This is a genomic window from Stenotrophomonas sp. TWI819, from assembly GCF_039673075.1.
In the GTDB taxonomy this organism is placed as follows: domain Bacteria; phylum Pseudomonadota; class Gammaproteobacteria; order Xanthomonadales; family Xanthomonadaceae; genus Stenotrophomonas; species Stenotrophomonas rhizophila_B.
Map to the genome: position 1 here is coordinate 57,672 of NZ_JBDJKY010000009.1, position 106,937 is coordinate 164,608.

Annotated in this window: 122 protein-coding genes, 3 tRNA genes and 1 other RNA gene (1 of these 126 only partly in view); 62 read left to right on the top strand and 64 right to left on the bottom strand. The window is 66.4% G+C overall.

From position 1 onward, the window contains the following. Positions 1-14 precede the first annotated feature (14 nt). Complete coding sequence (locus ABE463_RS13215; protein WP_346468482.1) at positions 15-1,229, bottom strand: transglycosylase SLT domain-containing protein; 1,215 nt, start codon at positions 1,227-1,229, stop codon at positions 15-17. Beyond that, complete coding sequence (gloB, locus tag ABE463_RS13220; RefSeq protein ID WP_346468483.1) at positions 1,226-1,993, bottom strand: hydroxyacylglutathione hydrolase; 768 nt, start codon at positions 1,991-1,993, stop codon at positions 1,226-1,228. Before gloB ends, ABE463_RS13215 begins: the two co-directional genes overlap by 4 nt. Positions 1,994-2,004: 11 nt before the next feature. On the opposite strand from gloB, the gene ABE463_RS13225 reads away from it, so the two are divergent. From ABE463_RS13225 to dnaQ, 3 genes are read left to right on the top strand one after another with little or no spacing between them, the layout of a single operon-like run. Continuing rightward, positions 2,005-2,649, top strand: a complete 645-nt coding sequence (locus tag ABE463_RS13225; protein WP_346468484.1) for a class I SAM-dependent methyltransferase — start codon at positions 2,005-2,007, stop codon at positions 2,647-2,649. Positions 2,650-2,660: 11 nt separating this feature from the next. Then, a complete protein-coding gene (gene rnhA, locus ABE463_RS13230; RefSeq protein WP_121042991.1) occupies positions 2,661-3,113 on the top strand; it encodes a ribonuclease HI in 453 nt (150 codons plus the stop codon). Between the two features lie 4 nt (positions 3,114-3,117). After that, positions 3,118-3,849: a DNA polymerase III subunit epsilon gene (gene dnaQ / locus ABE463_RS13235; RefSeq protein WP_346468485.1), complete on the top strand. Its 732-nt coding sequence runs from the start codon at positions 3,118-3,120 to the stop codon at positions 3,847-3,849. A gap of 48 nt (positions 3,850-3,897) precedes the next feature. Here the strand turns inward: dnaQ and ABE463_RS13240 are convergent, their stop codons facing one another. After that, positions 3,898-4,602 (bottom strand): protein phosphatase 2C domain-containing protein, encoded by a 705-nt coding sequence (locus ABE463_RS13240; RefSeq protein WP_176990741.1) that lies wholly within the window; start codon positions 4,600-4,602, stop codon positions 3,898-3,900. A gap of 165 nt (positions 4,603-4,767) precedes the next feature. Here ABE463_RS13240 and ABE463_RS13245 point away from each other — a divergent pair. The 3 genes from ABE463_RS13245 to ABE463_RS13255 all read left to right on the top strand — a co-directional run bounded on the left by ABE463_RS13245 (position 4,768) and on the right by ABE463_RS13255 (position 6,157). Next, a tRNA-Ser gene (locus tag ABE463_RS13245) sits at positions 4,768-4,858 on the top strand. Positions 4,859-5,361: 503 nt separating this feature from the next. Next, on the top strand, positions 5,362-5,616 hold the full coding sequence (locus ABE463_RS13250; RefSeq protein WP_259261167.1) for a hypothetical protein: 255 nt from the start codon (positions 5,362-5,364) through the stop codon (positions 5,614-5,616). A gap of 133 nt (positions 5,617-5,749) precedes the next feature. Continuing rightward, complete coding sequence (locus tag ABE463_RS13255) at positions 5,750-6,157, top strand: DUF6165 family protein (protein ID WP_019185792.1); 408 nt, start codon at positions 5,750-5,752, stop codon at positions 6,155-6,157. On the opposite strand, the gene ABE463_RS13260 is transcribed toward ABE463_RS13255, so the two are convergent. Next, positions 6,136-7,191: a glycosyltransferase family 9 protein gene (locus ABE463_RS13260; protein WP_346468486.1), complete on the bottom strand. Its 1,056-nt coding sequence runs from the start codon at positions 7,189-7,191 to the stop codon at positions 6,136-6,138. The genes ABE463_RS13255 and ABE463_RS13260 overlap by 22 nt on opposite strands. 21 nt (positions 7,192-7,212) lie before the next feature. Here ABE463_RS13260 and ABE463_RS13265 point away from each other — a divergent pair, with 21 nt between their 5' ends. Together ABE463_RS13265 and ABE463_RS13270 are read left to right on the top strand one after the other, a co-directional pair. Continuing rightward, positions 7,213-7,962, top strand: a complete 750-nt coding sequence (locus tag ABE463_RS13265) for a 3-deoxy-D-manno-octulosonic acid kinase (RefSeq protein WP_346468487.1) — start codon at positions 7,213-7,215, stop codon at positions 7,960-7,962. Next, complete coding sequence (locus tag ABE463_RS13270; protein ID WP_346468488.1) at positions 7,962-8,729, top strand: MBL fold metallo-hydrolase; 768 nt, start codon at positions 7,962-7,964, stop codon at positions 8,727-8,729. The genes ABE463_RS13265 and ABE463_RS13270 overlap by 1 nt, the downstream gene beginning before the upstream one ends. Before the next feature lie 152 nt (positions 8,730-8,881). Here ABE463_RS13270 and ffs read toward each other — a convergent pair. Then, positions 8,882-8,978, bottom strand: an RNA gene (gene ffs, locus ABE463_RS13275) — signal recognition particle sRNA small type. A gap of 278 nt (positions 8,979-9,256) precedes the next feature. On the opposite strand from ffs, the gene ABE463_RS13280 reads away from it, so the two are divergent. Next, positions 9,257-9,574 carry a multidrug efflux SMR transporter gene (locus ABE463_RS13280; protein ID WP_123728503.1) on the top strand — a complete coding sequence of 106 codons (318 nt, stop codon included), beginning with the start codon at positions 9,257-9,259 and terminating at the stop codon, positions 9,572-9,574. A gap of 338 nt (positions 9,575-9,912) precedes the next feature. Here ABE463_RS13280 and ABE463_RS13285 read toward each other — a convergent pair. Next, positions 9,913-10,005, bottom strand: a tRNA-Ser gene (locus tag ABE463_RS13285). Between the two features lie 136 nt (positions 10,006-10,141). Here ABE463_RS13285 and dnaX point away from each other — a divergent pair. From dnaX to ABE463_RS13305, 4 genes are all read left to right on the top strand, one after another. Then, positions 10,142-12,166 carry a DNA polymerase III subunit gamma/tau gene (gene dnaX, locus ABE463_RS13290; protein ID WP_346468489.1) on the top strand — a complete coding sequence of 675 codons (2,025 nt, stop codon included), beginning with the start codon at positions 10,142-10,144 and terminating at the stop codon, positions 12,164-12,166. Positions 12,167-12,172: 6 nt separating this feature from the next. Next, positions 12,173-12,493 (top strand): YbaB/EbfC family nucleoid-associated protein, encoded by a 321-nt coding sequence (locus ABE463_RS13295; protein ID WP_019185335.1) that lies wholly within the window; start codon positions 12,173-12,175, stop codon positions 12,491-12,493. A gap of 99 nt (positions 12,494-12,592) precedes the next feature. Next, positions 12,593-13,192: a recombination mediator RecR gene (gene recR / locus ABE463_RS13300; protein ID WP_259261179.1), complete on the top strand. Its 600-nt coding sequence runs from the start codon at positions 12,593-12,595 to the stop codon at positions 13,190-13,192. Between the two features lie 81 nt (positions 13,193-13,273). Continuing rightward, the gene (locus ABE463_RS13305) at positions 13,274-13,633 is read left to right on the top strand and encodes a histidine triad nucleotide-binding protein (RefSeq protein WP_259261180.1); all 360 of its coding nucleotides are present in this window, start codon (positions 13,274-13,276) and stop codon (positions 13,631-13,633) included. 56 nt (positions 13,634-13,689) lie between these two features. Here the strand turns inward: ABE463_RS13305 and ABE463_RS13310 are convergent, their stop codons facing one another. The 4 genes from ABE463_RS13310 to ABE463_RS13325 are packed head-to-tail and all read right to left on the bottom strand — an operon-like array spanning position 13,690 to position 18,067. Then, the gene (locus ABE463_RS13310; protein ID WP_346468490.1) at positions 13,690-14,214 is read right to left on the bottom strand and encodes a Slp family lipoprotein; all 525 of its coding nucleotides are present in this window, start codon (positions 14,212-14,214) and stop codon (positions 13,690-13,692) included. Further along, complete coding sequence (locus ABE463_RS13315) at positions 14,211-16,163, bottom strand: DUF3488 and transglutaminase-like domain-containing protein (RefSeq protein WP_346468491.1); 1,953 nt, start codon at positions 16,161-16,163, stop codon at positions 14,211-14,213. Before ABE463_RS13315 ends, ABE463_RS13310 begins: the two co-directional genes overlap by 4 nt. Then, positions 16,156-17,112 (bottom strand): DUF58 domain-containing protein, encoded by a 957-nt coding sequence (locus tag ABE463_RS13320; RefSeq protein ID WP_346468492.1) that lies wholly within the window; start codon positions 17,110-17,112, stop codon positions 16,156-16,158. The genes ABE463_RS13315 and ABE463_RS13320 overlap by 8 nt, the downstream gene beginning before the upstream one ends. Position 17,113: 1 nt before the next feature. Next, a complete protein-coding gene (locus ABE463_RS13325) occupies positions 17,114-18,067 on the bottom strand; it encodes a MoxR family ATPase (RefSeq protein ID WP_346468493.1) in 954 nt (317 codons plus the stop codon). A 40-nt stretch (positions 18,068-18,107) separates the two neighbouring features. Here ABE463_RS13325 and ABE463_RS13330 point away from each other — a divergent pair, with 40 nt between their 5' ends. Continuing rightward, entirely contained in the window at positions 18,108-19,949 is a 1,842-nt protein-coding gene (locus ABE463_RS13330; RefSeq protein ID WP_346468494.1) for a glycosyltransferase family 39 protein, read from the top strand. Positions 19,950-19,952: 3 nt separating this feature from the next. Here ABE463_RS13330 and ABE463_RS13335 read toward each other — a convergent pair whose 3' ends face one another. Then, positions 19,953-20,525 carry a Maf family nucleotide pyrophosphatase gene (locus tag ABE463_RS13335; protein ID WP_346468495.1) on the bottom strand — a complete coding sequence of 191 codons (573 nt, stop codon included), beginning with the start codon at positions 20,523-20,525 and terminating at the stop codon, positions 19,953-19,955. 114 nt (positions 20,526-20,639) lie between these two features. On the opposite strand from ABE463_RS13335, the gene ABE463_RS13340 reads away from it, so the two are divergent. The 16 genes from ABE463_RS13340 (at position 20,640) to ABE463_RS13415 (ending at position 33,436) form a co-directional block, all read left to right on the top strand. Continuing rightward, on the top strand, positions 20,640-21,149 hold the full coding sequence (locus ABE463_RS13340) for a YceD family protein (protein ID WP_121043054.1): 510 nt from the start codon (positions 20,640-20,642) through the stop codon (positions 21,147-21,149). Positions 21,150-21,257: 108 nt separating this feature from the next. Continuing rightward, on the top strand, positions 21,258-21,455 hold the full coding sequence (gene rpmF / locus ABE463_RS13345) for a 50S ribosomal protein L32 (RefSeq protein ID WP_017357626.1): 198 nt from the start codon (positions 21,258-21,260) through the stop codon (positions 21,453-21,455). Positions 21,456-21,543: 88 nt separating this feature from the next. Beyond that, positions 21,544-22,521 carry a beta-ketoacyl-ACP synthase III gene (locus ABE463_RS13350; protein ID WP_346468496.1) on the top strand — a complete coding sequence of 326 codons (978 nt, stop codon included), beginning with the start codon at positions 21,544-21,546 and terminating at the stop codon, positions 22,519-22,521. A 75-nt stretch (positions 22,522-22,596) separates the two neighbouring features. Then, positions 22,597-23,379, top strand: coding sequence for a serine/threonine protein phosphatase (locus tag ABE463_RS13355; RefSeq protein WP_346468497.1), 783 nt, complete (start codon positions 22,597-22,599; stop codon positions 23,377-23,379). 88 nt (positions 23,380-23,467) lie between these two features. After that, the gene (gene fabD / locus ABE463_RS13360) at positions 23,468-24,412 is read left to right on the top strand and encodes an ACP S-malonyltransferase (protein ID WP_346468498.1); all 945 of its coding nucleotides are present in this window, start codon (positions 23,468-23,470) and stop codon (positions 24,410-24,412) included. Between the two features lie 74 nt (positions 24,413-24,486). Continuing rightward, positions 24,487-25,230: a 3-oxoacyl-ACP reductase FabG gene (gene fabG / locus ABE463_RS13365; RefSeq protein ID WP_123728515.1), complete on the top strand. Its 744-nt coding sequence runs from the start codon at positions 24,487-24,489 to the stop codon at positions 25,228-25,230. A 153-nt stretch (positions 25,231-25,383) separates the two neighbouring features. Continuing rightward, a complete protein-coding gene (gene acpP / locus ABE463_RS13370) occupies positions 25,384-25,623 on the top strand; it encodes an acyl carrier protein (RefSeq protein WP_017357544.1) in 240 nt (79 codons plus the stop codon). Positions 25,624-25,759: 136 nt separating this feature from the next. Then, on the top strand, positions 25,760-27,022 hold the full coding sequence (gene fabF, locus ABE463_RS13375; RefSeq protein ID WP_123728516.1) for a beta-ketoacyl-ACP synthase II: 1,263 nt from the start codon (positions 25,760-25,762) through the stop codon (positions 27,020-27,022). Between the two features lie 95 nt (positions 27,023-27,117). Then, a complete protein-coding gene (locus ABE463_RS13380; protein ID WP_346468499.1) occupies positions 27,118-28,473 on the top strand; it encodes an aminodeoxychorismate synthase component I in 1,356 nt (451 codons plus the stop codon). A gap of 66 nt (positions 28,474-28,539) precedes the next feature. Continuing rightward, complete coding sequence (gene mltG, locus ABE463_RS13385) at positions 28,540-29,601, top strand: endolytic transglycosylase MltG (protein WP_121043067.1); 1,062 nt, start codon at positions 28,540-28,542, stop codon at positions 29,599-29,601. After that, complete coding sequence (gene tmk, locus ABE463_RS13390; RefSeq protein ID WP_346468500.1) at positions 29,598-30,266, top strand: dTMP kinase; 669 nt, start codon at positions 29,598-29,600, stop codon at positions 30,264-30,266. Before mltG ends, tmk begins: the two co-directional genes overlap by 4 nt. Beyond that, positions 30,259-31,218 carry a DNA polymerase III subunit delta' gene (locus ABE463_RS13395; RefSeq protein ID WP_176990982.1) on the top strand — a complete coding sequence of 320 codons (960 nt, stop codon included), beginning with the start codon at positions 30,259-30,261 and terminating at the stop codon, positions 31,216-31,218. The genes tmk and ABE463_RS13395 overlap by 8 nt, the downstream gene beginning before the upstream one ends. Further along, a complete protein-coding gene (locus ABE463_RS13400) occupies positions 31,215-31,568 on the top strand; it encodes a PilZ domain-containing protein (protein WP_088432861.1) in 354 nt (117 codons plus the stop codon). The genes ABE463_RS13395 and ABE463_RS13400 overlap by 4 nt, the downstream gene beginning before the upstream one ends. A 65-nt stretch (positions 31,569-31,633) precedes the next feature. Continuing rightward, positions 31,634-31,708, top strand: a tRNA-Val gene (locus ABE463_RS13405). Positions 31,709-31,795: 87 nt separating this feature from the next. Further along, entirely contained in the window at positions 31,796-32,356 is a 561-nt protein-coding gene (locus ABE463_RS13410) for a hypothetical protein (RefSeq protein WP_346468502.1), read from the top strand. A 375-nt stretch (positions 32,357-32,731) separates the two neighbouring features. Further along, positions 32,732-33,436 (top strand): hypothetical protein, encoded by a 705-nt coding sequence (locus tag ABE463_RS13415; RefSeq protein WP_346468503.1) that lies wholly within the window; start codon positions 32,732-32,734, stop codon positions 33,434-33,436. A gap of 81 nt (positions 33,437-33,517) precedes the next feature. On the opposite strand, the gene ABE463_RS13420 is transcribed toward ABE463_RS13415, so the two are convergent. The 3 genes from ABE463_RS13420 to ABE463_RS13430 form a co-directional block, all read right to left on the bottom strand. Beyond that, positions 33,518-34,072, bottom strand: coding sequence for a hypothetical protein (locus ABE463_RS13420; protein WP_346468504.1), 555 nt, complete (start codon positions 34,070-34,072; stop codon positions 33,518-33,520). Positions 34,073-34,879: 807 nt separating this feature from the next. Next, on the bottom strand, positions 34,880-36,253 hold the full coding sequence (locus ABE463_RS13425; RefSeq protein WP_346468505.1) for an RNA-directed DNA polymerase: 1,374 nt from the start codon (positions 36,251-36,253) through the stop codon (positions 34,880-34,882). A gap of 498 nt (positions 36,254-36,751) precedes the next feature. Beyond that, positions 36,752-37,105 carry a hypothetical protein gene (locus ABE463_RS13430; RefSeq protein ID WP_346468506.1) on the bottom strand — a complete coding sequence of 118 codons (354 nt, stop codon included), beginning with the start codon at positions 37,103-37,105 and terminating at the stop codon, positions 36,752-36,754. Between the two features lie 82 nt (positions 37,106-37,187). Between ABE463_RS13430 and ABE463_RS13435 the strand changes: the two genes are divergently transcribed. Together ABE463_RS13435 and ABE463_RS13440 are read left to right on the top strand one after the other, a co-directional pair. Continuing rightward, entirely contained in the window at positions 37,188-38,078 is an 891-nt protein-coding gene (locus tag ABE463_RS13435) for a hypothetical protein (RefSeq protein WP_346468507.1), read from the top strand. Between the two features lie 262 nt (positions 38,079-38,340). Next, positions 38,341-38,826 (top strand): hypothetical protein, encoded by a 486-nt coding sequence (locus ABE463_RS13440; RefSeq protein ID WP_346468508.1) that lies wholly within the window; start codon positions 38,341-38,343, stop codon positions 38,824-38,826. Between the two features lie 68 nt (positions 38,827-38,894). Here the strand turns inward: ABE463_RS13440 and ABE463_RS13445 are convergent, their stop codons facing one another. Then, on the bottom strand, positions 38,895-39,596 hold the full coding sequence (locus ABE463_RS13445) for a LytTR family DNA-binding domain-containing protein (RefSeq protein WP_346468509.1): 702 nt from the start codon (positions 39,594-39,596) through the stop codon (positions 38,895-38,897). Next, positions 39,584-41,293: a histidine kinase gene (locus ABE463_RS13450; protein WP_346468510.1), complete on the bottom strand. Its 1,710-nt coding sequence runs from the start codon at positions 41,291-41,293 to the stop codon at positions 39,584-39,586. Before ABE463_RS13450 ends, ABE463_RS13445 begins: the two co-directional genes overlap by 13 nt. A 160-nt stretch (positions 41,294-41,453) precedes the next feature. Here ABE463_RS13450 and ABE463_RS13455 point away from each other — a divergent pair, with 160 nt between their 5' ends. The 6 genes from ABE463_RS13455 to ABE463_RS13480 all read left to right on the top strand — a co-directional run bounded on the left by ABE463_RS13455 (position 41,454) and on the right by ABE463_RS13480 (position 46,285). Beyond that, positions 41,454-42,971 carry an alpha/beta fold hydrolase gene (locus ABE463_RS13455; protein WP_346468511.1) on the top strand — a complete coding sequence of 506 codons (1,518 nt, stop codon included), beginning with the start codon at positions 41,454-41,456 and terminating at the stop codon, positions 42,969-42,971. 98 nt (positions 42,972-43,069) lie between these two features. Then, positions 43,070-43,366 carry a hypothetical protein gene (locus ABE463_RS13460; RefSeq protein ID WP_346468512.1) on the top strand — a complete coding sequence of 99 codons (297 nt, stop codon included), beginning with the start codon at positions 43,070-43,072 and terminating at the stop codon, positions 43,364-43,366. A gap of 109 nt (positions 43,367-43,475) precedes the next feature. Further along, the gene (locus tag ABE463_RS13465; protein ID WP_346468513.1) at positions 43,476-43,916 is read left to right on the top strand and encodes a hypothetical protein; all 441 of its coding nucleotides are present in this window, start codon (positions 43,476-43,478) and stop codon (positions 43,914-43,916) included. Between the two features lie 60 nt (positions 43,917-43,976). Next, positions 43,977-44,360, top strand: coding sequence for a YbjQ family protein (locus tag ABE463_RS13470; protein ID WP_123728530.1), 384 nt, complete (start codon positions 43,977-43,979; stop codon positions 44,358-44,360). Positions 44,361-44,446: 86 nt separating this feature from the next. Continuing rightward, a complete protein-coding gene (locus tag ABE463_RS13475) occupies positions 44,447-45,325 on the top strand; it encodes an SDR family NAD(P)-dependent oxidoreductase (RefSeq protein ID WP_346468514.1) in 879 nt (292 codons plus the stop codon). 60 nt (positions 45,326-45,385) lie between these two features. After that, positions 45,386-46,285 (top strand): LysR substrate-binding domain-containing protein, encoded by a 900-nt coding sequence (locus ABE463_RS13480; protein WP_346468515.1) that lies wholly within the window; start codon positions 45,386-45,388, stop codon positions 46,283-46,285. Positions 46,286-46,306: 21 nt separating this feature from the next. On the opposite strand, the gene ABE463_RS13485 is transcribed toward ABE463_RS13480, so the two are convergent. The 3 genes from ABE463_RS13485 to ABE463_RS13495 all read right to left on the bottom strand — a co-directional run bounded on the left by ABE463_RS13485 (position 46,307) and on the right by ABE463_RS13495 (position 48,496). Beyond that, positions 46,307-47,089, bottom strand: a complete 783-nt coding sequence (locus ABE463_RS13485) for a hypothetical protein (RefSeq protein WP_346468516.1) — start codon at positions 47,087-47,089, stop codon at positions 46,307-46,309. Positions 47,090-47,180: 91 nt separating this feature from the next. Next, a complete protein-coding gene (locus ABE463_RS13490) occupies positions 47,181-47,363 on the bottom strand; it encodes a hypothetical protein (protein ID WP_346468517.1) in 183 nt (60 codons plus the stop codon). Continuing rightward, positions 47,360-48,496: a PepSY-associated TM helix domain-containing protein gene (locus ABE463_RS13495; protein WP_346468518.1), complete on the bottom strand. Its 1,137-nt coding sequence runs from the start codon at positions 48,494-48,496 to the stop codon at positions 47,360-47,362. The genes ABE463_RS13490 and ABE463_RS13495 overlap by 4 nt, the downstream gene beginning before the upstream one ends. Positions 48,497-48,692: 196 nt before the next feature. Here ABE463_RS13495 and ABE463_RS13500 point away from each other — a divergent pair, with 196 nt between their 5' ends. Then, positions 48,693-48,911 (top strand): hypothetical protein, encoded by a 219-nt coding sequence (locus ABE463_RS13500; RefSeq protein ID WP_346468519.1) that lies wholly within the window; start codon positions 48,693-48,695, stop codon positions 48,909-48,911. Here the strand turns inward: ABE463_RS13500 and ABE463_RS13505 are convergent. After that, positions 48,908-49,318 carry a GFA family protein gene (locus ABE463_RS13505; RefSeq protein WP_346468568.1) on the bottom strand — a complete coding sequence of 137 codons (411 nt, stop codon included), beginning with the start codon at positions 49,316-49,318 and terminating at the stop codon, positions 48,908-48,910. The genes ABE463_RS13500 and ABE463_RS13505 overlap by 4 nt on opposite strands. Positions 49,319-49,528: 210 nt before the next feature. Between ABE463_RS13505 and ABE463_RS13510 the strand changes: the two genes are divergently transcribed. Together ABE463_RS13510 and ABE463_RS13515 are read left to right on the top strand one after the other, a co-directional pair. Further along, positions 49,529-50,506: a DUF4105 domain-containing protein gene (locus tag ABE463_RS13510; RefSeq protein ID WP_346468569.1), complete on the top strand. Its 978-nt coding sequence runs from the start codon at positions 49,529-49,531 to the stop codon at positions 50,504-50,506. 38 nt (positions 50,507-50,544) lie between these two features. Then, the gene (locus ABE463_RS13515; protein ID WP_259261408.1) at positions 50,545-52,452 is read left to right on the top strand and encodes an alpha/beta fold hydrolase; all 1,908 of its coding nucleotides are present in this window, start codon (positions 50,545-50,547) and stop codon (positions 52,450-52,452) included. Between the two features lie 20 nt (positions 52,453-52,472). On the opposite strand, the gene ABE463_RS13520 is transcribed toward ABE463_RS13515, so the two are convergent. Beyond that, on the bottom strand, positions 52,473-53,846 hold the full coding sequence (locus tag ABE463_RS13520) for an MFS transporter (RefSeq protein WP_346468520.1): 1,374 nt from the start codon (positions 53,844-53,846) through the stop codon (positions 52,473-52,475). A gap of 91 nt (positions 53,847-53,937) precedes the next feature. On the opposite strand from ABE463_RS13520, the gene soxR reads away from it, so the two are divergent. Beyond that, positions 53,938-54,372: a redox-sensitive transcriptional activator SoxR gene (gene soxR, locus ABE463_RS13525; protein WP_184997011.1), complete on the top strand. Its 435-nt coding sequence runs from the start codon at positions 53,938-53,940 to the stop codon at positions 54,370-54,372. A 25-nt stretch (positions 54,373-54,397) separates the two neighbouring features. On the opposite strand, the gene ABE463_RS13530 is transcribed toward soxR, so the two are convergent. The 3 genes from ABE463_RS13530 to ABE463_RS13540 are packed head-to-tail and all read right to left on the bottom strand — an operon-like array spanning position 54,398 to position 56,589. Further along, positions 54,398-55,000, bottom strand: coding sequence for a short chain dehydrogenase (locus ABE463_RS13530; RefSeq protein WP_346468522.1), 603 nt, complete (start codon positions 54,998-55,000; stop codon positions 54,398-54,400). A gap of 59 nt (positions 55,001-55,059) precedes the next feature. Next, entirely contained in the window at positions 55,060-55,881 is an 822-nt protein-coding gene (gene proC / locus ABE463_RS13535) for a pyrroline-5-carboxylate reductase (RefSeq protein ID WP_346468523.1), read from the bottom strand. A 27-nt stretch (positions 55,882-55,908) separates the two neighbouring features. Then, entirely contained in the window at positions 55,909-56,589 is a 681-nt protein-coding gene (locus tag ABE463_RS13540; RefSeq protein ID WP_346468524.1) for a YggS family pyridoxal phosphate-dependent enzyme, read from the bottom strand. Positions 56,590-56,697: 108 nt separating this feature from the next. On the opposite strand from ABE463_RS13540, the gene ABE463_RS13545 reads away from it, so the two are divergent. The 6 genes from ABE463_RS13545 (at position 56,698) to ABE463_RS13570 (ending at position 62,131) form a co-directional block, all read left to right on the top strand. Then, positions 56,698-57,735 (top strand): type IV pilus twitching motility protein PilT, encoded by a 1,038-nt coding sequence (locus ABE463_RS13545; protein WP_019185385.1) that lies wholly within the window; start codon positions 56,698-56,700, stop codon positions 57,733-57,735. Between the two features lie 51 nt (positions 57,736-57,786). Then, positions 57,787-58,923 (top strand): PilT/PilU family type 4a pilus ATPase, encoded by a 1,137-nt coding sequence (locus ABE463_RS13550; protein WP_123728545.1) that lies wholly within the window; start codon positions 57,787-57,789, stop codon positions 58,921-58,923. Position 58,924: 1 nt separating this feature from the next. Further along, positions 58,925-59,560, top strand: coding sequence for a hypothetical protein (locus ABE463_RS13555; protein WP_346468525.1), 636 nt, complete (start codon positions 58,925-58,927; stop codon positions 59,558-59,560). Positions 59,561-59,727: 167 nt separating this feature from the next. After that, positions 59,728-60,261 carry a hypothetical protein gene (locus ABE463_RS13560; RefSeq protein ID WP_346468526.1) on the top strand — a complete coding sequence of 178 codons (534 nt, stop codon included), beginning with the start codon at positions 59,728-59,730 and terminating at the stop codon, positions 60,259-60,261. 19 nt (positions 60,262-60,280) lie between these two features. Beyond that, positions 60,281-61,012 (top strand): PIN domain-containing protein, encoded by a 732-nt coding sequence (locus ABE463_RS13565; RefSeq protein WP_346468527.1) that lies wholly within the window; start codon positions 60,281-60,283, stop codon positions 61,010-61,012. A 135-nt stretch (positions 61,013-61,147) separates the two neighbouring features. After that, the gene (locus ABE463_RS13570) at positions 61,148-62,131 is read left to right on the top strand and encodes an aldo/keto reductase (protein WP_346468528.1); all 984 of its coding nucleotides are present in this window, start codon (positions 61,148-61,150) and stop codon (positions 62,129-62,131) included. A gap of 87 nt (positions 62,132-62,218) precedes the next feature. On the opposite strand, the gene ABE463_RS13575 is transcribed toward ABE463_RS13570, so the two are convergent. After that, positions 62,219-63,040, bottom strand: coding sequence for an alpha/beta hydrolase (locus ABE463_RS13575; protein ID WP_346468529.1), 822 nt, complete (start codon positions 63,038-63,040; stop codon positions 62,219-62,221). 198 nt (positions 63,041-63,238) lie between these two features. On the opposite strand from ABE463_RS13575, the gene ABE463_RS13580 reads away from it, so the two are divergent. Beyond that, positions 63,239-63,946, top strand: a complete 708-nt coding sequence (locus ABE463_RS13580; protein ID WP_123728550.1) for a YitT family protein — start codon at positions 63,239-63,241, stop codon at positions 63,944-63,946. Positions 63,947-63,952: 6 nt separating this feature from the next. Here the strand turns inward: ABE463_RS13580 and ABE463_RS13585 are convergent, their stop codons facing one another. Further along, positions 63,953-65,092 carry a hypothetical protein gene (locus tag ABE463_RS13585; RefSeq protein ID WP_346468530.1) on the bottom strand — a complete coding sequence of 380 codons (1,140 nt, stop codon included), beginning with the start codon at positions 65,090-65,092 and terminating at the stop codon, positions 63,953-63,955. Further along, positions 65,089-65,625, bottom strand: coding sequence for a DNA-3-methyladenine glycosylase I (locus tag ABE463_RS13590; protein WP_346468531.1), 537 nt, complete (start codon positions 65,623-65,625; stop codon positions 65,089-65,091). The genes ABE463_RS13585 and ABE463_RS13590 overlap by 4 nt, the downstream gene beginning before the upstream one ends. Positions 65,626-65,734: 109 nt before the next feature. Here ABE463_RS13590 and ABE463_RS13595 point away from each other — a divergent pair, with 109 nt between their 5' ends. From ABE463_RS13595 to ABE463_RS13605, 3 genes are read left to right on the top strand one after another with little or no spacing between them, the layout of a single operon-like run. Then, entirely contained in the window at positions 65,735-66,301 is a 567-nt protein-coding gene (locus tag ABE463_RS13595) for a YqgE/AlgH family protein (RefSeq protein ID WP_259261241.1), read from the top strand. Next, positions 66,294-66,791 (top strand): Holliday junction resolvase RuvX, encoded by a 498-nt coding sequence (gene ruvX, locus ABE463_RS13600; protein WP_346468532.1) that lies wholly within the window; start codon positions 66,294-66,296, stop codon positions 66,789-66,791. Before ABE463_RS13595 ends, ruvX begins: the two co-directional genes overlap by 8 nt. A gap of 16 nt (positions 66,792-66,807) precedes the next feature. Next, entirely contained in the window at positions 66,808-67,758 is a 951-nt protein-coding gene (locus ABE463_RS13605) for an aspartate carbamoyltransferase catalytic subunit (RefSeq protein WP_123728554.1), read from the top strand. A gap of 98 nt (positions 67,759-67,856) precedes the next feature. On the opposite strand, the gene ABE463_RS13610 is transcribed toward ABE463_RS13605, so the two are convergent. From ABE463_RS13610 to ABE463_RS13690, 17 genes are all read right to left on the bottom strand, one after another. Further along, positions 67,857-68,312 carry a transposase gene (locus tag ABE463_RS13610; protein WP_346468533.1) on the bottom strand — a complete coding sequence of 152 codons (456 nt, stop codon included), beginning with the start codon at positions 68,310-68,312 and terminating at the stop codon, positions 67,857-67,859. Between the two features lie 184 nt (positions 68,313-68,496). Beyond that, entirely contained in the window at positions 68,497-69,297 is an 801-nt protein-coding gene (locus tag ABE463_RS13615; protein ID WP_346468534.1) for a prolyl oligopeptidase family serine peptidase, read from the bottom strand. 67 nt (positions 69,298-69,364) lie between these two features. Further along, positions 69,365-69,631 carry a hypothetical protein gene (locus ABE463_RS13620; RefSeq protein WP_346468535.1) on the bottom strand — a complete coding sequence of 89 codons (267 nt, stop codon included), beginning with the start codon at positions 69,629-69,631 and terminating at the stop codon, positions 69,365-69,367. Positions 69,632-69,644: 13 nt separating this feature from the next. After that, positions 69,645-71,006 carry a magnesium transporter gene (gene mgtE / locus ABE463_RS13625; RefSeq protein ID WP_088432828.1) on the bottom strand — a complete coding sequence of 454 codons (1,362 nt, stop codon included), beginning with the start codon at positions 71,004-71,006 and terminating at the stop codon, positions 69,645-69,647. A 129-nt stretch (positions 71,007-71,135) separates the two neighbouring features. Then, positions 71,136-72,857 carry a phosphoenolpyruvate--protein phosphotransferase gene (ptsP, locus tag ABE463_RS13630; protein ID WP_346468536.1) on the bottom strand — a complete coding sequence of 574 codons (1,722 nt, stop codon included), beginning with the start codon at positions 72,855-72,857 and terminating at the stop codon, positions 71,136-71,138. Positions 72,858-72,916: 59 nt separating this feature from the next. Beyond that, positions 72,917-73,186: an HPr family phosphocarrier protein gene (locus tag ABE463_RS13635; RefSeq protein WP_121043139.1), complete on the bottom strand. Its 270-nt coding sequence runs from the start codon at positions 73,184-73,186 to the stop codon at positions 72,917-72,919. Beyond that, positions 73,179-73,571, bottom strand: a complete 393-nt coding sequence (locus ABE463_RS13640) for a PTS sugar transporter subunit IIA (protein WP_019185401.1) — start codon at positions 73,569-73,571, stop codon at positions 73,179-73,181. Before ABE463_RS13640 ends, ABE463_RS13635 begins: the two co-directional genes overlap by 8 nt. Positions 73,572-73,677: 106 nt before the next feature. Then, entirely contained in the window at positions 73,678-74,574 is an 897-nt protein-coding gene (rapZ, locus tag ABE463_RS13645) for an RNase adapter RapZ (RefSeq protein ID WP_346468537.1), read from the bottom strand. Beyond that, positions 74,571-75,521, bottom strand: a complete 951-nt coding sequence (gene hprK, locus ABE463_RS13650; RefSeq protein WP_019185403.1) for an HPr(Ser) kinase/phosphatase — start codon at positions 75,519-75,521, stop codon at positions 74,571-74,573. The genes rapZ and hprK overlap by 4 nt, the downstream gene beginning before the upstream one ends. Further along, on the bottom strand, positions 75,518-75,970 hold the full coding sequence (locus ABE463_RS13655) for a PTS sugar transporter subunit IIA (RefSeq protein ID WP_259261255.1): 453 nt from the start codon (positions 75,968-75,970) through the stop codon (positions 75,518-75,520). Before ABE463_RS13655 ends, hprK begins: the two co-directional genes overlap by 4 nt. Positions 75,971-75,991: 21 nt before the next feature. Continuing rightward, complete coding sequence (gene raiA, locus ABE463_RS13660) at positions 75,992-76,318, bottom strand: ribosome-associated translation inhibitor RaiA (protein WP_259261257.1); 327 nt, start codon at positions 76,316-76,318, stop codon at positions 75,992-75,994. A gap of 58 nt (positions 76,319-76,376) precedes the next feature. Next, positions 76,377-77,816 carry an RNA polymerase factor sigma-54 gene (locus ABE463_RS13665; protein WP_259261259.1) on the bottom strand — a complete coding sequence of 480 codons (1,440 nt, stop codon included), beginning with the start codon at positions 77,814-77,816 and terminating at the stop codon, positions 76,377-76,379. 42 nt (positions 77,817-77,858) lie between these two features. Beyond that, positions 77,859-78,578, bottom strand: a complete 720-nt coding sequence (lptB, locus tag ABE463_RS13670) for an LPS export ABC transporter ATP-binding protein (protein WP_259261260.1) — start codon at positions 78,576-78,578, stop codon at positions 77,859-77,861. Continuing rightward, positions 78,578-79,126, bottom strand: coding sequence for a lipopolysaccharide transport periplasmic protein LptA (lptA, locus tag ABE463_RS13675; protein WP_123728561.1), 549 nt, complete (start codon positions 79,124-79,126; stop codon positions 78,578-78,580). The genes lptB and lptA overlap by 1 nt, the downstream gene beginning before the upstream one ends. A gap of 120 nt (positions 79,127-79,246) precedes the next feature. Beyond that, positions 79,247-79,807, bottom strand: a complete 561-nt coding sequence (gene lptC, locus ABE463_RS13680; protein WP_259261410.1) for an LPS export ABC transporter periplasmic protein LptC — start codon at positions 79,805-79,807, stop codon at positions 79,247-79,249. Between the two features lie 2 nt (positions 79,808-79,809). After that, complete coding sequence (locus ABE463_RS13685; RefSeq protein ID WP_123728563.1) at positions 79,810-80,358, bottom strand: HAD hydrolase family protein; 549 nt, start codon at positions 80,356-80,358, stop codon at positions 79,810-79,812. A 43-nt stretch (positions 80,359-80,401) separates the two neighbouring features. Next, entirely contained in the window at positions 80,402-81,403 is a 1,002-nt protein-coding gene (locus tag ABE463_RS13690) for a KpsF/GutQ family sugar-phosphate isomerase (RefSeq protein ID WP_259261264.1), read from the bottom strand. Between the two features lie 53 nt (positions 81,404-81,456). Between ABE463_RS13690 and ABE463_RS13695 the strand changes: the two genes are divergently transcribed. The 3 genes from ABE463_RS13695 (at position 81,457) to ABE463_RS13705 (ending at position 83,349) form a co-directional block, all read left to right on the top strand. Next, complete coding sequence (locus ABE463_RS13695) at positions 81,457-81,687, top strand: BolA family protein (RefSeq protein WP_088432818.1); 231 nt, start codon at positions 81,457-81,459, stop codon at positions 81,685-81,687. A gap of 82 nt (positions 81,688-81,769) precedes the next feature. Continuing rightward, positions 81,770-83,044, top strand: a complete 1,275-nt coding sequence (gene murA / locus ABE463_RS13700; protein WP_123728565.1) for a UDP-N-acetylglucosamine 1-carboxyvinyltransferase — start codon at positions 81,770-81,772, stop codon at positions 83,042-83,044. Next, on the top strand, positions 83,041-83,349 hold the full coding sequence (locus ABE463_RS13705) for an EF-hand domain-containing protein (RefSeq protein ID WP_152153538.1): 309 nt from the start codon (positions 83,041-83,043) through the stop codon (positions 83,347-83,349). The genes murA and ABE463_RS13705 overlap by 4 nt, the downstream gene beginning before the upstream one ends. Positions 83,350-83,383: 34 nt before the next feature. Here the strand turns inward: ABE463_RS13705 and ABE463_RS13710 are convergent, their stop codons facing one another. The 5 genes from ABE463_RS13710 to purM all read right to left on the bottom strand — a co-directional run bounded on the left by ABE463_RS13710 (position 83,384) and on the right by purM (position 87,081). After that, positions 83,384-84,067 (bottom strand): DUF3108 domain-containing protein, encoded by a 684-nt coding sequence (locus ABE463_RS13710; protein WP_259261265.1) that lies wholly within the window; start codon positions 84,065-84,067, stop codon positions 83,384-83,386. A gap of 2 nt (positions 84,068-84,069) precedes the next feature. After that, a complete protein-coding gene (locus ABE463_RS13715; protein ID WP_259261411.1) occupies positions 84,070-84,813 on the bottom strand; it encodes a DUF3108 domain-containing protein in 744 nt (247 codons plus the stop codon). Positions 84,814-84,914: 101 nt separating this feature from the next. Continuing rightward, positions 84,915-85,568 (bottom strand): phosphoribosylglycinamide formyltransferase, encoded by a 654-nt coding sequence (gene purN, locus ABE463_RS13720; protein WP_346468538.1) that lies wholly within the window; start codon positions 85,566-85,568, stop codon positions 84,915-84,917. After that, positions 85,565-86,008 carry a hypothetical protein gene (locus ABE463_RS13725; protein ID WP_346468570.1) on the bottom strand — a complete coding sequence of 148 codons (444 nt, stop codon included), beginning with the start codon at positions 86,006-86,008 and terminating at the stop codon, positions 85,565-85,567. Before ABE463_RS13725 ends, purN begins: the two co-directional genes overlap by 4 nt. A gap of 47 nt (positions 86,009-86,055) precedes the next feature. Continuing rightward, positions 86,056-87,081: a phosphoribosylformylglycinamidine cyclo-ligase gene (gene purM, locus ABE463_RS13730; RefSeq protein WP_346468571.1), complete on the bottom strand. Its 1,026-nt coding sequence runs from the start codon at positions 87,079-87,081 to the stop codon at positions 86,056-86,058. Positions 87,082-87,219: 138 nt separating this feature from the next. Here purM and ABE463_RS13735 point away from each other — a divergent pair, with 138 nt between their 5' ends. From ABE463_RS13735 to hda, 3 genes are read left to right on the top strand one after another with little or no spacing between them, the layout of a single operon-like run. Next, positions 87,220-88,338 (top strand): DUF2066 domain-containing protein, encoded by a 1,119-nt coding sequence (locus ABE463_RS13735; protein WP_259261267.1) that lies wholly within the window; start codon positions 87,220-87,222, stop codon positions 88,336-88,338. Continuing rightward, complete coding sequence (locus ABE463_RS13740; protein WP_346468539.1) at positions 88,335-89,507, top strand: AI-2E family transporter; 1,173 nt, start codon at positions 88,335-88,337, stop codon at positions 89,505-89,507. Before ABE463_RS13735 ends, ABE463_RS13740 begins: the two co-directional genes overlap by 4 nt. Then, complete coding sequence (gene hda / locus ABE463_RS13745; RefSeq protein WP_019185422.1) at positions 89,504-90,214, top strand: DnaA regulatory inactivator Hda; 711 nt, start codon at positions 89,504-89,506, stop codon at positions 90,212-90,214. The genes ABE463_RS13740 and hda overlap by 4 nt, the downstream gene beginning before the upstream one ends. A 101-nt stretch (positions 90,215-90,315) precedes the next feature. Here the strand turns inward: hda and murU are convergent, their stop codons facing one another. Genes murU through ABE463_RS13765 form a run of 4 tightly spaced genes read right to left on the bottom strand, consistent with a single transcriptional unit; the run spans position 90,316 to position 93,924 of the window. Then, a complete protein-coding gene (murU, locus tag ABE463_RS13750; RefSeq protein ID WP_346468540.1) occupies positions 90,316-91,020 on the bottom strand; it encodes an N-acetylmuramate alpha-1-phosphate uridylyltransferase MurU in 705 nt (234 codons plus the stop codon). Continuing rightward, positions 91,017-92,042 (bottom strand): phosphotransferase, encoded by a 1,026-nt coding sequence (locus ABE463_RS13755; protein ID WP_346468541.1) that lies wholly within the window; start codon positions 92,040-92,042, stop codon positions 91,017-91,019. Before ABE463_RS13755 ends, murU begins: the two co-directional genes overlap by 4 nt. Before the next feature lie 58 nt (positions 92,043-92,100). Further along, a complete protein-coding gene (locus tag ABE463_RS13760) occupies positions 92,101-92,370 on the bottom strand; it encodes a GlsB/YeaQ/YmgE family stress response membrane protein (protein ID WP_019185648.1) in 270 nt (89 codons plus the stop codon). 60 nt (positions 92,371-92,430) lie between these two features. Then, positions 92,431-93,924 (bottom strand): M20 family metallopeptidase, encoded by a 1,494-nt coding sequence (locus tag ABE463_RS13765; protein ID WP_346468542.1) that lies wholly within the window; start codon positions 93,922-93,924, stop codon positions 92,431-92,433. A 253-nt stretch (positions 93,925-94,177) separates the two neighbouring features. Here ABE463_RS13765 and ABE463_RS13770 point away from each other — a divergent pair, with 253 nt between their 5' ends. The 4 genes from ABE463_RS13770 to ABE463_RS13785 all read left to right on the top strand — a co-directional run bounded on the left by ABE463_RS13770 (position 94,178) and on the right by ABE463_RS13785 (position 97,294). After that, positions 94,178-94,453: a ComEA family DNA-binding protein gene (locus ABE463_RS13770; protein ID WP_123728576.1), complete on the top strand. Its 276-nt coding sequence runs from the start codon at positions 94,178-94,180 to the stop codon at positions 94,451-94,453. 395 nt (positions 94,454-94,848) lie between these two features. Continuing rightward, the gene (locus tag ABE463_RS13775) at positions 94,849-95,910 is read left to right on the top strand and encodes a L,D-transpeptidase (RefSeq protein ID WP_259261272.1); all 1,062 of its coding nucleotides are present in this window, start codon (positions 94,849-94,851) and stop codon (positions 95,908-95,910) included. A 27-nt stretch (positions 95,911-95,937) separates the two neighbouring features. Further along, on the top strand, positions 95,938-96,645 hold the full coding sequence (locus ABE463_RS13780; protein WP_346468543.1) for a murein L,D-transpeptidase catalytic domain family protein: 708 nt from the start codon (positions 95,938-95,940) through the stop codon (positions 96,643-96,645). A gap of 37 nt (positions 96,646-96,682) precedes the next feature. After that, positions 96,683-97,294, top strand: coding sequence for a HutD family protein (locus ABE463_RS13785; RefSeq protein WP_346468544.1), 612 nt, complete (start codon positions 96,683-96,685; stop codon positions 97,292-97,294). Between the two features lie 17 nt (positions 97,295-97,311). Here the strand turns inward: ABE463_RS13785 and ABE463_RS13790 are convergent, their stop codons facing one another. From ABE463_RS13790 to ABE463_RS13840, 11 genes are all read right to left on the bottom strand, one after another. Beyond that, positions 97,312-98,925, bottom strand: coding sequence for a flavodoxin domain-containing protein (locus ABE463_RS13790; protein ID WP_346468545.1), 1,614 nt, complete (start codon positions 98,923-98,925; stop codon positions 97,312-97,314). Further along, positions 98,922-99,902 carry an FAD:protein FMN transferase gene (locus ABE463_RS13795; RefSeq protein ID WP_346468546.1) on the bottom strand — a complete coding sequence of 327 codons (981 nt, stop codon included), beginning with the start codon at positions 99,900-99,902 and terminating at the stop codon, positions 98,922-98,924. Before ABE463_RS13795 ends, ABE463_RS13790 begins: the two co-directional genes overlap by 4 nt. Before the next feature lie 126 nt (positions 99,903-100,028). After that, on the bottom strand, positions 100,029-100,835 hold the full coding sequence (locus ABE463_RS13800) for a DUF4198 domain-containing protein (RefSeq protein WP_259261277.1): 807 nt from the start codon (positions 100,833-100,835) through the stop codon (positions 100,029-100,031). A gap of 25 nt (positions 100,836-100,860) precedes the next feature. After that, positions 100,861-101,379, bottom strand: coding sequence for a DUF2271 domain-containing protein (locus tag ABE463_RS13805; RefSeq protein WP_346468547.1), 519 nt, complete (start codon positions 101,377-101,379; stop codon positions 100,861-100,863). Positions 101,380-101,402: 23 nt separating this feature from the next. Next, positions 101,403-102,041, bottom strand: coding sequence for a PepSY-associated TM helix domain-containing protein (locus ABE463_RS13810; RefSeq protein WP_346468572.1), 639 nt, complete (start codon positions 102,039-102,041; stop codon positions 101,403-101,405). 150 nt (positions 102,042-102,191) lie between these two features. Continuing rightward, positions 102,192-104,615, bottom strand: a complete 2,424-nt coding sequence (locus ABE463_RS13815) for a TonB-dependent receptor (RefSeq protein ID WP_346468548.1) — start codon at positions 104,613-104,615, stop codon at positions 102,192-102,194. Positions 104,616-104,755: 140 nt separating this feature from the next. Further along, on the bottom strand, positions 104,756-105,043 hold the full coding sequence (locus tag ABE463_RS13820) for a hypothetical protein (RefSeq protein ID WP_346468549.1): 288 nt from the start codon (positions 105,041-105,043) through the stop codon (positions 104,756-104,758). Further along, positions 105,043-105,195 (bottom strand): hypothetical protein, encoded by a 153-nt coding sequence (locus tag ABE463_RS13825; protein ID WP_346468550.1) that lies wholly within the window; start codon positions 105,193-105,195, stop codon positions 105,043-105,045. The genes ABE463_RS13820 and ABE463_RS13825 overlap by 1 nt, the downstream gene beginning before the upstream one ends. A 130-nt stretch (positions 105,196-105,325) precedes the next feature. After that, positions 105,326-106,039 carry a tetratricopeptide repeat protein gene (locus ABE463_RS13830; protein WP_346468551.1) on the bottom strand — a complete coding sequence of 238 codons (714 nt, stop codon included), beginning with the start codon at positions 106,037-106,039 and terminating at the stop codon, positions 105,326-105,328. Then, complete coding sequence (locus ABE463_RS13835) at positions 106,032-106,721, bottom strand: Fe2+-dependent dioxygenase (RefSeq protein WP_019185662.1); 690 nt, start codon at positions 106,719-106,721, stop codon at positions 106,032-106,034. Before ABE463_RS13835 ends, ABE463_RS13830 begins: the two co-directional genes overlap by 8 nt. 48 nt (positions 106,722-106,769) lie before the next feature. After that, positions 106,770-106,937, bottom strand: the final stretch of a protein-coding gene (locus tag ABE463_RS13840; RefSeq protein WP_293984397.1) for a TonB-dependent siderophore receptor. 2,118 nt of this gene lie beyond the right edge of the window; the window shows 168 of its 2,286 coding nt (coding positions 2,119-2,286); the start codon falls outside the window, past its right edge; it ends in the stop codon at positions 106,770-106,772.

The window sequence follows — 106,937 nt, forward strand, 5'->3', positions numbered from 1 at the left end:
ATGCGGACGCGGAGTCAGTCTTCGACGCGCAGCACCGCTCCCGGCTTGAGCACACTGCTGCCACTGAGCCCATTGAGCGACAGCAGCGCCTTCAGCGGCATGCCGTAGCGGCGGGCGATGGTCCAGGGCGACTCGCCATCGCGCACGGTGTGGCGGCGGCTGCGCGGGCGGTCCGCGCTGGCCACGGTACGGGTGGTCACCGGGCCGGGCGCTGTACGCGCCGCCGTGGTGTCGGCCGGTGCGCTCGGCGCCACCGCAAGGGCGGCCACGCTGGCACTGGCATTCACCGGGGCGTGCGCGGTAGGGGCCAGAACCGTCACCTGGCCGCTCGGGCGGCCTTTGCCGCTGGCCAGGGCCGGATTGAGGCGGGCGATCCGGGCGGGGTCCAGTGCGCGCTGCTGGGCCCACTGCTGGACGCTGGTGCCGGCCGGCAGGGTGTGGCCCTTCAGCACCGGCACGGTGCGGTCCAGCGAGGCCATCACCGCCGGCTCGGTTTCCGCGTCTTCCAGGACGCAGGCCAGCGCATGCAGCTTCTCGACATAGGCATAGGTGACCGGCGACAGCCCCGGCAACTCGGCCGGCCGCGCGTTCTGCGCGTTCATGCCCGCCTTGCGCAGCGACTGCAGCACCCGGTACTCGCCGGCGTTGTAGGCCATCGTCGCCAAGCGCCAGTCGCCGCCGAACATGCCATGCAGGGTCTTGAGGTAGCGCACCGCGGCCTGGGTGGAATCCACGGCAGAGAGGCGGCCGTCATAGCCCGGGGTCATCTGCACGCGGTGGTTCTTGGCGGTGGTGGCGATGAACTGCCACAGACCGGCCGGGCCGCTGCCATTGCGGGCGTTGGGCCGGTAGCCACTTTCCACGAAGGGAATCAGCGCGAATTCGGTCGGCAGATTGGAGTTGCGCAGCTCTTCGACCACATAGCCGAACAGCACCAGCGCGTCATCGTCCTGGTTGGCCAGCCGAGAGGGGGCATGGGCGAACTGCTTCTGCCAACGCGGGCTGGTCGCCTCGGCGTCGCAGGTAGGTTCGGCCAGACCATCGCGGAAGCTGGCAAAGATCTCCTGCCCGTTGCGCACCGAGGCCGGCGGCAGGGCCGCAGCGGTCAGGGGAAGGGAGGACAGGCCGGCCACGTTCTGCGACATGCCGGCGGTCAACGACTGGGCGCCCGCGCTGCCGGCCACGGCGATCGCCAGGCCAAGCGCGAGCGGCAACAATCGCCGACTCATGTTCGAAATCCGTCTTTCCAGTGCCGCAGGCCTGCGACAACATCGACTTCATCGGTAACGGGACGCCCGAGATGGGCGCTGACAGCCGCCTGGACGGCGGGGGTGTTCGTACGCAGGAACGGATTGCATTCCAGCTCGCTTGCCAGTGAAACCGGCAGCGTGGGCAGGTCATCGCGGCGCATGGCCAAGGCCTCCTCATGGCGCTGCGACAGCGCAGCGTTGGTGGGGTCTACATGCCGCGCGAAGACGGCATTGGACAGGGTGTACTCGTGGGCGCAACAGACCATCAGTTGCGCTGGCAGGGACGCCAGCTTCCGCAGGGATGCCAGAAGTTGGGGAGGCGTACCTTCGAACATGCGCCCACAGCCCAGGCTGAACAGCGAATCGCCACTGAAAAGATGTTCAGCGGTGTGAAACGCGATATGGCTCCGGGTGTGCCCGGGCACGGATACTACGTGGAACCCGAGGCCCAGTGCCTGAACGTGTTCACCTTCGCCCACCCGGTGCGCCGGGACCGCAATGCGCGGTTCGACCGGTGCGTAGACCTCCACCGCCGGGAAATGGGCCTGCAGTTCGGCCACGCCGCCGATGTGGTCGTCGTGGTGATGGGTCAGCAGAATGCTGTGCGGAACCCATCCCTGCTGCGCTGCGGCAACCAGAACGGGGGCGGCCTGGCCGGGGTCAATGACCACGGCGCGGCCGTCGTCGGCGACCAGCGCCCAGATGTAATTGTCCGCAAACGCGGGTAGGGCGGTCAGTCGCATAGAATTGGACCATGCCCCCCGCGTTGAGCCCCCGTCAAGCGACAGTCGCATCCTGGTTTGATACTGAACCGGCACAAGCGTTGTGCCGTCTGGAATCGGAGCGGTTGCGCAGCCTGCTCGCCGAGCGCCCGGTGAACCCGTGGCTGTGGGTGGCGCCGACGCCTGGCTGGCTGGAAAGCGTGGACTTGCCGGGCCGCGGCCTGCGCCTGTACCGCCAGCGCGCCGAGTATGCCGGCGATGTCCAGTGCGCCCTGCCGCTTCCGCTGCCGGACGAGAGCGTCAATGCCATCGTGCTGCAGCACGTCACTGCCCGTGACGCCGAGCAGCTGATCGCCGAGTGCGCGCGCGTGCTGATGCCCGGGGGCCGGCTGTGGCTGTCCACCCTCAACCCGTTCAGCCCGTACCGTCGCCAGTGGCGGCATCACGGGCTGGTCGTGCGCAGCCCGCAGCGGCTGCGCCACACCCTCACGCAGGCTGGCCTGAGCTGCGAGGACCTGCACTACCTCGGCCCGATGTGGCGCAACCGCTCGCCGGGCCGGCGCGATCTGGCCCCGCTGCGGGCCGCCTGTCTGTTCACCGCTGAAAAACGCACTCTGGCATTGCCGGGACCGACGCCCGTGGCCGTGCCACGTTGGCACGGCACGGTTGCCACCTGATCTGGAATGGAATGAAGACGATAGAAATCCACACCGACGGTTCCTGCCTCGGCAATCCCGGCCCCGGCGGCTGGGCGGCGTTGCTGCGCTACAACGCGCACGAGCGCGAACTGAGCGGTGGCGAAGCGCATACCACCAACAACCGCATGGAGCTGATGGCGGCCATCTCGGGACTGGAAGCCCTCACCGAGCCGTGCAACATCGTGTTGTTCACCGATTCGCAGTACGTGCGCCAGGGCCTGACCGAATGGATGCCCGGCTGGATCCGCAAGAACTGGAAAACCGCCGGCGGCTCGCCGGTCAAGAACCGCGAGCTGTGGGAGCGCCTGCACGCGGCCACGCTCAAGCACACCATCGATTGGCGCTGGGTCAAGGGCCATTCCGGCGACCCGGACAACGAGCGCGTGGATCAGCTGGCGCGCGACGCCGCGATCCGGATCCGCGCCGCCGGCCCGGTACACTGAGCCCATGCGTCAGATCATCCTTGATACCGAAACCACCGGCCTGGAATGGCGGAAGGGCAACCGCGTCGTCGAAATCGGCTGTGTGGAACTGCTCGAGCGCCGCCCCAGTGGCAACAACTACCACCAGTACCTCAAGCCGGACTGTGAGTTCGAACAGGGCGCGCAGGAAGTCACCGGCCTGACCCTGGAGTTCCTGGCCGACAAGCCGGCCTTCGCCCAGGTCGTCGACGACTTCCTCGCCTACATCGACGGCGCTGAGCTGATCATCCACAACGCGGCGTTCGATCTGGGCTTCCTGGACAACGAGCTGTCGCTGCTGGGCGACCACTACGGCAAGATCACCGACCGCTGCACGGTGATCGATACGCTGAAGATGGCGCGTGAGCGCTTCCCCGGCCAGCGCAACTCGCTGGATGCACTGTGCCGGCGCCTGGGCGTGGACAACGCCCACCGCCAGCTGCACGGCGGCCTGCTCGATGCGCAGATCCTGGGCGATGTGTACATCGCGCTGACCTCGGGCCAGGAAGAAATCGGCTTTGGCTCGGCCGATGACCAGAAAACCGGCAGCGCCCACGCGCAGACCTTCGACACCTCGCGCCTGCTGCCGCGCCCGCGCGTGGTCGCCACCGCCTCGGAGCGGGAAGCGCACGAAGCGCGCCTGGCCAAGCTGCGCAAGAAGGCCGGCCGCGCGATCTGGGATGGTGAACCCGAGGCGGCGGAAGCGGTCAGCGCCTGACGGCCCGACCCCGGCGGTATATCCCGACCGTTGGTGGGGATGCCTGCCTCAGTGGCATCGCACCAGAATCACGGTGATGTTGTCCGAGCCGCCGCCGTCCAGCGCGGCGGCGACCAGCGTATCCACGCATTCCTGCGCACTGGCATCGTCGAAGGCGAGGGTACGCGCGATGCCCTTGTCCTCGACCTCTTCGGTCAGGCCGTCACTGCACAGCAGCAGCTGCATGCCCGGGCGCAGCTCGCCGGTGGTGGTCGCCACATTCAGATGTGCCGGATCGGTCACCCCCAGCGCCTGGGTCACCACATTGCGGTGCGGATGCGCACGGGCCTGCTCGGCGGTCAGATTGCCCTGCGCGACCAGTTCCTGGACCACGCTGTGATCCTGGCTGAGCTGGGCCAGCGTGCCGTCGCGCCACAGGTACGCGCGGCTGTCGCCGACCCACGCCACCTCATACCGATTGCCCTGCACACGGGCCGCCACCACGGTAGTGCCCATCGGCAGGCTGTCGTTGCGGCGGCGCGAGGTGCGGATGATTTCCTCATCGGCGATGCGGATCGCATGCGCCAGCGTCGCCCCGCGGCGGATCTCGCGCACGATGGTCTCGCGCGCCAGCGCGCTGGCCACCTCACCGCAGGCGTGCCCGCCCATGCCATCGGCGACCAGCCACAGCGCCAGTTCGCCATCCCCGTAATACGTATCCTCATTGAGGTCACGGCGCAGGCCGGGGTGGGTCAGGTGTCCGAATTCGATCATGAAGGCGCGTGCCGGTGAGGATTGCGAGGGATAACGGCATGATCGCGGCCCGCCGGACATCCGGCAAGGCATCCATACAGAAGAAATTCACTTCTTTGCACGCAATGACTTGTCGCCAGCGCGTCCTGCCCGTATCATTCGCGTCCCGGTTCGCCGGGACCATCTGGAGAGGTGGCAGAGCGGTTGAATGTACCTGACTCGAAATCAGGCAGGCGTTTATAGCGCCTCGGGGGTTCGAATCCCCCCCTCTCCGCCAGATACGCAAAAAAGGCTGCCCAATGGGTGGCCTTTTTTGCGTGTCTGGCGGAGAGGGGGATGAAGCGAAGGCGCGCCGGGGTTCGACGGATCTGCAGGAGCAGATCCGGACAGACGAACGTCTGGCCCTGGAGCGCGCAAGCGCGGAAGGGCTGGGTGCATGGATGCACCCAGCAATCACAATGAAGCGGCCACCCTGCTTCCGGAGCCCCAAGCGTCATCACCGACATACCCGGGCGCGTGGCGACGCGTTCATCTCAACGGCGTATCCAATTTCAGGCGGCGCGGCCCTGGAGCGCGCAGCGCGGAAGGGCTGGGTGTATGGATGCACCCAGCAATCCCAATGAAGCGGCCCCCCTGCTTCCGGAGCCCCCATTGCCGTCACCGACCGCCGCTCACACTGGTCTCGCCAGCAGCCAAATCTGCAACTCCGTCCTCAGAACGGTTGATCAGAGGTGTGCTAATAGTCCTACTCGGGCGTTCCGGCCCATCAAGGAGGATGTAATGAGGAAGCTTACGTTTGCAGCAGCGGCTGTACTTCTTTCATTCACTGGCGCGGCTGCAGCCGCCACGGTCGAAGTGTTCGACGTTTATGGCGAAGGCATCAATTTTTCGGACGCACGTAAAGATGCGGAGAACCAGGCTCGCGTGATCTGCAGTGCCATGGGTGGGCAGCATGTGGTGGTGGAGGTTGTCGACACGGCCAATCCTGGCGGCCGGGTGCTCCTCTACGGCTTGGCACAGTGCCATATTCCCTGAGTCGTGAGCTGACAGCCTGTCGAACGGGCCTCATCGGTGAGGCCCGTTCAACCAAAGCGCCCGCCAAGACGGCGCTCAGGCCCTCAACACCTCGCCTCCGGTAAACTGAAGTACCCGTCCCGGAATCCCCACCATGACCGCTGAAATCCTCGTCCCCGTGTCCTTCGGTGAACTGCTCGACAAGATCTCGATCCTGCAGATCAAATCCGAGCGCATCAGCGACGAGGCCAAGCTGGCCAACATCCGCACCGAGCTGAGCGCACTGGAAAAGACCTGGATGGCGCACCCGGCCGGGGTCAAGGACATCGCGCGCCTGCGTGCCGAGCTCAAGGCCGTCAACGAGCGCCTGTGGGACATCGAAGACAACATCCGCCTGCAGGACAAGGCCCAGGCCTTCGACGACCATTTCGTCGAGCTGGCCCGCAGTGTCTATCAGCAGAACGATGAGCGCGCCCGCATCAAGAAAGACATCAACCTGGCGCTGGGCTCGCTCTACGTGGAAGAGAAGTCGTACAAGGATTACGCCCCGCGCGGCGCGTAATCGGCGACATAGCGCTCGAAGGCGGCAATGCCGTCCTCGACCGTGATCAGCTGCATCACGTCGTCGAATTCGACCTTCGCGCCCCATTTCAGTTCGCTGGCTGGCTTGCCCAGGAATCTGCGCGCCGCATCGTCGTAGCGGTCCACGCAGTAGCGGCGGTCGGAATAGGGGCCGCTGCGGTGCGGGTTGCTGGCCGCATGCAGGCCCAGCACTTTGGTGCCCATCGCGTTGGCGATATGCATCGGGCCCGAATCGGGCGTCATCACCAGCGCGGCACGCGCCAACAGGGCCGGTAGCTGCTTGAGGGTGTCTTTGCCGACCAGATCCAGCGCCGGCGTGGTCAGCTGCGCCTGGATCGCATCGGCCATGCCGCGCTCCAGCTCGCTGCGCCCACCGCACAGCACCACCCGCCAGCCGCGTGAGGTGGCGTGGTTGGCGACGGCCGCATAGCGGTCGGCGTACCAGTTGCGGCGCACGTGGCTGGAGCAGGGCGAAATCATCAGCACCGGGCGGCCGTCGTCGGCCCACTGGGCATTGGCCCACTCGAACGCCGCCGGCGGCACGGCCAGGTCCCAGCTGACCTCGGTCTGCTTCAGGCCCAGCGGCTCGCAGAAGCTGCCGATCGCATCCAGCACGTGGATGCCGGGGCGGTCGGGGATGCGCTCATTGATAAACAGCCCGTGAAGGTCTTTTGAGCGCGATTTGTCGTAGCCAATGCGGCGCTTGGCCGGCACGAAGGCAGACAGCACGTTGGCGCGGAAGGCCACCTGCATCTGCAGCAGCGCATCGAAGCGCCCGGCAGGGAGGCTCTCGCGCAGGGCGCGCATGCCGGCCAGGCCGGTCTTCTTGTCGTAGCTGTGGAAGGTCACGCCCGGCAGCCCATCGAGCAGCTTGTGGCCGGCCTTGTCGATGATCCAGTGCAGGCAAACGCCGGGATCGGCCTGTTGCAGGGTGCGCACCAGCGGCACCACATGGGTCACGTCCCCCAGCGCGGACAAACGCAAAAGACACAAGGAAGAGGACGTTGGTGCCATGGTGTTGTTAGACTCGAAGGAATGGTCGCATTCGACGCCACTGAAGCGCTGACGCCCTGCCGCGATGCACGCGGTATCGGTGCCATTCTGTTCGACCGCGAAGCCTTGCGGCAAGCCGAGATGAGCCTGTTCGCGCCGGCCCACTGGGGCGAGCGGGCGCGACCGGTCGGCGATGGCGGCCGCGGCGGCGCCTGGTTCGTTGATGCGCCCTTCGGTCATGCCGTGCTGCGCCAGTACCTGCGCGGCGGCCTGGCGGCCAAGCTCAGCCGGGACCACTACATCTGGCGTGGCGCCAACCGCACCCGCAGTTTTGCCGAGTTCCGCCTGATGCGTGCCCTGCGCGCGCAGAAGCTGCCGGTGCCGCGACCGATTGCCGCGTTCTACATGCGCGAAGGCCTGCGCTACAAAGCGGCGATCCTGATGGAGCGGCTGGAGGGCGTGCGCTCGCTGGCCGACCGCGCGCTGGTCGCCGGGCGCGGCGCCCCCTGGGAAGAGACGGGCCGGCTGATCGCGCGCTTCCACCGCGCCGGGCTGGACCATGCCGATCTCAACGCCCACAACATTCTGTTCGACGCCAACGGCCACGGCTGGCTGATCGATTTCGATCGCGGCGTGCTGCGCATTCCCGCCACCCGCTGGCGCGAGCGCAATCTCAAGCGGCTGCTGCGCTCGTTGATCAAACTGCGCGGTGAGCGCAGCCATGACGACGTCGAAAAGGACTACGCACGGCTGCGCCGCGCCTACGATCTCGCCTGGAACCGGGGCTACTGATGGACTGGGCACTGCGTTTCATGGGGGTCGGCAATGCGTCGGCCGTGCAGCTGGGTTCGCCGATGGCGGTGATCGAGCGTGATGGCCGCCCGTGGCTCACCATCGATTGCGGCGGGGAAGGGCTGACCGCCTTCCAGGCGCACTACGGGGCTGTGCCGCAGGCACTGTTCGTCACCCATGTGCACCTGGACCATGTCGCTGGTTTCGAACGTCTGTTCGTCGATGCGTATTTCTCGCCGCAGCGTCGTGGGCGCATCCGCCTCTACGTGCCGGCGACGGTCGTGCCGCTGCTGCACAAGCGCGTGGCCGATTACCCGAACGTGCTGGCCGAGGGCGGCGCGAATTTCTGGGATGCCTTCCAGCTGATCGTGGTCGGCGATGCGTTCTGGCATGACGGCGTGCGCCTGGAAGTCTTCCCGGTGCGTCATCACTGGCCTGAAACCGCCTATGGCCTGCGCCTGAAGGGTGCGGTCACCTGGAGCGGCGATACCCGCCCGATTCCGGAAATGCTGGCGCGCTACGCGGACGACAACGAACTGATCGCCCACGACTGCGGCCTGCACGGCAATCCCTCGCACACCGGTGTAGACGACCTGGAGCGTGAGTACACGCCCGAACTGCAGGCGCGGATGATGCTCTATCACTACGCCAGTGAGGCTGACGGCGAGGCGCTGCGCCAGCGTGGCCACCGTGTGGCCCTGCCCGGTGAGCGTGTGGCGCTGGCTACCCCGACCGCGATGCACGTGCTGGCCCAGGATCCTCCCTGAGCATGGACGACGCGCTGGCCGCCCATCTGCAGGCGCTCGAACGCGCGTTGCATGCGCCAGCGGTTCGCGGTGATGTCGGGCACCCGCGCAGCTGTGCAGCGCCTTGATCGGCAGCATCGCGAAGGAAAACAGGGGGGGGCGAAAAGGTGGCGGCCCCGCCGGCTGACCTCGGCGCCCGCGTCGATCGATACCGTTGCTGCCTTCCGGCCCTGGCGGGATTTTCGACCTAGCGTCGCGAGGGGCCGACGGGGCCACCATAGAGACGTTCCGGCTGCTGGGCGATCAGGGATCAGCCGGCCGCAGGCGGAAGGTGCGCCGCAGGAACAGGTCCGGCAGTGCAGTCGCGCATTCTAGCGCATGCGCGGCATGCAGTGCCAGACGCGGAGGCTGAATCCTGTGTAGCCCGATGCGGCACGGAACGGCCAATGTGCGGGCGGGTTGCTAAAATGCGCTGCACAGGAGGAACGGCCTCCCCCATTTCGGGAATCACTGACCAGGACGGCCTGGCCCCCATCAAGGAGGGCCGCATGGCCTGGATCTATCTGTTGGCAGCCGGTGTACTGGAAATTGTCTGGGCGTTCTCGATGAAGCAGTCCGAGGGGTTCAGCAAGCTCACCCCCTCGATCATCACCCTCGTCACCATGATTGCCAGCTTCTGGCTGCTGTCGTTGGCGATGCGCACGTTGCCGCTGGGCACCGCGTACACGATCTGGACCGGCATCGGCGCGGTCGGTGCGTTCGTGATCGGCATTACCTTCCTCGGCGAGCAGGTCAGCGCGATGCGGATTGCCGCAGCGGTGTTGATCGTGAGCGGGTTGGTGTTGATGAAGTTGTCGAGCAGCTGAGGCGCTAAAAGCGAAGGCTGCGGCTTCAAGGGTAGAGCCACGCCACGCGTGGCTGGCGCACTGCTGACCCGATCAAATCACTGGCGCCGCTCAGTGCGGCGCCAGTTCGAGCGACGGATTCACTGCATTCGGCTTCGGATGCAGGCTGGCCGCTTCATTGGGATTGCTGGGTGCATCCATGCACCCAGCCCTTCCGCGCTTGCGCGCTCCAGGGCCAGCCGTTCGGCTGTCCGGATTCGCTCCGGGCGAATCCGTCGAACCCGTTGGGGTTCTCGTCCCCCATGCTGTCCGTCGCACAAATAAAAAGGCCGCCCCTGAGGGCGGCCTTTTTATTTGTGTGGCGGAGAGAGGGGGATTCGAACCCCCGAAGCGCGGTTTAGACGCTTACACACTTTCCAGGCGTGCTCCTTCAACCGCTCGGACACCTCTCCGGACCTGCTGCGATAACCCGCTGCAGGGGCGCAGATTCTAGCGGGGGAATTGGATTCGCACAAGCGGTTCGTCACGAAGGGCAGGGGGGCTGGACAGGCGTGGCACAATGGTCGTCCCGATGAAGACGGTGGCCTGATGTCCTATCTCGTCCTTGCCCGCAAGTGGCGTCCGAAGCGTTTTGCCGAGCTGGTGGGCCAGGAACACGTGGTCCGTGCGCTCAGCAATGCGCTGGACAGCGGCCGGGTGCACCATGCGTTCCTGTTTACCGGCACCCGCGGGGTCGGCAAGACCACCATTGCCCGTATTTTCGCCAAGTCGCTGAACTGCGAGCAGGGCACCAGCGCTGATCCGTGCGGTCAGTGCCCGGCCTGCCTGGATATCGACTCCGGCCGTTACATCGATCTGCTCGAGATCGATGCTGCGTCCAATACCGGTGTGGATGATGTCCGCGAGGTGATCGAGAACGCCCAGTACATGCCCTCCCGCGGCAAGTACAAGGTCTACCTGATCGACGAAGTGCACATGCTGTCCAAGGCGGCGTTCAATGCGCTGCTCAAGACGCTGGAAGAGCCACCGGAGCATGTGAAGTTCCTCCTGGCCACCACCGATCCGCAGAAGCTGCCGGTGACGGTGCTTTCGCGCTGCCTGCAGTTCAACCTGAAGCGGTTGGACGAGGACCAGATCCAGGGCCAGATGACCAAGATCCTGGCCGCCGAGGAGATCGAGTCCGACCCGACCGCGATCGTGCAGTTGGCCAAGGCCGCCGATGGCAGCCTGCGTGACGGCCTGTCGCTGCTGGATCAGGCGATCGCCTATGCCGGCGGTGCGCTGCGCGAGGATGTGGTGCGCGCGATGCTGGGCACGGTCGACCGCACCCAGGTCGCCGCGATGCTGGATGCGCTGGCCGATGGCGATGGTCCGCGCCTGCTGCAGACCGTGGCGCTGCTGGCCGAGTTCTCGCCGGACTGGAGCGGGGTGCTCGACGCCCTGGCCGAGGCCCTGCACCGGATCCAGGTGCAGCAGCTGGTGCCGGGTGCGGCGACGGCGGGCGAGGGGATCGATGCCGAGGCCTTCGCCCAGCGCCTGCGCCCGGAAGTGGTGCAGCTCTGGTACCAGATGGCCCTGGGCGGCCGCCGTGACCTGCACCTGGCCCCAAGCCCGCGCGCCGGGTTCGAGATGGCCGTGCTGCGCATGCTGGCGTTCCGTCCCGCCGCCGCCGTACCGCCGGTGCCCCGCGATCCGGGCACCGGGACCGACGTGAACAGCGGTGGCCAGGCCAGCGGCCAAGGCACCGGCCAAGGCACCGGCATGGCCGCTGCGGCAGCGACCGCGGCTGCTGCTTCGGCCGTTGCGCCGGCCAAGGCCAGTGCCCCCGTCGCTCAGCCAGCCCCCGTGGCGCCCGTGGTTGCTACGGTCTCCGCAGCGCCTGAGCCCGCACCGCCGGCACCGAAAAAATCCGCCCCGGCGCCGGCCCCGGCCGCCGCCGAGCCGGTGAAACCGGCCAAGCCCGCCGTCGCAGCGCCCGCTGCCGACGACGATCTGCCGCCGTGGCACCACGAGAGCGATGCGGCCGATCGCGACGAAGCGCTGGCGGCCGAAATGGCCACCCCGGATGCGGCCATGGTCGCCCCGTGGGAAGCGCCGCCCGAGCGTGTCGTGGCACTTGCTGCCCCCGCACCTGCCCCGCAAGCGCCCGCTCCGGTAGCCCGCCCGCAGGGCATCTCCATCGCACCATCGGAAGCGAACGCTGCGCCCGCAGGCGAGACAGGTGACCTGACCGCCGATGCCTGGCTGGAACTGGTGGCCGGCAGCCAGCTCAATGGCCCGTCCAAGCAGCTGGCCGCGCACTCGGCGTTCATCAGCTATCAGCACGGTGTCTTGAAACTGGCGATTTCGCCCGGATTTGAGTACTTGAGTTCGGACCGCTCGCAGGCGGCGCTGATCGCGGCGTTGACCGGCCCCTTGGGGCAGGCCCCGCGCCTGGTGATCGATACCGGTGCAGCCGGTGCCGAGACCCTGCATCAGCGCGCTGACCGTCAGCGTGGCGAACGCCAAACGGCGGCGGAAGCCGCTTTCATGGCCGATCCTTCGGTGCAGTTGCTGGTCCAGCAACACGGTGCCCGGGTCGTCGCCGATTCCATTCGTCCTTTTGAAGAGTAAAGACCCATGCGCGGCAATATCGCCCAACTGATGCAGCAGGCCCAGAAGATGCAGGAAAACCTGCAGAAGGCCCAGGAAGACCTCGCCAAGCTGGAAGTGACCGGCAGCGCCGGCGGCGGCATGGTCAGCGTGACCCTGACCGGCACCAAGGAATGCCGCAAGGTGCGTATCGATCCGTCGGTGCTGTCCGATGCGGAAATGACCGAAGATCTGGTGGCCGCCGCGTTCAACGATGCCTCCAACAAGATCGACGCCGAGTCGAAGAACCGCATGGGTTCGGCGACCGCCGGCATGCAGCTGCCCCCGGGCATGAAGCTGCCGTTCTGACCCACCGCCTGCGCCGGGCCCGTGCCTGGCGCGACCGTGGTGACCGCGCCGCGAAGCCTCCGGGCTTCGCGCGCTTGTTTCTGAGATGAGCGATCCGCCATGAGCCTGCCCCTGCTCGAACAATTGATCGAGGCCTTCCGCGTGTTGCCGGGCGTGGGCCAGAAGACCGCCCAGCGCATGGCGTACCACGTGCTGGAGCGCGAGCGCGAGGGCGGTCAGAAGCTGGCCGAGGTGCTGGCCAAGGCGATCGAGCGGATCGGGCATTGCGAACAGTGCCGGGATTTCAGCGAGACCGAGATCTGCGCGGTCTGCGCCAACGGCAGCCGCGAGCGCCAGCAGTTGTGTGCGGTGGAATCACCGGCCGATCGCCTGGCGATCGAAACGGCCACCGGCTTCCGCGGGGTGTACTTCGTGCTGCAGGGGCGGCTGTCGCCACTGGACGGCATTGGCCCGCGCGAGCTGGGCCTGGATCAGCTGGAGGCGCGCCTGAAGCAGGGTGAGGTCAACGAGTTGATCATCGCCACCAGTGCCACCGTGGAAGGCGAAGCGACCGCACATTACCTGGCGCAGATGGCGCGCAGCTACAAGGTGCGGCCCAGCCGCCTCGCGCAGGGTCTGCCGCTGGGTGGCGAACTGGAATACGTGGATCGCGGCACGCTGTCGCACGCCTTCGGCACGCGTACCGAAGTGCAGGAATGACGCTGCGCACCGCGCGGCGATGATCGAAACCGGGGGCGCATCCGCGCTACTCTCCAAGGCCCTGTTCCACGAGGTGCCCTCATGAGCCACGACACCCTGTTCGGCAAGATCATCCGCCGCGAAATTCCGGCCACCATCGTCTACGAAGACGAGGAGGTGCTCGGCTTCAAGGACATCGCCCCGCAGGCGCCGGTGCACGTGTTGTTCATTCCCAAGCACGAGGCGATTCCTACCCTCGACGATGTGCAGCCGGAGCAGGCACACCTGATCGGCAAGCTGGCGATGGCCGCGGCGGACTACGCACGCCGCGAAGGCTTCGCACAGGACGGCTACCGCATCGTCATGAACTGCCGCGAGCACGCCGGGCAGACCGTGTTCCACATCCATCTGCACCTGCTGGCCGGTGCGCCGCTGGGCCACTTCGGCACGGCGAACGGCTGAGCCGGCCGGGCGCAAACAAAAACGCCGCCCGAGGGCGGCGTTTCTGCGTCAGCGTGTTACCACCAGCCCCAGCCGCGGTAGCCCCAACCCGGACCCCAGCCCGGGCCCCACGGGCCGTACGGGTAGGCGGGCACTACATCCACCTGGCGCTGTTCCGGCCACAGATAGATCACGTCGGCGTCCAGCTTCGGCAGGCGGTAGTCGTACTCGCCGATCCGGGTGTTCTCGTAACCGCCGATCTTGCCGATGAAGGTCACATCGCGGCCCGGCTCGAACACCGCCGGATCGTAGAAGCCGGCGCGGCAGGCGATGAAGCGGCCGTCACTGGCGTCGGCCGAGGTGGTGCTCGGGCGGCCACTGCCGTTGAGCGGGCGCGAAATCATCTGGAAGCAGGTCTGGCCCTGGCCCGGATTGGTTTCGATGATGCGACCACCCCAACGTACCGGGGTGCCCACCTGCTGGGTGGGAACCGCGTCGCGCGGGCTGACCATACTGAACTGCCCCTGCAGCGGCTTGGGCGCGGTGGCGCAGGCAGCCAGTACCAGAGAGGCAGCAAGGGGAAGCAGGATTTGAATCTTCATGGGGATGCTCCGGAGGTCGGGCGATGCCTGCGCAGGTCGCGCAATAATGAAGTGAGGTCGACGTCAGCGCCAGCGTAGCGCGCCTGGACGAAACGCTCGCTGAGCGACAACAACGCCGGGTCGGGGCGGTGCTGATGTACCCGGCGGGCCCATGCGCTGGCGGGTTCGGCGCCAGCACGGGACAAGCCATAGCGGGCATACCGGCGTCCCATCCGATGCCAGGCCCGCAGCAGCGGGTCGCGCTCGCGTTCGCCCCGGGCCAGCAGCCATGCCATCCAGCCTAGCGCGGCCAGCGCGAAGGCGATGAAAATGCCGACCAGTTGGCTCGGATCCAGCCGCACGAAACCAAACGGTTTAAGAAGCTGTTGCTGGCGGTTGGCATCGAAGGACAGGATCAGGTCGTTCCAGCCCCGGCGCAGCCAGTCGCCCATCTGCCCGATCTGCAACCATCGGCTGTTGAGCGTGGCCCCGGCATCGCCCGCCGCCAGCCGGTCTTCGATGGTGTCGTAGATGCGTTCGGGGGCGACGGCCGCCGTCGGGTCGACCCGCACCCAGCCGCGCCCGGGCAGCCAGACCTCGGCCCAGGCGTGGGCGTCCATCCGGCGCAGCACCCAATAATCGCCATAGGGGTTGCGGATGCCGCCGGCAAAGCCGGTCACGACCCGCGCGGGGATGCCGGCGTTGCGCATCAGCACCACGAACGAGGAGCTGAAGTGCTGGCAGAAACCGGCCTGCTGATCGAACAGGAATTCGTCCACGCCGTCGCGCCCGGGCTCGGGCGTGTCCAGGGTGTAGACGAAACGTGCGCGCACCCAGGCGAGCGCGCGCTGCACGATCGCGGCATCGTTGCTGCCGGCGTCCTGTCGCCACTGCCGGGCCAGCACGGCGGTGCGTGGATTCAAGCCGTCCGGCAACTGCAGGGCCAGGCGCCGCTCGTATGGCGTCAGCGGGTCGATATAGGTCAGCGCCGGGGCCGATTGCAGGCGCCACCGGGTCATTGCGTTCAATGCCGTGCGGCTGCGCAGGCTGTGGTTGGCATCCAGATCACTGCCGGGCGGTGCCTGCAGTGGCAGGTCCAGCGCGACCAGTTGGCGGCGGTCGGTGGGTTCGTAGTCGATCTGGTACTCCCACTGCGTACTGGCGTGGGTGACGGCGGCGGGCGGGCGCTCGAGTTGGCGCTTGTCCTGTTCCCAGCGATGGCCATCGAAATGGGTCAGTACCGGCCCGCGCCAGTAGCGCTGCTGGGGGTCCGGAATGGCGCCGAAGAACTGCACGCGCAGCGCCGGGGTGTCATCGGCCATCAGGTCCAGCCACTCCCCGGGCTCCATCGTGTCCGACAGCCCCGGCTTGCCGACCGCGCGGTCCGGAATGCCCCACAGCGGTTCGCTCAACCGCGGGAACAGCCAGAAGCCGGCCAACGCCAATGGCAATCCGAGCAGCACCAGGCGACCGATACCGCGCAGGTGGCGCTTGAGCGGTGCCGGTGGCGCTTGGCCCTCCAGGTGCGCCAGCCGTTGCAGGGCAAGCAGTGCGACCAAGCCGGCCAGCACTGCCAGCGCCATCGTCGTGGGCCCCTGGTCGAGCAGGAAGGCGGCGAACGGGGCAAACAGCGCAAAGCCGACCAGGCTGCGTGCATCGCGCAGGCTGCGCAGCTCGCTGGACTTGAGCGCGAGCATCGCCGCGAGCAGCGCGCAGCCGGTGTCACGCCCCGGCCGCGGCCCCATCTGCCAATAGATGGCGGCCAACATCGCGAGCACCAGCAGCAGGCGAAGTGCCCCGGGCAGCAGGCGTTGCCGCGAGGCCAGTGCGGTCAGCACCGCCACGCCGGCGAAGATCGTGGCCAGCAGGAAGGGCAGCTGCAGCAGCAACGGAACCAGGCACAGCGCGGCACTGCCCAGGGTCCAGTAGCGGGCACCGGTGCCCAGCGGGGAAACGGGGGCGTCAGTCATGCGGCATCAGCGCCAGGGCGCGCTGGCAGAGATGGTGGTGGGCGCTGCCATTGCCGGGGCCGAGCACGGGTTGCCCGGGCAGGGTCAGTGTGTAGCGGCGCCCCTCGCGTTCGGCCAGATCCACCCAGTGTGCCAACCGCGCGATGCGCGCTTCGGCCGGCAGCGGTGACAGCTGGCGCCAGTCCAGCACGATCTCCACGCCGACCGGTTTCTCATACTCGCGCACCAGCAGCGTGTCGCGCCGCGCGGAGTGCTTCCACGCAATGCTGCGGGTGGGATCACCAGCGCGATACGGACGCAGCTGATGCAGCTCATCGCCACTGGCATGTACGCGGGTGTGCAGCGGGTCGCCACCACTTTCCGGCAGCGCCGGCGCGTGGGGTTCCGGTGCGGCGTACACCAGCAACGGCGTTTCCGGCCACACCCATGACCATGCGCGCACCAGGCCCAGCGGCTGCGTGGTGGCGATGCGGATCCGCTCCAGATCGAACCAGCCGCGTTGGTGCGTGGGCAGGTCCAGGTCCACTTCGATCTGATCGCTGTCCACCAGGTGGCCGAAGGCCGCCACGCCGCTGTGTTCCACCTGCAGCCCGCGACGGGCGCGGGTGTCGTTGCGCGAAAGGCTGATGCGCAGGCGCAGGGGGGCACCGGCCGTCACCGGCTCGGCGGACACCGCGTCCACCTGCAGCGCGGAGAGCTGCAGATGTGCGCTGATCGCGCTGGCGATGCTGACCGTCGCCAGCAGCAGGGCCAGCAGCAGGGCCGGGTTGTTGTTGTAGTTCAGTGCGCCCAGCAGCATTGCCGACAGCAGCACCGCGATGAACAGGCCAAACCGCGTGGGCAGCACATAGATGCGGCGCCGATCGAACCGGCGCGGCAGCTGCTCGGGGTGGCGTGGTCGCGCCAGGTGTTGCAGTTGCTGCCAGCGGGCTCCCCAGCCGCGGCGCATCTCAGTCGACCTGCACGGTCTGGAGGATGGCGCGCGCCAGCGCCGGGCCGTTGGAGGCTTCGGCCTCCGGCACCAGGCGATGTCCGGCCACCGCGACGAACAGGGTCTGCACATCTTCGGGCACCACATGCGCGCGGCCCAGCAGCAGGGCATGTGCCTTCGCCGCGCGCAGCAGGGCCAGCCCGGCGCGTGGTGAGAGGCCGACGCGCACGCCGGCATGCTGGCGGCTGCGGGCCAGCAGTGCCTGCACGTAGGTGATCAGGGCTTCGCTGGCATGCACCTGGCCAACGGCCTGGCGCAGCGTGCGTACCTCCACCTCGCTCAACCGCGCGGTGGCCTGTGCGATCAGGTGGCGACGATCGGTGCCGCGCAGCAGCTCGCGCTCCGATTCCGGATTGGGGTAGCCCAGCGCCAGCCGCAGCAGGAAGCGGTCCAGCTGCGAGTCCGGCAGCGGGAACGTGCCCGACAGGTCGACCGGGTTCTGGGTGGCGATGACGAAGAAGGGGTCGGGCAACGGATGGGTCACGCCATCGAGGGTGACCTGCTGTTCGGCCATCGCTTCCAGCAACGCGCTCTGGGTGCGCGGCGGCGCGCGGTTGATCTCATCGGCCAGTAGTACGTGGGTGAAGACCGGGCCGGGATGGAACTGGAACTGGCGGCTGCCCGCGTCGTAGACCGAGACGCCGAGCACATCGGCCGGCAGCAGATCGGAGGTGAACTGCACGCGCTGGAAGCCCAGCCCGAGGCTGGAGGCCATGGCGTGGGCGAGGGTGGTCTTGCCCAGGCCGGGCAGATCTTCGATCAGCAGGTGGCCGCCGGAGAGCAGCGCCACGAAGGCCAACCGCACCTCCTGCGCCTTGCCCAGCACCAACCCGTTGACCTGATCCTGGGCGGCGCGAAGGGACTGTCGCAGTACATCGGTTAGCATGGCTGGCACGGGGGGCGAATGATCCATGTCCGTCTCGATTCGATGATTCCACTGATTCTATAGAGCAATGCAGGGCGAACAACGCGCACGCACCATATTCCTGTTGTTGTGGACGCTGGTCACCGCCGTCAAATTGGTGGTGGCCGCTCGTCTGCCCTTGTTCGTGGACGAAGCGTTCTACTGGCAGGAAGGCCAGCATCTGGCGGCGGCCTATTCCGATCTGCCCGGGCTGACTGCCTGGCTGGCCCGCCTGGGCGTGGAGATCGGTGGCAATCACGTGCTGGGGCTGCGCCTGCCGTTCCTGGCGATCGGTGCATGGCTGCCCTGGCTGGTCTCACGCATTGCCACGCGCTGGTTCGGCGCGGTGGCGGGGTGGCAGGCGGGCAGCCTGACGTTGCTGATGCCGCTGTCGGCCACGCTGGGCATGCTGGCCGTGCCGGATGTGCCGATGGCCCTGGCCGCGGTGCTGTGCCTGGATGCCGGCGCGCGCCTGCTGCGCAGTGTCGATGCGGCGGCGGCGGTGAAGCTGGCCGCCGGTCTGTCGATCGGCGCGCTCAGCCATTACCGCTTCATCGGCGTCATCGTGGTCGGCTTCATCGCGCTGCTGGTGCTGCCGCAGGGCCGGCGCATGCTGCGCGATCCGCGCGTGTGGGTCGCCCTGGCCGTGGGCGTGGTGGCATGGTTGCCGCTGTTGTCGTGGAACGCCGACAACCATGATGCGGGGCTGAAATTCCAGGTGGTCGAGCGCCATCCGTGGGCGTTCGAATGGAGCGGGCTGTGGTTCCTGGTGATCCAGCCGATGCTGGTCACCCCGATCCTGTGCATCGCGATGTGGAAGGTGGCCCTGGCCGGCACCCGCTCCGGCGGCGGTGCGCGTGCGCAGTGGCGCTACTTCGGCCTGATCGGTGCGGTGTCGACCCTGTCGATCTTCGCCCTGGGCTTTTTCACCGATGTGGAGCGCATCAGTTTCCATTGGCCGCTGCCCGGCTATCTCGCACTGCTGATCGCGGTGCCGGTGGTCCTCAACGGGTGGCCGCGCTGGCTGCGCCGCACCGGCTGGTGGTTGGCCGGTACCGGTCTGGCGCTGGCCTTCGGCTACTACCTGATGGCCTCCATGCCGATGGCGCGCGAGCAGTTGGCCGGCTACAAGTACTACCCGCGCAACTTTGCGGGCTGGCAGCCGTTGGCCGGCGCCGTGCGCGACGAACTCACGACCATGCCGCCCGGCACGCGCGTGCTTGCCGGCAATTTCAAGGTGGGCGCGGAGCTGGGCTTCCAGTTGGATGACGCGTCGATCGAGGTGCTGCCGCATCCCTTGAACGACAAGCATGGCCGCAGTGCGCAGCTGGGTCTGTGGCATCTGCTGCACGACGGCAAGCGCGAGACGCCGATGCTGCTGGTACTCGCGCCCAGCGATCAGCGCTATCGCGATCTGCTCGCGCGCTATCACGCGATCTGCGAGCAGGTGGGGCCGCTGCCGCCGCCACGCGTGGTCAGCAACGATCATGGCTACCAGCGCTTCCTGCTGTTCAAGCTGCCTGCCGAACGTGCCGATGGGCCGTGCGTGACGCCGGCGATGGCCTGGCTGGATGCGCCGCAGTCCGGGGCAACCGTGGGCGACACCCTCGACGTGCATGGCTGGGCGTTCAAGGACGGCGTGGGCATCGAGCGGGTCGCGCTGCTCATCGATGGCAAGCCGGTGGGGGACGCGGCCTACGGGCGCGCCTTCGACATCACCGCGGCCTGGAAGATCTCCACCGATCCGCAGCACCCCCATGTCGCCTTCGATGCCACGCTGGACACCCGCCACCTTGCCCCGGGCCGTCATTGGCTCGGGATGACGCTGCACGGCAAGGACGGCAGCGTGGAGCAGTGGCAGGAACAGGCCTTCGTCGTTCCCGCGCGCTGAGGCTCAGGGCAGGGTGTAGCCGGCCTGCCGCAGCAGCTGGCTCAGCGCGATCAGCGGCAGCCCGATCAGCGCGGTCGGATCGCGGTTCTCGATCGCGTTAAACAGCGTGATGCCCAGGCCTTCGCACTTGAAGCTGCCGGCGCAGTCCAGCGGCTGCTCGGCGGCCACGTAGCGTTCGATGTCCGCCGCCCCCAGGGCGCGGAAGTGGACGCGGGTCAGATCACAGGCCTCCAGGACCTCGCCGTCGCGCACCAGGCTCACCGCCGTGTGGAAGTCCACCACCTGCCCGGACATCGCCGCCAGCTGGGCATGGGCGCCCTCGACCGTGCCCGGCTTGCCCAGCGGGGCCCCGTTCAGTTCCGCCACCTGGTCCGAGCCGATCACCCACTGGCCCGGGTGCAGGCGGGCAACCGCCTCGGCCTTGGCCCGCGCCAGCCGCACGGCCACGGCCCGTGGGGCCTCACCGGGGACGGGGGTCTCATCCACCTCGGGGCGGGCCGTTTGCAGGGGCAGGCCGAGCCGCTCCAGCAGGTCACGGCGGTAGCGCGAGGTGGAGGCAAGCAGCAGTGGGGTCATGCGACAATACCGGGCACGGAAGGCCGGCAGTCTGGGCCCTTCGGGCGGGGATCGGCAACCTGACTGCGCAGGCATTTGACAGCAGCCCGGACGATCCTTAACATTCAGCGGCTTATGTCCGCAAACGTGCCCGAAATGCTGGATGCTTGGCGGATGGTCGCAGCACGCAGGTGCTTCGACGGCCAGGTGGATCTAGCGGAATTGACCCGCCTCCAGGGCCTTGTCGCCGATACCGAAGGAACGTGCACCTATGCACTGGAATTCGCGCACGATGACATCCTGCAGGTATCCTATGTTGAACTGTCCATCGACACCGCGCTGCCGCTGATCTGTCAGCGCAGCCTGCAGCGTTTCCTGTTGCCGGTTTCGATGGTGCAGCGGCTCGGTCTGATCCGCAGCGAAGAGGAAGAGTCCTCGCTGCCGGAAGGCTGGGAACCGTGGCTGGTGCCGGAAGACGGCATGCTGCGACCGCTGGAACTGGTCGAGGACGAACTCGTCCTGGCCGTGCCCGTCGTGCCGCTGTCTCCCGATGGTGAGGCCGTGGACAAGGACTGGGCACCGACCGAAGAAGAAATCAGCAAGGCCAATCCGTTCGCGGCGTTGGCGGCACTGAAAAAACAATAGCAGCCGGATTGTCGTCGGCGGCTGCGGCGAAAGCGAAAACTGTGCTGGGCGCTGGCGTCCTGCGCGACGATACGACGAAGCAAAACGAACCGAGTTTGGAGCAATCCCATGGCTGTGCAGAAATCCCGTGTCACCCCGTCCCGCCGCGGTATGCGCCGTGCGCATGACGCCCTGAGCGCCAAGCAGCTGTCCACCGATCCGACCACCGGTGAAGTGCATCTGCGTCACCACATCACCGCTGACGGTTTCTACCGTGGCAAGAAGGTGATCACGACCAAGTCGAACTCGGCCGTCGAAGAAGATTGATTTGTGAAGGCCGCTGCCCGGTCGGGCAGCGGCCTTTACCCCATTCTTCCCGATCGTCACGTTTGGCGATCGAGCTACAGGACATGCAATGAGCAAGCGGATCTACTCGAGGATCGCGGGCACCGGTAGTTATTTGCCCGAAAAAGTGTTGACCAACCAGGATCTGGAGAAAATGGTCGACACCAGCGATGAGTGGATTCAATCGCGCACTGGTATCCGCGAACGGCACATTGCGGCCGAGAACGAGACCACCAGCGACCTCGGCTACCACGCCGCGGTACGTGCGCTTGAAGCGGCCGGTATCGACGCTTCGCAGCTCGACATGATCGTGGTGGGTACCACCACGCCTGACCTGATTTTCCCGTCCACCGCGTGCCTGATCCAGGCCAAGCTCGGTGCGACCGGCTGCCCCGCCTTCGACGTCAACGCCGCCTGTTCGGGCTTCGTGTTCGCGTTGAGCGTGGCCGACAAATTCATTCGTTCCGGTGATGCACGCCATGTGCTGGTCATCGGTGCGGAAACGCTGACCCGTATCGTCGACTGGACCGAGCGCACCACCTGCGTGCTGTTCGGCGATGGCGCGGGCGCCGTCGTGCTCAAGGCCGACGAAGAAACCGGCATCCTCAGCACCCACCTGCATTCCGATGGCAGCAAGAAAGAGCTGCTGTGGAACCCGGTGGGCGTCTCGGCCGGCTTCGGCGAGGGCGATGCGGCCCGCGGCGCGATCCTGATGAAGGGCAACGACGTGTTCAAGTACGCCGTCAAGGCGCTGGACTCTGTCGTCGATGAAACCCTGGAAGCCAACGCGCTGACCAAGGACGACCTGGATTGGCTGATCCCGCACCAGGCCAACCTGCGCATCATCGAAGCCACCGCCAAGCGCCTGGAGATGTCCATGGACCAGGTGGTGGTGACGGTCGACAAGCACGGCAACACCTCCTCGGCCTCGGTGCCGATGGCGCTGGACCACGCGGTCCGCTCCGGCCGTGTGGAGCGCGGCCAGCTGCTGCTGCTGGAAGCCTTCGGCGGCGGCTTCACGTGGGGTTCTGCTCTGCTGCGCTATTGATAGTGTCAGTTACGACAACGTGACGCTGTCGTTACGGCCCCATTACGGGGCCGTATGCATTTCAGGAGAACTGCCATGGTTGAGCCCATCGTCATCGAGGGCCAACGCGCCTGGCTGAAGCAGTACGGGGAAGGAAGCCGGGTGGTCGCACTGGGCCTGCTGAACTTCATCGCCCGCCGCTTCCAGCTCGATGCTCTGCGCCCACCGCCGCACCGGGGTGGCGATGCCGCCCGCGAAACCGAAGCCCGCCGCCTGTCCGAACTGCAGGCCCAGGGTGTCAACGTCCCCAGCGTGATCGGCAGCGGTCATGCCGCCCTTGTGCTGGGCGACAACGGCTCCTCGTTCAATACCTGCCTGCGCCAAGCCGACGATGCCGGCCGCGACCGCCTGGTGTCCGCGGCCATGAACGCCATTGCCCAGGCGCACCAGAAGGGCGCCTATTTCGGCCAGCCGCTCCCGCGCAACCTCACCTGGGACGGCAATGCCATCGGCTTCATCGACTTCGAAGAAGACCCCCTTGAAGTCATGGACCTCGCCCAGGCCCAGGCCCGCGACTGGCTGATGTTCGGCTACGGCGTGGCCAAGTACTACGAAGACCGTCCCCAGCAGCTCCAGGCCCTCATGGCCCAGGCCATGGACGGCGCGGAAGCCCCGGTCCTCGCCCACGCCCATGACGTCACCGGACGCCTCCAGGGCCTGGCCCGCGCCAGCCTGAAGATGGGCCGCTCCGCGCGCGCGCTGGCCCATTCGATCCTGATCGTGCATGGCGCCACCACGCTGGGCGTGCTGATGGTCGTCGCGATCTGCTTCGATTTCTTCACCGATGGCGACCTGGACATCCTCCAGCTGTTCACCTGAGCACAGGCCCCACATACGCGGCAGTACAGACGAAGGGCGACGTTCCCCTTTATCATTCGCCGTTCGATTTTTGCAGGCGGATGATCGCGTGACCGATACCAATCTCGCATTCGTGTTCCCGGGCCAGGGCTCGCAGTCGCTGGGCATGCTGGCTGAACTGGCCGAGCTGCACCCGCAGATCCGCGAGGCCTTCATCGAAGCCTCCGACGGCGCCGGTGTCGACCTGTGGGCGCTGTCGCAGGGCGGTCCCGAGGAAATGCTCAACCGCACCGAATACACCCAGCCGGCCCTGCTGGCCGCCAGCATCGGCGTGTGGCGTGCCTGGAACGCCGTTGGCGGCGTCCAGCCGGCCGTCCTGGCCGGCCACAGCCTCGGCGAATACACCGCCCTGGTGGCCGCCGGCGCGCTGACCCTGCGTGACGGCGCGCACCTGGTGCGCCTGCGCGGCCAGCTGATGCAGGAAGCCGCCCCGACCGGCGTCGGCGCCATGGCCGCCGTTCTCGGCGCCGAAGACGCGCTGGTCGTGGAGGTCTGCGAGCAGGCCGCCGGCAGCCAGGTCGTCGTGCCTGCCAATTACAACTCGCCCGGCCAGATCGTCATCGGTGGCGACGCGGCTGCCGTGGATCGTGCGCTGGCGCTGCTCGCCGAGAAGGGCGTCCGCAAGGCCGTCAAGCTGGCTGTCAGCGTGCCCTCGCATACCCCGCTGATGCGCGAAGCCGCCAACCGCCTAGCCGAAACCATGGCCGGCCTGGACTGGCGCGCCCCGGCTCTGCCGGTGGTGCAGAACGTGGATGCCCGCGTGCATGACGGCGTGGACGCCATCCGCCAGGCGCTGGTGCAGCAGTTGTACCTGCCCGTGCAGTGGACCGGCTGCGTGCAGGCGCTTGCCGCCCGTGGCGTCACCCGCGTGGCCGAATGCGGCCCGGGCAAGGTGCTGAGCGGATTGATCAAGCGCATCGACAAATCGCTGGACGCGCGCACACTGTCCACGCCCGCCGATTTCGAGACGGCCCGCGAGACCTGGGCCGCCTGATGTCTTCCGATCGCGCCCGTGCTGGAATGGCTTCGCGCCAGACCGGCCGGACCGGTCCCGTTTGAGGAACTGAGATGAGCAAGCCCCTTCAGGGTGAAATCGCACTGGTCACCGGCGCCAGCCGGGGTATCGGTGCCGCGATCGCCGATGCACTGGCCGCGCAGGGCGCGACCGTCATCGGCACCGCCACCACCGACGCCGGTGCCGCCGCCATTGGCGAGCGCCTGGCCGCCGTGGGTGGCCACGGCCGCGCGCTGAACGTCACCGACGCTGCTTCGCTGGAGGCCGTGCTGGATGGGATCGCCAAGGAATTCGGCGCCATCAGCATCCTGGTCAACAACGCCGGCATCACCCGCGACAACCTGTTGCTGCGGATGAAGGAAGAAGACTGGCAGGCGATCCTGGACACCAACCTGACCAGCGTCTTCCGCACCTCCAAGGCCGTCCTGCGCGGCATGATGAAGGCGCGCAAGGGCCGCATCATCAACATCGCCTCGGTGATCGGCGTGACCGGCAATGCCGGCCAGGCCAACTACGCCGCGGCCAAGGCCGGCATCATTGCCTTCTCCAAGTCGCTGGCCAAGGAAATCGGCTCGCGCGGGATCACCGTCAATGTGGTCGCGCCGGGCTTCATCGATACCGACATGACCAAGGCACTGCCGGAAGAGCAGCGCACCGGCCTGGTCAAGTCGATCGCCCTGGAGCGGCTCGGCGAGCCGTCCGATATCGCCAACGCGGTGGCGTTCCTGGCCGGTCCTTCGGCCAGCTACATCACCGGCGAAACCCTCCATGTGAACGGCGGCATGTACATGCCGTAAGCATGTGGCGCAAGGATTGCGCCGCAAGTGGTTGATCCGTTTGATGTTTTGCTGCAATGCAAGGTGTCGCTGGTTTCCACTACACTATCCCACGGTCATCCCTCACCGGATGGCGTCATTTTTGAACCACTACTCCATCTGGAGCGATATCCAATGAGCACCATCGAAGAACGCGTCAAGAAAATCGTCGTCGAACAGCTTGGCGTCAAGGAAGAGGAAGTCACCAACAGCGCATCGTTCGTCGATGACCTGGGCGCTGACTCGCTGGACACCGTTGAACTGGTGATGGCGCTGGAAGAAGAGTTCGAGTGCGAAATCCCGGACGAAGAAGCCGAAAAGATCAGCACCGTGCAGGCTGCGATCGACTACATCAACGCCCACGTCAAGGCTTGATGTCAGGCGGCTCGCGCGCGGCCGTGGCGATCGCTGCGACCGCGTGCGGCAAACCCATGGGGCCGCGCTTGCGGCCCTGTGCTTTTGAGCGTTACACCGCGTGATACCCGCAACACCCGGGTCAGGAGAATCTGCAATGAAGCGTCGCGTCGTCGTTACCGGCATGGGCATGGTCTCGCCATTGGGCAATGATATGGCCAGCAGTTGGAAGGGCATCACCGAAGGCCGTTCCGGCATCGGTCCGCTGACCAACGTTTCGCAGTCCTACCTGGACCGTTTCACCACCAAGATCGCAGGTGAGGTCAGGGACTTCGACATCACCGCCGACAACGAACAGTTCGGCACATTCCGGGTCACTGGCAAGGATGCCAAGAAGATGGACCCGTTCATTCATTACGGCCTCGGTGCCGCCTTCATGGCTTTGAACGATTCGGGCCTGGAAATCACCGATGGCAATGCCGAGCGCATCGGCGCCATCGTCGGCGCGGGCATCGGCGGCCTGCTGGGCATCGAAGAGCAGACCATCGATTTCCACGAGGGCAAGAAGATCTCGCCCTTCTACGTGCCCAAGACCATCATCAACATGCTCCCGGGCCAGCTGAGCATCATCACCGGCCTGAAGGGTCCGTCGTTCTCGGCGGTCTCTGCCTGCGCGACCTCGAACCACTCGATCGGCACCGCGATGCGCATGATCCAGTACGGCGATGCGGACGTGATGGTGGTTGGTGGTGCCGAGCGCGGCTCTTCGCCGACCGCCCTGGGCGGCTTCTGCGCGATGAAGGCGATGAGCACCCGCAACGATGCGCCGGCGGAAGCCTCGCGCCCGTGGGACAAGGAACGCGACGGCTTCGTGCTCGGCGACGGTGCCGGCATCCTGATCCTGGAAGAGTACGAACACGCCAAGGCGCGCGGCGCACGCATCTATGCCGAGCTTGCCGGTTTCGGCGCCAGCTCGGATGCGTACCACATGACCGCCCCGAGCGAGAACGGCGAAGGCGCGGCGCGCTGCATGACCATGGCGTTGAAGGACGCCGGCGTGACCCCGGACCAGGTCGGTTACCTCAACGCGCACGGCACCTCCACGCCGCTGGGCGACCTGGGCGAAACCATGGCCATGAAGACCGCCTTCGGCGACCACGCCTACAAGATGATGGTCAGCTCCACCAAGTCGATGACCGGCCATCTGCTCGGCGCGGCCGGCGGCGTGGAAGCGATCTTCTCGGTGCTGGCGCTGCGCGACAACATCATCCCGCCGACCATCAACCTGCATGAAGCGGGCGAGGGCTGCGACCTGGATTACGTGCCCAACACCGCACGCGAGGCCAAGGTCGATGTGGTGATGTCCAACGGCTTCGGCTTCGGCGGCACCAACGGCACGCTGGTGTTCAAGCGCGTCTGACCGCCCGTTCCGTGTATCCCCACCCGGGCCGCCATCATGGCGGCCTTGGTGTATCTGGCCCCCGCGCACGCTGCGCGCCCTTCCGGTGTCCTGTCATGTTCCAGACGCTTCCGCTGCCCGCCACCACCGACCTGCTGGCCCTGCAGCGCCTGGACCCGCAACGCTACCCGCTGCTGATGGAGTCCACCGCCTCGGGCACCGCGCAGGGCCGCTGGGATCTGCTGCTGATGGGCAACGGGGAATCCCTTGCACTGCAGGCCGACGGCGTGGTGCGCGATGCCGAGGGCGTCGCGCATGACGGCCGCTTCCTTGACGTGTTGGATGCGCACTGGGCCGCGCTGCGGCTGCCGCGCGAAGAAACCACGTTGCCGTTCCGCGGTGGCTGGGCACTGATGCTGGATTACGAGCTGGCTGGCCAGATCGAAGACGTGCTGTCCTTGCCGGCGCGCGCCGATGGACTGCCGTCCGCGCTGGCGCTGCGCTGTCCGGCGGCGGTGCTGCACGACCGTGTGCTGGGCCAGTTCCATGCCGTCTGCGAGACCGGCCAGGCCACGCTGCTGCAGACGCTGCAGGATGACCTCGCGGCAGCCTCGACGTTGGCCCCGCTCCCAGCGTGGCAGCCACCGGTCGCGATCGGCGAGGACGCGCCACAGCGCTTCACCGACGGCGTCGGCAAGGTGATCGATTACCTGCGCGCGGGCGACGTGTTCCAGGTGAACCTCTCGCGGCGCTGGAACGCGCAGTTCGCCGAGGCGCTCTCGCCGCAGGCGCTGTACGCGCAGCTGCGCGTGGCCAACCCCGCGCCGTTCGCCGGGCTGTTCATGGCGCAGGGCAGGGCGGTGGTCAGCTCCTCGCCCGAGCGGTTGGTCTCGGTGCACGGCGATGACGTGCAGACCCGCCCGATCGCCGGCACCCGCCCGCGCTTCGCCGGCGATGACGATGCCGCGCGCATCCAGGAGCTGGTCGGCCATCCCAAGGAACGCGCCGAGCACGTGATGCTGATCGATCTGGAGCGCAACGACCTCGGCCGCATCTGCGCCCCGGGCAGCGTGGAGGTGGATGAGCTGATGACCGTGGAGAGCTACGCCCACGTGCACCACATCGTCAGCAACGTGCGTGGCCGCCTGCGCGAAGACGTCAGCCCCGGCCAGGTGATCGCCGCGACCTTCCCCGGCGGCACCATCACCGGCTGCCCCAAGGTGCGCTGCATGCAGATCATCGCCGAGCTGGAGCAGACCGCGCGCGGCGCCTACACCGGCGCGTTCGGCTGGCTGAACCGCGATGGCGATCTGGACCTGAACATCCTGATCCGCACCGCCGAAGTGGCCGGCGACACCGCCAGCTTCCGCACCGGGGCCGGGATCGTGGTCGATTCGGTGGCTGAAAAGGAACTGGACGAAACCCGCGCCAAGGCCCGTGGCCTGCTGCGTGCGCTGGGCAGCGATGCCTGAGCCGTTTGGCGGTGTGCAGCACCCGCGCGGTATGCTGCGCGGCGAAGAAATGGATTCGAGGTGAGCATGGCGGGTGCGAAACGGGGATGTCTGGCCGTACTGGCCGTGTTGCTGGTGCTGGCCCTGCTGGTTGCGGCCGCAGGGGCATGGTTCTGGCATCGCCAGGGCGCCTTTGCCGATGCACCGGTCACCCCCAGCGCGGAGAGCGTGGTGATCGCCTCCGGTGATGGCTTCAGCACCGTGCTCGGCAAGCTGCGCCAGGCGGGCGTGGACGAAGGCAGCGACACCCAATGGCAGCTGCTGGCACGCCAGCTCGATGCAGCGGGCAAGCTCAAGGTCGGTGAATACGCGCTTGATCCTGCACTGACCCCGCGCGAGCTGCTGACCCGCATGCGCCAGGGCCGCGTCCTGCAGCACCGCGTCACCATCGTGGAAGGCTGGAACATCCGTCAGCTGCGCGCTGCGCTCAAGCGCGCCGATCCGCTGGTGCATACCACCGACGAACTGGACGATGCCGCGCTGATGAAGGCGGTCGGCTTCCCCGGCGAACACCCGGAAGGCCGCTTCCTGCCCGAGACCTACGTCTACCAGCGTGGCGACAGCGATATCGACGTGCTCAAGCGCGCGCATGCCGCGATGGAAAAAGAACTGACCGCCGCGTGGGACAGCCGCGTGGACGACCTGCCGTTGAACTCGCCGTATGAGCTGCTGATCCTCGCTTCGATCATCGAGAAGGAAACCGCGCTGCCCAGCGAGCGGCCGCAGATCGCCGGCGTGTTCATGCGCCGCCTGAAGATCGGCATGCGCCTGCAGACCGACCCCACCGTGATCTACGGCATCGGCAGCAGCTACGACGGCAACATCCGCAAGCGCGACCTCACCACCGATACGCCGTACAACACGTACACGCGCGCCGGGCTGACCCCGACCCCGATCGCCATGCCCGGGCGTGATGCGCTGCATGCCGCCGCGCAGCCGGCGAAGGGCGATGCGCTGTACTTCGTGGCCGTGGGCGACGGTAGTGGCGCGCACATCTTCTCGGCCAACTACACCGACCACAACGCCGCCGTTGCCCGCTACCTGCAGCAACTGCGCAGCAAACGCACCAACGAGGCCGCACCCCAATGAGTCCCGCGCTGCACCGGCACCCGCATTTCGTCAGCCTGGAAGGGGGCGAGGGTGCCGGCAAGACCACCGCCATCAACGCGATCCGCGAGGCCCTGCAGGCGCGTGGGCATGAGGTGGTGCTGACCCGCGAACCAGGCGGCACCGCCCTGGCCGAGCGCATCCGCGCGCTGGTGCTCAAGCCGGATGCGGAGATCGCCGCCGAGCCGCTCTCGGCCGAGGCCGAGCTGCTGCTGGTGTTCGCCGCCCGCGCCCAGCACGTGCGCCAGGTGATCGCCCCGGCGCTGCAGCGCGGCGCCTATGTGCTGTGCGATCGCTTCACCGATTCCAGCTACGCCTACCAGGGCGGTGGCCGCGGCCTGGACCCGGCGTGGATCGCCGATCTGGAGCGCCGCGCCGTCGGCCTGCTGCCCGGCCTGACCCTGCTGCTGGACGTGGACGTGGCGGTCGGCCGGGCGCGCGCCAACGGCCGCGACCTGTGGCCGGACCGCATCGAAAGCGAGCACGACGATTTCTTCCAGCGGGTACGCGCGGTGTTCCGCCAGCGTGCCAGCGAAGACCCCGCCCGTTACCGCCTGATCGACGCCAGCCAGGACCAGGCCGGCGTCGCCGGCGCGGTGGTGGCGGCCGTTGAGGCATGGTTGGCACAGGAGCCGGAACGTGGCTGAACCCTTTTCCCCCTGGCAGCAGCGCGCCTATGACCAGACCGTCGCCGCGCTCGATGCCGGTCGCCTCGGCCATGGCCTGCTGTTCTGCGGCCCGGCCGGCCTGGGCAAGCTGGGCGTCGCGCTGCGGCTGGCCGAGCACGTGCTGGGGCAGGGTGAGCCTGCCGCGGCCAAGCGCAGCGCCCAGCTGCTGGCCGCCGGCACCCACCCGGACCTGCAGCGGATCTCGTTCATCCCCAACAAATCCGGCGACAAGCTGCGCACCGAGATCGTGATCGAGCAGATCCGCGAGGTCTCGCAGAAGCTCTCGCTCACCCCGCAGTACGGCGTGGCCCAGGTGGTGATCGTCGATCCCGCCGACGCCATCAACCGCGCCGCCTGCAACGCCCTGCTCAAGACCCTGGAAGAGCCGCAGCCCGGCCGCTACCTGTGGCTGATCAGCGCCGACCCCGCGCGCCTGCCGGCCACCATCCGCAGCCGCTGCCAGCGTCTGGAGTTCAAGCTGCCGCCGCGCGAGGAAGCCCTCGCCTGGCTGCAGACCCTGGGCCACAGCGAAGCCAGCGCCCGCGAAGCCCTGGACGCCGCCCGCGGCCACCCCGGCCTGGCCGACCAGTGGCTGCGCGAGGATGGCCTGGCTCTGCGCCGCCAAGTCGCCACCGACCTGGAGGCCCTCGTCGCCGGCCGCTCCGGCGCGGTTGAGCTGGCCCAGCGCTGGACCGCCGACGACAACGCCGCCCTGCGCCTGCGCCACGCCGCCGATCTCGCCCTGGCCCAGGCCACCGGCGGTGGCTTGACCGATCCCGATCGATTGCACAAGCTGGCCGCCTGGTTCGATGCGGCCAACCGCACCCGCGACCTGCTGCGCACCACGGTGCGCGCCGATCTTGCGGTGGTTGAGCTGCTGCTGGCCTGGGGAAAGGTCAACGAACGGCACGCCAAGGGGAATAGAGCATGAGCGCCACCAACGCCCGACAGGGCATCCTGTCCCTTGCCGTCAAGGACAAGGCCGCGCTGTACAGCGCCTACATGCCGTTCGTGAAGAACGGCGGCATCTTCGTGCCCACGCCCAAGCGCTACTTCCTGGGCGATGAGGTGTTCCTGCTGCTCACCCTGCCGGACTCCAGCGAGCGCCTGCCGGTGGCCGGCAAAGTGATCTGGGTGACCCCGGCCGGGGCCCAGGGCAACCGCGCGGCAGGCATCGGCGTACAGCTGGCCGACGGCGCGGAAGGGGAGACTGTCCGCCACCGGATCGAGACGCTGCTGGCCGGCATCCTGACCGCGGACAAGCCCACGCACACGATGTGAAGAAATTTCGGCGAAACCGTTGACGTCAAAATTTGCCGCCCTATAATGAGCGGCTCAGCAGCATCGGGCGGTTAGCTCAGCGGTAGAGCATTGCCTTCACACGGCAAGGGTCACAAGTTCGAACCTTGTACCGCCCACCAAATAAGCCCTTGATTTTTTGGGGTTAACGTCAAAGCCGGCCTTGAGCCGGCTTTTTCGTAAGTGCAGAGTAAGTGCAAGGAGGTCGTATGGGCTCCAACAAGCAGTTCACTCGCCGCCAGATGAAGATGGGGCTCTACAAGCTAACCCTTGCCCGCTCGGACTTCTTCGCCAGCCGAAAGGCTTGCGCGTACATGGTCAAGCACGTCACTGGGTTCGATCACCCTCTTTACTATCATCTGTACGCTTCCTCCGTAGTTTCTTACGCGAAGCCCTTCGTAAACTCGGCTATCGGCGTCCTTCCAAGCCGATGGGCGAAGTTCGAACACAGATGGATGACCGACGTCCATAATGACGTGATAAGGGCGCGCCACGAGGTTATCGCGCACAACGATCAGAACGCCCGCAAGTTGACGATAGTGCCCCCCGGGGCCACGCCAGACGACATTGTTCCTGTGTCGCGAATTGGAATCGCATTAAAACTGGAGACCTACTACATCAGCGGCGGCTTATTCTCGTCTCTTGGTCAGGTCTGTGATCACCAAATCGATCGCCTCAACGAAGCAATCGATGATGCGCTTGATGCACTCTATGAAGGCCAAGAGCTTCCATCGGCACCTTTCGAGCTGACACTAGACGATGAGCTTTAGGCCCAATCCTTTCACTTCTCGTCGTGCGTTGAGCGATGCCTGGAGTGCGCTGCTGCTGGTGGTCCCCGCCGTCTTGCTGTTATTACCCATGACATTCACGCTGGTCTGCCGATGATGACGCTTAGCCCCGAGCCGGTCCTTGATCTTTCAGCTAAAACGCCTTGTACGCTTGACGGTGCCGCGATACTCGCGGCGCTGTGCGACATATCGAATGAGGGCGAATACGGGCCAGCGCCTCTTGGAAGATACAACAGGTCCGTCGGCAGGTTGTTGGGAAGAGTGGAGCGATATGCGCGCAATTTGCGCCCGCATCTCAGACACACACTAGTCGCCTCGACCCCTAATTCTGAGACGATTAGCTCGATTGCTGAGGAGATGGAAGGGCTTATCTACGCCTGCACGGAGCATGCTGAGACCGTGAAGGGAATTCTGGGTGGGTGTGGAATTAGCAAAAAGGACAGAGCATATCGCCCGCTATTTAGTGCATGGAAGGACGCCACAGACTTGTTGGATGAGATGACCAATACCATGAAGCATCAGGAAGCTAGGTGTCGCTTTCATACGGTTCATATTCGACATGGCGAAATTTTCCTGCCTTTGCATGGTTTTTTTATTGAGGGATACAAGGAGAATGCCCTCGGGCCGCACCCTGTTGTTCATCGTGATCATCCAGTCTATTCAGTCACTTGGCTGGCCTGGGGTGCGATCGAGTTGGTGTTGGTGTTGAATATGCTTATGCAGTCCTCGATCACTGAGAAATTTGGAGTTCTGCCCTTCGCAAAAACGGACCGACCTGAGCTGCGATCTGCTATTTATGAGGCCGCCCGGCTGCCCGCGTATAGCTTTGGTGAGGCTCATTTTTTAACTACCTCGCATGCTGCTTTCATCCTTCCAGATGGTCCGAGGAAGGATTTGCCAGCCTACGGATCCATCTACTACCCATGGGTGCGTGATCAGGCAGTCGCCTTGGTCGGTGGTGCAACGATGCATGTAGCGGATGGTCAAACAAGGTCGTTCCAGGTCGTTTCCCCGGAAAGAGCTGTGTTAATCGACTGGAAGGTTGTTATCCGTCCGGAATAGATCGCGCGTCAGGGTTTGCGACCGCCAACGAACTGATTTGCTAAAGTCCCGGCCCCAAGTGTGCATGGCGCCATGATTTCCTCAGTCAACCTTATACACACTGAAGCCTCGCTTTCCACGCGCTTTGATGTCCAAGTTGAGAAGGTCATTGAAAAGATTTTTGGTGCGATACAGATAGCCTTGCAGTTTTTCCTGGGCGTAGAACGGGTCCTCATCCTCGGCGCTAGACAGAATTCCTTTGTAGAGGCCGCTACAGCGTGAGGCCATTTCCCTCACTTGCAGCCATGCTGGGAGGAAGTCAGGCCCAGGGAGATCAGTCAGTTTCAGCTCGTCTGCCGCCGCAGCTATAGATGTCCATTCTGCGTGATGTCCCCACTCGCTGAGCCCCCGCCTGCCAGACTCATTGCTTGCATCCTCTTCGAGTTGCGTCATCATCTTTATCAGATGCTGGGTGTAATGAAGGAACTGATCTGCACCATCAAGCTTCCGTCGACGTTCCTGCCATCTTGGCACCGCTGCTGCAGCGTAAATGGCTACTGCAGCGAAAAGGGCTTGAGCCCAAGCGGCTGCAGCAGACCACCAATCCAACGGTTGGCAAAGTATCTGAAGCGGGTAGCAGTAATTCGGATCGGCCATGGAACTGCCCTCCAATTAGTGGAGGGCGAAGCATGAAGCGTGCATGTCTGATCGGCAACAGGTTCGAGGCCCATCCGGCCCGGTTTGAAGCGGATAAAGATTCTGATACTCCTGTCGGCCGATGTGGGAGACGTCAATACCGTCGGGATGGAGGTGGCGGCGTGAAGTTGCGGCACAGGCGGCTGAATGCGAGATTTTTTCGGCGTGGGTTCTGGTGCTGGATGGCCGCCGACCACGTCTCAAACGAACGGGTCTTCACCAACAGGTCTACGGTGGGGAATATGGACTCATGGCTGGCCCGGCGCGAGATTTGAATTCTGTGGAAGCGCTAAGAGAAGCGGGGGGGGGGGGGGGGCGGGGGGCGTCAGGCGGTGCCGCTCCCGACCCTAGACACGCCCCGCCCGCGCGGCCCTTTGGTGGCTCAATGAAAGAAGAGCTCGTCGTGGTCTTGCTCATCTTGCGGATGACTCACCTTTGACTCATCTGTCGGCGTGGCCCCAAGCTTGGAGAGCATCGCGCTGAGCGCGTGCGTGGATGAAACACTGAGCTCTTCGCCCATCTACATACGAGCGGCCAGGATGCACACCTGACGCAATAGTAGGTGGTGCGCGGCATTGAGCCCCGTCGAGTACCGTACCGCTCACGCCAGAAGCTCTACTTTAGAACGTCTGCTTGACGGGGGAGCTTACTAGCTGGCCTTCAGCTATCTGTGCTGGCTAGCTTAAATGTTCTGGTAATGGCAGCACGCGAGGGCCTTGGACGTTAAAAGGTGGGATGCACTGGTGCCTATTCATGTTACTAGTCACCTTAGTCATACATATCGTCTTCTTCCTCGTCTTCGTCTTTGTCCTCTTCCTTAAGACCTATGTCATCGTCCAAATCATCTAATGAAACCGAGCCGTATTCATTCGGGTCATCGTCAAAATCCACATATTCATCCGCATCGTCACCGTCTAGGAGTGACAACCAGTCCTCCGCGTTGTCTCCTTTTGCTTTCTTTGCAGCTTCCTTGTCGAAGGTGAAAATGGGTCGGCTTTGAGCAAAGGGCTCGTAGAAATGGATGTCACGTTTGGCTAGGTCATTGAAGTAAGGGTTTGCGTCAACAGTGGCTCTCTGGAAGCCTCCCCAGTTGCGCAGTCCTGCTTCGTAGCAAAGCAGCCAGGAACTTCCGAATAGGTGTTGCTCCCCTCTTAAGTGATCCCAGACTGAGTGATCGATTGCAATCGGCAACTTACGGCTCTGTTCCAAGTCCAGGAGGATTAAGCTACACACGGAGCTGCGCATTGTTGAAGCCTGGCGGACGTTGTTTGCGCTAAGCTTCAAGTCGAGCGATTTGCACATCCATAGACACCAAGCCACTTCGCTGTGGTGGTTCAGTGGTGCATGCTCTTCGATAATTGAGTTCGCCAAGCGCCCGAGCGCTCCCCGATCAATGGGATACCCGATCCTCACATACGTGCTGAGAATTCTTTCAACTTGTTGAAGCGTGTTTGGGTAAGCTATGGCAACATGGCATAGATGCGCTACGAAACTTTTCCAATTCTCCCTGCGGATAACCTTGGAAGCGGCCTTTTTAATCGCATAGAGCATTACGCTCTCATCTGTGTTTCGAGCGGCGGTACGCTTGGCTATCTCAAGGAAGTAGTGGAGATCACGACTTTGAGTGGTGGCTTTTCCCGATATCTGAAAGGCTCGTAATTCATGAGTCCATAGGTCATCTGCCAATTCCACAGTTTCACAAATGCGGGTCTTCTCAAAGTTGATTTGCAGCTCATATTCCTGTAGCAGTCGAATCAGTGATGCGAGTGCATTGTCCGCGCCTTTGCGGGTGCGGAAGAATAGATAATAGTCATCGACGTACCTAAGTCCAGACAAGTCGTCGCTGAGTTCATTCCTTAGCTCTTTGTCAATCGCGGCTGTAATCAACTCAGCAATTATGTGTGACGTGTCCGGTCCGATCGGAAGCCCAATTGTCTGGCCATCTTGAAGGTTGCGGCTAGTCTCATCGAGCAAGTTGCCAAGGAGCTGCCGACCGCGATTGCGTTTGGCGACCGACTTCGAATGTAGGGCCCATGGTATGGAATGAGTGTAGATGGTCGGGAAAAACCTTGAGATGTCAGTTCTAAGTGCATATTTGAAGCCCGCTGACCGCAGTAATAAAAATTCAGCGTGTAGTTTCATGCTGGGGATGGTTGCTCCCCTTGAGGCTCTTGCTTGAATCCTTGGGCGACTAGCACTCAACTTGCTATGCCGGTAGTGTCTGAGCAACTGACCCCAATTGTCCGAGATATGCTTGGCGAGGTAAGTTTGTCCGATCGGGTTAGTAATGCCGGTCACTCTGCGCCGGTGTCCAGCACGCGCGACACTAAATGTCTCCGTCTTTGTTAGCGGGGCCTTTCGCGGCTCTTCGCGCCCATGGTGATGCCAGTCAGTCAAGACCGCATCATAGTTGTCGGCTAGGCCGCGAGTAGTGAAGCCTGCTGGCAATTGTGTGGGGAAGTAGCCTGCCTCTAGTAAGCGTTTCGTCCGATCCACGATGATTCCCCCGTAGTGTAGGTGCCATCTTATTCGGTTACGTGCTGTCTAGTGAATTTTCAATTCACCGTGGACAAGCTGACGTCGATGAGAGCTGGATGAGAGCTGGATGGAAGTGATGAGTGCGGGCGGGGGGGGGGGGGCTCATGACCGCTCACCTCCCAGCCCCAAGGTGAGAGGAATTCGTCTTTTTTTCTTAGTCTTATGCATGCCAAACTTGGACTCGTCGTTCGGAGCTGCGCTGCCGGACGTAGCGGTCATTGCTTTGGATGCTTGAGTGGTGGATAGGCTTGTGCCTTCGCCGGCTCCAATCTGTGCGGTGAGGATGTTCGCGACCCGTCGAGCGATAACGACGAACCGTCGCGTCGAGCGGTTGAATCGAAGACCCAAAGTGGACACCCGGATGGCGGCATTGCGCGTGGCTCTGAGTGCACGCCTGATACTGCTATCGGCCAGCTTGTTGGACGGGCTCAGCTGCCCTAAGATCGAGCGGCTCAAGGGGTGCTCCACACGGCTGTAGATAAGTCGTATAGTCGGACCCACAGGCGGTCTAATGCGTAGTTGGACCTAAGGATCAACGTTGACATCACTTATTGCATCTCTCAGCGACAGCGAGATCCGACAAGCTTGTCGAGAGAAAATTGAAGCACTAGAGCACTGGCTACGCCGCATGATAGATGATGCCCTTGCGGCTAAGTACGAGGACTATTTTTCCCACACTGATGCCTCTGGCAGCAGGATCATCAAGAGCGCAATTGCGCAGGACGCCCTTTCGCGTAGGGAACGGGAACCTCAAAGGTATCCTCGCGCAATTGACGCCATTCTATTGGAGGACGCAATCGACATCGTTTGCAATCCTCAACTGTTCAAAGAAAACTTCCGAGTTCCTTTGCGTCAAGCGTTCCCAGATGGCCGAGAAGAAGCAAGAACATTCCTTAAGCGAATATCCGCCCCAAGGAACAATCTTGCCCATTCAAACGCTATCAGCCTCCGCCAAGCGGAGCAAGTTGTTTGTTACGCCAATGACGTTATAGATTCTCTTAAGGCGCACTATCGAAGCATTGGTATGGATAATAATTACGACGCTCCTCTCATACTTAAACTGACAGACTCCTTTGGGAACTCCTTTGTCCGCAGTCAATTCTCTCCGGTCCATGACGGCGGAATCCTCAAGACCTTCCTTGAGGATAGCGAGCTTCACCTGAGGCCAGGCGACGTTCTTACTCTTGAAGTAGAGGTTGATCCATCGTACGACCCTACCTCTTACAACATCATTTGGTCATCTACCAAAGCTTGGTCCGATCAGCCCCAAACTGAGTGCAAGGTGGTGATACCAATTACGAATCGACAAGTGGGCCAACAGTTCAACGTCATGTGCACGGTGACGGCCAATCGCGAATGGCATCGAATGGGGATGGACGCGGATGACTTCTTGTTGCTTTACTATCGGGTTCTCCCTCCGGTCTCTTAGGTCTAACAATTCATTCAAGCCGACGCTGCTTTGCGTTGCGGCCTGGAACAGGCGGTCTCGAACGTTCACCATTGGCGGAAAGAGCATAGCCGGGACGGGGCCGTTGCACCTGGGGTAGCGTCCCCTTTCGACTAGAATTGGAATTTGGTCAGCTGCTCGGTACCGGCGACGCTTTAGTTGCTTGCCGGGCTTCGCCCGATTAGCCGCAACGGAATCAGGAGATTGCGTCATGCGTTGGGTCAGAGTCGCATCCACGTTCTTCATGGCCATCGTCGCCACGGCCTGCAAGGCACAAACAACCACAAATGCGACGCTGGATTACGACCGATTGATCCAGCTAGATGCCGAAAATCTTGCAGAGACCGGTATTGGCGAAGCCTACATGCAAGTTCTGCCAGAACTGCAGAAGTATGTCTCCCAACCCGCGCGCGTCGAAGAACTGATTGACCCCGACCTGCCGCGGTACGCTATCCGGGTCCATGGTACGGAGTACGTCATCTACTCTGCTGATGGTGCGGGGAGTGAAGATGCGAGCTGGGGCACCGCTACTTACGTATTCTTCAAAGTAGTCAATGACCAACTCGCCAACACAGACGTTCGCTTCTTCGCGGTCGATGCAGGCAATGATCTGGGTGGGTTGTTTCTCACTCCAGAGCAAGCTGAGGCGTCGCGAGCCACACTCCCACGCCCTTCAGACTGGCCGTATCTCCCAGAAGCTGCCGGCCCTTGGTATGGGCAGCAGCACTAGCTGAGATTGCAAATGACCGCCTCTGGTCGAGAGCGGAAATTGGTGCCGTAGCGATTTCCACGAAAAGCTCATGTCGACCCAAGCTCTCCCCGCAATTCATCAACAAACGCCCGCCCCACCGGCACCTCAGCCCCATCATTCAACACCAGCCAATACCGGCTCCCCGAAGCAGCATGCAACGTCCGCACATGCTTCAAATTGACCAGATACGACCGATGGCAGCGCACAAAGTCCGGCGGTAGCACGGCAGTAAGACTCGCCAGCGACTTGTCATGCAGCTCACTCCGCCCATCGCGCATCCGCACCTCGCTGTAATCCCCATCAGCACCAATCCAAAGCACATCGGCCAGCTCCACCATCGCCGTCCCCTGCGCATGCCAGATGCCCAGGTAACGCGCTGCCCCAGACCGATACCGGCCAACATCCAGCAGCCGCTCCAGCGCTTGCCCCAGCCGCTCGCGTGAGAAAGGCTTCGGCACGAAGTCCAGCACCCCATGCTCAAATGCCTGCAGCGCCCGTTCCCGATGTGCGGAGACCACCACGCAGTGGTATCGGCCAGCCACCACGCGCTTCAGCAGGTCGAAGCCATCCTCGCCCCCCAAATTCAGATCCAGCAGCAGGCCGTCATACACGCTGCGCTGCAGCCGGTCACCGGCGGCGTCCAGGTCGGCCACGGCATCGAATCGCGCGCGGCTGCCAGCCAGTTCGGTACACATCCGCAGCAGCCGCTGGCGAACCAACAGCTCGTCCTCGACGATCAGGATGCGCATGTCAGCTCCATACGGCCGTACCAGTCGTTGCCGTCGGCGCCCTGCTCGAAGCGCCAGCCCTCCGGACAGGTAGCTGCAAGGCTGGCCGCGATATAGCGGGTGCCCGTGCCTTGCCCGCGATGCGGCGCGGTCCCACGGGCGCTGCGCAGCTCCAGCATCCAACGGTCGCCGTCGCGTTGGATACGTAGGCGGAAGGGATGCTCGGCACACGCGACCGCCCCCGCATGCGTGAGCGCATTCTCGACCTGCGCATGCAGCACGCCGGGCGGCAGCCACAGGCCAGTGTGCTCGCCCTCGACCTCGAAGCCGATCTGGCGATCCAGCGCGAGGCCGACAATGTCCAGGTGGTTGCGGCACAGCGCCAGCTCCTCTTCAATCGGCACGCTGGGGCGGGTGCTGCTTTCACGCAGGCGGTCGAACTGCTCGGCCAGCGATTCGACCAGGCGGCTGGCGCGCATCGGTGCTTGTTCGATCAGCTCCTGCAGGCCGGTGAGGGTGTTCATCAGCCAATGTGGCTGGATGCCCCGTTGCAGCAGTTGCAGCGAGAGGCGGGCGCGCTCTTCGCGCAGCTGCGCGTTGTGGTGGTCCAGCGTACGCAGCTGCGCGGCGTGGCGGATCAGCAGAAAGCCCATCAGCACGGCCAGGAACAGGAAGTAGGGGCCGTCCAGGAAGATGCCGCCGGCGAAGGGCACGGCCAGCGCACCGGCCACGACCAACGTCAGGATCGGCCAGCGCTCGTCAGGCTCACCACGGGCGCGCAGCAGCACGTAGGCGGAGGTCAGCAGGCTGAGCAGCAGGAGGGCAGCACCACGGCCATCGAAGCTGGGGACGAAGGCGGCCAGCGCCAGCGCTGTCGCGAGATAGACCATGCGTGCAGTCTTCGGAACGGCGACGCCGAAGCGACGCACCAGATAGGCCGGCAACAGGATTGCTGCAGCCAAGTGCAGCAGGAGCAGCACGAGCAGCCGCGGGCCGTGCCACGGGTAGGTATAGCCCACCAGCGGGCGCCATGCTTCAACCACGGGCAACGCAAGGCCGACGACACCCAGCGCCAGCAGCACGCGCGCACCCGGCACCCGTGGGCGGCCACGCTGTGCAGCGAGGAAGTACAGGCACGCCGCACCGAGTGCACCGGTGGCGAGCGCGGCGATCAGCCACGGTCCAATGCCGTGGCTGTAGATCGAGGCGGCTGGCCCGATGGCAACGAAGGCATCCGCACTCCGCAGCTTGAACCACTGGTGATGGCTGGAAGCGAGCAGCACCAGCGTATCGGTGCCGCTGGGCGAGGAGGGCGGCAGCACGCGGATGATGTCCACCTGTCCCGGCCACTCTTCGTCTGCGTTGCGGCCGACCGCGCCATCGGCGGCCAACGGCTTGCCGTTCCAGAAGGGCTGGCTGGCGGCGCGCACCGAGATGCGTAATGCACGGTCAGCAACGTCGTGTGCGGTCGGCGCAGGCAGGCGCCAGCGCAGCCAGTAAGGGCCGCGCCACTGCACCAGCTCGCGTTGGTTGGCCGGTTGCCAGTCGAGGGTCTTCGGCGGCGCGGTGGGCAGTGCGCCATCAGCACCCAACGTGACAGGTGCCATCTCCTGGGCTTCGTAGTAGCGCACGCCCGGTGGGGGCGCGACCAACAGCAGCCACGCGGCGACCGCGATGAGCAGGACGGCGAGGGCGGTCAGGGTGCGTGGAATCTGCATGGGCCCATCGTATCGGTTGCACGGAGTCACTGGACCCCCGTCTGGAGCTGTTCGGCGGACGGGCGCTCCCCGGTTGCCTTGGGCGCGGTGATGCTGGCGGCGTAGTGCATGCGCCAGCCCTTGGCGCCCGGTTCGTCCTTCTTCCCACCCGGAGTCCGTCATGTCCACTGTCTCGCCCTGCCTGTTCCCTTCCCCTTCGTCCGGTCGACGCCTGCGGGTCACGCGACTGGCGGCACTATGCCTGGCCGTTGTCGGCGCCTCGCCTGTACTGGCACGTGACGCGTCGGCGCCGCTGGTGTTCACCCCGTATGCGTTCGAGACGCAGAAGCACGGCACCATCGACGCCGAGGCGGGCTATCTGGAGGTCCCGCGGCGGCATGCCGACCCGAACGGGCCGCGCATGCGCCTGCGGGTGGTGCGCCTGCCGGCGACCGGCGGCAATGGCCGTGTGGCACCGGTGGTGTATCTGGCCGGCGGTCCCGGTGGCTCGGGCGTCGGGACCGGGCGCGGTCCGCGCTGGCCGGTGTTCGATCAGGTCCGGCGCGAGACCGATGTGCTGCTGCTTGATCAGCGCGGGGCGGGTGAGTCCGAGCCGCCGCCGTCGTGCCCGCACCAGCACACGTTCGACGATGCACAGCCGCTGCAGCGCGATGCGGCGCTCGCCGCGCTGCGTGACGTCGCCGCCCGCTGCGTGGCGTATTGGCGGGAAGCCGGTGTGGACCTGGGTGCCTACACCACCGTCGAGAGTGCCGGCGACCTGGAGGACCTGCGTCGCGCGTTGAAGGTGCCGAAGATCAGCCTGTGGGGCATGAGCTACGGCACCCATCTGGCGCTGGCCACGGTGCGCCTGCACGGCGCCGGTCTGGACCGCGTGGTGCTGATGGGGACAGAAGGCCCCGACGACACGTTGAAGCTGCCGCTGTCGGCCGATGCGCTGCTGGCGGAGTTGAGCGTGCTGGCCAAAGGAGCGGGCTTCGATGATCTGACCGGCTCGGCCACGCGCGTGCTGGCCGCCCTGCGAGAGCAGCCGCGCCAAGGCCACAGTGTCATGCACGGCGGCAAGCCGGTGATGATCGGCGAGTTCGACGCGCAGTTGGCGATCAGTGCCTGTCTCGGGCGCCGCATGACCCAGCAGTGGCTGCCGCTGATCCTGCGCGATGCCGAGAACGGTGACTACGACCTGCTGGCAGCGATGGTTCTACTGCTGCGCAGTGAACACGGCAGCTACGGCGCGATGCCGCTGGCGATGGATGTGGCGTCCGGCCAGACTCCGCAGCGCCGCGCACTGGCCGAGACGCAGGCACGCGAGAGTCTGTTCGGCGATGCGCTGAACTTCCCGTTCCCGGCACTTGGGGATGGCTTGGGACTGGTCGATCTTGGCGATGCCTTCCGTGGTCCGCTGCGCAGCGATGTGCCGGTGTTGTTCATCAGTGGGACATTGGATGGGCGCACGCCGCCCGCCAATGCCGAGGCATTGCGGCCCGGGTTCAGCGACAGCCGCACATTGCGGGTGCGCGGGGCCAGCCACGACAACGAACTGTGGCTCGGGAACCCTGCCATCGCCGCAGGCCTCACGGACTTCCTGGCAGGTCGGCCGGTGGGTGATGCGGCCTTGGAGGTGGCACCGCCTGTGTTCGCCAGGAGCAAGAGCGATCTGGTGGATCCGCGCGGGCGCTGAGAGCTGTCTGTAACTGCGCCTGTGTGCAGGCGCAGTGGACCGGCCGAGGTGTATGGTTTCGGCTGGCCCCGGCGCTTGCGCCCACACAGGAGGACACGATGACCGATTCAACGGTGGCATCTGTGCACGGCACGCCTCAGGATTACGGCGACACGCTGTACCGGGTCTACTTCGAAGTGGGCGAGTGGGAAGGCATCGCGCGCGAGGCCATTACCGCCTTCCTCGTCGAGCGCGCCAGCGACAATCCTGACTTCGACTTTGACGCCTCGCTGCTGCACGCGCGGCCCCTCGGTTATGAAGTGGACCTGCCGATGCAGCTGATTCCCGAGGTGGTACGTGCCCTGGCCGAGCGGAATGTAGCGGTGTATCAGGTGGTCCGGCTTGGCGGGATCTGACCGGCACGCCGCCTGCCCGGGACAGGGGCCGTTGGCAGTGCCTGGGCATCACCGCCTCGGCTAAGATGGCCGCGATCCCCGGAGACCGGCTGCACGGCAAGGAAAACCGATGTGTAAGACAGCCCGCGATTCAGTAGCCGCATCAGTGCGATGGGCACTCGTTGCACTTTTGTTGCTACCGCTGCCGGTGATGGCATCCGATTTCACCGGCGTGCTGACGCTGTTCATCGCGATGCCGCTCTTCCTGCTTACCGCATTGGTGCTCGGCCTGTTGCTCGTGTTCCGTCGTCATCGCTGGGTGCGTGTGATGGGGACGATTGTCGCTGTCCCGATCCTGCTGGCCGGCATCGGTGTGGCCTGGTTGGATACCTGGCGGGCCTGGCCGTCTCTCAGTGATCGCGATCCCGTCCCGCCCGCGATGATCGTCATCCTCTATGTGCTGATGTGGCTTGGTCTGCTCGCCCAAGCGTGGCTGCTGTGGCGTTGGCCGTCACGGCCCCGGCGAACCGGCACGCCCACCGCTGTATCGCAAGCGCCTGATTCCCCATGATCACCGGCGGACGCACTGCGCGTTCGCCCCTCCCGTTTCCCAACCTGGCTAGAGGCAACAATGGCGGATCCTTACAACAGCGGTGGCCGCGCAGGTCCCGCAACCCGGCTCGACGATTCCATGGTGACCACGGCGATGGAGCTGCCCGGCTTCCGCGTGGTGCGCAGCCTGGGCGTGGTACGTGGCATTACCGTGCGCTCGCGCTCGATCGTGGGCAACTTCCTCGGCGGGCTGCAGACCATCTTCGGCGGCAACATCACCATCTATACGCAACTGTGCGAGCAGGCGCGCGAAGAGACCTACCGGGACATGTCCAACCATGCGCGCATGCTCGGTGCCAACGCGATCATCGCAATGCGCTATGACGCTACCGACGTGATGACCGGCCTGACCGAAGTGCTGTGCTACGGCACGGCGGTGATCGTCGAACCGACGCACCTCTAAGCTGCCCGCTCGCGATACGTCCCGCGTATTGCAGCCTCCTGTGGTTGGTATTGGCATCCGCGCAGCGCAGCGCGGATGCTGTCCACATGACGATCAACGACACGCTTTCTTTCGCTGGCCAGGTGGCCCTGGTCACCGGCGCCGCCCGCGGTCTCGGCTTCGCCTACAGCCGGTTGCTCGCGCAGCGCGGCGCACACGTGGTGATGCAGGATATCGGCGCCGGGCTGGATGGCACCGGCAGCGATCCGCAGCGGATCGATCAGGCAGTTGCGCGCCTGCGTGCGGATGGCCTCTCTGTCGAGGCCAGCCATCGAGGCATCGCTACCCGTATCGAGGCCGCCGCACTGGTTGCCGAGCTGCTGCAGCAGCATGGCCGCCTGGACGTGATCCTGCACAACGCCGGCTGGGTCGAATATCAACGGATCGACGCGGTGGACGAGGATCGCTTCGACCACATGATGGCGGTCGCGGCCAAGGCACCGCTGTGGCTGGCCCAGGCGGCCTGGCCGGCGATGCAGGCGCAGGGGTATGGCCGCATCGTGCTGACCACCTCCGACCGCGCGCTGTATCCGCAATACGTGCAGCACGGGCTGGCGGCGTATGCGGCGGCGAAATCGGCCGCGGTCGGCATCGTCAACGTGCTGGCGGCCGAGGGCGCGGCGCGGGGCATCGTGGTCAATGCGGTCTCGCCGGTGGCCAAAACCCGCATGTGGGGCGTGCAGGGCGAGCCGGATGAACTGTTTCCGGAGGCGGTGGCACCCGGTGTGGTGTTCCTGGCCTCGCGCGCCTGCACCGAGGGTGGCTGGATCCTGCGTTCCAGCAACGGCCAGTTCCATGCCACGCGGCTGACCGAGGCCGAGGGCGTGCGCTATCCGCGCGACCTGCAGGCGGTGTCCGCCGGCAGTGTGGAGGTTGTCGCCGCGCACTGGCCGCAGATCGCCACGGCGGCCATCGAGCCGCGCTGACGCCTGCGCACGTCTCGGCGTACTACCCTTGGGGCTGTTTTCCCGCTCCGGCACCGCCCCATGGTCGATCTTCGCCAGCTCCGTCAGTTCGTCGCCGTCGCCGAGGAGCTGCACTTCCACCGCGCGGCCGCGCGGCTGCATATGTCGCAGCCACCGTTGACGGCGGCGATCCGCAAGCTGGAGGAGGAGATCGGGGCGGAGTTGATCCAGCGCGGCAACCGCACGTTGGGGCTGACAGTTGCCGGCCAGACGCTGCTGGCCGAAGCACGTCTGACCTTGCAGCAGGCCGACCACGCGTTGCTCGCCACCCGTGATGCAGCCGCCGGACGCACAGGGCTGGTAAGGCTGGGCTATGTGGGCAGCGCGCTGTACGGGCGGTTGCCGCAGGTGATCCGCGCCTTTCGTGCGCAGCATCCGCAGGTGCGGCTGGAGCTGATCGAAGCGACCTCGGCAGGGCAGCTCACGCTGCTGCGCGAGGGCCGCATCGATGTGGCGGTGCTGATCCCCCCGATCCACGATGCGGCGGACATGCGGCTGCAGGACTTCGATGAGGACCGCTTGGCCATTGCATTGCCCCGCGCCCATCCGCTGGCGCAGCAGGCCACCGTGCCGGTCGACGCGCTGGCAGCCGAACCGTTCGTGCTGTGGCCCGCGCGCGAGGGGCAGGGCTTCCACGCGCAGGTCATGCGTCTCTGCGCGGATGCCGGGTTCAGCCCGCGGGTGGTGCAGGAGGCGCACGGGATGCATGCCGTGCTGTCGCTGGTGGCGGTGGAGGCCGGAGTATCGATCGTGCCGGCCAGCATGGTCGGCTTCCGCCAGGAGGACGTGGTCTACCGGCCGGTTGCGGGCGACGCTGCACACTTCACACTGCAGCTGTGTACGCCGGCCAGTGATCCATCGCCGGCACTGCGCCACCTCCTTGATCTGGTCAGGGAGGCCGCTCCACTGCAGGTGCGGTGACAGGCGGAAAACGGCGGTGCTTCAAGGGAGCGCGGCGGTCAGTATCTGGCAGGTCGCTTGGCAGTCCGTGGTGTTGAGCGCGTCGATCAGCGGGACCAGCAGTTCGCCATTCGCCTCGCCGGCGTCGCGCCGAAGCTGCAGTCCCTCTGCGACCTGTGCACGTTGCGGCAGCGGCAGTACGCGGGCCATCATCGCGGCGACCGGCTGGGCATCGCGGGCGAGTCGGCGGCGCTGCTCCTCAGGAAGCTCCTGCGAGGCGATGTGCCTGGCCAGACTCTGCAGTGCGGTGGCGCCGAAGTCCGCGGTGTTCTTGAGCATGGCCGGCTCGATGGGGTCCCGCTCTGATTCCGGACGTGCCGCGATGCGTTCTCCGTCAAGCCGCAGCTGCACTGCCGCGCAGCCAATGAAGAACACGGAGGCCTGCAGTATCTCGGGGCCGAATCGCGCGAGCTGTTCGTTGGCCCGGGGGGTGCTGGGGTTGGCCTCGATGTACTTCATGAGGTCGTCCGCAGCACCGCTGATGTGGTCGTTATAGGCGAATGCTGCAGTGCTGACGTTCTCGCAGAAGGCATCAAATCCGGCGCGGTCGTTTGCCTCGATCGTATCGGTCAGGACCGACAGATCGAGCACCCTGCGCATCTGCGTCTGCATGGTCTCCAGCGAAACGCCAGTCGCCGGTACGTCGTTGGCATTGAGCCCCTGCATCTGCGAGAGCGCCTCGCGTTGAACGGCCAACGTGGCGTCCAGCCGGGCATTGGCCTGGGCGACGTTCGCACCCAGTGCAGCTGTCAGGGCAAGCAGCAACGGTGGGCCGTGCCGAACGATGGAGCCAGCATCCATGTCTATCTTCGCGGTGCGTGTGAGGGGCGCGAGTATAGGCCAGCTCGTTGCGCATTCAGCGCGTGCGCTTCACCCACGCGCGCACCACCAGCGCGATCAGCGCGCTGAACACGAGCCAGGAGATCACATCGAACACGCCGTCGCCGATCAACGCGCTGACCAGCCCGACCACGCTGACCAGTGCGATCCACGCCGGGGCGATGAACGGGCTGCGCGGTGGCTTCACCGGTGCGCTCATGCGGCACCGCCGGTCTTCGCGGCGCGCTCGATCTCGGTGACGCGTGCCTCGGTACTGCCGCGCTTCACCCACAGGTACAGGCCGCTGATCAGCACCACGATGGTGAGCAGATCCAGCAGCGCCCACAGGACCTTCAGCGGTAGCTTGCCGTAGTCGCCGAAGTGCAGCGGCTGGCTCAGCAGCAGCACGCTCATATAGGTCGGCAGCTGCGGCTGAGCAGTGAGTTCGCCGGTCTTGGCATCGATCAGCACGGGGCGATACAGCCGTTCGGTAAGCGCGGTGTTGCCCTGCATGAACACCCCATAGTGATGGTCACCGCTGTAGCCGGTGCCGGGGAAGCTGACAAAGGCCGGGCGCATGCCGGGCTCGGCGGCGCGGGCGGTGTCCACGGCGGCCTGCAGCGAGGCCAGCGTAGCCGGGCGCGGTTGGCCGGCATAGCGGGCGGCGAACTCGCCGAGCTGCTCGCTCTGCCAGGCCTGTTCCAGCGGCTTGGCAATGGTGTTGATGGCGCCGGTGATGCCCACCACCAGTGCCCAGCCGAGGGTGACGATGCCCAGCACGTTGTGCAGGTCCAGCCAGGCCAACCGACGGTTGCGACCGGTGCGCAGCGTGCCGAAGCGCTGCTTGCGCATGAACGGTCCGTACAGCACCAGCCCGGAGATGATCGCGACCGCGAACAACAGCCCCATCGCGCCCATGAACAACATGCCCGGCAGACCGAGGAACAGATCGGTGTGCAGACGGTAGAGGAAATACATCACGCCTTCGTTGAACTGCGCGGCCGGCAGTACCTCGCCGGTGGTCGCATGCAGCAGCGCGGTGTGCATCTGCGGCGGCGGCGTGTCCGCGCGGGCGCCGGTGTTGACGTACACGGTGGGCGCATCCGGATCCCAGCCAACGAACAGCGGCACATCGCCGGGATACTGCGCCAGCGCGGTGCTTACCTGCGCGTCCAGATCACGCGGGGGGGCGTCGGCGGCGGTTGTGGCGACCTCCGGCTCGCTGAGGTGGGCGATCTCCTCGGCGAACACCAGCGGCAGGCCGGTCAGGCACAGCAGCAACAGGAACAAGGTACAGACCAGGCTGGTCCACTTATGGATGACAAACCAGGCCTTGATGGTGGCACGTTGCATGAAAGCTCTCTGGCGATGGCTGGAGGCGCGGTATGGGCCGGAATTATCGAGACGGGGGTCTTCAAACGCAAATGCGTCTCACATCATTGGCGAGTTCAGGAAAAGGCGCTTTCATCTTGTTGACCCATTCCGTTCACGGTTTCGATGCCCACCGGTCAGTAGCGTAGATCGTCCCCACCGCACTTGGAGACATGCCATGAATCCCCTGCAGACGGCCGCGCGCGCGATGCGCAACGGACTGGAAGAAGTGGCGGCCCTGCTGGTCGGTGAGCGCGCGGAATCCCTGCGCCAGGACGATACGGCCGCACCCGGGGTGGGCATTCCGATGCCGCGCCGGCTGCCCCTCAAGCGCCCGCTGCTGCACGGGCGCAAGGGCATGGCCCCGTGGCAGAAGATTGGCCCAGGCCGTCGCTAAGGGCTTTTGGCATCGGCGGGGTGGTTGACCCCGTCGTTGACCGGCACCTCATGGATATCGAACGGATTGACGCCGTCCAGGCAGCCAACGTTGTAGCCGTATTCGTCCGGCGATGAACGGCGCTGGTGGTGGGTATAGATGCCACACACGCTGCAGAAGTGATGACGGGCGACATGTGTGTTGAACTGATACAGGCGCAGCTCGTCGTGCCCCTGTACGACCTCCAGATCGGCCAGCTTCACCGAGGCGACGATCGCGCCGCGCCGCCGGCACATCGAGCAGTCGCAGCGCCGCGGCGAGACCACGCCGTCGGGCAGATGCAGGCGCAGGACGACGGCGCCGCAATGACACCGGAGTAAATGGTGCCGCTGGATGGGGACACCCCCGACCGTGGTCAGACCCTGCATGGATGGCGCGTCCTGTAGCCGTTCAGAGGGCTGGAAGTATGCGGCCGGTCGCCCGGCCCGGGCCAGCGGGCGGCTGCCGGCGGGTGAACGCCGCCCGAAGCTGAACAGGCTCGACATGCGGCGCACACAGGGGTTATGGCTAACTAGCGCCCCGGATAGACGACGGATCGATGCGTGAAGAAGGCAGGACGATGGGGGCTGGCGCTGCTGATGCTGCTGGCGGCGCTGTGGATTACTGGTTTGCTGGCCTATCAGCTGCCGGGTCCGGGCTGGTTGCGGTATCTGCTGGTTGCGCTGTGGGTGGTGTTCGCCGTCACCGGTGCGGTGGGCGTGGCGCGTGCGCGCGCCGGGCGCTGGCCAGGCGTCCTGTACGGCGTGGCACTGGTGCTCTCGGGCATCTGGTGGCTGCTGCTCACTCCCCGCCAGGATCGGATCTGGGCCGATGACGTCGCCCAGCGCCTGAAGGTGGTCGAGGTGGATGGGTCACGCGTGGTGCTGGACAACGTCCGTGACTTCACCTGGCGCAGCGAGACCGACTACGACGCGCGCTGGGTGCGCCGCGAATACAACCTGGACCAGCTGCGCTCGGCCGACCTGATCATGTCCTACTGGATGGGCCCGGCGATCGCGCACACGCTGATCTCGTTCGGCTTCGACGATGGCCGCTACCTGGTGTTTTCACTGGAGATCCGCAAGGAGCGCGGCGAGTCGTTCTCGGCGCTCGGCGGGTTCTTCCGCAAGTTCGAAATGACCCTGGTTGCCTCGGAGGAATCGGACATCGTGCGCACGCGTACCAACGCGCGGGGCGAAGACGTGTATCTGTACCGTCTGCACGGCATGACCCAAGAGCAGCTCAAGGGCTTGTTCCTCTCCTATCTGGGCGAGGCCCGCAAGCTCGATGCCGCGCCGGCGTTCTACAACACCCTGACCAGCAACTGCACCACCATCGTGTACGAACTGGCCAAGCAGATCGCGCCGGGCCTGCCGGTGGATTACCGGCTGCTGGCCTCGGGCTACTTCGCCGAGTACGCGCGTGATCTGGGCGTGCTCACGCCGGGCGTGCCGTTCGAGACGCTGAAGGCACGCGGACGCATTACCGATCGTGCACGCGCCAGCAGCGAGACCGATGATTTTTCACAGGTGATCCGCCGGGGCGTCCCGGGGGCAGAGCAGGGAAGCGTTCCATGAGTTCCGCATTGAAGCTGTTGCCGCACCGCGCGTTGCCGATGCTGGCCGTGGTGCTCTCGCTGCTGCTGTCCAGTGGCTGTGCGATGGTCACCATGAAGCAGGTGGCGCCGACCGACTACCTCGCCAACAAGCGCGGCGATGTGCTCACCTCTGGCAAGCTCAGCGCCGCCTCGCAGGAGACGCTGAGCGTCATCGGCATGGACGTGGCGCAGTGCGAGAAGGACGTGGCCGCCTGCCAGAAGACGCTGGGGCATACCGACGTGCTTCCTGAGGAGCAGCGCCTGTCCGCGCAGTCCGAGCTGTGGGTGAAGACAGCGCTGGCGCTCACCCCCAAGCCCAAGGACCGCGAAAAGACGCCGATGTCCGATGCGGCACTGGATGCCTGGCTGGAGGCGGCACGCTATGCCTATGCGTACCTGTTCTTCAGTGGCCGCACGCCGTCGGACCGCGCCTTTGAGGATCGCCAGACCCAGGTCCGCGATTACTACAATTACGCCGCCGAACAGACCGCCTCGGTGGTGTTCAAGCGCAGCCGCGAGAGCGCGCTGGAAGGCGAGGATTACAACGCCGCCGTGGCGGGCGAGCGCTGGACGCTGACCGCCGATTTCGATGAGCTGCGCATGCAGACGATCCCGACCCGGATGGTGTCCGCCTCGGCGCTGAGCTTCGCCGGCCTGCGCAGTACTTATCGCCGTGATGGCTTCGGCGCCGAGCTGGTGGTGATCATGGACCCGCCCAAGCTGGTGGCCCCGGCCGATGGCGAAAAGGTGGAGATTCCGCAGTACAGCGAGATGTCGGCGATCAACGCCACCGCGCTGCTGCGTTTCAAGGGCGACACCCTGCAGCAGGTGCTGGATACGACCCAGGTACTGTTCGAGGTGTACTCGCCCGAATCCACCGAGCGCGTGGACCTGCACGGTGAGAAGGTGCCGCTGGCCGGCAACTTCACCGCTGCCTACGGTATCTGGCTGGCCCAGTCCGGCTTTGCCACCCAGTCGCTGCGCACGCTGTTCGGCCTCAGCGAAGGCATCGGTGCGCCGCACATGTACCTGATGCAGCCGTGGGATCCCAACCGCCGCATCATCTTCATGCTGCACGGCCTGGGCAGCAGCCCGGAAGCGTGGGTGAACGTGGCCAACGAGATCATGGGCGATCCCGAGCTGCGCCGGCATTTCCAGGTCTGGCAGGTGTATTACCCCACCAACGCCCCGATCGCGCTCAACCGCTACGAGATCAACCAGGCCTTCAACAACACGCTCAAGCACTTCGACCCGACCGGCAGCACGCCGGCGTCCAAGGACATGGTGTTCATCGGCCACAGCATGGGCGGTGTGCTCGCGCGCCTGCTGGTGACTTCCTCCGGTGATGTGCTGTGGAACGATCTGCTGGCCAACTACGACCTCAAGGGCGAGCGCCTGAAACGGGTGGAAACCAAGCTGGGGCCGCTGCTGCATTTCACTGCCGAACCGAACGTGGAGCGGGCGATCTTCATCGCCGCCCCGCACAAGGGCACGGACATCGCCGGCAATCGGGTGGGGCGCCTGATCGGCCGGCTGGTGCGGTTGCCGATCACCCTGCTGGGCAAGTTCGAGGATGTGTTCGTGACCCTGCAGGAATCCGAATCGGCCAACAGCACGACCAAGCTGCAGATTCCCAACAGCATCGACAACCTCAAGGCCAGCGATCCATTCGTGAAGGCCGCCGGTGCGCTGCCGATCACGCCGGGGCTGAAGTACCACTCGATCATCGCCCAGCGCAAACCGGAAGTGCCGTTGCTGCAGTCCGATGATGGCCTGGTGCCGTACTGGAGCGCGCACCTGGAGGGGGCAGTGTCGGAGAAGGTGATCATCTCCGGGCACAGCGTGCAGGAAACCCCGCAGGCCGTGCTGGAGATCCGCCGCATCCTGCGTGAGGATCTTGAAGAGGTCGGCGACACGCATCCGTAAGGGGCGTGTCCCGCTGAGCGTCAGATCCGCCGCGCGACGACCACGCTCGACAGCGCCAGCACCAGCATGATCGCGAAGGTCAGCAGGTAGCCCAGCACCTCGCGGCCGTCCAGGAACAGCGCGAACAACGAGCCGGAGATCGCCAGCGTGGTCGCCACGCCGAGGGCCTCGCTGAGCTGCAGGGCAGACGTGTTGGCGCCCTGGTGCTCAGGCGCGGACAGCGACAGCGTCAGCACCGACAGGCTGGGGTAGATCAACCCCATGCCCAGCCCGGTCAGCACCCAGCCCACCATCGCCGACCACAGCGGTATGCCGGGCTGGATCGCCAGCGAGGTGGCCAGGATGCCCACGCACATCAACAGCGCGCCGGACTGCAGCAATTGCCGGCGCGACCAGCCGCGCTGCTGATGGCCCTGCAGCCAGGAGCCGGAGAACCAGCCCAGCGCGCCCAGGCTCAGCGCCACACCAGCCAGAACCGGCGTCAAGCCGCGTTCGCGCTGCAGCAGCAGGGGCAGGAAGGCTTCGCAGCCGAAGAACGCCGAGGCGGCGATGCCACGCAGCGCGATCACGCTGGGCAGGCCGCGGCGCAGCATCAACGTGCCGGTTGGCAACAGCTTCCAGCTGCACAGCGCGAGCACCGCCAACGCAGGGCCCAGCAGCGCGATCGCAAACCAGCCCTGTTGTTGCCCGCCGATGTACAGCGCCAGCGCACCCAGGGAGGCACCCACGGCCCAGGGCACCACGTTGCGGCCGGTGCTGCCTGTGGCTACGACGCCGACCTGGCGCAGGGCGGGGCGCAGCAGCAACGCCGCCGGGATCGCCAGCAGCGGCACGATCAGGAACACCCAGCGCCAGCCCAGGTGCTGGACGATCAGGCCGCTGATGCTGGGGCCGATCAACGAGGGCACCACCCAACCGGCGGAGAACGCGGCGAACACCCGCGGTCGCATCGACTCGGGGAAGGAGCGCCCGACCAGCACGTACAGCGCGACCGAAATCGCACCGGCGCCCAGGCCCTGCATCAAGCGGCCCAGCACCAGCACCGGCATGTGCTGGGCGAACCCGGCCACCAGCAGGCCGGCGACGAAGCAGGCCAGACCCAGCCACAGCGGCCGCGCCGGGCCGCCCTGATCACTCCAGCGGCCGGACAGCGTCATCCCGATCACGCTGGTGGCCAGGGTGCCGCCGAATGCCAGCGCGTACAGCCGCAGCCCATCCAGATCATGGGCGACGGTCGGCATCGCCGCGGCCACGGCCAGTGCCTCGAAGGCATGCAGCGAGACCAGCGCGACCATGCCGATCGTGGTGGCGCGGTAGGCCGGTGACAGGATCGAGGGGATCGGGGCGCCCGCCACCGGAGCGGTGGTGGGCGAAGACGAGGCGTCAGCGGACATGCGGATTCCAGACATCGGGAGGAGGGCCGGGCTTGCACTGCACCCCCGGCGGCGCGCAGGATGCCACCTGAACCAAGGTTGAGGTCAAGCAGTGATCGCGCAGGAACTGAGTGTAGGCGACGTCGCCAAGCGGAGTGGTGTGGCCGTATCGGCATTGCATTTCTATGAGCGCAAGGGGCTGATCCGCAGTCTGCGTACCGCCGGCAACCAGCGCCGTTTCGCGCGCGACGTGCTGCGCCGGCTGGCGGTGATCCGCGTCGCCCAGCGGGTCGGGATGCCGCTGGAAGCAGTCGCGACCGCGTTTGCTGCGTTGCCCGAGAACAAGACGCCGACCAAGGCCGAGTGGGCGAAGATGTCGGCGCTGTGGCGCAGTGAGCTGGACCAGCGCATCGAGCAGTTGCTGCTGCTGCGCGACCAGCTCACCGACTGCATCGGCTGCGGCTGCCTGTCCTTGAAGCGCTGCCGCCTGACCAACCCCGGTGATGCGCTCGGCGATCAGGGCGACGGCCCGCGCCGCTGGGAGTAGGGCCGGCCGCTGGGCGGCTCCCGCCTCACCAGACGGTGAAGACCTGCCCGCTCTGTATGCCTTCCACGCTGCGCTGGTAGGCCAGCGATGCGCGCTGCGCGGTCACCGGTTCAAAGCCCGGGAAGTAGGCGCCGTAGTCGTCCACCGATTCGGCCAGCACGTTCGGGCTCACGGCATTGATGCGCAGCCCCCGCGGCAGCAGCTCGCAGGCGGCGGCGCGCACGAAACCTTCCAGCGCGGCATTGGATGCCGTGGCGTTGGCGCCATCGCGGATCGGCTGGGCGCTGATGATGCCGCTGGTCAACGTGATCGAGCCGCCGGTGTTCAGGTGATGCTGGGCGGCCAGACTCAACCGCACCTGGCCGAGTAGTTTGTCCTGCAGGCCGAGGTTGAAGTCGGCCGGCCGCATCTGGGCCAGTGGACCGAAGTGCACCCGGCCGGTGGTCGCGATCACGGCATCGACCTTGCCCACCTTCGCGAACAGGTCCTGCACGCTGGTGTCGTCAGTCAGATCGACCTGCACATCGCCACCGTGGCGGCCGGCGCGGATCAGTTCATGGTGTACGCCGAGCGTGCTGGCGACCGCCTGGCCCAGGGTGCCGCTGGCACCGACAAGCAGGATCTTCATGTGCATGTCTCCCGTAAACGTAGGGGTAGCGCCACGCCATGCGTGGCTGCGTTTGGCCGTCAATCATTTGCCGCCGACAATGCCTGCCCACGCGTGGTCGCCGCGTCGATCGCGCGTGCCACGATGGCCTCGAAACCGTCAGCCTGGAAGCTCTCGATCGCCGCCTGCGTGGTGCCGTTCGGCGAGGTCACGCGGCGACGCAGTTCGGCCGGGGCTTCACCGGATTCATCGAGCATGCGCGAGGCACCGAGCAGCGTCTGTACCACCAGCGTGCGGGCGGCCTCGGCAGGCAGGCCCTGCGCAATGCCAGCCGCTTCCATCGCTTCGGCCAACAGGAACACATAGGCCGGACCACTGCCGGAGACCGCGGTGACGGCATCCATGCGCGCTTCGTCCTCGATCCACACGGTGCGCCCGGCGCTGGCCAGCACGGTATCGGCCTGCGCGCGCTGCGCGGCGCTCACCTCGGCGGTGGCGAACAGCCCGGTCACACCGGCGCCGAGCAGGGCCGGCGTGTTGGGCATCGCACGGACCACGGCCTGGCCGCCACCCAGCCAGCGGTCCAGCTGGCCGCTGGTGATGCCGGCCGCGATGGAGACCACCAGCGGCTGCTTGCCTTGGGCGATATCGGTCAGCGAGGCGCAGACATCGCGCAGCACCTGCGGCTTCACCGCCAGTACCCAGACCGTGCCCTGCGCGGCGGCCTCGGTCGCGCTGGCGTAGGTCTTGATCCCGAACTCGGCCGTCAACTGCTCACGCAGTTCAGTGACCGGCTCGGCGACATGCAGGCTGGCCGGGGCCACGCCCTGGCGGACCAGGCCGGCGATCAGGCTGCGGGCCATGTTGCCGCCGCCGATGAAGGTGATGGGGGACGTACTCATGAACTCTCCTTGGAGCGGGCGGGGCGCTCAGGCCGGTCGCGGGCGTGCGCCGAACAGCGCGGTGCCGATGCGGACCATGGTGGCGCCATGGGCGATGGCCTCAGGGTAATCGCTGCTCATCCCCATCGACAGCGTATCCGCCTGCGGATGCGCTGCGGCCAGCGTGGCGAACAGCGCGGCCATGCGGGTGAAGGCGGCCTGGCGACGCGCGGCGTCCGGCCAGGGCGCCGGGATCGCCATCAGCCCGCGCAGGCGCAGCTGCGGCGCCGCAGCGATGGCGGCCGCGAGCGCGTCGATGTCCTCCGGCGCGCAACCGTGCTTGCTGTCCTCGTCATCGATGTTGACCTGGATCAGCACGTTCAGCGGCGGCTGGCCGGGCGGGCGGTGCGCGGCCAGTGCGGTGACCAGCTTGGGCCGGTCCACGCTCTGCACCCAGTCGAAATGGCGGGCGGCCAGCTCGGCCTTGTTGGACTGCAGATGGCCGATCAGGTGCCACTCCAGGCCCAGCGGTGCCAGCGCCTCGATCTTGGCCACCGCCTCCTGCACGTAGTTCTCCCCGAAGGCCCGCTGGCCCTGCGCGGCCAAGGCCTGCACGGCCTCGGCCGGCTGGGTCTTGGAGACCGCCAGCAGGACCGGATCTGGCCGTCCGGCGGCCACCGCCGCGTTGTGCAGGTTCGTCAGGATGGCAGGCAGGGTCTGGATGGTCACGGCGGGTCCGGTGGATCAGGGGCTGGAGCGTATTGTGCACATCTCGCTCTATACTGCCGCCCGGGGAAAGAACCTTCCAGTCGCAGCAGTCATGGGGAGTAGCAGCGCATGGATATCGCCGAGCTGTTGGCGTTTTCTGTAAAGAACAAAGCGTCGGATCTTCATCTGTCGGCCGGCCTGCCGCCGATGATCCGCGTCGACGGCGATGTCCGCCGCATCAATATTCCGGCCCTGGACCACAAGCAGGTCCACGCGCTGGTGTACGACATCATGTCGGACAAGCAGCGTCGTGATTACGAAGAATTCCTCGAGGTCGATTTCTCGTTCGAGATTCCCTCGCTGGCGCGCTTCCGAGTCAATGCCTTCAATCAGAACCGCGGCGCGGGTGCGGTATTCCGTACCATTCCCTCGGAAGTGCTCACGCTGGAAGACCTGGCCTGCCCGCCGATCTTCCGTGAGCTGATCGATCAGCCGCAGGGCCTGATCCTGGTCACCGGCCCGACCGGTTCGGGCAAGTCGACCACGCTGGCGGCGATGATCGATCACATCAACAAGAACGAATACGGCCACATCCTCACCGTCGAGGATCCGATCGAATTCGTGCACACCTCGCAGAAGTGCCTGATCAACCAGCGCGAAGTGCACCGCGACACGCACGGCTTCAACGAAGCGCTGCGTTCGGCCCTGCGTGAAGACCCGGACATCATCCTGGTCGGCGAACTGCGCGATCTGGAAACGATCCGCCTGGCGCTGACCGCTGCGGAAACCGGCCACCTGGTGTTCGGCACGCTGCACACCAGCTCGGCCGCCAAGACCATCGACCGCATCATCGACGTGTTCCCTGCCGGCGAAAAGCCGATGGTGCGCTCGATGCTGTCCGAGTCGCTGCGCGCGGTGATCTCGCAGGCGCTGCTGAAGAAGGTCGGTGGTGGGCGTACGGCCGCCTGGGAAATCATGGTGGGCACCCCGGCCATCCGCAACCTGATCCGCGAGGACAAGGTCGCGCAGATGTACTCGGCGATCCAGACCGGCCAGCAGATGGGCATGATGACCCTGGACCAGCACCTGCAGGACCTGGTCAAGCGCAGCCTGATCACCCGCAACCAGGCGCGCGAGTACGCCAAGGACAAGCGGATTTTCGAATAGTGGTAGTGCCGGCCGCTGGCCGGCTCCTGAAAACCTTCGGAGTACACCGCGATGAGCACCACCACCATCGACTTCACCTCGTTCCTCAAGCTGATGGCGCACCAGAAGGCGTCGGACCTGTTCATCACCGCGGGCATGCCGCCGGCGATCAAGGTCAACGGCAAGATTTCGCCCATCACCCAGACACCGCTGACGCCGCAGCAGAGCCGCGACCTGGTGTTGAACGTGATGACGCCGGCGCAGCGCGAAGAGTTCGAAAAGACCCACGAGTGCAATTTCGCCATCGGCCTGTCCGGGGTCGGCCGCTTCCGTGTGAGCTGCTTCTACCAGCGCAACCAGGTCGGCATGGTGCTGCGCCGGATCGAGACGCGCATTCCCACCGTGGAAGAGCTGAGCCTGCCGCCGATCATCAAGACGCTGGCGATGACCAAGCGCGGCATCATCCTGTTCGTGGGTGCGACCGGTACCGGCAAGTCCACCTCGCTGGCGGCGATGATCGGCTACCGCAACCACAACTCGACCGGCCACATCATCACCATCGAAGACCCGATCGAGTTCGTCCACAAGCATGAGGGCTGCATCATCACCCAGCGCGAAGTGGGCATCGATACCGACAGCTGGGAAGCGGCGCTGAAGAACACCCTGCGCCAGGCGCCGGACGTGATCATGATCGGCGAGGTGCGTACCCGCGAGGGCATGGACCACGCCATCGCCTTCGCCGAAACCGGCCACCTGGTGCTGTGCACGCTGCACGCCAACAACGCCAACCAGGCGATGGACCGCATCATCAACTTCTTCCCGGAAGACCGTCGCAACCAGCTGCTGATGGATCTCTCGTTGAACCTCAAGGGCGTGGTCGCCCAGCAGCTGATTCCCTCGCCGGATGGCAAGTCGCGCAAGGTTGCCATGGAGATCATGCTCGGCACGCCGCTGGTGCAGGACTACATCCGCGACGGCGAAATCCACAAGCTCAAGGAAGTGATGAAGGACTCTGTCCAGCTGGGCATGAAGACCTTCGATCAAAGTCTGTTCGAGCTCTACCAGGCCGGTGAGATCAGCTACGAAGATGCGCTGCGTTATGCCGATTCGCAGAACGAAGTGCGCCTGCGCATCAAGCTCTCGCAGGGCGGCGATGCACGCACGCTGTCGCAGGGGCTGGACGGGGTGGAGATTTCGGAAGTCCGCTGAGATGGCATCGAACGCACGCTGGGGCGGGATGCTGTTGGCAGCGGGCATGCTGTGTGCGGCTAGCGCCGCGCAGGCGGTAGATCTTCCCGCCTGTACCGATCCGGACGCACCGGCGTGGTATCTGGGGGACGTCGACTCGCTAGACCCCTCGGACGAGGCGGGAATGGTGGACCCGGTTGCCTGGGGTTACGCCGGCGCGCTGCGAGGCAGCAAGGAGCCATCGTTCCGTTGTGGCACGCCGCCTGCGGAGGCGTATCGGTTCGTCTGGGAGCCGCCATTTTCGCCGGGTATTGCGCTGCGGGCGCAGCGTGATGCAGCCGGACATATGTGGATGACTTCACGGAGCATTCCTGAACTGTCAGCACCGGGGTACCCGAAGAAACCGGCGTGGCCATGTGCGGCTGACCGGGAGCTGACCGCAACGGAGTGGGCGTCGGTGGTGGATGCCTTTGATGGCCTGCAGCCTGACGTCCCGGCCCGGTTCGGTCTGGACGGGGAGGGCTGGTACTTCGAATCATTGCGCCAGGGACGGCAGCACTGGGTGTACCGCTGGCAGCCGAAGGCGCTCTCGTTGCGCCAGGCGGGCCGCGCGATGTTGAGGTTGGCGGGGTGTGATGCGCCCCCGGTACGGGATTGAGGACACGCTTCAGTGGCGCATCTGGAAAAGACGCTGGGGCTCTGCGATAGTCGCGCCGTACCGGCCAACCGGAACGCAGGGGGCGCCGGCACCTCGCCGGTATCAACGTATCAGGTGATGGGCATATGGACATGCACGACCCGTATCGGGCGCCGGCGACCGCGCCAATGGCTTCTTCCGTACTGCCAGAGGCGACCTTCGCCGCCACTGACGTCGCAACGTACTACTCGCCACCCGCGTTGAAGATCGCCGCATTGTCACTGACCACGCTGGGTATCTATCCGGTGTACTGGTTCTGGCGCAACTGGCGGGCGATCAAGCATGAAACCGGTGGGGACCAATGGCCGTGGGCGCGGGCCTTGTTCTCGCCGCTGTGGGCGTACCTGTGCTTCAGTGATCTGCGCGATGCCGCCAGCAATCACCTCCGCCCGCTGGCGGTCGCGCCGGGCCTGCTGGGCGCGGCCTACTTCCTGCTGAACTTTTCCAGCCGTCTTCCCAACGGCCTCTGGGTGTTCGCATTGTTCAGCTTCGTTCCGCTGCTGCCGGACAACGGTCTGCTGCGTCGCTACCACCAGGACAAAGGCATGGATATGCGGATGTCCGACCGCTTCGGCGTGTGGCACATCCTGGTGGTGATCTTTGGTGGATTCTTCCTGCTGCTCGCGTTGATCGGCACGCTGCGCGGCGGTGGCGCTTCCTGAGGGCTGGATAATGGTGGCAGTGCGCAACTACGTCCTGATCGACTACGAGAACGTGCAGCCGAAAACCCTGGCGGCGTTGGAGGGGCCGGACTTTCATGTGCTGGTGTTCGTCGGTGTGGCACAGGCGAAGATCAGTATCGATGTCGCTGCCGCACTTCAGGCGCTGGGAACGGGTACACGCTACATCCGCTGCAGTGGCGGTGGCTCCAATGCGTTGGATTTCCACATTGCGTTCTATATCGGTGAGCTGGCGGCTGCGGCGCCTCACTGCAGTTTTCATATCATCTCCAGAGATACGGGCTTCGATCCGCTGGTCAAGCATCTGCGCGCGCGAGGGCTGAGAGTCTCCCGCGCAGCGTCCATCGAAGACCTGTCATTGGCGGGCGATGTGCATACCCCCAGTGGCGCCATGCCGTGTGCGCAGTCCGCATCGGTGTCGGCTACACATCCAGCAGTACTTCCTATGCTGGCGAAGCAAGCGCCGGCCGTGAGTGCTTCCAAAACCACGCCCACGCCGAAGCCAAAGCCAGCTTCCGGTGAGTCTGCCAAGCGTATCGAGCGCATTGTTGTGCTCTTGGGGAAACAGGGAGCGGCAAGACCCAGAACGTCGAAGACACTGGAAAACGCCATCAGTGCGATGTTCCAGAACACCCTGAATGCGGGCGAGCGCACGGCCTTGATCCAGCAGCTGCAGCAGCGCAAATGGGTATCGATCAAGGACAAAAAGGTCACCTACGCGCTGCCAAGCTGATGCACTGCCTGCGGTCTTCTTCGATTGATTAGCCACGCTCATCACCGACAGCACTCCGCACTATCCAATCTCCCCAGCCGACAGGGCTATCGTGGCTCTCCCCCATGACGCCGGCTCACCGGCAGGAGCACCACCATGCAGACACGTGAACTGGGCCGCAGCGGCCTGCGGGTTTCCGCCCTCGGGCTGGGCTGCATGGGGCTGAGCTATGGCTATGGCCCGGCCACCGACCGTACCGAGGCGATCGCCTTGCTGCGCGCGGCGGTCGAGCAGGGGGTCACCTTCTTTGATACCGCCGAAGCCTATGGGCCGTTCCTCAACGAGGAACTGCTCGGCGAGGCGCTGGCCCCGTTCCGCGACCAGCTGGTGATCGCCACCAAGTTCGGCTTCAAGGACGGCCATGCGGATGCGGGCCTGGACAGTCGCCCCGAGCGTATCCGTGCGGTGGCCGAGGCCAGCCTGGCGCGCCTGAAGACCGACCGCATCGATCTTTTCTATCAGCACCGGGTGGATCCGAACGTGCCGATCGAGGACGTGGCCGGCACGGTCAAGGACCTGATCGGCGAGGGCAAGGTGAAGCACTTCGGCTTGTCCGAAGCCGGCGTCGATACCCTCCGCCGCGCGCACGTCGTGCAGCCGGTGACGGCGCTGCAGAGCGAGTATTCCCTGTGGTGGCGTGAGCCGGAACAGGCGGTGCTGCCGGTGCTGGAAGAACTGGGTATCGGCTTCGTGCCGTTCAGCCCGCTCGGCAAGGGCTTCCTGACCGGTGCGATCAACGTGGATACGCAGTTCGCGGCCGATGACTTCCGCAACAGCGTGCCGCGGTTTACAGCTGAAGCGCGCCAGGCCAATCAGGCGTTGGTGGATCGCATCAGCGCGATTGCCGCCGACAAGGGGGCAACGCCGGCGCAGGTCGCATTGGCCTGGCTGCTGGCGCGCAAGCCGTGGATCGTGCCGATTCCGGGCACGACCAAGCTGCACCGCCTGAAGGAAAACCTGGGTGCGGTGGCCGTGGTGTTGAGCGATGCGGAGCTGCAGCAGATCGGTGCGGCGCTGGACAGCGTCGCCATCGTTGGCGATCGCTACAACGCCGAGCGGCAGAAGCTGGTCGCGCGCTGAGCGGGGCGGTGGTGCGCACGACCAACGGTCGTGCGCTACCGGTGCAACGCATCCCGGGTAGGTGCCGACCGTGGGTCGGCACACGCCTCACCCGCGAATGAACGCCAACAGATCCGCGTTGATCACATCCGCATGCGTCGTACACATGCCATGCGGAAAGCCTTTGTAGACCTTCAATGTGCCGTGCTTGAGCAGCTTGATCGCCAGCTCTGCTGAATCCGCGATCGGCACGATCTGATCGTCATCGCCATGCAGGATCAGCACCGGTACGTCGATCTTTTTCAGGTCGTCGGTGAAGTCGGTTTCCGAGAAGGCCTTGATGCAGTCGTAGTGCGCGTTGATCGCGCCCATCATGCCTTGCCGCCACCAGTTGTCGACGATGCCCTGTTGCGGCGGCGTGCCCTCGCGGTTGAAGCCGTAGAAGGGAATCGGCACGTCGCGGTAGAACGCCGCACGGCCCGCGACCAGTGCCTGGCGGAAGCCATCGAAGACCTCCTTCGGCGTGCCGCCCGGGTTGGCCTCGCTTTTGACCATGATCGGCGGCACCGCGCCGATCAGCACCGCCTTGGCCACGCGCCCGGGTTTGGCCTGCGCCACGTAATGGGCGACTTCGCCACCGCCGGTGGAATGGCCGATGTGGATCGCATCGCGCAGGTCCAGGTGATCGGCCAGCGCGTTGACGTCGGCGGCGTAGGTGTCCATCTCATGCCCGCCGCTGGTCTGCGCGGAACGACCATGGCCACGGCGGTCGTGCGCGATCACGCGGTAGCCCTGCAGCAGGAAGAACTGCAGCTGGGTGTCCCAGTCATCGGCGCTGAGCGGCCAGCCGTGATGGAACACGAGGGGCTGACCCTTGCCCCAGTCTTTGTAGAAGATCTCGGTATTGTCGGCGGTGGTGACGTAGGGCATGGCATGGAACTCCTGAGGGAGGGAGGGGCACAGCGGGGTACCTGTGCATGCTGCGTCTAGAGGGTGTTCAGCCGGGATGAAAAGCAGATGTCGGTTTGGCGTCCCGGGGCGACCAGACCGGGGGCCTGAATCAATCTCCCCAGCATCTGTCACGCCGATCGTGTCTAATACCGCTCCCCACGTCACACCCCCACCCTCATGTCCCTTGATTCCCATGGCCCGGCGCCGTGCGACGACGCTGACGGCCACCTGGTCACCGCAGGCCCGCTGACCCCGCCTCCGGACAGTGCCGGCACCGTGGCCGACGAGAAGGCGCTGCGCCATTCCGTGGCCGAGGACGTGCAGGGCATGGTCCTGGCGACCCTGGTCGCCTCGCTCGGCCTGGCGATCTTCGCCAAGGGCGGGCTGATGATCGGCGGCATGGCCGGGCTGGCCTTCCTGGCCCACTACACCTTCGGCTGGAACTTCGGCCTGGTGTTCGTCCTGGTCAACCTGCCGTTCTACTGGGTGGCCGTGCGCCGCATGGGCTGGGAATTCACCCTGAAGACCTTCGCGGCGGTCACCGCCTGCGGCGTGCTGACCGACCTGCTGCCGCGCTGGGCCGATTTCGCCCACATGAGCTCGCTGTACTCGGCCATCGTCGGCGGGGCGCTGGCCGGCCTGGGCATCCTGTTCTACATCCGCCACCGGGCCAGCCTGGGCGGCATCGGCATCCTGGCGGTGTACCTGCAGCGCACCCGCGGCTGGAGCGCCGGCAAGGTGCAGATGTCGTTCGACACGCTGCTGATGTGCGTGGCGTTCTCGGTGCTCTCCCCATCCAAGGTGATGTACTCGGCGATCGGTGCGGTGGTGCTCAGCCTGGTGCTGATGTTCAACCACCGCCCGGGCCGCTACATGGGCGTCTGACGCCCGTTACTCGCCCTGCGGTGGCACCGGCACGACGGTCACGCCGGAGACCCAGCGGCGGCTGCGCAGGTCCAGCGTGGCCACCTGCTCGCCAGGGCCGCGGTACAACCACAGCTGGCAGCACAGGGCATGGTCGCCGGCATAGCTGCTGCGCAGGGCAATGAGCGTGGCGCTGTAGCACTGCTTCCCCGAGCGGATCACGGTGTCGGCGGCGGTATCGAAGGTGTAGCTGCCGGCGCCGCGCCACGGCCAGATGTCGGCCTCGCCCGGATCGGTGCCGGGTGGCACCGGGCAACGCGCCTGCTCGTCGCCGAAGTGCGCCACCCCGTCGCCATCGAGGGTCAGCGCGGCCAGCAGGCGGTCGATGTGCTTGAGCAGGCGCCGGTCGGCCGCGATTGCGGTGGCGTTCGCGTCCAGCGGTTCGCCATCGGCATGCACCGCAGGATCGGCCAGCCGATGCTCGCGGCCGTAGCGCACCTGCAACCGGGTCGTCGGGCTGCGTTCGCGCGGGTCCGCCGACAACGGCCGGTTCAGCAGCAGGGTATCGCCGTAGTAGTCGCCATCGCGGTAGGCGATGTAGCTGACCCCGTCGATGCGCAGCCAGTAAAGGCCCTGATCGCTGCCACGTCCGCTGAGGCCGTACTGGCCCTGCGCCCAGGGGCGCTGCGGATCCAGGGAGGTCGGCACCACGAAGCCGCGCTGCGGATCCCGCCGCAGCATGTCCACCTGCGTGTACAGGCCGGTGCCGCCGCTGTAGGCGCTCTGCACCAGGTCACGCTGGCCGTCGCCATCCAGATCGAGCAGGGAGAGCGACAGCTCGCCCATCTCCACCGGCACGGTGTGCTGGGCATCGGTCTGGCGCAGGTAGCGGCTGACCGCGTCCCAGTCCGCCGGGGTGACGTTGGCCGGGCGCACCAGCGCGGGCAGCGGCGCATCACTGTCACCGGCCACCGGGATCTGCAGGTCGATGCCGGTCTCGTCGCGGTAGCGGGCCAGCACGATATCGATCGGGGCCGGGTCGTCGGCCGGCACTGCGGCGATCTCCGCGCGCAGGCGCTCCAGCACGCCGTCCAGATCGCTTGCGGCAGCCAGCGGGGGCAGGCTCAGGGCAGCGAGCAGCGCAGCCCGCACTACCGGGTGCGTCACTTCTGGCGCCAGGCAGGCGTGAGGGTGTCGATACGCTTGAACACCGGGCAGTCCGGGCTGTGCGCGCCGGGCAGGTAGCCCAGGCTCATCAGGAACTCGCCGGTGATCTCCCCGCCGGTGAAGCGGAAGGTCTTCTTGAACAGCTTCACCCAGGCCGCCTTGTCCAGCGGATGGTGGGCATCCAGCCAGGCAACGAAGCTGCCATGGCTGCCCCGCAGCTGCTGGATCACCTGGGCGTTGTGGACCGCCGCGTGCACCTTGAGCCGGTTGCGGATGATGCGGGCATCGTTGAGCAGGCGCTCGATGTCGCGCTCGCCATAGGCGGCTACCGTGTCCACGTCGAAACCGTCGTAGGCCGCGCGGAAGCCCTCGCGCTTCTTCAGGATGGTCTCCCAGCTCAGGCCGGCCTGGTTGATCTCCAGGATCAGGCGCTCGAACAGTTCGCGCTCCTCGCGCTGCGGGAAGCCGTACTCGTGGTCATGGTAGTGACCGTGGACCGGATGGCCGGGGGCGATGAGGCAGTAACCGGACACGTGCAGCTCCTTGCGATGGCGGATCAGGCATGCGGGCCGGGGCACGCGTGCAGGCCTGCATTATGTCAGCGCGAAAGCGCACATCACGGCCAGCGGCTAGAATGGGGCCATGTCTGAACTGTCTACTTCGCTTGCCCACCACCTGCTGGTCGCGCTGCCGTCGCTGACCGACCCCACCTTTGCCCGTACCGTGGCGCTGATCTGCCAGCACGACGAGAACGGCGCGATGGGCGTGCTGGTCAACCAGCCCTCCGAGTACACCCTCGGCGAGGTGCTGGCCCAGATGGACATCACCACCACCAGTGACACGCTGCCTGGCCAGATCGTGCTCAACGGCGGCCCGGTGCATCCCGAGCGCGGCTTCGTGATCCATGACGATGCGCGCAACTGGGATTCCAGCCTGGCCGTGGGCGAGGGCGTGTTCCTCACCACCTCGCGCGACATCCTTGAAGCCATGGCCCGTGGTGAAGGCCCGCGCAATGCGCTGGTCACCCTGGGCTGCGCCGGCTGGAGCGAAGGGCAGCTGGAATCCGAGCTGGCCGAGAACAGCTGGCTGGCCGTGCCGGCCGATGCCGAGCTGTTGTTCAGCACCCCGTTTGAACAGCGTTGGCAAGGTGCGGCGGCACGTATCGGCGTGGACCTGTTCCGCCTCACCGATTACAGCGGCCATGTCTGAGCCGGCCACGCCAGCGCCCGCCACGCCCGCGCCGCCGACCATCCGCCGTGATGGCACGGTGCTCGGCTTCGATGTCGGTTCGCGCCGCATCGGCGTGGCCATCGGCAGCTCGTTCGGCACCCATGCGCGTGCGATCGCGGTGGTCGATGTCCACGGCAACGGCCCGGACTGGACCGCGGTGGAGCGCCTGATCAAAGAGTGGCGGCCGGACGGCCTGGTGGTCGGCGACCCGCTGACCCTGGACGGCCAGGACCAGCCCAACCGCAAGCGTGCGCAGGGCTTTGCCCGCCAGCTGCGGGAACGATTCAAACTGCCGGTGGTGCTGGTCGACGAGCGTTCCAGCTCGGTCGAGGCGGCACGCCGGTTCGCGGTCGAGCGCGCCGAAGGCCGCAAACGCCGTCGCGATGCCGCTGCACTCGATGCAGTGGCCGCGGCGGTGATCATCGAACGCTGGCTCTCCTGCCCGGATGACGCCACCCCCGTTTCCTGACCCTCAGACCCTGCCCATGACCGCCTCGCAACTCGATTCCGATGGACGCCTGCGCCACCTGCTGACCCTGGAAGGTCTGCCCCGCGAAACCCTGCTGCAGCTGCTCGACCGCGCCGGCCAGATCCGCGATGCGGCCGTTGGCCGGGTCGGCAACAAGCGTCACGTGCTCGGTGGCTCGGCGGTCTGCACGCTGTTCTTCGAACCGTCCACGCGCACCCGCAGCTCATTCCAGCTGGCCGCGCAGCGGCTGGGCGCGGACGTGCTGAACTTCGACGCCTCCACGTCCTCGACCCGCAAGGGCGAGACCGCCTGCGACACGCTGAAGAACCTGGAGGCGATGGGTGTGCGCGGTTTCGTCGTCCGGCATCCCGACGATGGCGCTGTGGCGGCGCTGGCCGCCGCAGCGGGCGAGGGCACTGCCCTGGTCAACGCCGGTGACGGCCGCAGCTCGCACCCGACCCAGGGCCTGCTGGACATGCTGACCCTGCGCCAGGCCAAGGGCAGCGATTTCTCGAAGATGAAGGTGATCATCGTCGGCGACGTGAAGCACTCGCGCGTGGCCCGCACCGACCTGCATGCCCTGCGCACGCTGGGCGTCGGCGAGATCCGCGTGTGCGGCCCGCAGTCGCTGCTGCCGGACGATGACACCCTCAAGGGCTGCATCGTCGGCGACGATTTCGACGCCATGCTGGAAGGCGCCGATGCGCTGATGATGCTGCGCCTGCAGCGCGAGCGCATGGAAGAAGGCCTGGTGCCCTCGCTGGAGCAGTACCACGCCCAGTACGGCCTGGATGCCGCGCGCTTGAAGCGTGCCGGCACCGATGCCGCCGTGTTGCACCCGGGCCCGATCAACCGCGGCGTGGAGGTCACCGACGAAGTGGCTGATGGCCCGCAGTCGTGGGTGTTGCGCCAGGTCGCCAACGGCGTCGCCGTGCGCATGGCGGTGCTGGAAACGTTGCTGGGGTAAGTGTCATGGGTATCGAACCGCACACGATACCCATGAAAGGTAGTGCCGGCCGCTGGCCGGCTCTGCCGCATTCAACCGCAGCCGGTCAGCGGCCGGCACTACCGGTCATGTGGCCACAGGGTCCACGCGTACGGGTAGTCTCCGATCTGCTCTGAAAGCCCTGCACGGATCGGATTGCCGAGGATGTAAAGGGCGTGCCGATGCAGCGACTCGTCGCAACGCACGGCGTGATCGTGGTAACCGGCTTGCCAGAACGAACCACCACGACCCAGCGATCGATTGATCGCCAACGCAGTCGATGATTTCAAGCGTCGAGCGATATCGGCAAGTGGCTTAGCTTCCAGTTCCACCAACCAGTGCAGATGGTCGGGCATGACCACCCAGGCAAGGGATCGTACGTATCCACGTTCGTCCATTTCCTTCAGGTGCGACATGGCAATTGCGGAAACCTCGGGATCCACAAACCAGCGCCTACGGTGATGGCAGACCATGGTCAGGACATAGGTCTGTCCTGGAATGGAACAGCGCCCCACGCGTAGTCGAGAAGAACTCATGCTGCATCGTGAGTGATGCCGCAGCGCCATGATATCGGCCAATGGCGCAAACCGTTATCGCCGAAGACCCAAACAAGGTAGTGCCGGCCGCTGGCCGGCTTCACGAAGCGTATGCGATTGATGACGGTTTGCTGCAGAGCCGGCCAGCGGCCGGCACTACCAGATTCGCTGTCCCATCAGCCAATCATCGCTTCTGCGCGAACATCCACGCCCACATCGCGTCGTCGGCATACGTGGCGTCCCAGGCGTTGTGGTTGCCCTGTGGGTACTCGGTGTAACGCACGTCCTTTGCGCCAGCCTGCTGGAACGCGGCGTGCAGTTTGCGGTCGTCCTCCGGCGGCACCAGGTCGTCCAGCGCGCCATGGAACATCCAGATCGGGACGTTGCGCAGGCGCTGGGCAATGGCGGCGTACGGGTCGCTCTGGCCGGCCACGGCCTCCACCTGCAGGTCCGGGCGACTCTGGTGCGGGGACAGCACCGCGCCGCAGACCGGCACGATCGCGGCAAACCGGTCCGGGTGCTCCAGCGCGATGTTCCAGCTGCCGTAGCCGCCCATCGACATCCCGGTCAGGTACTGCCGCTGCGGGTCGGCACCAAACTCGGCGATGGCGGCATCCAGCGCGGCCAGCGCGATGCGGTTGTTCTCGCCCGACCACTCCTGGTCATCCGGCGTCTGCGGCAGCACGACCAGCGCGGGGAAGGTGGAGGCGTGCTGGCGCAGGTACGGCCCCAGCCCGGCCTGGGTCTGGCGGCGGCCGTCGCGGCCACGCTCACCGGAACCATGCAGGAACAGCACCACGGGCAGTTCGCCGCGTGAGGCGCCTACCGTGCGCGGCACGAATACCTGGTAATACGCGGTCTGCCCATCCACTTTCACCGCACGGCCGACGAACTGGCCACCGGAGGCCGCCGGAGTGCTCGCACAGCCGCCCACCGTCATCATCGCCACCGCCCACAGCAGCCATCCACCCCAGCGTCGTGCCATTGTCGTGCCCTGATTGAAATCGTTTTCAGTCTAGGCCCGGTGGCGCGCTGGAGCATCTTGCAGTGCATCAGTGCGGGTGCGGGGCCGCGGCGAGGATGTCCAGCTGTTCGATCGCTTCGGGGTGACCGTCGGCGGCGGCCGCCTGCACCTGTGCCAAGCTGGGGTGGACCACCAGCAGGATCGGGTTCTCACACTGCGGGCAGTCGAACTGGGCTTCGTCTTCGTGCAGTTCCATCGGCATCTGCCGCGCGCTGCCCTGCCATTCGCAGGCGGCGCAGGTATAGGTCGCGTCGCGCCAGCCGGGGACGAAGTAGTTGTCGAGGGTCAGGGCCATGCGGGGTCCAGGGTCAGTGCAGCAGGATCAGGGAGGCCAGGCCGAGGAAGCTGAAGAAGCCCATGACGTCGGTGACGGCGGTGACCACCACGGTACCGGCCACGGCCGGGTCCACGTTCATGCGCTTGAGCAGCAGCGGCAGCAGGACGCCGGCCAGGGCCGCGGCGCAGAAGTTGATGATCAGCGCCATCGTGATCACCAGCGAGAGCAGGAAACTGTGGAACCAGAGGTAGGCGATGATGCCGACCACGGTGCCGATCAGGGTGCCGTTGATCAGCGCGACCCGTGATTCCTTCCACAGCAGGATGCGCGCGTTGCTCTGGCCGACCTGGCCCAGCGCGATGCCGCGCACCATCAGGGTCAGTACCTGCACGGCGGCATTGCCGCCCACGCCGGCTACGATCGGCATCAGCACGGCCAGCGCCACCACTTTCTGCAGGGTCAGCTCGAACTGGCCGATCACGCTGGCCGCCAGGAACGCGGTGCACAGGTTGATGCCCAGCCAGACCACGCGGCCGCGCACGGCGCGCTTGATCGGCGAGAACAGATCTTCCTCTTCGTCCAGACCGGCGGCGCCCAGCGCCTGGTGCTCGGCCTGCGACCGGATGATGTCGACCACGTCATCGATGGTGATGCGCCCGAGCAGGATGTTGTTGTCGTCCACCACCGGGGCGGAGACCCAGTCATGATCGGAGAACTGGCGCGCGACTTCATCGGCGCTTTCGCCGACATCGATCGCCGGCTGCTCGTCATCGATCAGGCGGTTGATCGGGGTGTTGTCCTCGTGCGTCACCAGCGCGGCCAGCGACAGGCGGCCGAGGTACTGATGGCGGCGGCTGACCACGAACAGGTGATCGGTGTGGTCGGGCAGTTCGCCACGCAGGCGCAGGTAACGCAGCACCACATCGACATTGACGTCGGCGCGCACGGTCACCACGTCCGGGTTCATCAGGCGGCCGGCGCTGTCCTCGGGGTACGACAGCACCTGCTCGAGCCGCTCGCGGTTCTCGCGGTCCATCGACTTGAGCACTTCATCGATGACCGTGTCCGGCAGGTCTTCGACCAGATCGGCAAGGTCATCGATGTCCAGATCTTCGACCGCGGCGATGATTTCGTCCGGGTCCATGTCGGCCAGCAGGCTTTCGCGCACTTCCTCGCCGACGTGGACCAGCACCTCGCCGTCGTCTTCCGGATCGACCAGGCCCCAGACAATCTCGCGCTTGCCCGGGGGCAGCGATTCGAGCAGGTTGCCGATTTCCGCCGGCGCCAGGGTGTTGACCAATCGACGGACCGGACCCAACCGCCCGCTGTCCAGTGCATCGGACAACAGCCGCAGCTGGCGCGCCGTCTTGTCGTGGCGTACGGCTTCGGCCATGCGCAGCTCCTGCGGAAAAAGAAAAGGCCGCTATCCGGTAGAGGATGCGGCATGGGCGGTGGTCACCGCGTCATTATCGCGCGCTTACATGTCAATCCGGTAGGCCATCACCGTAGGCGATGCCAACCGTCATGCCGTCGCCAGGCTCGCCTTCTCGATCCAGCGTTCGATCCCGCGGCGGTCGCGTGCCTGCAGCAGCTTGGGCGCCATCGCCTGCAGCACCGACAGATCGCTGTCGCGCACCGCGCGGCGCACTTCCAGCAGCGTGCCCGGGTGCAGGCTGAATTCCGTCAGGCCCAGGGCCAGCAGCAGGCGGGTCATCAACGGGTCGCCGGCGATCTCGCCGCACACCGCCACCGGAATGTTGTACGCCTGGCCGGTGCGCAGGATGTGCGCGAGCAGGCGCACAACTGCGGGGTGCAGCGGCGAGTACAGTTCGCCGACCGCCTCGTTGTTGCGGTCGGCGGCAAGCAGGTACTGGACCAGGTCGTTGGTGCCGATCGAGAGGAAGTCGACCAGATCGATGAAACTCTCCAGCGCGATCGCCGCGGCCGGCACTTCGATCATCGCGCCGAACGGGATGTGCTCGGCCACTTCGTGGCCTTCCGCGCGCAGCAGCTCGGCCTGCTTGGCCAGGCGTCGGCGGACCGCAAGGATTTCCTCGCGGGTGCTCACCATCGGGATCAGGATGCGCAGCTTGCCGTAGGCCGAGGCGCGCAGGATCGCGCGCAGCTGGGTGTCGGCCACCTTCGGCCGCGCCAGCGACAGGCGCACACCACGCAGGCCCAGCGCCGGGTTTTCTTCGTTGCTCAGGGTCAGCCCGGTGCGGTCGGCCTTGTCCGCGCCCAGGTCCAGGGTGCGGATGGTGACCGGCCGACCGCTCATGCCGAGGGCGGCATCGCGGTAGGTCTCGAACTGCTCCTGCTCGTCCGGCAGCTCGTTGCGCTGCAGGAACAAGAATTCGGTGCGGTACAGGCCCAGCCCGTGTGCGCCCAGCGCATGCGCCTGGGTGACGTCTTCGCTGGACTCGGCATTGGCGAGCAGGGCGATATCGACGTTGTCGCGGGTGCGGCTGGGTTTGGTGCGCAGGCGCCCGAGTTCGCGCTGCTCGCGCGCGTGCTCACGCAGGCGCACGCGGTAGTCGCGCAGGTCCTGTGCCTGGGGGTTGATGGTGACCGTGCCATCGCTGCCGTCCATGATCAGCACGTCGCCATCGGCGACCTTCTGCAGCACGTTCGGGACGTTGACGATCAACGGCAGGTGCAGGCTGCGCGCCAGGATCGCGCTGTGCGAGAGCGCGCTGCCCCCGGCGGTGACGATGCCGACCACACCGTGGGCCTGCAGCTGGGCCAGCTCGGAGGGCGCGATGTTGTCGCAGATCAGGATCTCGCCGGCCATGCCTTTGACGTCCGGCGGGCGCTTCTGCAGGAAGGCATGGATGCGGCCGATCACATGGTCCAGATCGTCCATGCGGCTCTTCAGGTAGGCATCGTCCATGCCGTCGAAGACCTTGGCCAGGCGGTCGCGCTGCACGCGCAAGGCGTAGCCGGCGCTGTACGGGCCACTGCGGATCAGTTCGTCCAGGCCGAACAGCAGTTCGGGGTCATCCAGCAGCAGGGCATGCAGGTCGAGGAATTCGCCGACCTCCTGGTTGAGCGCGCCATGCAGGCGCTGGCGCAGCTCGTGCATTTCGCCACGGGCCGCTTCCACGGCCACGTGCAGGCGCTCCAGCTCAGCCTCGATCTTGGCCGGCGCAATGCGCTGCTCGGCCACTTCCAGGGCATGCGGCAGGCGCACCCGGGCACGGCCCAGGGCGTTACCGCGCGAGGCACCGTGGCCGGACAACAGCATCGCCCCGGACGCGGTCCGGGCCGGTGCGGAGGATCCCGATCGCGGCTGCCCCCCCATGCTCAGTTGTCCTCGTCGAAACGCCGCTCGAACAGGGCGACCACCGCGTCCATCGCGGCGACTTCGTCTTCGCCCTCGATGCGCACGGTGACCGGGGTGCCCTGGCCGGCGGCCAGCAGCATGACGCCCATGATGCTCTTGGCATTGATCTCACGGCCTTTGGCGGCCATGGTCACGTTGCAGCGGAAAGGCGCCAGCTCCTGCACCAGCTTGGCAGTGGCGCGGGCATGCAGGCCCAGGCGGTTGGAAACAGTGAGTTCACGTTCAAGCATCGTCGACAATCGCTCCATTGCGAGTGCCTGCCGCGGCTGTGGCAGGCAGTTGATCCAGTCCCTGTTCCGGATAATTCATCACCCGCATCAACATCGGCAGGCTCAGCGCCGAAACCCGGCGAGCCGGGGTGCCCAGACGAGCCAGTTGCCCGGCCAGATTGCTGGGGCTGGCGCCGTACAGGTCGGTCAGGATCAGCACGCCCTGGCCACTGTCCACCCGGCGCAAAGCGGCCGAGGCGAGCGGGAGCAGGACGTCCATATCTGCGTCGAACGGTACTTCGAAAGCTTCGGTCTTCAGCGGCAGGTGCCGCAGCAGACGGGTCGCCACGTCCAGCAGGGCCGTGCCGACACCGGGATGAGTTACGAGGAGAATGCCACAGGTCATTCCCGAACGTTAACAGGTCAACATGAATTGGCGATAGCAGGCGTGAAAGACTGCTGTGTTCCGCGGTTCAGCGTGTCGATGCCGGCCGTCGCCGGCACTGCCGCTTTCAGTCCAGTTCGCGGTGGAAGGTGGCCACTTCCGGCCAGCCCTGATCGCGGGCATGGCGGGCCATGCGCTCGGCCATGTACACCGAGCGGTGCTTGCCGCCGGTGCAGCCGAAGGCGACGGTCACATAGCTGCGGGTGTCATTGCCCAGCCGCGGCAGCCAGGTGTCCAGGAAATCGACCAGCTGGCCAGCATAGCGCTGCACATCGGGCTGCTCGTCCAGATGCTCGCGCACCCCGGCGTCGCGACCGGACAGCGGGCGCAGCTCCGGGTCCCAATGCGGATTGGGCAGCACGCGCACGTCGAACACGAAGTCCGCTTCGGCCGGCACGCCGCGCTTGTAGGCGAACGATTCGAACAGCAGCGAAAGCTTGTTGCCGTGGGCCAGCGCGAATTCGGTCACCACCTTGCGGCGCAGCTGGTGCACGTTGAGGTGGCTGGTGTCGATCACCGCATCGGCGGCGGCGCGCAGCGGCGTGGTGAGTTCGCGCTCGCGGGCGATCGCTTCGGGCAGCGACAGCCCGAGCTGGCTCAGCGGATGGCGACGACGGGTGTCGGCGTAACGCTTGAGCAGGGTTTCATCGGTGGCATCGAAGAACAGCAGCTGTGCATCCAGGCCGGCGGCCTTGGCGTCTTCGCGCCAGTGCGAGAGCTGGGTCAGGTCACTCTGCGCACGCACGTCGATGCCGACCGCCAGCCGGCGCGGGGCCTCGCGGCCGGGATCGCCGAGCAGGCTGCGCACGAAATCCGGCAGCAGGTCGATCGGCAGGTTGTCCGAGCAGTAGTAATCGAGGTCTTCGAAGGTCTTCAGCGCGACCGTCTTGCCGGACCCGGACAGCCCGCTGACGATGATCAGGGTGGCGGCGGTCGGGGCGGAGGCGGGGGCGGGTGTGGTCATGGCGTGCGGCGTTCCAACATGTTGCTGTGGCGGGCGATGAACATCGCGGCCGGGTCGATGCCCTTGGTCCGCAGGATGTGCAGGCGCGTGGCGGCTTCGGTCAGCACGGCCAGGTTGCGGCCGGGCATCACCGGCAGGGTGATCAGCGGCACATCCAGGTCCAGCACGTGGCGGGTACCCGAGTCGCCGGTCAGGCGTTCATAGCCGTAGGGGGTGGGTTCGGTCATCGGCTTGGTCAGGTGGACGATCAGCCGAAGGTACTTGTTCTTCTTTACCGCCGTGTCACCGAACATCTCGCGCACGTTGAGCACGCCCAGGCCGCGGACTTCCAGCAGATCCTGCAGCAGCTCCGGGCAGGTGCCGTCGAGCACGTCCGGGGCGATCTGGGTGAACTCGGGGGCATCGTCTGCGACCAGGCGGTGGCCACGGCTGAGCAGCTCCAGCGCCAGCTCGCTCTTGCCCGAGCCGGCTTCACCGGTGATCAGCACGCCGATGGAATAGATCTCCATGAATACGCCATGCAGGATCACCCGCGGCGCCAGCGTGCGCGCCAGGTGGTAGGACAGGTGGTTGAGCAGTTCGTGGCCGCGCTTGGGTGAAATCCACAGCGGGGTCTGCGATTCGTCCGCGGCCGCGCGCAGGTCTTCCGGGCAGGACTGGTTGCGGGTAATCACCAGCGCCAGCGGATGGGACTGCATGATCCGCTCGATGGTCTCCCAGCGCTGGCGCGAGTCCAGCGAGTCCAGCCAGGACAGTTCCTCAGTGCCGAGGATCTGCACTTTGTTGGGGTAGATCGCGTTGAGGTAACCGGCCAGTGAAGGACGGCGAGAGACCTTGTTGCCGGCCTCCAGCTCACGGCGCTCGCCCTGCTGGCCGGCGACCCAGCGCAGGCTCAGGCGGTCACGCTGCTGTTCGAACAGTTCGCGCGCGGTGATGCTGGTATTCATGCGGCACTCGCCGGCGGGGGGAATTCGATGACCCGACGCAGCTCCTCGCCGTCGCGCGCTTCGCGCAGCGCCTGGCGGATGGCCGGCTCGGAGAACAGCTCGGCCAGCTCGGAGAGCAGCATCAGGTGTTGATGGGTGTAGTGCGCGGGCACGGCAATCGCGAAGACCAGGTCGACCGGTTCATCGCCGCCGAATTCCACCGGCGATTCCAGCCGCAGCAGGGCGCCGCGGGGGCGTTCCAGCAGGGGGGCACGGCCGTGCGGGATGGCGATGCCGTGGCCGATCGCGGTACTGCCCAGCGTCTCGCGCTGGCACAGGTTCTGGTACAGCAGCTCGGCATTGGCTTCGCGGCAGGCCAGCAGGCGGGCTGCGGCCTTCAGCACGCTGTCGCGATCGGCGGCCGGCAGCACTTGCGTGCGGACGGCCGCCAGAAGATCAGTCAGAGGCATGTCGGGGTGGAAACGAGGGCATCAGCCCTCATTGTCGCCCACCGGCAGCGGTTGCGGTGCGTGCTGCTGCTTTTTCTCTTTGTGCTTGATGACCAGGCGGTCGAGCTTGTCGGCCAGGATGTCGATTGCCGCATACATGGTGGGGCCGCTGGCGTCCGCGTGCAGAGTCTGCCCGGGAACATTCACACTCGCATCGGCATGGTGCTCCGGCTTGCGGATCGACAGTTGCACGCGAACCTCGCAGTGCTGGTCGAAATGCTTCCCCAGCCGTTCCAGCTTGGTCTCCACGTACTCGTTCAGAGCCGGGGTGATCTCAAGGTGGTCCTTGCCAAACGTCTCGATGTGCATCGGGTTTCTCCTTTGTTCGGATGTGCCAATGAACCTTCCCGCCGGGCGCGGTGGAGCGTCAGACGATTCGTACTCTTTCGTGCGAGGCGGAAATGTTCATGGCTTCACGATACTTCGCCACGGTGCGTCGCGCTACCGGTATTCCCGACGTTTTGAGCAGGTCAGCCAGCTTGGCGTCAGAAAGCGGCTTGCGCGGGTTCTCGTCATCGATCAGGCGGCGCAGCATGGCCTGGATGGCGGTACTGGAGGCTTCGCCGCCGCTGTCGGTATCGATGCCGGAGGCGAAGAAGGCGCGCAGGGGCAGGGTGCCGCGCGGGGTACGCACGTACTTGCGGGCGATCGCGCGTGAAATGGTGGATTCGTGCAGGCCCAACTCGCCGGCCACCTCGCGCAGGGTCAGCGGGCGCAGCGCCTGTTCGCCGAATTCCAGGAAGGCGGCCTGCTGGTCGAGCAGGCAGCGCATCACCCGCAGCAGGGTCTCGCCGCGGGCCTCCAGGCCCTTGAGCAGCCAGCGTGCCTCCTGCAGGTGGGCGCGCATGTAGCCGGCGTCGGCCTCCCCGCAGCGGCGGATCAGCTGCTCATAGCCGCGGTGGATGACCACCTTGGGCCCGGCATGGCCGGCCAGTGCGGCACGCCAGACGCCGTTCTGGCGCCAGACCACGCAGTCCGGCACCACGTAGCTGTCGTGGGACAGTTCGCCGATCTGGGTACCCGGGCGCGGGTCCAGCGAGCGCAGCAGCTGCACCGCGACCTCGACCTCGGCCACCGGCTCGCGCAGCTCGTGGGCGATCCCGGCCACACCGCTGCGTGGCAGGCGCTCCAGCGGGCCATCGGCGATGCGGCGGGCCAGGCCCAGGCCGGGGGTGTCGGCGGGCAGCACCAGCAGCTGCAGGTCCAGGCATTCGCCCAGCGTGCGCGCACCGACCCCGACCGGGTCGAAGCGCTGGATCTGGTGCAGCACGGTCAGGATTTCAGGCTCGTCGGCCTGGATCGCCGGGCGCAGGGTCTCGGCGATGGTCGCCAAGGGCTCGCGCAGGTAGCCGTCCTCTTCGAAGGCGTCGATCAGGGCCGCGCCGATGCTGCGGTCGCGGGCCGACAAGTGCGACAGGTGCAACTGCCAGAGCAGGTGGTCGGCCAGCGATTCGGTCTCGGCCACGCGCTCTGCAGCGCTGCCGTTGTCGTCATCGTCGAAGGAGCCGCCGCTGCTGCCGCTGGTCCAGTCGCCCTCGCCGGGTGACCAGTCATCACTGGCCGAGACCTGGTGCTCGCCATCGGCGTGGGTATCGGTGGGGGCGGGCGGAGGCGTGTCCTCGCCAGGACTGGCCTCGAGCGCCGGTTCAGCGTTCTCGGCCCAGTCCAGCAGCGGGTTGGTCTCCACCGCCTCGTTGATTTCCAGCTCCAGCTCGGCGCTGGACATCTGCAACAGCTTGATCGCCTGACGCAGCTGCGGCGTCATGACCAGGTGTTGCCCCATCGATGTCTGCAGCCGTGCTTTCATGCCTGTGCCGAACGGAAGGAAGGCGTTGCGGCGGCCGCTGGATCAGAGCTTGAAGGTGTCCCCAAGGTAGACGCGGCGGACGTCGGCGTTGGCCAGGATCTCGTCCGGCGCGCCCTGTGCCAGCACGCTGCCCTCGTTGAGGATATACGCGCGGTCGCAGATTCCCAAGGTTTCGCGGACATTGTGGTCTGTGATCAGCACCCCGATCCCGCGCTGCTTGAGGTGGGTGACGATGCGCTGGATTTCACCGACCGAGATCGGGTCGACACCGGCGAACGGCTCATCAAGCAGGATCAGGCGCGGTTTGGCGGCCAGCGCGCGGGCGATTTCACAGCGTCGGCGCTCACCACCGGACAGGCTGGCGCCGAGCTGGTCGGCCACGTGGTTGATCTGCAGTTCGTCCAGCAGGCTGGCCAGTTCCTTTTCGCGGCCGGCCTTGTCCAGATCGTCGCGCAGCTCCAGCACCAGGCGCAGGTTGTCGGCCACGGTCAGCTTGCGGAACACCGAGGGTTCCTGCGGCAGGTAGCCCACGCCCTGCTTGGCGCGGGTATACATCGGGTCGCCGGTGATGTCCTTGCCGTCCAGCACGATGCTGCCGGCGTCGGTCTCGACCAGGCCGACGATCATGTAGAAGCAGGTGGTCTTGCCGGCACCGTTGGGGCCGAGCAGGCCGACCACTTCACCGGCCTCCAGGGTCAGCCCGAAATCCTTGACGACTTCACGCTGCTTGTAGCGCTTGCGCAGGCCTTTGGCGACGAGCATTACTTCTTGCTCCCGGGGGTCGGTACGGTGGTCTTGGCGGCCGGCGCAGCCGGCGCAGCGGTCTTGTTCTTGGGCTGGATGACGGTGCGCACGCGCGTGCCGTCGCCACCGCTGTTCATCTCGCCGGTGCGGGTGTTGTAGGTCATCTTCTGGCCGGCATTGGTGCCGCGCGCGCTCTTGACCTGGTAGTTGCCGGTCATGGTCAGCACTTCGGCCTTGATGTCGTAATCGATGCGGTCGGCGCTGGCGTCCATCCAGCTGCCGTCATCGAGCTGCTGCTTGAGCTTGGCCTGCTTGCCGGTGAACACGGCGCGGACCGCTTCGCCGTCCTTCATGTAGATCTCGGCATCGGCGCTGCGCAGATCGAGCGTGCCCTGGGTCACCACCACGCCCTGGGACAGGGTGGTCTTGCCGTCACCGACAAGGGTGCCCGACTGGGTGCCGGCATCGATGGTCATCGGTTCATTGCGGTCGGTGGACTTCGCGCTGGCCGCGAACGCGGGGGCGAGAAGACTGATCGCGCAGGCGGCTGCAAATAGGATCTTCATGGAATGGGTCTGTCCTGCCAGAGTAGGGGTCGTGACCAGACGTCAGTCCGGCCGGTGAATCGCGGGGTTTCCTGCGCTGCCGGCGCCTGTCCGTGGGGACGTCGCCGCGGCGGCGGTGGCTCAGCGCTGGGGCGTGTAACGGCCCTTGGCCTGGCTCAGGAAATGGTAGGTCTTGGTTTTGGAATCCAGCTCGAAACCGACGCCGGACTGACTCATGCCGGGGCGGGTCATGGTGACCAGGGCATCGGTCTTGGCGCGGCTTTCGTTCGGGAAGACATCCAGGTGATCGGTGCGGAACGTGGTGGGCGGCACGCTGGCGATCTTCGGGCTGTCGCCGCTGACGTTGCCGATCAGCTTGAGTTGATCGCCCTTGGCGCTGACCCAGCCCGTCTCGCTGCGCAGCTCCCAGTGGTTGCCGTCCTGGTCGGGCAGCAGGAACAGGGGCGTGGTGATGTTCATCGTTTCATCGCTGCGCGTGCGCTCCAGCAGCGGGGCGCGCAGGGTGGTGGATTCCTTGCCCTGTTCGTCCAGCGCCACGATCTGGAAATCATGCAGCACGTAATCCTTGGTGGCGTCGTCGCCCGCCTCGGCCGTGCCCTTGTCGCGATCATGCAGCGCCAGCCAGCCGGTCAAGACGGCCGCCAGCAGCAGACCGATCCCCAGGGCGGTACGCAGGTTCATGGTCATGCGCCGAACCTCGCCAGTACCGCGTCCACATGGCCCTGCGCAGCCAACAGCACGTCGCACAGCTCACGCGCCGCGCCCTTGCCGCCATCGCTGCGGGTCTGCCAATGCACGCGCTCGGCGATCCATGGGTGGGCATTGGCCGGCGCAACCGCCAGGCCGACCGCGCACAGCGGACCGAGATCGGGGAGGTCGTCACCCATGAAGGCCACCTGGTCCAGGCCGATGCCGTGCTGCTCGCACAGCGCTTTGACGCTGGCCAGCTTGTCGCCAACCGCGATCTGGGTATCGATGCCCAGGTCCGCGCCACGCTTGAGCGCGGATTGGCTGTTGCGCGCGGTGATCAGCACCGGGTGGATACCGTGGTGTTGCAGCAGTTTCAGGCCGAGTCCGTCCTGCACGTAATACGCCTTGCTCTCGTTGCCGTCCTTGTCGTAGTAAAGCCGACCGTCGGTGAGCGTGCCGTCCACGTCGAAGCAGGCCAGCCGGATACGGCCGGCAGCGGCATGCAGATGGGACGGGAAACCGGGCAACGGGGAGTAGGGCATCGTCTGGGGGCAGCTCAGCTGAATGGAGGAAGGCAACTGTGGTTTAAACCACCCGGGCCCGCAACAGGTCATGAATGTTGAGCGCGCCGACCAGATGACCGTCGCCATCGACCACCATCAAGCCATTGATCTTGTGGGCTTCCATCAGCTGCGCCGCCTCGGCTGCCAGCTGATCGGCACCGATGGTGCGCGGGCCGCGGGTCATCACATCGGCGATCCGCGCGCTGCGCACGTCCAGGTCGGTATCCAGCGCGCGGCGCAGGTCGCCGTCGGTGAACAGGCCGATCAGGTGGTTGTCGGCATCCACCACGGCGGTCATGCCCAGCCGCTTGCGGCTCATCTCCACCAGGGCCTCGCTGAGGCTGGCGCCGACGTCCACGCGCGGCAGCTCATCGCCGCTGTGCATGACATCGGTGATGTGCAGCAGCAGGCGGCGGCCGAGGCTGCCGGCCGGGTGCGAGCGGGCGAAATCGTCGGCGGTGAAGCCACGGGCATCGAGCAGGGCCACGGCCAGCGCATCGCCCATCGCCAGCGAGGCGGTGGTGCTGGAGGTCGGGGCCAGCGCAAGGGGGCAGGCCTCGGCCGGCACGCTGACATCCAGATGAACGTCGGCGGCACTGGCCAGACTGGACTGCGGGCGGCCGGTCATGGCGATCAGGCGGTTGCCCTGGCGCTTGAGCACCGGCAGCAGCATCAGCAGCTCATCGGACTCGCCCGAATAGGACAGCGCCAGCACCACGTCGGCTTCGGTGATCATGCCCAGATCGCCGTGCCCGGCTTCACCGGGGTGCACGTAGAAGGCCGGGGTGCCGGTCGAGGCCAGCGTGGCGGCGATCTTGCGGGCCACATGGCCGGACTTGCCCATCCCGGTGGCGACCACGCGGCCCTTGCTCTGCAGGACCAGCTGGCAGGCCTGGCTGAACGCTTCGCCCAGCCGCTCGGCGACCGCGCCCAGCGCATCGCGCTCGATCTCGAACACGCGGCGGCCGCTGGCGACCAGTGCCGCAGCGTCGGCCGGATGGGGGAGTTGGGGCGAGACAGCCATGCGAGCGCCACGTGGAAGAGTAGAATGAGCGCTCATTTTATTAGGAAAGCCCGTTGGACGCCGAGACCATCCGCAATCTGATCGAAACCGGCCTGCCTGGCGCCCGCGCGGACGTGCAGGGTGACGACGGCGTGCACTTCGAGGCCACCGTGGTCTGCGACGCCTTTGCCGGCAAAATGCCGCTGGCGCGCCACCGCATGGTCTACGCGACCCTGGGCGATCTGATGGGCGGGGCGATCCACGCGCTGGCGCTGAAGACCGTCACCCCGGCCGAAGCGGGCTAGTCAGCCGAGTGATGGTTGGCGCTACCTCACCGATTCAATCAGCCGACCCACGGTCGGCTCTACCTCATTCCAAGTAGATCCCATGGCCAAGATCGTAGTGACCGGCGGCAAGCCGCTGCACGGTGAAGTGAACATTTCCGGCGCCAAGAACGCCGTCCTCCCCATCCTGTGCGCGACCCTGCTGGCCGATGCGCCGGTGGAGATCACCAACGTGCCGCACCTGCACGACGTGGTCACCACCGTGAAGCTGCTCGGTGAGCTGGGCGCCAAGGTCACCATCGACCAGGGCACCCTCTCGCGCGGCAGCGCGATCGTGGTCGACCCGCGCTCGGTCAATCAGCACGTGGCCCCGTATGAGCTGGTCAAGACCATGCGCGCCTCGATCCTGGTGCTCGGCCCGCTGCTGGCCCGCTTCGGTGCGGCCGAAGTGTCGCTGCCGGGCGGCTGCGCGATCGGTTCGCGTCCGGTCGACCAGCACATCAAGGGCCTGCAGGCCCTGGGGGCGGAGATCACCGTCGAGAACGGCTTCATCAAGGCCCAGGCCAACCGTCTGAAAGGGGCGCACTTCACCTTCGACATGGTCAGCGTCACCGGCACCGAGAACGTGCTGATGGCCGCGGTGCTGGCCGAAGGCACCACCGTGCTGGACAACGCGGCGATGGAACCGGAAGTCACCGATCTGGCGCACTGCCTGATCGCGCTCGGCGCGAAGATCGAAGGCCTGGGCACCGCCCGCCTGGTGATCGAAGGCGTGGAGAAACTGTCCGGTGGCCGTCACGAAGTGCTGCCTGACCGCATCGAGACCGGCACCTTCCTGGTCGCCGCGGCGATGACCGGCGGCAAGGTCACGGTCAACCGTGCCCGCCCGAACACCATGGACGCCGTGCTGGCCAAGCTGGTCGAAGCCGGTGCGAAGATCGAGACCACCGAAGACAGCATCACCCTGGACATGGAAGGCAAGCGCCCGCGCGCGGTCAACCTGACCACCGCGCCGTACCCGGCATTCCCGACCGACATGCAGGCGCAGTTCATGGCGCTCAACTGCGTGGCCGACGGTGTAGGCGTGATCAACGAAACGATCTTCGAAAACCGTTTCATGCACGTCAACGAGCTGCTGCGCCTGGGCGCGGACATCCAGGTCGAAGGCCACACCGCGATCGTGCGCGGTGCCGAGCAGCTCAGCGGCGCGCCGGTGATGGCGACCGATCTGCGCGCGTCGGCCTCGCTGATCCTGGCTGGCCTGATGGCCGAAGGTGACACCACCATCGACCGCATCTACCACCTGGATCGCGGCTACGAGAACATCGAAGAGAAGCTGTCCTCGCTGGGCGCCACCATCCGGCGTATCGCCGCATGATCCTGCGCGGCCGGTTCACCCGCCGCCGCAAGGCGCTGCTGGTGCTGGTACTGATCGTGCTGGCGTGGCTGGGCTACGCCTGGTACGCCGGCATCGCGATTACCCAGGGCATCCAGCAGGAAGACATGGACTGGAATGCGGATGGCACGGTCAGCCGTACCGAAGTGTTCCAGTCGTTCTATGCGGTCGGCGTGGACAAGACCGTCGACGGCAACCGCCATTGCAGCACGTACTACTGGCGCGACACGCGGCAGCAGATCCGGGTGGACTGCAAGACGGTGTTCGGCGACGCCAAGCCGGAATGAAAAAAACGCCCGCGAATGCGGGCGTTTTTTTGGGTCAGTTCATGCCTTTGATCGTCAGATCCAGCGCATCCTTGCCGCTCTCACGCTGCAGCAGGCGCGCCGGCACCGGGAACTCCGGCACGATCCAGGCGATGAGTTCCTTGTTGCCATCGGTCCGCGACACCTTGGTGGCGTCGTAGGACTTGCCGGCCACGGTGATCTTTTCCTTGCCGACCACCTTGTAGGACATCGGCTTGATCCGGCCTTCGTCGACCATGCGGTAGTTCAGCGGCTTGCCGGCGGCCAGATCACGCGCGATCGCCAGGTTGATCAGCAGGGCGTCCATGTCGCCGGCCTTGAGCGCGACCGGACCACGGCGATCCGGCTTGACGTCGCCGGTCCAGGTGGCCTGGTTGCTGCTCCAGTTATAGGTGGCATCCACGTTGCGCTTTTTGACCAGCAGCACCGAGCGGTCATTGCTGCTCAGCGGGCGCAGGCGGCCGTTGGCCTCCTCGAAGACGGTGTTCTGGCTGAGATCGGCCAGCTGGTTCTTGACGTTGAGGCTGTAGCGCCACTTGTTGGCACCTTCGCTGGTCAGGGTCATGGTGCCATTGGCCTGCATGCCCATATAGCTGGCCTGGTAGTCAGCCTTGAACGGCTGCAGCGCCATGGCGGGCAGGCTCACGACAGCCAGGGCGCCAGCGGCGAGCCAGGTCAGCGGACGGTTCAGTGTGGTCATGCTCAGACTCCTTGGTATTCGATCAGGCGCAGATCAATCCGATCTTCGCCATCTTCGCGTTGCAGGATGCGCACCGGCGTGGGGACACCGTTGGCGATCCAGAGGATGGTTTCGTCATTGCCGCCGTTGGTGCGATACACCCGCAGCGCGTTGTAGGACAGATCGCCAACCGGCACGTTCTCGGTGTCCGGCGCGGCCTGGTAGTCGTGCTGGCGAACGCGGCCCACGTCCACATAGCGGTAATGCATCTGCCCGCCGGGACGCGCATCGCGCATGATCGCCAGGTTGAGCAGCAGTGCGCTCTGGTCGCCGGCCTGCAGCGGGATCGGCTGGCGGCGCTCCTTTTTCAGATCGCCCAGCCACTGCGCGGTACCGGCCTGCCAGTCGTAGGTGCCGGTGACCTTCTTGCCCAGGAACAGGCCCTTGCGGACGGTGCTCTGGCTCAACGGCACGTAGGTGCCGTTGCGGTTTTCGAACACCGTGCTCTGCTCCAGGTTCAGGCCGAGCACGCTGGCGAAACCGCTGCGGCCAACCACCTGCATGTCCACGCGCCACTGGTCACCCCCGGTGTGGGTGACGCGCATGGTGGCATCGCCAGCCTGCTTGCCCTTGTAGAGGGCCTGGTAGGTGGCGGTGAACGGCTGCAGCGGCGGTGCCTCCCAGTCCATGGCGGGCAGGGCGGGCAACGGGGGCGTCGCCGCTTCCTGCGCGTGGGCAAGGGCGGCGGTGCACAGCAGGGATGCCATCAGCAGCACGGGCTTGAACAAAGGCGTTCTCATGCGGGCCGGTCGGGGGAGGAGGGGGAGAGGATGCCAGCGCCGGGATCAGCAGCGTGTGTGCGCGCCGCTTATCGGTTCAGCTGTCCGGCGCAATCTAGGCGCAGGGGGCTAAACAGAGGGTGACCGTCGAGCTGGAGCTGACCTGCCCGTTCAGTTACGCGACCACTGACCAGCAACACCAGGCTGGCGATCAGCAGCGGATGCTCCACGGCCAGCACCCGCTGGGCCAGCGCCTCGGCGGTGTCGCCGGCCTGGACCGGCACGCGGGCCTGGGCGAGCACGGTGCCTGCATCCAGCTCGGGCACCACGAAGTGCACGCTGGCGCCGTGCTCGGCGTCACCGGCCTCCAGCGCACGCGCATGGGTGTGCAGCCCCTTGTAGAGCGGCAGCAGCGAGGGATGGATGTTGACCAGGCGGCCATCGAACCGGGCCACGAAGGCGGCGCCGAGGATGCGCATGTAACCGGCGCAGACGATCCAGTCCGGCGCGAAAGCGTCCAGCGCATCGGCCATCGCCGCATCGAAGGCGGCGCGGTCCGGGAAGTCCTTGGGCGAACGTGCCCAGCGCTGATCCGGGCCCACCCTGAGCAGGGCCGAGGCCTCCGGCTTGTCCGAGAGCACGGCCACGACCTGGGCATCCAGCCGCTGTGCGGCGATCGCGTCGAGGATGGCCTGCAGATTGCTGCCCCGGCCGGAGGCGAGGACGGCGATACGGCTGCTCATGCGGTCTGGAACGCGGCTTTGACCGCCGGGCGCGACAGCACCACCAGGGTGAACACGCCCAGCGCGGTACCAAACGGCATGAAGATGCAGGCGACGCCGGCCACCACCATGCACAGCAGGTAACGCCGACGCTGCGCCAGGCAGCGCCCGGCATAGGCCATGTAACCGGCCAGCACCAGCCCGGCCGCACAGCCCAGGCCGCCGATCAGCACGAACACCCAACCGAGCAGGCGCGGATCGAACGGGGGCGGCGCCTCACCGGGCGCCAGCGGCGGTGGCGCGGCGAAGATCACCGCCACGCCCATCAACAGGTAGATCAGCGGGAACAGCGAGAACACCGCGGTCAGGCCGGCCACCACATAGTGGAAGACCGACAGCACTTGCAGCTGCGAGGTATCCACCGCCGCGGCCGGTACGACCGGCGCCGCGGCGGTGGGCAGCGACGGCGGCTGGGCAGGGAACTCCGGGCCGGGCTCCGTCACCTGGCTCAACCGATCTTGACGCGTTCGGCGCCGTCGGCGCGGGTGACTTCACCGATGGTCCAGTGCTCCAGGCCCTGCGCAGTTACTGCGGCGCTGACCGGGGCGACCTGGTCGGCGGCCACGATCAGCACGAAGCCGATGCCGCAGTTGAAGGTCCGCCACATCTCGCTGTCGGCCACGGCGCCTTCCTTCTGCAGCCACTGGAACACCGGCGGCAGGGTCCAGGCGTCGGCCTTGATGTCCAGGCCCAGGCCGTCGGGCACCACGCGGATGATGTTCTCGGTCAGGCCGCCACCGGTGATGTGGGCCATGCCGTGGATCGCCGCACCGTGGGTCTTGAGCAGCGCCAGGATCGGCTTGACGTACAGGCGGGTCGGCGCCATCAGCGCATCGACCAGCTTGACCCCGCCGTCCAGCTCCAGATCGGCCGGCTGCCCGGCGCGGTCGTAGATGCGGCGCACCAGCGAGTAGCCGTTGGAGTGCGGGCCGGAAGAGGCGATGCCGATCAGCACATCGCCGGCCGCCACACTGGCGCCGTCCTTCAGTTCGCTCTTCTCCACGCCGGCGACGGTGAAGCCGGCCAGGTCGTACTCGCCCGGGGCATACATGTCCGGCATTTCAGCGGTTTCACCGCCGATCAGCGCGCAACCGGCCTCGGTGCAGCCGTTGGCGATGCCGCCCACGACCGCCGCAGCGGTGTCGATATCCAGCTTGCCGGTGGCGAAATAATCGAGGAAGAACAGCGGCTCGGCGCCCTGGACCAGCACGTCGTTCACGCACATCGCCACCAGATCGATGCCGATCGTGTCATGGCGGCCCAGCTGTTGTGCGAGCTTCAGCTTGGTGCCCACGCCGTCCGTACCCGAGACCAGGACCGGCTCGCGGTACTTGTTGGAGAGGTCGAACAGGGCGCCGAAGCCACCCAGCCCGCCCATGACTTCCGGGCGGAAACTGCGCTTCACCAGCGGCTTGATGCGCTCGACCAGCTCATTGCCCGCGTCGATATCGACACCGGCGTCGCGGTAGGTCAGGGGAGAGGGGTTGGACGGGGAATTGGTCACGGGCGTCGGCGCTGCGCTGGGGTGAAAGCGCGATTTTAACAGGCCACGTTGGCGCGCAGGCCCTATTCGGGCAACAATTCCCCCCGGATACGCTCAATGGAAGTCCTGATGCGCCGCAGCCTCTTTTTCATGATGTTCCTCGCGTTGTGCCTGCCGGTGGCCTCGATGGCCCAGAGCGGCCTGCGCACCGAAGGCGATGTGGCCAGTGCCAGTGGCGCTTACGAGGCCGAGGTCCCGGTCAACAGCCAGGCCGATTCGGACCGCAACGGCGCCCTGTCCCGGGCGCTGGGCAATGTGCTGGCCAAGCTCTCGGGCGACCGCAGCGTGATGAGCCGCCCCGGGGTGATGCAGGCCCTGCGCAATGCCAAGGATTACGTGGCCAGCTATGACTACCGCCAGGACCAGAGCACTTCGGCCGGTGGCGCGCCGAGCTACCGCACGATTCTGGTCGCCCGGTTCCGCGAGGATGACGTCGACAGCCTGATCTCGGCCCTCGGCCTGCCGCTGTGGCCGCAGCCGCGACCCAAGCCGGTGATCTGGCTGGCCATCGATGATGGCTCCGGCCCGCGCCTGGTGACCGTCCAGCAGGCCAATGCGGCCCGCCCGCTGCTCAACCGCGCCATCGAGCGCGGCTACAAGCTGGGCCTGCCCACCGGCAGCGCGGCCGAACAGGCCCTGGTCGGCGCGATCTGGCGCCAGGACACCGCCGCGGTGGCCCGCGCCTCCTCGCGCTATGCCCCGCCGATGCAGCTGGTCGGCAAGCTGTACCGCCAGGGCAGCGGCTGGGTGGCCGACTGGGTGTTCGTCGATGGCGGCAAGGAATTGAACAAATGGACCACCAAGGACAGTGACGCCCGCCGCGCCATGGCCGGCGGTGCCGACGGCGCGGCCGATGCGCTGGTCCGCCGCTATGCCAAGGCCGGGGCCGCCACCGGTGCGGCCGGCACGTACACCATCGTGGTGCTGGGCCTGAACAGTGCCGAGGATTACATGCGCCTGGCCGCCGGCCTGCGTGAGACCGCCGTGGTCCGCAACGTCACCCCGGTGCGCGCCTCGGGCGATCGCCTGGAGCTGTCGCTGGAGATGACCACCGGCCTGGCCGGGTTGAACCGCATGCTGGGCGACAACGGCGTGATCGCGCCGACCGCGCCGCTGCCGGTGCCGATCGATGAAACCACCCCCTCGGCCCTGCCGCCGCCTGCCAGCAACGAGTACCGCCTGCGATGATTCTCACCCCCGAAGCGGAAATCGCGCAGTTCCTCAGGCGGTTGAAATATGTGCTGGTCGCGCTCGCCGCCGGCTGGGTGATCTGGCTGCTCGGCCCGATCCTGACCCCGTTCGTGCTGGCCCTGGCGCTTGCCTGGCTGGGTGATCCGCTGGTCGACCGGATCGAAGCTACCGGCCGCTCGCGCAACACCGGCGTGGTGCTGGTGTTCGTGGCGATGATCCTGTTGATCACCGCCGCGCTGCTGATCCTGGTGCCGATGATCGAGCGTCAGGTCGCCACCCTGGTGGCGGCGATCCCGCAGGCACAGCAGTGGCTGATGGAAAAAGGCATCCCGTGGTTCGAGCAGAAGACCGGGCTGGAGATCATGCAGTGGATGGATCCGGACCGCTTGATTGAATGGGTGCGCAGCCACTGGCAGCAGGCCGGCGGCTTCGCCAAGACCTTCTTCGGCTACGTGCAGCGCTCGGGCTTCACGATGGTGACCTGGGTGGTCAACATCCTGCTGCTGCCGATCCTGGCGTTCTACTTCCTGCGCGACTGGGACAAGCTGGTCGAGCGCGTGGCCTCGATGATTCCGCGCAACCACGTCGGCACCATCACCAAGCTGGCGCGTGAATCGGACGAAGTGCTCGGTGCGTTCATCCGCGGCCAGTTCCTGGTGATGATCGCGCTGGGCGTGGTGTACGCCGCCGGCCTGTCGCTGGTCGGCCTGAAGCTGGGCTTGTTGATCGGCCTGGTGGCCGGCCTGATCAGCTTCATTCCGTACCTCGGCGCGACCACCGGCATCGTCATGGCGGTCGCGGCGGCACTGGTGCAGGCGCAGGGCTTTGATCTGAAGCTGCTGATCCTGGTCGGCGTCGTGTTCACCGTGGGCCAGCTGCTGGAAAGCTATGTGCTGACCCCGCGCATCGTCGGCGACAAGATCGGCCTGCACCCGGTGGCGGTGATCTTCGCGGTGATGGCCGGTGGCCAGCTGTTCGGCTTCCTCGGCATGCTGCTGGCCCTGCCGGTGGCGGCGGTCAGCAACGTGCTGCTGCGTTATGCACATCAGCGCTATCGCCAGAGCGATCTGTACGCCGGTGAGAAATCGGCGATCGTGCTCGATGCCTATGTGGACACGCCCGGGATCGTGGTCGTGGGCAACCCGAAGGGGCCGGACGCGCAGTGAGTGTCGTTCCGCAGTTGCCGCTTGCCCTGCGCTACCCGCAGGACGAGCGGTTGGAGACGTTCATCGGTGCGCCGGATGGCGCGCTGGCGCAGCTGCGCGCCATTGCCGTGGGCGCTGCGCACGACTGGGTGTATCTGGAGGGTGCGCCGGGCACCGGCAAGACCCATCAGGCGCTGGCGATGTGCTCGCTGGCCGAACAGGCGGGCCGCCAGCCGACCTACCTGCCGCTGAAGGCGGTGGTCGGGCGCACGCGCGCCGCGCTGGAATCGCTGGAAGGCCGCGACCTGGTCGCGCTGGATGGGCTGGATGCCGTGGCCGGGCAGCGCGAAGACGAAGTGGCGCTGTTCGATTTCCACAACCGTGCGCGCGCAGCGGGCATCACCCTGCTGTACACCGCGCAGCACGCACCGGATCAACTGGGGCTGGTGTTGCCGGACCTGCGCTCACGCCTGCAGCAGTGCGTGCGCGTGGTGCTGCAGCCGCTGGATGACGAAGGCCGCGCGGCGGTGCTGCGCGAGCGCGCGGCACGCCGTGGGCTGGCGATCGATGAAGCGGCGATCGAATGGTTACTGACCCGTACCGGCCGCGAGCTGGGCAGCCTGGTCAGTTTGTTGGACTGGCTGGATCGCGAATCACTGGCGGCACAGCGCCGTATCACCGTGCCGTTCCTGCGCCAGGTGTTGGAAGACGGCCCGCACCTGTTGTAACCGTCCGGAAACGGCCTGTAGATCCACGCCATGCGTGGATGCATCGGGTGCCGGCTCATAGTTGCCTCAGCCACGCATGGCGTGGCGCTACCCTTGCAGCGTCAGGCGTTCAGTTCCGCGTCCAGCTGCGCCAGCCGTTCCGGCGTGCCCACATCGGTCCATCGGCCGCGATGGTGCTGGCCGGTCACGCGGCCCTGCGCCATCGCATGCCGTAGCAGCGGGGCGAGACCGAACTGTGGCGGTGTCGCGCTGGCACCGGCGGTGTCGCCGATCACCGCGCGCCAATCGTTGATGATCGCCGGGCGGTACACACCCACACCGGCATAGGTGAGCCGCGCGCTGTCCCCGTCATCGCTGACCCGACCATCGGCATGCAGTATGAAGTCGCCGCGCGGGTGCTGGGCCGGATTGTCGACCAGCACCAGGTGCGCATCGCCCGTGGGTCTGCGTGGCAACGTGGCGAGATCGACATCCGTCCACACATCGCCGTTGATCACCAGAAACGGTGCTTCGCCCAGGATCGGCAGCGCGTTGAGAATGCCGCCGCCGGTTTCCAGCGGTACGTCGCCTTCATGGATGAAGTGCAGGCGCAGCCCCCAGCGCGCACCGTCGCCGAGTGCGGGCGCGAACTGATCGCCGAGCCAGGCGGTGTTGATCACCACCTCATCGATGCCGGCCGCAGCCAAGCGTTCCAGATGCCACACGATCAGCGGTTTGCCCCCGGCCACGAGCAATGGCTTGGGCGTGTGCAGGGTCAGCGGGCGCATGCGCTCGCCTTTGCCGGCCGAGAAAATCATCGCCTTCATGGGCGGGCCAGGACCGGTTCGGCGATACGGGCCAGGGCCGGTTTGATGCGCAGCTCGAACAGGTCGTGCAGCGCGGTCAGCTCGGGATGGCGCGGCAGCACTTCATCCAGATAGCGGATGAAGCGCGGCGCATCCTCGAAGTAGTGTCCCTTGCCGTCGCGGTCGCGCAGGCGCACGAACAGGCCGAGGATTTTCAGATGGCGCTGCACGCCCATCCAGTCCGCGTCGCGCAGGAACTGCGGCCACGGCCGCACCGGCAGACCGGCGGCCAGGGCGAGCGCGTGATAGCGCGCCAACCACGCGTCCACACGTTCGATCGGCCAGCTCAGGAACGCATCCTTGAACAGGCTGACCGGGTCGTAGGCGATCGGTCCGCGCACCAGATCCTGGAAATCCAGCACCGCCGGGCCACCCTCGATGGGCATCAGGTTGCGCGGCATGAAATCGCGGTGGGTCAGCACCTGCGGCTGCTGCAGCGCGTTGTCCATCAGCAGACGGTGCATGCGCTGCAGATTCTCGATCTCGCCGCAGTCCAGTTCCAGGCCGAGGTGACGTTGCAGGAACCATTCGTCGAACAGCCCGGCGTCACGCAGCAGCAGTGCCTCGCCGAAGCTGCCCATGCCCTCGGGCACCGGGATGGACTGCAGTCGGATCAACTGCGCGAACGCAGCGTCGAACCAGGCATCAGCATTGTCGTTGTCGATATGACGGGCCAGGGTCGGGCCGCCCAGGTCTTCCAGCAGCAGGAAGCCGTTGTCTTCATCGCGCGCCAGCACCTGCGGCACGCGCACGCCGTTGGGCTCGAGCAGGTCATGCATGCGCAGCCACGGCCGCACATCCTCCAGCCCGGGCGGGGAGTCCATCACGATGTGGCTGCCGCGCGCGCTGGTGGCGCGCCAGTAGCTGCGGAAACCGGCATCGACCGAGGCACGGTCGAGCGCGGTGGCCGGATCGCCGAGGGCGGCGCAGGTCCACTGCCGGCGATGTTCGGCGCGCAGCGGATCGGAAGCAGGATCGTTCATGGACGGGTACGTCGAAGCGGCGCCGGACGGCGCGCGGGAAAGAAAAGAGCGGCGATGCTCAGCGCTTGCTGCTGAACAGCCGGAGCACGGCCAGGACTGCGACCGCACCGAGGATCGCGCCGATGAACCCCGCGGGCTCGCCGCGGGCATACCACCCCATGTACTGGCCGAACCAGCCGGCCAGCAGGGCACCGACGATGCCGAGCACGATGGTCAGCAGGCAACCCATGCGGTTGTTGCCGGGCATGAAGAAGCGCCCGAGCAGACCGACGACGAAGCCGACCAGGATGATGTAGAGCCAGCTGGTGCTGCCAAACAGTCCGTTCATGCCAAAGACGTCAGTAGAGGGTGGACGCAGCCTAGCAAGGCCAGGCTGCGTCCGCCAACGTCAGCAGCAGCCGTGGCCGCCGTGACGGGTGCCGCTGTCGGCGGCGACCGGCGAACCGCTGGTCTCGCCGCGCAGGCTGGCGGCGTAGTGCTCGCTGATCACCTTGGACACGCACGCGGTCACGCGCTTGCCCATCGGGATGTGCAGGAACTCGTTCGGGCCGTGTGCATTGGAGTGCGGGCCGAGCACGCCGGTGATCATGAACTGCGCGCCCGGGAATTTCTCGCCCAGCATGCCCATGAACGGGATCGAGCCGCCTTCGCCCATGTACATCGCCGGCTTGCCGAAGAAGGTCTGGCTGGCGTCGTCGATCGCCTGGGTCAACCACGGCGCCATCGCCGGGGCGTTCCAGCCGCTGGAGGCTTTTTCCAGGTCCAGCTTCACTTCCGCACCGTTCGGCGGATCGCGCAGCAGGGCTTCCTTCAGCAGCTCGCCGCAGGCTTTGCCGTCAGCGGTCGGGGGCAGGCGCAGCGACAGCTTCACCGCGGTATGCGGGCGCAGCACGTTGCCGGCCGAGGCCAGCGGCGGCAGGCCGTCCACACCGGTGACCGACAGCGCCGGGCGCCAGGTGCGGTTGAGCACCAGTTCGGCCAGGTCGTCGTTCATCGGGCGCAGGCCCTCGACCATCGGGAATTTCTCGAAGATCGCGGTGTCCACCACTTCAGCGGCACGCTTGGCCTGCTCCTGGCGCTCGGCCGGGATCTCGACATTCATGCCGTCGATCAGGATGCGGCCGGTGTTCTCGTCCTCGATGCGCGAGATCAGCTGGCGCAGCAGGCGGAAGCTGGACGGGATCACGCCGGAGGCATCGCCGGAGTGCACGCCTTCGTTGAGTACCTTGACCGAGAAGTTGCCGCCGGTCAGGCCGCGCAGCGAGGTGGTGCACCACAGCTGGTCGTAGTTGGCGCAGCCCGAATCCAGGCACACCACCAGCGAGGGCTTGCCGATGCGGTCGGCCAGGTGGTCGACATAGGCGGGCAGGTCGTAGCTGCCGGATTCTTCGCAGGCTTCGATCAGGATCACGCAGCGCGCGTGCGGCAGGCCCTGTTCCTGCAGCGCCAGCACGGCGGCCAGCGAACCGAACATCGCATAGCCGTCATCGGCGCCGCCGCGGCCGTACAGCTTGTCGCCGCGCAGCACCGGAATCCACGGGCCCAGATCGTCGTCCCAACCGGTCATTTCCGGCTGCTTGTCCAGGTGGCCGTAGAGCAGGATGGTGTCGTCGCCGGTCTCGGCGCCGGACGCCGGAATTTCCAGCAGCAGCAGCGGGGTGCGGCCTTCCAGGCGCACGACCTCGACGGTCAGGCCGGGCAGGTTCTGGGCGCGGGCCCAGGTTTCCATCAGGGTGACGGCCTGTTCCATATAGCCGTTGGCGACCCAATCGGCGTCGAACATCGGCGATTTGTTGGGGATACGGATGTAATCGACCAATTGCGGGACGATCTCGTTGTCCCACTTTTCACTGACGAATTGGCCGAGCTTGGCGCTGTCCATCTGAACTCCGGAGTGCTTTTGACAAGTCCCGCCATTCTACGCCTGCGCTGGGGTAGGTATTTCCCTACACCACGTCGGGTATTAGGCCTGCTGTGTGAAGGTGCTGTGGACGATAGGCTGTGTGTATGTGGCGAGGGACGCTGGAACCTTCGACAGGATTGCCGGCAGGGGCCGGTTCCGAGCCACAAGGAGTTGCACAGTGGGACCTTGGTTTTCGTGCAGGGCGCTGGTGCTGGGACTGCTGTTGAGCGGAATGGCCTTCGCGGCCGATCGGATCAACATCAATACGGCGGATGCGTCGACGCTGCAGCAGGGATTGGCGAACGTGGGGCCCATGAAGGCCGAGGCGATCGTCGCGTACCGGCGACAACACGGCCCTTTCGTACACGTCGAGGATCTGGCGCGGGTGAAGGGGATAGGGACAGCTACCGTCGAACGGAATCGACAACGGATGACGACCGGGGCCAGGCAGGCGCCGGCCGAGGCACCGCCCAGGAGGGCAGCGCCGGCCTCCGTACCAAGGCGCTGAAAAACAGGACAGGTCGGGACAGGCAGGACGCCGGTCACTGGTCGCCACGGCAGGATGCCGCGGCGGCACCGACAGCTGCACGGACGCAGCACGCAGGGAGGCGGCGCGGAAGGATTGGCGCGGACCCACCAGGACGGTGGCATCCAGACCCCGGGAAGGGTTGAGATGGCGGAAGCATATACGGCCGAGTGCAGGACGCATGGCCGGCACCCAGACTGGGCAGGATGCACAGGGGGAAGGCGGGATGCCGACAAGGATGTATCGATTGCCCGGTTCGCACAGGATGTGTGGCCGGGCAATGCTTTTTGGGGCGGCTGAAACGGATCGCGGGGTTTCGCGATCGCGTGCCGGCAGTTCGTGTAGCGTGACCGCATCTCTTTGAATGGATGCACGACATGGCAGTACGCAGCACGCTGTTGAGTCTGGCGCTCGGGACGCTGCTGGCGACCGGGATGCTTCCCGCCACGGCCGCCAACGCGGCGCCGACGGCAGGCACGACCACGCAGGCCCCGCGCGGCCCGACCGATCTCAAGCCCGGTGAATTCCTCTGGCATCCGGAGATCTCCCCGGCCGGCCCGATCGTGCTGGTGGTCAGCCTCGATGAGCAGCGCGCCTACGTGTACCGCAACGGCATCGCGATCGGCATGAGCACGATCAGCTCGGGCAAGACCGGGCATGAAACCCCGACCGGTGTGTTCACGATCCTGCAGAAGGACAAGGACCACAAATCCAACCTCTACAACAGCGCGCCGATGCCCTACATGCAGCGCCTGACCTGGGACGGCATCGCGCTGCACGGCGGCAGCCTGCCCGGGCATCCGGCCTCGCACGGCTGCGTGCGGTTGCCGCAGGCGTTCGCGCAGAAACTGTTCGGCGAAACCCATCGCGGCGACACCGTGGTGGTGGCCGATGCCAAGAGCGCGCCGATGACGCTGGCCTATCCGGCCGTGCTGGCGCCGGTCAGCAGCACCGGCACGCCGCTGGTGGAGAGCACCGACGCGCCCGCGCACTACTGGAATGATGCGGCTGCACCGGCCGGCCAGGTTGGCATCCTGGTCAGCCTGCACGATCAGCGCCTGTACGTGCTGCGCGATGGCGTGTTGATCGGCGAATCGAGGCTGGAAGCAAAGGCCTTGCCGGCCTTCGAGGGCACCACGCTGTTTGTGATGGGCCAGGGCTACCAGGACAACCCCAGCCCGCTGGACCCGCACCGCCCGCTGCACCGCTGGACCGCCTATCCATTGCTGGGCCAGACCGCCGCCAATGCCACCCCGGATCTGCTCGCCACGCCGAGCCTGCCGATGGCGCTGCCGCCGGAATTCGCCGAACAGCTGTACGGCGTGCTGGTGCCCGGCACCACGTTGCTGGTGACCAGCCTGCCCGCGGTTCGCCCGGTGGCCGATGAACAGAACCTGCAGCCCGTCTTGGAATCCGACGCCGGCGGGTCCACGTTGTAAGGGATGCCCCCGGTTGGTGTGCTGCCCATGCCTGTTGTGAAGTTGCTGCCCGCCGCGTTCTGCGGCCTGATCGCGTCCGCCACGGCGGGTGCGGCCAGCCCTGCGCCGGCCGCGGAGGCGAATCCGGTGCAGATGGCCGAGATGCTCTCCAAGGCCGCACCGGCTGCGGACAAACACGTGTTGCAGCTGGCGGCCCGCGCGATGCGCTGTGCGTTGCGCCGGCCGGAGCTCGGCGTCGACCCGGGCAAGTTGAGCGTGATCGATTACTCGCGGCCGTCGACCGAACCGCGTATGTGGATTTTCGATCTGACCCGCCAGCGGCTGCTGTTTGAAGAGTGGGTCGCGCACGGGCGCAACAGTGGCGACAACCGCACCCAGCATTTTTCCAACAAGGACGGCAGCTTCATGTCCAGCCTGGGCGCGTTCACCGCCAAGGAAACCTACATGGGCGGCAACGGCTATTCGTTGCGCCTGGACGGGCTGGAGCCGGGCTTCAACGACCATGCCCGCGACCGTGCGATCGTCATCCACGGCGCGCCCTACGTGAACCCCGCGATCGCGCGCCTGCAGGGCCGGCTGGGCCGCAGCCTGGGGTGCCCGGCGGTGCGGCTGTCCGTGGCGCGGCCCCTGATCGACAGTCTGCGCGGCGGCACGATGGTGTTCGCGTATTACCCCGACAAGGACTGGCTGGCGCGTTCGCGCCTGCTGGAACCCGACTGCGGCGGCGTGTCCTGAGGCAGCTCTGCTGCGTCGGCTCAGGCACACTAGCGCCATGTCGACCGATACCGTCCTGAGCGCGGCCAGCCGCGTCATTCCCTCTTTCGAATACCGCCGCGAACGCTGGCGCAACGGCCTGGGCTGGACCCGCGAGATCCTGCGCGTGCCCGACAACGAGGACTGGCAGGTGCGCCTGTCGATCGCCGAGATCGAGCAGGACGCCGCCTTCTCGGCGTTTCCGGGGATCGACCGCGAGCTGGTGCTGCTGCGCGGCGAAGGCCTGCGCCTGCGCTTCGCTGATGGCGCGGTGCATACGCTGATGCCGCCGCACGACCGCCTGCGGTTTGCGGGCGAAGCGCAGGTGACCGGCGAGTTGATCGATGGGGTGACCCACGATTTCAATCTGATGTGGCGGCGCGATGCCGTGCAGGCCGAGCTGCTGCACCGGCCGCTGGTGGGCAGCATGTTCTTCTTCACCGACCCCGAGGCGGCGTGGGCGATTCATCTGCTTGCCGGCCAGGCCGAGTTTGAAGGCGAGCCGTTGCTGGCACCGTTGGCCGCCGGTGATACCGCCTGGTTGGCCGCGGGTGAGCGCCGCCGGTTTGCATTGCACGGTGGCGGCGAGTTGCTGGCGATCCGTGTGAGTGCGGGTGGCAGCAGTACCTGAGGCGCTGCAGGCAACCCTCAGTACACGTCGCGCCGATAGCGACCGGCCACGATCAGCGCTTCTTTCCCGTCGCGGCCCAGCGCCTGCTCGATCACCGCATCCACCCCCGGGGCCATGCCCTGCAGGCTGCCGCAGACCAGGATCGTGGCGCCATCGTTTACCCACGTCTGCAGTTCCCGGATCCGCGCCTGCAGCCGGTCCTGCACGTAGTGATGTTCGCCACCGTCGCGACTGAACACGGTATCCAGATGGGCGATCCAGCCGTCACGCTGCCAGGCGCGCAGGTCGTCGCCGAAGAAGAAATCGTGCGCGGCCGTGCGTTCACCGAACAGCAGCCAGTTGCGGCGCGCGCCGGCGCTGATGCGCTCGCGCAGGTGGGCGCGCAGGCCGGCGATGCCGGTGCCGTTGCCGATCAGGATCAGCGGGGTTGCCGCCGGGACCCCATGGAAGTTCGGGTTGCTGCGGAAGCGCAGATCGATGCGGCCGTCCAGCGCGGCGTGATCGCACAACCAGCCGCTGCCCAGGCCCGGCGTGCCATCAGGACGCAGTTGCCTGCGCAGCAGCAGCTGCACTTGGCCTTCGGCAGGCAGGCTGGCGATGGAGTACTCGCGGTGCGGCAGCGGACGTAACCCGGCGACCAGTGCATCCGCGTCGGCAAGCGCCGGGACTTCCCCGTTACTGGGCAGATGCGCCCGCGCCAGATGTGCACGCAGCGGCTGTCCAGCGATGGTCGCATCGCCCTCCCAGGGCGTATCGCGCAGCCAGGCCTCGACCTCGGCCGGCGAATGCTGCGGGCCGATCTCGACCACGTCGCCGGCCTGCCACGCGGGCAGCACCCCGTCGGAAGGCACCAGCGTGATGCGGTACGTCGGTGCGCTCGGGCTGCCTGGATTTTCCAGATGCCGCGCCTGCAGTTGCCACGGCAGATACTCGGCCGGGGCCCAGTCCGGCAGTTCGGTCGCTTCACCGCCCAGCTGGCCGAGCAGTTGCTGCCAGTGGCGCAGTGCGCCGGGATCGGCATTGTCCACTTCGACGGTATCGAACAGCGGATGCGCGCCGTGCTGGCGCAGCCACGCATCGAGCTGGTGGCCAAACGCGCAGAAATGCCCGTAGCTGCGATCCCCCAGCGCCAGCACGCCGTACTGCAGTTGTGGCAGTTCCAGCGCCTGTGGCATCACCTTGCGCAGGAAGGGCAGGGCATGATCCGGCGCATCGCCTTCGCCGGTGGTGCTGACCACGAACAGCACCTGCCCGCTGCGCTGCAGAAGCTCGGCGGTCACCGCATGCAGTGCGCGGAGGCGGACCGGCAGGCCGGCAGCGCGCAACGCCTGCGCACTGCGTTCGCACAGCTGCTGCGCGAAACCGGTCTGGCTCGCCCAGACCAGCAGGATCGGGGCGGGTCCGTCAGCGACGACGTGGTCTTCGCGCGCGCGCCCGCGCCACCAGATCAGCGTGCAGAACGCCGCATAGCCCACCAGGCTGCCGGTAGCCCAGCGCCACTGCCAGCCCAGCGGTGCGCTCTGCCACCACGCCTCGCCCAGATGCAGGCGCAGCAGCGCCCAGGCGATGACCGCCAGCAACAGCATGACCGCCAGGTTGCCCAGCCAGGCACGGGAAGGACGCAGGCTCATGCCGCGCCTGCGCGGTCTTCGGCGAGCAGCTGTTCGAATGTGGGGCTCATGTGTTCCTCGATACCGTGCGCACCCCGGCTGACAAAGCGTGCGGCCAGTGCATGGGTACGTGCAAATGCGATGCCGTCGTCCCGGCCCATCACCGTCAATGCAGTGGCCCAGGCATCGGCCTGCATGGCGCTCCCGGCGACCACGGTGACCGCCGCCGCAGCGCGCGTGACCGGTGCACCGATGCGCGGATCCAGCGTGTGGCTGAACTGTTCGCCGTCGTGTTCGAAGTGGTGCCAACGATCGCCGGAAGTGGCCACGGCGCGCTCCGTCAGCGCCAGCACGCGCGGCGGATGGGCTGCCTGTGCATCGTCTTCCGGCGCGGATTCCACCAGCACGCGCCACGGCTGGTCATCGGGCTTGCGGCCAAAGCCGTGCAGCTCGCCGCCGACCTCCACCAGCGCGGCGTGCACGCCGTTTTGGCGCAGCCACGTGCTGACCTGATCGACACCAAATCCCTTGGCAATCGCCGACAGATCCAGCGCCAGCCCACCGGGTTGCAGCAGGCGACCGGGCTGCCACTGCAGCCGTTCCCAGCCACACCGCGCACGGGTCGCGGCGAGGGTGGCCGGATCGGGAATGCGCCGGGCCTGAGCCTGCGCACCGAATCCCCACAGCGCCACCAACGGGCCCACGGTGGGATCGAAGGCACCGCCGCTGCGCTGTGCGATGTCCAGTGCGCACTGCATCACGGTGTCGAACAATGGCGGCAGCGCCTGCCACTCACCCGCGGTCGCAAGGTTGAAGCGTGAGATATCGCTGTCGGCTTCCCACGTGCTCATCTGCGCGACCACGGCGTCGAGCTGTGCCTGGATGCCGGCATGCAGCGAGTGCAGGTCGCGGCTCCGCGCCGCGACCAGCTTTACCTGCCAGGTGGTGCCCATGGTGTGGCCACCGAGGCTGGCGATGTCGACATCCGGGTTGTTCATGGGATTGGGCACGTCGGGACCAGTAAGCCCGATAGCCGGACTGCGTCGGGTGAAAAGCCCCTGTCGTGTGGACGGGGGCAGGGTGAGGCGGACGGTGCACTGCACTGCACTGCACGCCGAAGGGCGTTACTCCGGCAGCACTTCCAGCGTGGCCACATAGCTCAGGCGACGCTTCTTGGCTTCCTTGATCGACGTCTTGCTGTCTTCGGTGCCGGTCTCCAGCCAGTACATGCCCGCTTCGGGCCAGGTGACGGCGAACTCGCCCTTGGCATCGGTGCTGACCTTGATCTCTTCCTGGGCGTTGCGGTACCGGGTGCCGCCGCGGGTGATCTCGAGCGCCAGGCCGGCGGTCGGCTTGCCGTCGACCAGTACGCGGAAGCGCGCGGCTTCGCCGGCGACCAGATCGTTCGGGTGGGCCAGCGCGATCATCTCGATGCCCTGGTTGGTCGGCTTGAGCGCGGTGTCGTTCGGGGTGCCGTTGGTGACGAAGGTTTCCACGCGGCCGACCGACTGCGAGACCTGCAGGTTCCTGGCGTTCTTCGGCACTTCGGTGGCGAAGGTGGCCGGGGTGCCGCGCCAGCGCTTGGGCTTGCCGTCTTCTTCCCAGCTGGCTGACAGGCCGTTGTTGACCGTGGCCAAGCGGTAGGTGCCCTGCTGGGTCAACTCGACATCGAACACGCTGCGGAACTTGCCGGTCGCCGCGTTCTGCGGCTGCACGGTGCTGCCGTCCGGCGCGGTGATGACCAGGCTGTCCAGGCGCAGCGGCACGTGGTTGAAGTAGAACAGGTCGTTGGAGACCGCCGCGTCGACGGTGATCCACGGGTTGGTGCCCGCGATCACGGTCTGCGAGGGCTGCAGCCAGGCCTTGTGGGCCAGGGCGGAGAACGGAAGTGCGGCGGCCATGGCGGCGGCGAGGACGAGCGTGCGCTTCATCGAAAAACTCCAGGTGGATAGGGAATCAGGGCTTGGCGGTCAGGGTGACCAGGCCGAGTTCGGTCGCGCCCTGGGCCTTGCCCGACTGTGCGGACGTGACCGGCCAGGTGAAGGGGATCTTGAGCAGTTCGCGGCCGCCGACTTCGCGCACCGCTTCCACCACGAGGGTGTAGTTGCCCGGGGCGAGTGCCTTGAGCGCCGGCTGCTTGTCGCTGAAGGAGAGCGCGTGCTTGCCGACCGGACGGGTCGGGCCGGTCACGCCGTCCACCGGCACCTCCAGGGTGCGGCCGCTCTTGCGCCACCACTGGCGCAGGTCGGGCAGCCACTTGGTGCCGTGGCCCTCACTGTTGCCGGTCTGCTGGTACCAGACGGCGAGGTTGGCGGCGACCTTCTGGTCGGCCCCTTCCAGCCACACGGCCACATACGGGCGGTGGTACTCGGCCACGTTGAGCTTGGGCACCTCGACGTTGATGTCCAGGGTGGTGGCATAGGCCGGCGAGGTGGCCAGCAGGCCGCTCAGGGCGATGGTCAGGGTGACGCGCATGGTGCGGCTCCGGAAGGGGACGGTCAGTGAATGAGGATCAGGGCGATCAGCAGCGGGATCAGCAGCCCCAGGCCGACCAGCGGCCAGGTCATGCGGCGCTGGCGGGCATGCAGGTGCAGCAGGAACAGGCCGGTGATGCAGAACACCAGGCAGGCCACGGCGAAGATATCCAGGAACCAGCCCCAGGCCGGCCCGGCATTGCGCCCTTTGTGCAGATCGTTGAAATAGGAGACCCAGCCGCGCGCCGTGGATTCGTATTCCACCGCGCCGGAGTCCCGGTCGATGCTGAGCCACGCGTCCGCGCCCGGGCTGGGCATGGAGAGATAGATTTCGCCATCGGACCATTCGGCCGGGCGGCGCCCGATCGAGATGCCGAGCTGCGTCTCCAGCCAGCGGCTGGCCACGCGTGGGATCGGTGCCTTGCCATCGGCGCGGTCGCCGAGCTTGCCGAGCAGCTCGGCAGGCAGTTCCAGTTGACGGCTGACTACCTCCGGCGTGGCTTCGATCCGGGAGGCATGGTTCAAGGTGATGCCGGTCGCGGCGAACAGCAGCATGCCGATCAGGCACACCGCCGAGCTGATCCAGTGCCACTGGTGCAGCGTGCGCAGCCAGAAGCCGCGGCGTTGTTGTTGCACGCTGGAAGAGGGAGCGCTGGTGGCCACGGTCACAGGAGGGAGTGCTGAGGGGCGAATTACACCATTGATGAGAATGATTCGCAATTTGTAGACAAAGAAGGCAGCGTTCCGTTGCCGGCCCGCTGCCCGAGGTCAAGGCCGGGCGCGACGTCACCTGGGACGCCGCGCCGGTGCGCCTCAGAACTTGGCGTTCAACGAGATCCAGTAGCTGCGGCGCTGGTCCTTGGTGGAATAGTCATCCACGCAGCTGTAGTCGCTGTCGCTGATCAGCACGCAGGACTGCGAGACGAAGTTCTTGTCGAACAGGTTGTTGACCCGTGCGTTGACGGTCAGCCATTTGTTGATGTCCCAGCTGCCGCCGAGGTGGAAGATCGTGTAGTCCTCGTAGTAGCGGGTCTGCGAGCTGCTGACGCCACCGACATTGCTGACCAGCGTGTCGCGGTAGCGGTCGTAGCGGCCTTCGCCGATCAGCGACAGGCTCAGCGCCTCGCTGATCTGCCAGTTCAGGCTGGCATTGGCCATGTGCCTGGCCGGGTTGCCGGTGATCGGCAGGCCCTTGCCGGTGCCGCTGGTCTGCTCGCTCTTGGTCCAGGTGTAGTTGCCGCGCAGCTGCAGGTTGTCCAGCAGATCGACCTGGGCGGCCGCTTCGACGCCACGGGTTTCGGCCTTGTCGATGTTCACGCTCTGGCCAAAGGTGCTGTAGCCCAGCTCGGCCCAGCCCGGGCCGATGTCCACGCAGTAGCTGCCATCGTCCGGGGCCACTTCGCAGTTGGCGAAGGTGCCGCCGCTGGCGATCTTGTCATCGAACTTGTTGAGGAAGCCGGTGACGTTGAAGCCCCAGCGATCGCCTTCGTAGTACGCGGCGATTTCGTAGTTGGTGCTGGTTTCCGGCTTGAGGTTGGGCGAGCCGACCAGCGGGATCACGCCCTGGCCACCGAAGCCGACGATGCCGGGGAACAGCTGGTCCGGACGCGGGGTCTTGTAGCCGGTGCTGACGCCGCCCTTGACGGTCCAGGCATCGTTGGCGTTCCACACCAGGTAGGCGCGCGGGCTGACGTGGCTGCCGAAGATGTTGTGGTCGTCATAGCGCACGCCGACCGTGGCGGTCAGGGTGTCGGTCAGCGACCAGTTGTCCTCGGCGAACAGCGCCCACATGCGGTGCTGCTGCTTCACGTTGTTCTTGTAGCCGGCGCCGTCCATGCCGAACACGCCGTCGATCATGTCGGTGTCGTTGTACTGGCCACCGACGGTCAGCTTGTGCGCGCCGAAGGTCAGGTCGAGCATGGTGTCCAGCACGTTGCCCTTCAGTTCCATCGTACGCAGCGGGCGCGGCAGGAAGGCCTGCAGGCGGGCCATCTCGGCCGGGTTGAGCGCAGCCAGCCCGTTGCGTGCGCTGGCCGCGCAGTTGGCGGCGGCACCGGTGCGGCGGCAGACATCGTTCCACAGCGTCTGCAGGTCGGCACGCTCGTCCAGCGTCAGCGGCAGCGAGCGGCCGAGGTTGTTGCTGGTGATGTGGGTCAGCGTGGTCTGCCAGGTGCCGAATTCATAGCGGCCCTGATGGGTCAGCGCCAGCTGGTCGCGCTCGTAACGCTGGTAGGCGGTGTAGCCCACGCGCGGCTGCACCACGCGGCGGGTGAGGGTGCCGGTGCCGTTCGGGTTGGGGATCGTGGCATTGCCCACGCGCCACAGGCTGGCCAGGCTGTCCAGGGTGCCGGTCTGGCCTTCGCTGTTGTCGTACTTCTGGCGCGACACGTCGTAGTCCAGCCACAGCTCGTGGTCCTCGTTGACGTTGAAGTTCAGGCGCAGGCCGGTGTTCCAGTTGGTGTTGGCCACGGCCTTGCCGCCGGCACCGAAACCGATGGTGCGCGACCACAGCGTGCCGTCCGGCAGCGGCAGGTCGTCCCACTCCGGGTTGGAGGCTTTGGCGTCGTAATAGCTGCCGCGCACCGACAGGCCCAGGCGGTCCTTGATCAGCGGGCCGCTCAGGTAGACATCGGTGCTGCGTGCATCACCGAACTGGTCGTCCTGCTGCACCGTGAAGCCCTGGGTGACCGCGCCGTGCCACTCGGTCTGGTTGCGGCGGGTGATGATGTTGATGACCCCGCCCATCGCATCCGAGCCGTACAGGGTGGACATCGGGCCGCGGACCACTTCGATGCGTTCGATCGCATCCAGCGGCGGCATGTACGAGAACTGGCCACCGCCGAAGTTGTTCGGGTACAGGTTGCCGGCGTTGCTCTGGCGGCGGCCGTCGATCAGCACCAGGGTGTAGTCCGACGGCATGCCGCGCATGGAGATGGTGGCACGGCCGTTCTTGTCGGTCGGCTCCATGCCCACGTCGATGCCTTCCACGTCGCGCAGCGCATCCACCAGGCTGGTGTAAGGGCGCTTGCTCAGCTCTTCGCGGCTGATCACGCTGATGCTGGCCGGCGCATCGGCGATCTTCTGTTCGAAGCCGGCGGCGGTGACGACCACCTTGTCCAGCGTGGTCGGGCCGGCGACCTCGCCGTGGGCGAAGGCCGGGGCGCTCAGCGCGCCGAGCAGGGCGATGGACAGGGTGCAGCGGGACAGGGACGTGCGACGACGATGGCGCTGGGCCATGGGGGTAACCTCGGAAAGGAGAACGCGGACGCGACATGGCTGGCCGCAGGGCGGCAGCACGCGCAGGAATCAGGAAGGCCCGAAGCGGGCAGAACGCGCAGGACCGCAGGCAGGCGCGATGGCGCCGCCGGCGGCCGGACTCAGCCCTGCGGTGGGGCTTGGCCGCGCTGGACGCGCAGGCCGGGTGCAGCAGGCAGCGGCGTGGCCGGTGCCGAATCGATGGCGGGCACGATCCGCGGTGGCTGCGCCACCAGGGTGGCCATCAACGCATCCAGCGATTCCACGACCGGCGGCAGCGAAGGCGGTTGCCGGGGGGGCGGGGCAGGGCGCGCGCTGGCGACCCGGCGCGGCTTGGCCGGGGCTTCCTCCTGGGGAGTGGTCTCACCACCGCTGCCCGGGCGCTCGTCCATCGGCATCTGCAGGACCATCACGGTGCTGCCGGGAGCCGCCCGCTCCAGCACACCGGCAGGCCGGCCAGCAGCAGCGAGAACACGCCCAGCCATGCCAGCACGGTCGACAACGCCTGCTGCCGCCCGCGCATGGCGGGAGCAAAGCTGCGGTGGCGGTGTGGATGGCGCAAGGCAGACCCCTGTGAACGGCCGGTCGATCTGCCGACCAGCAACGCGGCGGGATTGTAGGTGAGATGCGTTAGCGGACGCAAATGAGAATGATTAATGATTCGGGGCACTCATGGGCGGCAGCCCTTGCCATCACGCGACCAGCGCCCGGATCGCCGGGTGGGCCGAGGCGGCCAATGCAGGCCGCAGATGGGCCAGAAACGACGGACTGCCGTGCGCCAGTGCGCGACGCAGCCACTCTGCTGCACCGTCGATGTCTCCGGCGGCGAGCAGCAACGAAGCATGGCTGGCCTGGCCGCGGAAGTCGCCGGCCTCGGCCGAGCGTCGATACCACGCCGGTGCCGCGGCAGGATCGGCGGCTACGCCGATCCCGTCTTCCAGGCAGCGACCGACCAGATTCATCGATTTGGCATGGCCGAGGCGCGCGGCGCGCAGGTACAGGGCGAACGCGGCGCGTTCATCGCGCGGCAGCCCGCGGCCGGTGCCCAGCAGGTTGGCCAGGTTGTACAGGCCCCAGTCCAAGCCGGCATCGGCCGCCTTGCGATACCAGACCGCGGCCAGCGCCAGGTTGACCGGCGTTCCGGTGCCGAGTTCGTGACAGCGCCCGAGCATGTTCATGGCGATGGCCAGGCCACCGTTGGCGGCGCGCTCGAACCAGAGCACGGCCGCGGCGGCATCGGGCGCGATGCCGCGGCCTTCCATGCGGGCCTGGCCGAGCAGGTACTGCGCCTGCGGGTCGCCGCATTGCGCGGTGGCTTCCAGGGTGGCGAGCGCGGCGGCCGGATCGTGCTGCAGCTGGTCAGCCAATGCCGCCACGTCGAGCGCGGGCTGGGCTGCCTCAGACATCGGCCCACTGCCGCAGCAGGTTGTGATACACGCCGGTGAGGTTCACCAGCGCGGGGTGTTCGGGGTGGTCATGGGTGAGGCGGCGGATCGAGACATCCAGATCCCACATCAGGCGCCGCTGGCCGTCATCGCGCAGCATGCTCTGGATCCAGAAGAACGAGGCCAGCCGCGTGCCGGCGGTGACCGGGGTGACCTGGTGCAGGCTGGTGCCCGGGTACAACACCATGTGGCCGGCCGGCAGTTTGACCCGCTGGTTGCCGTAGGTGTCTTCGATCACCAGCTCGCCCCCCTCGTACTCGTCCGGATCGCTCAGGAACAACGTGGCCGACAGATCGGTGCGTACCGGCTGCGGTTGGCCCGGGGCGGTGTAGTCGTAGCGCACTGCGTTGTCGACATGGAACCCGAAGGTCTGCCCCGGCTGATAGCAGTTGAACAGCGGCGGGAAAATGCGACGCGGCAATGCAGCCGAGAAGAAGGTGCTGTTGCGGCCGAGCGCATCGAGGATGGCCGAGCCGACCGCACGGGCGGCCGGATCGGACTCGGGCAACTGCAGGTTGTGTTTGGCCTGCGCGGACTGGTAGCCCGCGGTCAGGCGACCGTCGGTCCAGCCGGCCGTGGCCAGCTGCTGGCGGGCCTGGGTGACCTGCTCGGCGGTGAGGACGTCGGGAATGTGCAGCAGCATGGCGGGCTCCAGCCCCTCCCGCACGAGCGCGCGGGAGGGGCGTATCGCTTAGAACTTGAAGTTGAAGGCCAGCGTGGCCGAACGACCCGGCGCGATGGCGGCGTAGTGCGAAGCGTACGCCTTGGTGAAGTAGGTTTTGTTGGTTAGGTTCTGTACGTTCAACTGCAGGCTGTAGCGCTGGCTGAAGGCGTAACCGACCATCGCGTCCCAACGGGT

Excerpts from the sequence above, each read along its gene's own strand:
- ABE463_RS13445 (WP_346468509.1), bottom strand. The coding sequence starts at position 39,596 with ATGCGCATCCTGATCGTCGAGGACGAGCTGTTGGTTCGCCAGCGGCTG.
- ABE463_RS13620 (WP_346468535.1), bottom strand. The coding sequence starts at position 69,631 with ATGGCCCTGACCCTCGACAACTACTTCGTCCCCGGCTGGCGCGACGCG.
- ABE463_RS13605 (WP_123728554.1), top strand. The coding sequence starts at position 66,808 with ATGACCGCCTCGCAACTCGATTCCGATGGACGCCTGCGCCACCTGCTG.
- rpmF (WP_017357626.1), top strand. The coding sequence starts at position 21,258 with ATGGCTGTGCAGAAATCCCGTGTCACCCCGTCCCGCCGCGGTATGCGC.
- mgtE (WP_088432828.1), bottom strand. The coding sequence starts at position 71,006 with ATGGCCGAAGCCGTACGCCACGACAAGACGGCGCGCCAGCTGCGGCTG.
- ABE463_RS13495 (WP_346468518.1), bottom strand. The coding sequence starts at position 48,496 with ATGCAACGTGCCACCATCAAGGCCTGGTTTGTCATCCATAAGTGGACC.
- ABE463_RS13460 (WP_346468512.1), top strand. The coding sequence starts at position 43,070 with ATGACCGATTCAACGGTGGCATCTGTGCACGGCACGCCTCAGGATTAC.
- purN (WP_346468538.1), bottom strand. The coding sequence starts at position 85,568 with ATGAGCAGCCGTATCGCCGTCCTCGCCTCCGGCCGGGGCAGCAATCTG.
- ABE463_RS13315 (WP_346468491.1), bottom strand. The coding sequence starts at position 16,163 with ATGACTGACGCCCCCGTTTCCCCGCTGGGCACCGGTGCCCGCTACTGG.
- ABE463_RS13765 (WP_346468542.1), bottom strand. The coding sequence starts at position 93,924 with ATGGACAGCGCCAAGCTCGGCCAATTCGTCAGTGAAAAGTGGGACAAC.
- ABE463_RS13640 (WP_019185401.1), bottom strand. The coding sequence starts at position 73,571 with ATGACCTGTGGCATTCTCCTCGTAACTCATCCCGGTGTCGGCACGGCC.
- ABE463_RS13550 (WP_123728545.1), top strand. The coding sequence starts at position 57,787 with ATGAGCACCACCACCATCGACTTCACCTCGTTCCTCAAGCTGATGGCG.
- ABE463_RS13635 (WP_121043139.1), bottom strand. The coding sequence starts at position 73,186 with ATGCTTGAACGTGAACTCACTGTTTCCAACCGCCTGGGCCTGCATGCC.
- ABE463_RS13775 (WP_259261272.1), top strand. The coding sequence starts at position 94,849 with ATGGCAGTACGCAGCACGCTGTTGAGTCTGGCGCTCGGGACGCTGCTG.
- ABE463_RS13380 (WP_346468499.1), top strand. The coding sequence starts at position 27,118 with ATGTTCCAGACGCTTCCGCTGCCCGCCACCACCGACCTGCTGGCCCTG.
- ABE463_RS13835 (WP_019185662.1), bottom strand. The coding sequence starts at position 106,721 with ATGCTGCTGCACATTCCCGACGTCCTCACCGCCGAGCAGGTCACCCAG.
- ABE463_RS13465 (WP_346468513.1), top strand. The coding sequence starts at position 43,476 with ATGTGTAAGACAGCCCGCGATTCAGTAGCCGCATCAGTGCGATGGGCA.
- acpP (WP_017357544.1), top strand. The coding sequence starts at position 25,384 with ATGAGCACCATCGAAGAACGCGTCAAGAAAATCGTCGTCGAACAGCTT.
- ABE463_RS13500 (WP_346468519.1), top strand. The coding sequence starts at position 48,693 with ATGAATCCCCTGCAGACGGCCGCGCGCGCGATGCGCAACGGACTGGAA.
- ABE463_RS13790 (WP_346468545.1), bottom strand. The coding sequence starts at position 98,925 with ATGAGCCTGCGTCCTTCCCGTGCCTGGCTGGGCAACCTGGCGGTCATG.
- ABE463_RS13330 (WP_346468494.1), top strand. The coding sequence starts at position 18,108 with ATGCAGGGCGAACAACGCGCACGCACCATATTCCTGTTGTTGTGGACG.
- ABE463_RS13280 (WP_123728503.1), top strand. The coding sequence starts at position 9,257 with ATGGCCTGGATCTATCTGTTGGCAGCCGGTGTACTGGAAATTGTCTGG.
- ABE463_RS13400 (WP_088432861.1), top strand. The coding sequence starts at position 31,215 with ATGAGCGCCACCAACGCCCGACAGGGCATCCTGTCCCTTGCCGTCAAG.
- ABE463_RS13320 (WP_346468492.1), bottom strand. The coding sequence starts at position 17,112 with ATGCGCCGCGGCTGGGGAGCCCGCTGGCAGCAACTGCAACACCTGGCG.
- ABE463_RS13455 (WP_346468511.1), top strand. The coding sequence starts at position 41,454 with ATGTCCACTGTCTCGCCCTGCCTGTTCCCTTCCCCTTCGTCCGGTCGA.
- ABE463_RS13610 (WP_346468533.1), bottom strand. The coding sequence starts at position 68,312 with ATGAGTTCTTCTCGACTACGCGTGGGGCGCTGTTCCATTCCAGGACAG.
- ABE463_RS13665 (WP_259261259.1), bottom strand. The coding sequence starts at position 77,816 with ATGAAAGCACGGCTGCAGACATCGATGGGGCAACACCTGGTCATGACG.
- ABE463_RS13425 (WP_346468505.1), bottom strand. The coding sequence starts at position 36,253 with ATGAAACTACACGCTGAATTTTTATTACTGCGGTCAGCGGGCTTCAAA.
- ABE463_RS13820 (WP_346468549.1), bottom strand. The coding sequence starts at position 105,043 with ATGGTCCTGCAGATGCCGATGGACGAGCGCCCGGGCAGCGGTGGTGAG.
- lptB (WP_259261260.1), bottom strand. The coding sequence starts at position 78,578 with ATGCTCGTCGCCAAAGGCCTGCGCAAGCGCTACAAGCAGCGTGAAGTC.
- ABE463_RS13505 (WP_346468568.1), bottom strand. The coding sequence starts at position 49,318 with ATGCAGGGTCTGACCACGGTCGGGGGTGTCCCCATCCAGCGGCACCAT.
- raiA (WP_259261257.1), bottom strand. The coding sequence starts at position 76,318 with ATGCACATCGAGACGTTTGGCAAGGACCACCTTGAGATCACCCCGGCT.
- ABE463_RS13215 (WP_346468482.1), bottom strand. The coding sequence starts at position 1,229 with ATGAGTCGGCGATTGTTGCCGCTCGCGCTTGGCCTGGCGATCGCCGTG.
- ABE463_RS13780 (WP_346468543.1), top strand. The coding sequence starts at position 95,938 with ATGCCTGTTGTGAAGTTGCTGCCCGCCGCGTTCTGCGGCCTGATCGCG.
- ABE463_RS13795 (WP_346468546.1), bottom strand. The coding sequence starts at position 99,902 with ATGAACAACCCGGATGTCGACATCGCCAGCCTCGGTGGCCACACCATG.
- ABE463_RS13690 (WP_259261264.1), bottom strand. The coding sequence starts at position 81,403 with ATGGCTGTCTCGCCCCAACTCCCCCATCCGGCCGACGCTGCGGCACTG.
- ABE463_RS13470 (WP_123728530.1), top strand. The coding sequence starts at position 43,977 with ATGGCGGATCCTTACAACAGCGGTGGCCGCGCAGGTCCCGCAACCCGG.
- ABE463_RS13785 (WP_346468544.1), top strand. The coding sequence starts at position 96,683 with ATGTCGACCGATACCGTCCTGAGCGCGGCCAGCCGCGTCATTCCCTCT.
- fabF (WP_123728516.1), top strand. The coding sequence starts at position 25,760 with ATGAAGCGTCGCGTCGTCGTTACCGGCATGGGCATGGTCTCGCCATTG.
- hprK (WP_019185403.1), bottom strand. The coding sequence starts at position 75,521 with ATGAATACCAGCATCACCGCGCGCGAACTGTTCGAACAGCAGCGTGAC.
- ABE463_RS13325 (WP_346468493.1), bottom strand. The coding sequence starts at position 18,067 with ATGGATCATTCGCCCCCCGTGCCAGCCATGCTAACCGATGTACTGCGA.
- ABE463_RS13510 (WP_346468569.1), top strand. The coding sequence starts at position 49,529 with ATGCTGCTGGCGGCGCTGTGGATTACTGGTTTGCTGGCCTATCAGCTG.
- ABE463_RS13710 (WP_259261265.1), bottom strand. The coding sequence starts at position 84,067 with ATGACCACACTGAACCGTCCGCTGACCTGGCTCGCCGCTGGCGCCCTG.
- ABE463_RS13805 (WP_346468547.1), bottom strand. The coding sequence starts at position 101,379 with ATGCGCGTCACCCTGACCATCGCCCTGAGCGGCCTGCTGGCCACCTCG.
- ABE463_RS13715 (WP_259261411.1), bottom strand. The coding sequence starts at position 84,813 with ATGGCATCCCTGCTGTGCACCGCCGCCCTTGCCCACGCGCAGGAAGCG.
- ABE463_RS13615 (WP_346468534.1), bottom strand. The coding sequence starts at position 69,297 with ATGGCACGACGCTGGGGTGGATGGCTGCTGTGGGCGGTGGCGATGATG.
- ABE463_RS13560 (WP_346468526.1), top strand. The coding sequence starts at position 59,728 with ATGGCTTCTTCCGTACTGCCAGAGGCGACCTTCGCCGCCACTGACGTC.
- ABE463_RS13685 (WP_123728563.1), bottom strand. The coding sequence starts at position 80,358 with ATGCCCTACTCCCCGTTGCCCGGTTTCCCGTCCCATCTGCATGCCGCT.
- ABE463_RS13305 (WP_259261180.1), top strand. The coding sequence starts at position 13,274 with ATGAGCCACGACACCCTGTTCGGCAAGATCATCCGCCGCGAAATTCCG.
- ABE463_RS13555 (WP_346468525.1), top strand. The coding sequence starts at position 58,925 with ATGGCATCGAACGCACGCTGGGGCGGGATGCTGTTGGCAGCGGGCATG.
- ABE463_RS13250 (WP_259261167.1), top strand. The coding sequence starts at position 5,362 with ATGAGGAAGCTTACGTTTGCAGCAGCGGCTGTACTTCTTTCATTCACT.
- ABE463_RS13515 (WP_259261408.1), top strand. The coding sequence starts at position 50,545 with ATGCTGGCCGTGGTGCTCTCGCTGCTGCTGTCCAGTGGCTGTGCGATG.
- ABE463_RS13415 (WP_346468503.1), top strand. The coding sequence starts at position 32,732 with ATGGAAGGGCTTATCTACGCCTGCACGGAGCATGCTGAGACCGTGAAG.
- ABE463_RS13340 (WP_121043054.1), top strand. The coding sequence starts at position 20,640 with ATGTCCGCAAACGTGCCCGAAATGCTGGATGCTTGGCGGATGGTCGCA.
- recR (WP_259261179.1), top strand. The coding sequence starts at position 12,593 with ATGAGCCTGCCCCTGCTCGAACAATTGATCGAGGCCTTCCGCGTGTTG.
- ABE463_RS13255 (WP_019185792.1), top strand. The coding sequence starts at position 5,750 with ATGACCGCTGAAATCCTCGTCCCCGTGTCCTTCGGTGAACTGCTCGAC.
- ABE463_RS13475 (WP_346468514.1), top strand. The coding sequence starts at position 44,447 with ATGACGATCAACGACACGCTTTCTTTCGCTGGCCAGGTGGCCCTGGTC.
- ABE463_RS13410 (WP_346468502.1), top strand. The coding sequence starts at position 31,796 with ATGGGCTCCAACAAGCAGTTCACTCGCCGCCAGATGAAGATGGGGCTC.
- ABE463_RS13815 (WP_346468548.1), bottom strand. The coding sequence starts at position 104,615 with ATGGCCCAGCGCCATCGTCGTCGCACGTCCCTGTCCCGCTGCACCCTG.
- proC (WP_346468523.1), bottom strand. The coding sequence starts at position 55,881 with ATGAGTACGTCCCCCATCACCTTCATCGGCGGCGGCAACATGGCCCGC.
- ABE463_RS13450 (WP_346468510.1), bottom strand. The coding sequence starts at position 41,293 with ATGCAGATTCCACGCACCCTGACCGCCCTCGCCGTCCTGCTCATCGCG.
- gloB (WP_346468483.1), bottom strand. The coding sequence starts at position 1,993 with ATGCGACTGACCGCCCTACCCGCGTTTGCGGACAATTACATCTGGGCG.
- ABE463_RS13760 (WP_019185648.1), bottom strand. The coding sequence starts at position 92,370 with ATGAACGGACTGTTTGGCAGCACCAGCTGGCTCTACATCATCCTGGTC.
- ABE463_RS13520 (WP_346468520.1), bottom strand. The coding sequence starts at position 53,846 with ATGTCCGCTGACGCCTCGTCTTCGCCCACCACCGCTCCGGTGGCGGGC.
- ABE463_RS13530 (WP_346468522.1), bottom strand. The coding sequence starts at position 55,000 with ATGAAGATCCTGCTTGTCGGTGCCAGCGGCACCCTGGGCCAGGCGGTC.
- ABE463_RS13270 (WP_346468488.1), top strand. The coding sequence starts at position 7,962 with ATGGACTGGGCACTGCGTTTCATGGGGGTCGGCAATGCGTCGGCCGTG.
- ABE463_RS13420 (WP_346468504.1), bottom strand. The coding sequence starts at position 34,072 with ATGGCCGATCCGAATTACTGCTACCCGCTTCAGATACTTTGCCAACCG.
- ABE463_RS13800 (WP_259261277.1), bottom strand. The coding sequence starts at position 100,835 with ATGAAGCGCACGCTCGTCCTCGCCGCCGCCATGGCCGCCGCACTTCCG.
- ABE463_RS13440 (WP_346468508.1), top strand. The coding sequence starts at position 38,341 with ATGGCCATCGTCGCCACGGCCTGCAAGGCACAAACAACCACAAATGCG.
- rnhA (WP_121042991.1), top strand. The coding sequence starts at position 2,661 with ATGAAGACGATAGAAATCCACACCGACGGTTCCTGCCTCGGCAATCCC.
- ABE463_RS13260 (WP_346468486.1), bottom strand. The coding sequence starts at position 7,191 with ATGGCACCAACGTCCTCTTCCTTGTGTCTTTTGCGTTTGTCCGCGCTG.
- lptA (WP_123728561.1), bottom strand. The coding sequence starts at position 79,126 with ATGAAGATCCTATTTGCAGCCGCCTGCGCGATCAGTCTTCTCGCCCCC.
- ABE463_RS13830 (WP_346468551.1), bottom strand. The coding sequence starts at position 106,039 with ATGTCTGAGGCAGCCCAGCCCGCGCTCGACGTGGCGGCATTGGCTGAC.
- fabG (WP_123728515.1), top strand. The coding sequence starts at position 24,487 with ATGAGCAAGCCCCTTCAGGGTGAAATCGCACTGGTCACCGGCGCCAGC.
- ABE463_RS13570 (WP_346468528.1), top strand. The coding sequence starts at position 61,148 with ATGCAGACACGTGAACTGGGCCGCAGCGGCCTGCGGGTTTCCGCCCTC.
- ABE463_RS13580 (WP_123728550.1), top strand. The coding sequence starts at position 63,239 with ATGTCCCTTGATTCCCATGGCCCGGCGCCGTGCGACGACGCTGACGGC.
- ABE463_RS13295 (WP_019185335.1), top strand. The coding sequence starts at position 12,173 with ATGCGCGGCAATATCGCCCAACTGATGCAGCAGGCCCAGAAGATGCAG.
- ABE463_RS13350 (WP_346468496.1), top strand. The coding sequence starts at position 21,544 with ATGAGCAAGCGGATCTACTCGAGGATCGCGGGCACCGGTAGTTATTTG.
- ABE463_RS13595 (WP_259261241.1), top strand. The coding sequence starts at position 65,735 with ATGTCTGAACTGTCTACTTCGCTTGCCCACCACCTGCTGGTCGCGCTG.
- tmk (WP_346468500.1), top strand. The coding sequence starts at position 29,598 with ATGAGTCCCGCGCTGCACCGGCACCCGCATTTCGTCAGCCTGGAAGGG.
- rapZ (WP_346468537.1), bottom strand. The coding sequence starts at position 74,574 with ATGACCACACCCGCCCCCGCCTCCGCCCCGACCGCCGCCACCCTGATC.
- ABE463_RS13545 (WP_019185385.1), top strand. The coding sequence starts at position 56,698 with ATGGATATCGCCGAGCTGTTGGCGTTTTCTGTAAAGAACAAAGCGTCG.
- ABE463_RS13265 (WP_346468487.1), top strand. The coding sequence starts at position 7,213 with ATGGTCGCATTCGACGCCACTGAAGCGCTGACGCCCTGCCGCGATGCA.
- ABE463_RS13705 (WP_152153538.1), top strand. The coding sequence starts at position 83,041 with ATGATCCTGCGCGGCCGGTTCACCCGCCGCCGCAAGGCGCTGCTGGTG.
- ABE463_RS13355 (WP_346468497.1), top strand. The coding sequence starts at position 22,597 with ATGGTTGAGCCCATCGTCATCGAGGGCCAACGCGCCTGGCTGAAGCAG.
- murA (WP_123728565.1), top strand. The coding sequence starts at position 81,770 with ATGGCCAAGATCGTAGTGACCGGCGGCAAGCCGCTGCACGGTGAAGTG.
- ABE463_RS13490 (WP_346468517.1), bottom strand. The coding sequence starts at position 47,363 with ATGAGCGCACCGGTGAAGCCACCGCGCAGCCCGTTCATCGCCCCGGCG.
- dnaX (WP_346468489.1), top strand. The coding sequence starts at position 10,142 with ATGTCCTATCTCGTCCTTGCCCGCAAGTGGCGTCCGAAGCGTTTTGCC.
- ABE463_RS13225 (WP_346468484.1), top strand. The coding sequence starts at position 2,005 with ATGCCCCCCGCGTTGAGCCCCCGTCAAGCGACAGTCGCATCCTGGTTT.
- ABE463_RS13310 (WP_346468490.1), bottom strand. The coding sequence starts at position 14,214 with ATGAAGATTCAAATCCTGCTTCCCCTTGCTGCCTCTCTGGTACTGGCT.
- ABE463_RS13770 (WP_123728576.1), top strand. The coding sequence starts at position 94,178 with ATGGCCTTCGCGGCCGATCGGATCAACATCAATACGGCGGATGCGTCG.
- murU (WP_346468540.1), bottom strand. The coding sequence starts at position 91,020 with ATGAAGGCGATGATTTTCTCGGCCGGCAAAGGCGAGCGCATGCGCCCG.
- ABE463_RS13335 (WP_346468495.1), bottom strand. The coding sequence starts at position 20,525 with ATGACCCCACTGCTGCTTGCCTCCACCTCGCGCTACCGCCGTGACCTG.
- ABE463_RS13740 (WP_346468539.1), top strand. The coding sequence starts at position 88,335 with ATGATTCTCACCCCCGAAGCGGAAATCGCGCAGTTCCTCAGGCGGTTG.
- ABE463_RS13240 (WP_176990741.1), bottom strand. The coding sequence starts at position 4,602 with ATGATCGAATTCGGACACCTGACCCACCCCGGCCTGCGCCGTGACCTC.
- ABE463_RS13655 (WP_259261255.1), bottom strand. The coding sequence starts at position 75,970 with ATGCCTCTGACTGATCTTCTGGCGGCCGTCCGCACGCAAGTGCTGCCG.
- ABE463_RS13575 (WP_346468529.1), bottom strand. The coding sequence starts at position 63,040 with ATGCCCTACGTCACCACCGCCGACAATACCGAGATCTTCTACAAAGAC.
- mltG (WP_121043067.1), top strand. The coding sequence starts at position 28,540 with ATGGCGGGTGCGAAACGGGGATGTCTGGCCGTACTGGCCGTGTTGCTG.
- ruvX (WP_346468532.1), top strand. The coding sequence starts at position 66,294 with ATGTCTGAGCCGGCCACGCCAGCGCCCGCCACGCCCGCGCCGCCGACC.
- ptsP (WP_346468536.1), bottom strand. The coding sequence starts at position 72,857 with ATGCTGTTGTCCGGCCACGGTGCCTCGCGCGGTAACGCCCTGGGCCGT.
- dnaQ (WP_346468485.1), top strand. The coding sequence starts at position 3,118 with ATGCGTCAGATCATCCTTGATACCGAAACCACCGGCCTGGAATGGCGG.
- ABE463_RS13480 (WP_346468515.1), top strand. The coding sequence starts at position 45,386 with ATGGTCGATCTTCGCCAGCTCCGTCAGTTCGTCGCCGTCGCCGAGGAG.
- ABE463_RS13735 (WP_259261267.1), top strand. The coding sequence starts at position 87,220 with ATGCGCCGCAGCCTCTTTTTCATGATGTTCCTCGCGTTGTGCCTGCCG.
- lptC (WP_259261410.1), bottom strand. The coding sequence starts at position 79,807 with ATGAACCTGCGTACCGCCCTGGGGATCGGTCTGCTGCTGGCGGCCGTC.
- ABE463_RS13755 (WP_346468541.1), bottom strand. The coding sequence starts at position 92,042 with ATGAACGATCCTGCTTCCGATCCGCTGCGCGCCGAACATCGCCGGCAG.